Source organism: Bacillus sp. COPE52 (assembly GCF_003355115.1).
GTDB classification, from domain to species: Bacteria; Bacillota; Bacilli; order Bacillales; family Bacillaceae_G; genus Bacillus_A; species Bacillus_A toyonensis.
The window spans coordinates 5,039,052-5,154,394 of sequence record NZ_CP031292.1 but is presented as its reverse complement, the minus strand read 5'-3'; the positions used below and the strand labels follow the sequence as shown (position 1 = coordinate 5,154,394).

The following is a 115,343-nucleotide window of genomic DNA, read 5'->3' as shown; positions in this document are numbered from 1 at the left end:
AAGCCTTTACGGATTTTTTTTTATTGTATTTTATGGATAATTTTACAAAAATGGTATAATTGCATTGATGGTTGTATAAGTAGAGAATGTACAACAATTTATATTTCATAAAGGGGATGAATCAATGATCGGTGAAATGAAACGAGAAGCGTTGCACTCTTTAAAGGGGAATTGGGGACTAGGTGTTGGATCAACGATTTTATATTTTATTTTAAGTTATGTTGTTTCAATGGCTGCAATGCTTATACTTTTAATTCCAGGACTTATTCTATTTTTTTTAATTGTTAGCTTCGCTGGTTCAATTGAAGGGGAAACAATATCAATTGGAGCAGCTATTACCTTTGGGGTATTTTATTGTATCATGATAATTTTGAGTAACGCATCGTATGGTATTACATCATACGGTTATACGAATGTATGTCTACAGATTAGTAAACGAGAAGGTGCTAAAGTAGATTACTTATTCGAAGGATTTCGTGGTTTTAAAAGAATGATGAAAACAATGTGGGCAATGCTTGCGATTTTGTTATATACAGGTACATGGATTCCGATGTTGTTAATAGGCTTATTTGCATTGTTAGGTGAAGAAGGGAATACGTCATTTGCAATTGCTTTCTTCGTACTATTAGCTATTTCAATCGTTGGCATGATTGTGATGTATTTTTCTTATGCAATGACGTACTATGTAATGATTAGAAATCCAGAATATAGTGTGTCACAAGCAATGAAAGAAAGTAAGAGTCTTATGAAGGGACATAAGTTAGATTTGTTTCTTTTATGGCTTAGTTTTATAGGGTGGGTTATTTTAGCGATTTTGACATTTGGAATAGGTTTTCTTTGGCTTAGTCCGTATATGGGTACAACGACATCTCATTTTTATCGCTATATTTCAAAAGATGAATTGCGGTAAGAACATGCTATACTAATAGAATTGTTACGTATAGGAGGCTAATTATGATTAGTGATTTAAAAGGAGAAGCGTTAGACTCTCTAGAAGGAAAATGGGGATTAGCTGTTGGGGCAACATTATTAATTTCAATTCTTATCACGATGTTTAGTTTTAGTGTTAAGTGGGGATTTTCTTCAACTTTCGGTTGGCAAGATACAACTGGTTCATTTTCGATAGATATTCTTACACTTTTTGTTACCGGACCGTTAACTTTAGGGGGGTATTATCTGGCTTTAAATATCATTCGTGAAAAACAAGCTAGTATCGGCAATATATTTGTTTGGTTTACAGAGGGGAAAAGATTTTTAAAATCGTTTTTAGTATATTTACTAGTGAATCTTTATCTTCTTTTATGGACTTTACTTTTCATTATTCCAGGCATTATTAAATCATTTTCTTATGCAATGACATATTTTATTTTAAATGACCATCCCGAGTACTCATTGAATCAAGCGATTACGGAGAGTCGTCGTATGATGGATGGGCATAAAATGGAGTATTTCATTTTATGTTTAAGTTTTATTGGCTGGTTTATATTAAGTTGTATTACATTAGGGATTGGATTCCTCTGGTTAATTCCATATTTCTATACGACAGCTGCAGCTTTTTACGAAGAGGTTGCAGAAGAATATTACGAGAAAAAAACCCCAACAATATAAAGTGAAACTGTTGTCATTGGGGCTTTATTCATCCCAAAATGATAACGAACTTTCACTCTCGCAAATAGCAGGATAAAAACACCCAGTGTGAATTAATTGTTCATACTGGGTGTTTTTTGTAGAAATTTTATAAACTGTTTACTTGTTAAAGGTTTACTGAAATAGTAACCTTGCATATATTTACAGTTGTTTTTTTGTAGAAACTTAAGTTGTTTTTCCGTTTCAATTCCTTCAGCAATGACAGAGAGATTTAAAGTATTTGCAAGAGAAAGGATAGTGGAAAAGATGGCTCTTTCTTCAGGGCGATGATCGGCTAGTTGTGTAAATTCTCTTGGTACCTTTAATGTATCGATAGGGAAAATTGATAAATAAGCGAGAGAAGAATAGCCAGTACCGAAGTCATCAATTGCCGTTCGAATGCCGTATTCTTTTAATTGCTTCAGTCTCGATAGTGTTTCTTTTTCATTAATCATCGCAATTCGTTCTGTTAACTCAAGTGTGACATGTTTTGGATCAACCTGCACGTCGTTTAATATTTGTGAAATGTTTTCGATTAATTGATTTTGTTGGAACTCTTTTGCTGATAAATTAACGCTTATTTTTAAATTTTGATAGCCAAAGGTATGCCATATTTTTAATTGGAGACAGGCTTCTTTTAATACCCAATGTCCAAGTGGAACGACTTGTGGCGTTTCTTCTACAATTGGAATAAACTCACATGGTGAAATGTCACCTAATAGCGGATGTTTCCAACGTATTAATGCTTCAGCACCGATAATTTTATTTGTTGTCGTATCAATTTGTGGTTGATAGACGAGATAAAATTCCTTGTTTACTAAAGCGAGTGGCAAATCCTTTTCGATTCGAGCTTTTCGTTCTATTTTCTTATATAGTTCTTTCGTATAAAGAGAGCTACGATTTTTTCCTTTATTTTTTGCTTCGTACATGGCCATATCGGCATGTTGTAAAATAGAAAGTGGGTCTTCGCCCGCTTCAGGGTATATTGCAATCCCGATACTCGGTGAGATTCGTAAATGCTGATTTTCGATTTCGAATGGTTTGTTCATGGCCGCTACAATCATATCAGCTATTTTTTTTACATCTGTCCTTTTTTTATAATTTTCGATGAGGATTGTGAACTCATCTCCAGCTAGTCGAGCAAGTTTCATATGCTGTGTTGATAATCGTTCAAGCCTTTTGGCTACTGCAATTAATAGGAGGTCTCCCACCCGATGCCCGAGAGTATCATTAATAACCTTAAAGCGGTCTAAATCGAGAAACATAACAGCAAAGGAGCTTTTCGATATTTTTGCTCGTGCAATCGCCTTTTCTAAATATTGATGAAATGCACGGCGATTTGCAAGTTCAGTTAAAGTATCATGATATGCTAGGAAATTAATTTGTTCTTGTTGTTGTTTGCTTTCCGTAATATCTTTAATCATTAAATAGACCCCTGAAATATGATCCTTTAAAAAGATGGGAACAGCTGTAACATGCAAGTAGTAAATATCTCTATTTTTGTGATACGCTCGTATTTCTAAAGAGATAGAATTCCCCTTTTTTACGCGATGAAAGGCGTTAATAATTTCTTCTAAATCTTCTTCGTATATGAGTGAGTAGTAAGGTTGATTTAATAATTCATTCGTTTGATACCCTAGTAAAGTAGTACCAGCGTTATTAACTTTAAGAAAATTGCCGTACAAATCTAATGTGAAGATTGGATCTGGATGGTGCTCGTATAAAGATTTAAACATTTGTTGGTTATGATAGAGCTCATTTTTTTGTTCTACTAAATCTTCTGTACGTAGTTCAATTTGTTTCTCGAGTTCCAAGTTGAATTGCATTTGGGCTAGTAATAATATTTTATTTTGTTTTCGAACTAAACTATGGCGTATGAGAACGAAAGTGAAAGTTATTATAAGCCCGATTACTACAATGGGGGCAAAAACATATTCGGCCAATATAAAAATAATAAGCATTACTACAGAAATATAAGGTAATGATAATCGGATTGATTCACCGAATTTAGGTGTTAATAGTACCTGCTCTTGTTTTTCAGGCTCTTTCGTATGAAGAATACAGGCGATTGCTGCTAGCACTAAAACCACTTGATAGAACGGAGTAACTGTAAACATAGAATAAGCTGGTGTGAAATATTTTATATAAGCATAAATAGCATCTGTAGTAGCATACAAAATTAAAGCACTACCAAGAAGTGCACCAACTTGTTTTGGTAATAAGGATAATGGTCTGAATAAAAGGTTGATTCCAATTAAAAGAAAGAGTAAATCAGCCATTGGATAGGTAAGTTGAACAAATATATCGATATAGGATGTTGTAAAAACGTGAATGGTTTGCTCAATAAGTAAGTAGTAACTTAAAGTAAATTGGGCTGTAACGATAATACAAATATCACATATCATAAAAAGCTTTTCTAATAAGTCCCGGTTATAAATGATCTCGTATAGAAAGGCAAGTGCAAAGCTAATTAAAAAAAGTAGGTAAAAAAAGTCAGACGGATCAACAAACGTATAGTAGTCCTTTAAAATTAAACGTTGATAGGAAACAACTATATCACCAATGAAATAAGAGAGAGCCCCAACAGATAATATGATCCAAAATAAACGGGGTAACCCTTGTTTCGTATTTGTAAAATAAAATATATAACTACAAGCGATAATATCAATTAATAGGGTACTCATTCCGATTAATATTTGAAAGGGAAATGAGTATTCATATAGAAAGAGCATTGCTACGTAATGAATCGCGATAGAAAACAATAAAACGCTTATAAGAATACTTACATGTGTTTGTTTTTTCATTTATATCACCTATGGTATATACATATAAACTTCCCTTTTTATTTTTTACGATTGCCTAAAAAATATATATAAATTCTATACTTATTTTGCACAGGTATAGCGAGTTATAAAAATAGATTTTAATAATTCTTGTTTCTGTCCTCAACATATCGACATAGGAATTTGAAGTTTGCTATAATAAATGAAATAGTTTAATTATTTAGAAAAATTTAAAAATAATATTTGTCGCAACTGGGACATATTGTTTACTAAGTGAACTTGTTCTTAATTCAGGGGGGAGGGTTTCACAATGGCAAGTGTATATGAAAATAGTTATATGATCGTTTTGATTTTCTTGCTAGTAGGCATATTACTGCCGGTAGTGGCTCTTACATTAGGAAGGATGCTGCGCCCAAACAAACCAAGTGCAGCAAAAGCGACGACGTATGAGAGTGGAATTGAGCCTTTTCATGATGCAAATATTCGGTTTCATGCTCGTTACTATATTTTCGCTTTATTGTTTGTCATCTTTGATGTAGAAACTTTATTTCTATATCCATGGGCTGTTGCATATGACAAGCTAGGTTTATTTGCATTAATTGAAATGCTCATCTTTGTTGTAATGTTGCTAGTTGGATTAGCTTATGCTTGGAAAAAGAAGGTGTTACAATGGTTATAAATTTTGAGGCACTACATCCAAATGAGCGAGCGGAATTAGAGAGAAATATCTTTTTTTCTACATTGGAGCAGTTAAAAGGGTGGGCGAGGAGTAATTCTTTATGGCCGATGACATTCGGACTGGCATGCTGTGCGATTGAAATGATGGGAGTAGGTTCATCACATTACGATTTAGATCGATTTGGGTCATTTTTTCGGACTTCACCAAGGCAATCAGATGTCATGATTGTGTCGGGAACGGTAACGAAGAAGATGGCTCCTATTGTTAGGCGTTTATATGATCAAATGCCTGAACCGAAATGGGTTATTGCGATGGGATCTTGTGCGACTGCTGGTGGTCCGTATGTGAATTCGTACGCTGTTGTGAAAGGTGTAGATCAAATTGTACCAGTTGATGTGTATATTCCTGGATGCCCACCAAACCCTGCAGCTTTAATTTATGGAATTAATAAGTTGAAAGAGAAAATTCGTTACGAGGCAAAGACAGGGAAGCAGGTGACGAATAAATGAGTAATCCAAATAAAGATTTAGAGGATCTGAAAAGAGAAGCTGCTAGGCGCGCGAAAGAAGAAGCGAGAAAACGTCTTGTTGCGAAACATGATGCGGAAATAAGTAAGCTTGAGGGAGAAAATCAAGAAAAAGAGAAAGCGCTACCAAAAATTGATGGAATGACTGTAGAAGAAGCAAAACAACGTGCAGCAGCAGCTGCGAAAGCAAAAGCAGCGGCGCTAGCGAAGCAAAAAAGAGAAGGAACAGAAGAAGTAACGGAAGAAGAAAAGGCCAAAGCGAAGGTGAAGGCCGTGGCAGCTGCGAAAGCAAAAGCAGCGGCGCTAGCAAAGCAAAAAAAAGAAGGAACAGAAGAGGTAACGGAAGAAGAAAAGGCCAAAGCGAAGGCGAAGGCAGCCGCAGCTGCGAAAGCAAAAGCGGCAGCGTTAGCGAAGCAAAAAAGAGAAGGAACAGAAGAAGTAACGGAAGAAGAAAAGGCCAAAGCGAAGGCGAAGGCAGCCGCAGCTGCGAAAGCAAAAGCGGCAGCGTTAGCGAAGCAAAAAAGAGAAGGAACAGAAGAAGTAACGGAAGAAGAAAAGGCCAAAGCGAAGGCGAAGGCCGTGGCAGCTGCGAAAGCAAAAGCAGCGGCGCTAGCGAAACAGAAAGCTTCGCAAGGTGATGGGAATTTGGGAGATGAAAAGGCGAAGGCAATTGCAGCAGCGAAGGCGAAAGCGGCTGCGGCGGCAAGGGCGAAGACGAAGGGTGCTGAAAGTGAAAAGGAAGATGTACCGAAGCAAGAAGAGCCGTCCGTTAATCAGCCGTATCTCAATCAGTATGTTGAGGTTATTAGGGGTAAATTAGGAGGTAGCACATTAGTAGATTCCTATATTAATAAACTTTCAAAAGATGTACCAACTCTTGTGGTGGATCCTTCAAAATATTATGAGGTGATGGAGTTACTACGATTCCATGAGGGACTTGCTTTTGATTATATGTCAGAGCTACATGCGACAGATTTTGTGACTCATATGGAAGTGTATGTTCATTTATTTTCATATGGAAAGAAACAGTCTGTAGCGGTGAAGGTAAAGCTGGATAGAGAAGAGCCGCAAGTTGAATCGGTAACAGCGCTGTGGAAAGGGGCTGACTGGCCGGAGCGAGAAGCGTATGATTTGCTCGGCATTGTATTTAAAGGGCATCCGAATTTAACGCGTATTTTAATGCCAGATGATTGGGTAGGATATCCGCTTAGAAAAGACTATGAACCGTATGATGTGGAGGTGTAGCTATGATCCGCACGGAAGAGATGCTTTTGAATGTAGGACCTCAGCATCCGAGTACACACGGTGTGTTCAGGCTCGTAATTAAGATTGACGGGGAAATTATTAAAGAAGCTACACCGGTTATTGGGTATTTGCATCGCGGGACTGAAAAGATCGCTGAGAGCTTACAGTATACACAAATTATCCCTTATACAGATCGAATGGACTATTTATCAGCAATGACGAATAATTACGTCATTTGCCATGCTGTAGAGACGATGATGGGACTTGAAATTCCGGAGCGTGCCGAATACTTGCGAGTACTTGCGATGGAGCTGGGAAGAATTGCGAGCCATCTCGTTTGGTGGGGTACAAATCTTCTTGATATAGGAGCGGTCAGCCCGTTTTTGTACGCGTTTCGTGAACGAGAGATGATTATAAATTTATTAAATGAATTATGCGGGGCACGGCTTACTTTTAACTATATGAGAGTTGGCGGTGTGAAGTGGGATGCGCCGGATGGTTGGATTGAAAAAGTGGAAGAGTTTGTTCCATACATGAGAGAGCAATTGGCAGGTTATCACGACCTTGTTAGTGGTAATGAGATTTTCTTGAATCGCGTGAAGGGCGTTGGCATATATAGCGCGGAAGAAGCAATTTCGTATTCTTTAAGCGGAGCGAATTTGCGGTGCACCGGAGTAAACTGGGATCTTCGCAAAGATGAGCCGTATTCGATTTATGATCGTTTTAATTTTGATATTCCTGTTGGGAGCGTGGGAGATGCTTGGGATCGCTACGTTTGCCGAATGGAGGAAATTGAAGAGTCGTTAAAAATTGTAGAGCAAGCAGTCCAGCAGTTTCCAAAGGACGGAGCCATACTGGCGAAAGTGCCGAAAATTATTAAGGCGCCTAAGGGGGAAGCGTTTGTTCGTATAGAATCACCACGCGGGGAGATTGGTTGCTATATCGCTAGTGACGGAAAGAAAGAGCCATATCGTCTGAAATTCCGTAGACCTTCTTTTTATAACTTGCAAATTTTACCGAAGTTATTAAAGGGTGAAAACATCGCCAATTTAATTACGATTTTAGGTGGAGTCGATATTGTACTTGGGGAGGTCGATGGCTAATGATTGAGACGCTCTTACAATCACCTTCAAGCTGGACGAATTTCTTCATTTTTTTCGGATTAGCAGTGCTTCTACTATTTGCAGTCCTTGGCTTCGTTACATATGGTATTTTGGCAGAACGGAAAGTGATGGGATTTATGCAAGGCCGGATTGGGCCAAACCAGGTTGGAGGGCGGTTCGGTTTACTGCAAACGGTGGCTGATGTTTTGAAACTATTATTGAAAGAAGATAGTATTCCGAAAGCTGCAGATAAACCGTTGTTCATATTAGCTCCTGTCATTGCATTTGCACCAGCATTTATGATACTTGCGGTTATCCCGTTTACCGATAAATTTCAGTTTGCGGATATTGGTGTAGGGTTGCTGTATTACATTGCTGTTTCTGGGATTACGACAATTGGTGTCGTAACTGGGGGATGGGCATCAAATAATAAATATTCCCTTTTAGGAGGGATGCGCGCGGCGGCGCAAATGATTTCTTATGAAATTCCGCTCGTAATGAGCGTAATTGGTATCGTTTTGCTAGCTGGTAGCTTGAATCTAAATGAAATTGTAGCGGCGCAGGAGAAAGTTTGGTACATTTTCGTACAGCCAATTGGATTCGTCGTTTTCTTAATCGCAGCAGTAGCAGAGTTAAATAGGACGCCATTCGATTTACCAGAAGCGGAGTCAGAACTTGTTTCTGGATATCATACGGAATACTCAGGTTTTCGCTGGGCGTTTTTCATGCTTTCAGAGTATGTATATTTCTTCGGAATGGCATCTTTAATTACAGTACTTTTTTTAGGCGGCTGGAACCCAGTTATGTTTCTTGGATTTATTCCAGGTGCTGTATGGTTTGCTTTGAAATTTAGCAGTGTAGTCTTTCTATTAATTTGGTTCCGCGTTACGTTCCCGCGTATAAGGGGTGACCAGTTAATGGAGTTTGGCTGGAAAGTATTATTACCAATCGCACTTGCAAATATTTTCTTAACGGCATTGATTAAGGAGCTATTCTTCTAATCTATGAAGGGGGTGCCAGTAAGTGATGAAAGGGTTATTTAAAGGTTTAAAATATACGTTGAGTAATTTGAGTAAGAAAAAGGTGACGTATGATTATCCAAATCAGCCATTGCCATTGCCAGATCGCTTTAGAGGGATTCAAAAATTTTATCCTGAGAAATGTATTGTTTGTAATCAGTGTTCTAACATTTGTCCGACAGATTGCATTCAATTGACGGGAAAGAAACATCCTGACCCTACGAAAAAAGGGAAAATTATTGATACGTATGATATTAATTTTGAAATTTGTATACTTTGTGATTTATGTACAGAAGTTTGCCCGACAGAGGCAATTGTTATGACAAATAACTTTGAACTCGCAGCATATTCACGTGATGATTTATTTAAAAATTTGCAGTGGCTCGACGAAAACGATGAAAACGTCAGGAAGGAGAATAAAGCATGAATGGCGAGTTTGTAGCATTCTTTATACTATCCTTGTCTGCAATTATCGGTGGTGTTCTCATGTTGAACTTAACGAAAGTAATGCATATGATGCTAGCTCTCGTTCTGACATTTCTCAGCATTGCAGGTTTGTACTTTCTTTTATCGGCCGAGTTTATCGGAGTTGCACAAATTTTACTTTACTCTGGTGCAATCACAATTATTATGATTTTTGGCATTATGTTAACGAAACATAATGCAGAAAATGAATCACGTCTTACTCTTCGAAAATGGATTATCTTCTTTGCAGTTGTAGCATTTGGGGCAGTTATGTATTTCGCTGTTAATAGTATCGATTTTTCAAATGAAAGCACACAAGGAAGTTTACCTCTCCATGAAAAAAACACACTTCAAATCGGTACACTTCTCTATTCGAAATACATTATTCCATTTGAGTTAACCTCGGTTATTTTACTTGTAGCACTTGTTGGCGCGATTATACTTGCGAAGAAGGATGAGAAAGAGGAGGATTCCAATGAGTAGCGTTCCAGCTTCTGCGTATTTAACACTTGCGATTATTTTGTTTTGCATCGGTTTATTTGGAGCTTTAACGAAGCGAAACACAGTAATCGTATTAGTTTGTATCGAATTAATGCTAAATGCTGCCAATTTAAATTTAGTGGCGTTTAGTAAATTAGGTTTGTTCCCGAATTTAACAGGGCAAATCTTTTCGCTGTTTACGATGGCTGTAGCGGCAGCGGAGGCGGCGGTAGGACTCGCCATTTTAATTGCTTTGTATCGTAATCGCACGACAGTTCATGTAGATGAAATGGATACGCTTAAAGGATAGCATTGTGACCGAAAAGGGGGAAGGAAACAATGATCGATTATGCATGGCTCATACCGCTTTTCCCGCTTGTTTCGTTTTTTTTACTTATTATGTTCGGGAAGAAAATTAGAGAAGGAAGCAGCGTACTTAGTATTTTCTTCGTCTCTCTCTCCTTTATACTCGCGGTACTTGTATTATTAGAAAGATTTTCGAAGGTCACAGTGAAGCATAAATGGGTATGGCTTAGAACTGGAGATATTGATATATCATTTGGCTTTGAAGTGACTGCATTAGGGGCTTTAATGTTATTTATCGTTACACTTGTGAGCTTACTTGTACATGTGTATTCAAAAGGTTATATGAAAGGTGACGCAAGATTACCAACTTTTTATGCATATTTAGGACTCTTTACATTTGCGATGCTCGGGCTTGTTATATCGACGAATTTGTTACAGCTTTATATATTTTGGGAGTTAGTAGGCCTTGGTTCATTTTTACTCATCGGTTTTTATTTCTTTAAGGAAGAAGCGAAGGCTGCTGCGAAAAAGGCTTTTATTATGACTCGTATTGGAGATGTTGGTTTATTTATTGGGATGATTTTAATCTTCTGGCATGCAGGTAGTTTTGAGTATGACGCAATTTTTAGAGCGATTCATACAGGCGATCTGTCCCCGACTATGATAACGATAACGTCGATATTAATTTTTATCGGGGCGATGGGGAAATCAGGTCAATTTCCGCTTCATACGTGGTTGCCTGATGCGATGGAGGGGCCAACGCCTGTTTCGGCACTTATTCATGCGGCAACGATGGTCGCAGCCGGTGTATATTTAGTAGCAACGATGTTCCCGCTATTTTCGGCAAGTGCGGTGGCAATGCAGACGGTGGCAATTGTTGGTGCTTTCACCGCAATATTTGCGGCCTCTATCGGTCTTGTACAGACGGATATAAAGAGGGTACTTGCTTATTCTACAGTTAGCCAGCTCGGGTATATGATGCTCGCCTTAGGTTCTGCTGGTTATGTAGCGGGTATATTCCATCTAACGACACATGCCTTTTTTAAAGCGTTACTATTTTTGGCAGCAGGAAGTGTAATTCATGCTGTGCATACGCAAAACATTAATAAAATGGGCGGTTTACAGAAGAAGATGAAAGTAACGGGTACGTTATTTTTAATAGGTACACTTGCAATTAGTGGAGTTCCGCTTCTATCGGGTTTTTTTAGTAAAGATGAAATTTTGGCAGCAACTTGGATGAGTGGCAATTACTTTTTATTTGTTCTAGCAGTCTTTGCGGCATTCCTAACAGCATTCTACATGTTCCGCCTATACTTTCTTGTCTTTACTGGGGAAGCGAAGACGAAGGAAGACGTGCATGACTCACCGCGTATTATGACGTATCCGATGATTGTTCTCGGGGTTCTCGCGGTAGTAGCAGGATATATAAATACACCGTGGTTTGGAACGTTTCTCGGAGATTGGCTGACGAAGGATATACAATTTAAAGTGGAAGAAGCACATGGACCAATTTGGATTATGATTGTTGCGACGCTCGTTTCATTTGGGGGGATTGCCCTTGCGTATTTCATATATGGAAAGAAAACTATCTCAAAAAATTGGGCAGGAGGAGAAAGGTCATTTCTTCATAAGCTCTTGAAAGAAAAATATTATGTGGATGAACTATACAATATGACAGTGATTCCTATTACGAAGGGAATCGCTCATGTGCTTCGCTTATTTGAAGTATATGTTGTGGAAGGGATTGCTGTTTTAATCGCAAGTTTGGTTAAAGGGGTAAGTGGCACCTTGTCGAGGCTTCAAAACGGGAATGTACAAGTGTACGGCACTGTAACAGCAGTTTCGCTCGCGGTCCTCGTCATTATTTTGCTATATACGGGAGGGGATTTACGATGAATGATTTGTTGTTGACGTTCTTCATTTTCTCCCCACTTTTAGGGATTCTATTACTTGTATTAACACCGAAAAAAGAATCGCGTACAGTACGAGTGCTCGGTTTATTTGGGACGGCGCTTCCATTTGGGATCGCCACTGTCCTCGCTTGTACATATGCTTCTGGAAAGAGTCTATCGCTATTTGATGAAAAAGTGAAATGGATTAAATTTGGTGATTTTGCAGCGGTGGATAAAAGATGGTTTTCTATTTATTACGAGCTTGGAATTGATGGTTTGTCACTTGTAATGATGGTGCTGACAGCCCTTCTAGCGATGCTTGCAGCAATTGCAGCGTTTTCCATTAAAAGAAATTTAAAAGCATTTTATATGCTATTGCTCATGCTAGAAATAGGGATGCTCGGTGTCTTCGCTGCTAAAAATTTAATGTTGTTCTTTATTTTCTTTGAAATTACACTGCCACCAATGTTTTTATTAATTGGCAAGTGGGGGAAATTGTCGAGTGAAAAGGCTGCATATAGTTATTTAATATATAACGGCATTGGATCAGCTATTTTGCTCATCGTTTTCTCGATTTTGTTCGCGAAAACAGGTACGACAAATATTGCGGAATTGAAAGAGATATTAACAGGTGTAAGTGCTGGTGGAGGACAGATCGTCCCGAGTAGCTTACAGCTTGGTGTATTTATTGCTATAATGATTGCCTTTGCAATTAAACTACCTATTTTCCCGTTGCATCGCTGGATGGTCAATGTGCATATTGAAGCGCACCCTGCTGTAGTTATGCTTCATGCGGGCGTTTTGCTAAAGATTGGAGCGTACGGGATGATTCGCTTCGGGAAGGGGCTATTCCCAGAATACTTTCGCGAGTTTGCCACGCTAATTGCGATTTTAGGAGTAATCAACTTATTGTACGGCGCCTTTTTAGCACTCATCCAAACGGATTTTAGGAAGGTACTCGCCTACTCTAGTATTTCGCATATGGGAATTGTTTTAATGGGGTTTGCGGCACTTAATGCGCCAGGTACACAAGGGGCGCTATTCCAAGTTGTTTCGCACGGTTTAATTGCAGCCTTGCTCTTCTTTTTGCTTGGTGTTATAGAACAGCGCTTTGGCACGTCGGATATTACAGCGCTTGGTGGACTCGCAAAAAGTGTCCCAATACTTAGCGGCTTCTTCCTAGCAGGAGGAATGGCATCGCTTGGACTGCCGGGGATGTCTGGATTTGTGAGTGAGTTTCTTGCCTTTCTCGGCTTATTCCAAGGAGAGCCAGTCATTGCTGTAGTCGGTGTACTTGGGATTATTTTAACCGCTGTGTACGTATTAAGAGCGACACTTCAAGTAACATTCGGTAAGAAAGAGTGGGAAGCGAAAACTGATATACACGGATGGGAGTACGTCCCGGTCCTATTGCTTATCTTCTGTATTATTGCCATTGGAGTAATGCCAGAAATACTAGGGGATCCACTTCAAAATACATTGAAAACATTGGGGGTGAAGTAGGATGGATATGGATACGTTACTGAGCTTATCATGGCATCTCATGGTGCCAGAATTCATTATTCTCGGGTTTGCCATCCTTCTTTCCATATGTGATTTGTTTTTTAAGCTGAACCATAGGTATGTAGCGCTTAGTGCAATCGCCGCTGTCGTATTAGCAATTGTGTCATTAATTACGCTATACGGCGAACCAGCAGGAGATATTTTAAATGGATCGTTTGTGTTAGATGGATTTTCAAAAGGGTTTAAAACGTTGTTATTAGGCGGAGCGGCCCTCATCTTATGCACCGCAATGAGCGATGACAAGAAGAATCCAATTGAAGATAAGGGAGAATATTATTACTTATTTTTAATGGCCCTTCTTGGGGCGATGTTCATGGCTTCTAGTGTTGATTTTATTACACTTTTCGTCGGTTTAGAGCTACTATCACTTTCTTCCTATGTTTTAGTAGGAATACGAAAAAGGAACCGTGCATCAAATGAAGCGGCAATGAAATATGTCATTAATGGAGGAATTGGAACGGCGATTACGCTCTTTGGAATGAGTTATTTATACGGTATTACAGGCTCAACCAATATTGTGGATATGCAAAAAGTATTCACCGGGGAGCTAACTAGTGGTATTCAGTTATTGTTAGCTCTCGCATTTCTACTATTGCTCGTTGGGCTCTCGTTTAAAATTGCAACAGTACCGTTTCATATGTGGGCACCCGATGTGTATGAAGGGGCGGCTACACCTGTTACTGCTTTCCTTGGAACGATTTCTAAAATTGCTGGGTTCCTACTCATTATTCGTCTGTTCCTTATGATTTTTGCAAGTGTATCGGTGCAAGGAGACATGCAATCTTTATACGGGCGTATGAGTATATATATTGCGGTTCTAGCAAGTGTTACGATGATTATCGGAAATGTAGTCGCACTAAAGCAATATAACGTAAAACGCCTATTTGCTTATTCAGGAATCGCGCATGCGGGGTATTTACTCGTTTCACTTGTGGCATTATCACCATTTACGATGGATAGCATGTGGTTTTACATGCTCGCCTATATGCTTATGAATATAGGCGCATTTGCAATTATCCACGGCTTAATCTTACAAAGCGACAAAGAAAATATTACTATTTTCACCGGATTATATAACAGGTCGCCATTTACAGCGATAGTAATGACGATTTTTATTTTATCGTTGGCCGGGATACCAGGAACAGCTGGTTTCATCGGGAAAATTAACATCTTTTTAGGTGCACTTCATGTAGAGCCAGCTCATTACGTACTAGCTTCTATTATGATGGGTACGACAGTCATTTCATTCGTATATTATTTCCGTATTTTACAGCAAATGTTTTTCCGGACGGGAGAAGTAGAAGAGAAAATTCGGTTGCCATTAAATATAAAGGTTGTTATGAGTCTTTGTGCAATTTCGATTGTAATACTAGGGATTATGCCGATGATTGGATACAATTTCTTTTATGAATATTTTCCATTAATGAAAGATTTCTTCTTCTTGGGGAACGTGGTACAATAGTGAAAATAAAAGGTGTGGAGTCGGTACTCTACGCTTTTTATTTTGTGTTAGCCACAAATGAAAATGCATATAGGTATACGTTTTTTCGAGAGAAGTTTACGATGTAAAATGTAAGATGCTTATTTGCATTTGAAAAAGTGTGGCTCCTACTTATTATGGTATCGTTTTTATTTTCTTTCGTAAGTAGTAGCCAAGTAAAAAGGGGTCGATTTTTTGGCACAACTTTTAGGGCAACAAGCACTGATTGCCATCGTTTCGCATTTATTGTTTATTACCATTACGTGGTGGGCCTTACAAGGTATTCACATCGAGCGTTTAATGAAAGCTGGAAAAGTGTTGCAGACGAGGGTATTACTCATCCTAATTACAATTGCAATTGGGACATCTGTAAGTAACTTTTTCCTTGATTATTTAGGCTATTCGAAGAGTTTAACGTATTTAGTAAAGTAAGTGTATAGAACCTCATATCTCCGTTAACAATGGGGATAGGAGGGGATGAAATTGAAGCTTAAAGCCATTCTTATTGTTGCCTTGAGTGTTGTTTTCTTTTTGGTTGGATATAGAGAGATGAAACCGATAAGCGATGAACAGAAAATGGAGAACATGATTAAGGCTTTAGAGAAAAATGATGCTAAAGTGGAGAAATGGTCATGGTTAGCGCGAGAAACAAAAACAATTTCTAACATACATACGTTTCAAAAATTGTTAAACGATGTGAAGAGGAAGGCAAATATTCAAAAATGGGACTTAGAGCAATCTCCAGATGGATATAAAGCTACATCCTATAAAAAGTTTGCTTCATATGAAGAACGAGTAGTAGTAACTTGGAGTAAGGAAAATACTAAAGAAAACACTTTCATTATTTTTGAAGTAAGTGGGGCGAAATGGGACCCGAAGCATGTTCAGAAAATGAATAAAATTTTTAATGAAAAACCTATAATTTACACTTGTGTTCAAGGTGTACTGAATGATAAGATTGAAGGTGTTTTGCAAAATAAAACCAATCAGGTTTTGAAAGATCTTTCAGCAAGAGCGATCGAACAAGTAGAAGAAAGAGCATTTGTGTCAGTCTCCGCATACAATAAAAAGTGGGATGACGCTCTTTCAACAAATAGAGAGAAAATAAATGTGCAAATAGCAATACGTTCTACAAACAACAAAGATACAATTGTGGTTGGCACACCGATCATAACTTCTGAGTATTGAGTGAATAGATACTGAAAAAAGGACACGGAGGGGAATAATTTGGAAAAGATCATCGTCCGTGGCGGAAAGCGGTTAAACGGCACAGTGCGTGTTGAGGGCGCAAAAAATGCTGTATTACCTATAATCGCTGCAGCCCTATTAGCGAGTGATGGAAAGAATGTACTATCTGAAGTACCAGTTTTGTCTGATGTATACACAATTAATGAGGTATTACGTCATTTAAATGCTGAAGTCGTATTTGAAAATAACCAAGTAACAATCGATGCTTCTAAAGAACTAAACATTGAAGCACCATTTGAATATGTACGTAAAATGCGTGCATCTGTTCAAGTAATGGGACCATTATTAGCACGTAACGGTCGTGCTCGTATTGCACTTCCAGGTGGATGTGCAATTGGTTCACGTCCAATTGACCAACATTTAAAAGGCTTCGAAGCAATGGGAGCAAAAGTACAGGTTGGTAACGGTTTTGTTGAGGCATACGTTGAGGGAGAACTAAAAGGAGCTAAAATTTATTTAGACTTCCCAAGCGTGGGCGCGACAGAAAACATTATGTCTGCAGCTACATTAGCAAAAGGGACAACAATCCTTGAAAACGCAGCGAAAGAACCAGAAATCGTTGACTTAGCTAACTTCTTAAATGCGATGGGAGCGAAAGTACGCGGAGCTGGAACTGGAACGATTCGTATCGAAGGCGTTGATAAATTATATGGTGGAAACCATTCTATTATTCCTGACCGTATTGAAGCGGGAACATTCATGGTTGCAGCAGCAATTACTGGTGGAAACATCTTAATTGAAAATGCTGTTCCTGAACATTTACGCTCAATTACAGCGAAGATGGAAGAAATGGGTGTTAAAATTATTGAGGAAAATGAAGGTGTACGTGTTATCGGCCCAGATAAGTTAAAAGCGGTTGATATTAAAACTATGCCTCACCCAGGTTTCCCAACAGACATGCAATCACAAATGATGGCATTATTACTACAAGCTGATGGAACAAGTATGATTACAGAAACGGTATTCGAAAACCGCTTTATGCACGTTGAAGAATTCCGTCGTATGAATGCTGATATTAAAATCGAAGGTCGTTCTGTTATTATGAACGGTCCAAACAGCTTACAAGGTGCTGAAGTAGGTGCAACTGATTTACGTGCAGCTGCAGCATTAATCTTAGCTGGTTTAGTATCAGAAGGTTACACTCGTGTAACTGAATTAAAGCATCTTGACCGTGGTTATGTAGACTTCCATAAGAAATTAGCTGCATTAGGTGCAACTATTGAACGTGTAAACGAAAAAGTAGAAGAAGTGAAAGAACAAGAAGTTTCTGATCTTCACGCTTAATTGAAGTAGTCTCTATGTCTTTTGATATAGAGGCTATTTTTTTTTGGTTATTACTGTTATAGTCAATAAACTCTATACTTATGCACGTACCAGTAAAAATATTTAGAAAATTTTCGTTTTATCTCGCATTAACGGGCAGTAAGACTCTAGCACATTAAAACTTCAGTCTATACCGATACCCCCAAGTATGTTCTAAAAAATTCCGTAGTTCCATAAGAATGAAAGGAAGCCAACTTTATATTGGGGGAATAGGATGAAATTTTCAAAGCCATTTTTCATTATAATAGTGCTTTTAATAGCGCTCGTTATCATTGTACCCGCTGCTCTTGTAATTCCGTTTGCGAAAGCAAAAATAGGAGAAGAAGCAGCTTCTAAAACTCCTCCAGCGATAGAAAGTATACCAGCTCCAGGGAAAGTGGATACAGCAGTTCAAGTTGCTGTATATCGCGACCAACAGAAGAAGGTAGAAACATTACCTGTGGAGGAATATGTGACCGGTGTAGTAGCTTCTGAGATGAATGCCAGTTTTGAAATAGAGGCGCTAAAGGCACAGGCATTAGCAGCAAGAACATTCGTGGTGCAGCGTATGCTAAGTGGAGAAAAGAAAAACAATGCAGATGTGGTAGATACGGTGAAAGATCAAGTGTACAAAAGCAAAGAGGAATTGAAAAAACAATGGGGTAATAACTACGAAAACAATTTAAAGAAAATCGAGGAAGCCGTTTCTAAAACCGCAGGACAAGTTTTAACGTATGAGGGAAAACCGATTTCAGCGTCTTTCTTCTCAACGAGTAACGGCCGAACAGAGAATGCAGCTGATTATTGGGGAAATGATTATCCGTATTTGAAAAGTGTAGATAGCCCGTGGGATCAAGCCTCTCCAAAGTTTACAAGCGAGCAAACGTTCACAGTAGCTGATTTTCAAAAACGTCTCGGTGTGAAAGTGCTGGCGGATGGAAAGGTTGGAAATATTAAAGATCTTACGGAGGGTAAAAGAGTAAAGGATGTAGCGTTCCAAGGGAAAACATTAACAGGAAAACAAGTTCGTGAAAAGTTAGATTTGCGCTCTTCTGATTTTACATGGAAACAAGAGGGCAATAAAATCATTGTCACGACGAAAGGCTTCGGTCATGGTGTTGGTATGAGTCAATACGGTGCGAATGGTATGGCAGCGGAAGGTAAGAAATATACAGATATCGTCGCTCATTATTATAAAGGCGTTGAAATAAAAACGATGAATGATTATGAGGGAAAACTGATGGTGAAGAAGTAGAACGTGAAAGGAGCTAATTAAGATTAGCTCCTTTTTTCATTATTTGTAGGTAAGTTTTTAAAAAGAGCACTTCGTGATTCACTCAAAACTTATATGGTAGAACAAAAATAGAGAATAAGGCTATCCGTTCATTTGGATAGCCTTCTTTTTATATGTTTCATAAAAATATCAAAATTTTCCATTAATTGTTTGGTATAATAGGATAAAAAGCATTTGGGGGAGACGAAATGGCGCTACTGGAGTTGAAACAATTAGGGAAGACGAACCAGTTACCAGTAATTGAGCTAGAGGTTGAGAAAGGACAATGTGTTGTTTTGCAATGTAATAACCATACAGCTAAAGTGTTGCATCGCATCATTATTGGTGAGGAAGAAGCTTCAACTGGCAATGTGCTATTTGGAGGCGAAGCGATTGGAAAGAAAAATTATTCCAGCATTGGTTTTTGTTTTTTGAAAGATGAAGCATATGATCGTTTGAAGGTGAAGGAATATTTTAAATTTTTGTTAGGGCTTTATGAATCAAAGACAAGTATAGAAGAAGTTGTACAATGTGTTGGTCTCCTAGATAAGTTAAACGTGAAAGTAGAAAAATTGTCATTTTCAGAGAAACGCCGACTTCATATTGGACGAGTTATGATTCATAATCCGGATTTAGTTATTTTGGAAGAACCAGAGCAAAATGTAGATACAGAAAGTACAATTATCATTCGAAAAGCAATTATGAAAATGAAAGAGAAAGGAAAGGCGATCTTTATTACGTCCTCTTTTCTATCAGACGCTCTTTCGTTAACAGAAGATGTATACATATTAAACAATGATGGTGTGAAAAAGGTCGAAATCGAGCAAGAAGAAGTGGAAGAAGTCGATGAAGAAAAAGTCGTTCAAATGATTCCGCAGATGAAATTAGAAAGAATACCAGCGAAAGTGAACGATAAAATCATTTTACTTGATCCGATGGAAATTCATTTCATTGAAACGCAAAACGGAGTGACACATATTCATGTACGCGAAGGTGATTTCGTATGTGCATTAACATTAAGTGAATTAGAAACGAGATTAACAGGATTCGGTTTCTTTAGATGTCATCGTTCGTACCTCGTTAATCTACAACGAGTACGAGAAGTTATTACGTGGACCCGGAATAGTTTTAGTTTAATTTTGGATGATGAAAGAAAAAGTTCAATTCCGCTTTCAAAAGGACGAATGGATGAATTAAAAGGTGTGATTGGGCTATAAAAAGTGCTCCAATAGGATCGAAATATGATTCATTCACCGGTAAAAATACTCCTTTTACCGGTATTTTACTGCGCCTACCCTTTGTTTTTCATATGATTGAGTCAAGAAAAGCGAAACATACAAACGAAAAGCGCTAAAGCGACTTTCATCTATAAAAGAAAAACAAAGGGGATGACGAAATGACATTGGCAATTGAAATGAAAGATGTAATGAAAAGTTTCAATGAAAAAACGGCACTTCGAAATGTAAATATTGAGGTGAAACAAGGAGAAATTTTTGGATTCCTCGGACCGAGTGGATCTGGTAAAACAACAACAGTAAAAATATTAACTTCTCAATTACTTCATAGTGTTGGAACAGTAAGAGTATTAGGGAAAGACATTACAGGACCAAGTAGCATCGATTATAAACGAATTGGTATTTTAACAGACAACAGCGGTTTATATGAAAGACTTAGCATTTATGATAACTTACTATTATTTTGCGACTTATACGATTGCAAAAAAGAAAGAATCGATGAAGTGCTAGCACAAGTGAATCTATTAGATGATAAAAAAACATTAGTAAAGAAACTATCAAAGGGAATGAAGCAGCGCGTCACACTAGCAAGAGCAATCCTTCATAAACCAGATATCCTCTTCTTAGACGAACCAACATCCGCACTCGATCCAGTTAACGTACAAAACATTCATAAAATCTTAAAAGACTTAAACAAAGAAGGAACGACGATTTTCTTAACGACGCACAATATGGAAGAGGCAGAGACGCTTTGTAACCGTATCGCCTTTCTATGCGGCGGAGAAATTGTAGCGCTTGATACACCAGAAAACCTTCGCTTACAATACGCGAAAGATCAAATACAAGTCGTATTAAAAGATAAGCAAAAAGAAGTCGTGCAAAAAGATGAATTAGGTGCAAAACGTATTTCAGAATGGATGAAAAAAGGCGAATTACTATCTATTCATTCACACGAGCCAACATTAGGCGATATCTTTATTGAAGTTACTGGGAGGGGATTATAATGACATTTTCAATGAGACGATTTTCTGCTATTTTTCGGAAAGAGGTACAGGATATTAAAGCAAATGCATCTGTACTCGTAATGGCGGCAATGCCAATTATATTTTCTTTTGTTTATCAACAGATGGATGGGCCGAAAGAGCAAATCGCTAATATGGTAACTTTAATGGCCTTAACGATGGTAGGAAGCTTTGTTCAAGCGGCTTTAATTGCGGAAGAAAAAGAAAAGCACACGCTACGTGTGATGATGTTATCGCCAGCATCATCGTTAGAAGTATTATTAGGAAAAAGCGCATTAACAGCTCTTATTACATTTGTAATTTGTATTAGTAACTTTGCTATTTTAGGTGTGATAAAGGGGAATATGGTTTTAATAGTTCTATTTTTACTTGCTAGCATATTTTTCTTCCTTATGTTAGGTACGGCGATTGGATTAATAGCTAAAACAACGGCATCAACATCAGTAGTAGGTATGCCGATTCTATTTATTTTTCTTTTAGCTCCAATGTTAGGAGGATTTATTAAAAGTGAGTTTGTAAAAAAAGCAATCGATTTTCTTCCAACGAAACATCTTGCGGATGCAATGCCAAAGCTACTAGCTGGAAAAGGGTTTTCAACTGTTAGTGGTGATTTAATAAATATTATAATTTGGTGTGTACTTTCAATTATTCTTTGTATTGTAGTTTACAAAAAGAAACAAATGGACTAAAAACTGAGCTGAAAATGCTCAGTTTTTTCTTTTTTCATCATTTCCTCGGAAATTTTACAATTTCTATACATATTTTTACATAATTTGTCGAAAAGTAATTAGTTATACGTTGTATAGGATACATGAATATTGTTCAAAATGATTGCTGAGGTGATGATGGAATGCGAGGAAGAAATAATAAAAAGTCGCAAAAGGTAGTACATTTATTTCAAAAAAGATGGGTGTTTCCGGCACTGTACATTGCTTGTGCAGCGGTAATCCTAGTGGTTGCGCTATGGTTCCAAGGAGCTAATCCGAAGAAGACTCCGAACCAAGATCAAGCAACACCGTATACACAATCGGAAGATCCAGCAGTACCAGTAACGAAATCTTCAGAAATAGTAAAAATGCCGGCAGCCGCTAATGCGGAAGTAGTCGTACAGAAGAAATTCTATGAAGATGCAGCAACTGAGGCGGAACAAGAAAAAGCACTTGTTTTTTATAACAACACATATTCCCCGAATAAAGGAATTGACATTGCTGCGAAAAATGGAAAAGAGTTCAATGTTGCTGCTGCTTTAAGTGGCACAGTAACAAAAGCTGAAAAAGATTCACTTCTTGGTTATGTTGTAACAGTTGATAGTGGAAATGGTGTAGCAGTTTCTTATCAAAGCTTAGGCAGTGTGAAAGTAGAAAAAGGTGCAAGAGTTGCACAAGGTGAAGTATTAGGAAAATCCGGTCTAAGTGCAATGAATAAAGAAGCAGGTTCTCACGTTCACTTTGAAGTACGTAAAGACAATGTGGCTGTGAACCCTGAGCGCTACTTAAATAAATCAGTAGCAGAAATTAAAGCTGATGCAGGTGCTACAAAAGCAACGAATGCTTCTGGTAAAAAAGCTGATGACAAATCTCAAAAAGAAGAGAAGTCAACGAGCACGAAACCAGAAAGTAAAACAGAAGATAAGTCTCAAAAAGAAGAGAAATCAACAAGCGGTTCGACTAGTGACAAAAAAGAAGAAACGAAGAAAGAAGAAAAATCAACAAATGGTTCTACAGAATCATCTAACGGTTCTTCTTCACAAGAATAAGAAAGTGAAAAAATCAGTTCTCATTAAGAGAACTGATTTTTTTATTTTTATCCTGCTATTTGCGGGTGGTAAGACCCTGATCTCAAAATTCAGCGAAAGCAAAGAAGTGAGGGAGGATTAACTGCCCGTAAAAGCCCGATTATTAGTTGAACTTTATATAAAAATAATCAATTTCGAGAAAAAAGTTGCAATAACAAGGAAAAATGACGAGATTCTCGAATATATATTACAAAAGGGAGGGGATACTGTGTCGTTTTTGTTTGTTCTGTCGATTGCTATTATATTATTGTTTGTTTTATTTACTTTGTATTATTATATTGCCGGTAAGAAGGAAGTTCCCCACCATCAATTGTTAGAAGAAGAATATGATCGAGAAGAATGACACCTTTTAAACAAGGTGTCATTTTTTTGCCAAAATAGTCATTGTTAACGTATTTCTCACAAAAAAACGTAATTTTTCTTAACTTAGTCCGCAAAAATAGTGAACATGTAGCATATATCAGTAGTGCGGGCAATACAATGGTATAAACCAAAGCAAAGAGAGTGTTTGAGGTGAGAAATCGTGAATCATTTCATTATAAATCCAAGAATGTTTAACGCTTACAAACAGCACTCACACTTACTTCTTAGTCGTATGCAGCGAAGCTCATTTCACACTTCTCACATCCAATTTAGGGAGGCGAGTGGTGTGCACGATTACATCAAAGAGAGAACTATCAAGATTGGTAAGTATATCGTGGAGACAAGAAAGACAGTGCGTGTAATTGCAAAGGAATTTGGGGTATCAAAGAGTACAGTCCATAAAGATTTAACAGAACGTCTACCAGAAATTAACCCAGAGCTCGCAAATGAAGTGAAAGAAATTCTTGATTATCATAAGTCTATTCGTCATTTAAGAGGCGGAGAAGCAACAAAACAGAAATATAGAAAAGAAGATGTGGAAAAGCCTGTACGTCAATAAAGTGAAACTTTAATCAGTGGGGCATGCCTCACTGATTATTAGTCTTCAGCAATCGGGCGTTTGCAGGCTTTTTGTCTTTCGCTCAACTCTTCTAAACTCGTCGGATTGATTTTGAGATGAGAGTCTTACCTTCCGTTAATATAAGATAAATATACGTTAGCAAACATTCCGCGTGCATTCGGTAATATTTTTCAGAAGAATTCTTTTTGCGAATATTACGTTTCTGTTAAATTTATGATAAAATCAGAAATTAGGTGTAAAAGAATTCGGGTGTAACCTGATTTTGAATATCGAGGAGGAAAAGACGGGAATGTTTGCGCGAGATATCGGAATTGACCTAGGTACGGCTAATGTATTAATTCATGTTAAAGGTAAGGGTATTGTATTAAATGAGCCATCTGTTGTGGCAATTGATCGTAATACAGGTAAAGTATTAGCAGTAGGTGAAGAAGCAAGAAGTATGGTGGGACGTACGCCTGGTAATATTGTAGCAATTCGTCCACTTAAAGATGGTGTAATCGCAGATTTCGAAATTACAGAAGCGATGTTAAAGTATTTCATTAACAAGTTGGACGTAAAGAGCTTCTTTTCAAAACCTCGCATTTTAATTTGTTGTCCAACAAATATCACATCAGTAGAACAAAAAGCAATTCGTGAAGCTGCTGAACGTTCAGGTGGTAAAACAGTATTTTTAGAAGAAGAACCAAAAGTAGCCGCAGTTGGTGCGGGTATGGAAATCTTCCAACCAAGCGGTAACATGGTTGTTGATATTGGTGGAGGTACAACAGATATCGCTGTACTATCTATGGGTGATATTGTTACCTCTTCTTCTATCAAAATGGCTGGCGATAAGTTTGATATGGAGATCTTAAACTACGTTAAACGTAAGTATAAGCTATTAATTGGAGAACGTACTTCAGAAAATATTAAAATTAAAGTCGGTACAGTATTCCCAGGTGCACGTAGTGAAGAGCTTGAAATTCGCGGACGTGACATGGTAACAGGTTTACCACGTACAATTACAGTATGCTCTGAAGAAATTACAGAAGCACTAAAAGAAGACGCGGCTATCATTGTACAAGCTGCAAAAGGCGTACTAGAGCGCACACCACCAGAACTATCTGCGGACATTATCGACCGTGGTGTTATTTTAACAGGCGGCGGAGCTTTACTACACGGTATCGACATGCTTCTAGCGGAAGAATTAAAGGTACCAGTATTAATCGCTGAAAACCCAATGCAATGTGTTGCGGTTGGTACAGGTATTATGTTAGAGAATATTGACAAATTACCACGTCGTGCTTTGAAATAAAGTGAAACTTTCATCAGTGGGGCACCCAACTGATTATTATTTCAAAAATAGCTGGATAAAGTAGAAGGAACTAAGGTGTAAACCTTAGTTCTTTTTTATTTTTATATTTTTTTATTTCGTTTTTTTGCGAAAATGAGAGAAAAATAAAGAAAAACGGAGGAAACAGGTAAAATATTCATATATATGGTTAAATTTAATATTTCCTTATTTGAAAACGTTTATAATATAATGAGTCGAATACGACATTAAGGCAAATAATGTTTCAATACATATTGCCTTTCCCTAATCTGGGCATACACTCTTTTCTACCTCCGTGTCAGTTGCAGGAATGTGCAACTATTTTAAGGGAATAGAGTGTGTGCATTTTTTTATATGGAGAAGTAAGTATACTAAATATAAAAATTCACTTTGTAATGACAAACGATAAACAAAATGGGATAATAACAATATGTCCAAGTGGTAAGACCAATATTACAAAAGGGGCGATCATTACATGCTAAATATAGAACAAATTAAAGAAATCATTCCTCACCGCTATCCATTTTTACTTGTTGATAAAATATTAGAAGTAGATGAAGGGAAAAGAGCGGTTGGAATTAAAAATGTATCTGCAAACGAAGAATTCTTTAATGGACACTTCCCTGACTATGCAGTTATGCCTGGCGTACTTATTGTAGAAGCGTTAGCACAAGTCGGAGCGGTTGCTGTATTAAAGAAAGAAGAAAACCGCGGAAGACTTGCTTTCTTCGCAGGTATCGACAATTGTCGTTTCAAAAAACAAGTACGCCCTGGTGATCAACTTCGCCTAGAAGTTGAAATGACACGTGTACGTGGCCCGATCGGAAAAGGAAAAGCAATTGCGACAGTAGATGGTGAAGTTGCATGTGAAGCTGAAATCACATTTGCAATTGGTGATAAAAAAGAATAGAGAACAAATAAAAAAATCTCCTTGTGAACGTACAAGGAGATTTTTTGTTTCTGTTATATAGCGATGAAACGATAAAATACAAACTAATCAGAAAATTACTTGTAAATAGATGGTAATTACCATATAATTTACTTTATCATTTATTTAGAAAATAGGATAAGTGATAAAGGTAATGAAGAAGTCAGGGCATTGTCATATTGTTAAGGCACTTATATAAGACAAAGTAGAATGTTATTGATTATGATGAGATATGGGGAAATCAGCAATACAAAATATTAATTAGACGTATGAAATCGAGCATAAGAGAGAGAAAAGGGAAATGTCGCATTTCACAAAAGGAGATTATGAATATGTTCGGGAGAAAGAAAAGAAAATCATTACGACAATTAATTACACATAAAGAGCCTAAATCGCGTATTACAGAACAATATCGTAACATTCGTACAAACATTGAATTTACATCTGTAGATAGTCATGTTCGTTCTGTTATCGTTACCTCGGCAGATCCAGGTGATGGGAAAACAACGACAATCGCAAACTTAGCAGTTGTTTTCGGCCAACAAGGAAAGAAAGTTTTATTAATTGGAGCTGACTTGCGTAAGCCGACGATACAAAACTTATTTGCCATTCATAGTTCAAATGGGTTAACGAACTTATTATCAGGCCAAGCAAAGCTTATGCAATGCATTCAAAAAACAGATATAGAGAACGTATATTTAATGGCAGCAGGTCCAATCCCGCCCAATCCAGCAGAATTACTAGGAAGCCGGGCGATGGACGAAGCGTTGCTAGAAGCATATAACATGTTTGATATTATTTTAATCGACACACCACCTGTCCTTGCGGTTACGGATGCGCAAATACTAGCGAATAAATGCGATGGAATCGTACTCGTTGTACGCAGTGAAAAGACAGAAAAAGATAAAATCGTAAAAGCGAAACAAATATTAGATAAAGCATCAGGAAAACTACTAGGTGTTGTTTTAAACGATAAAAGAGAAGAAAAAGAGCAGTATGGTTATTACTAAAATATAAAAGCCAACAAAAATTTTTGTTGGCTTTTTATTGTTTTCTGAAAATTATTTATCAAGTTATACACTATAAAAAACATGATATGATAAAATTTTTGGGAAATGATTGGAATGTGTTGTCAGATTTAAGATTATTTTGTAAGATTAAACTTGTTTCTTGTGAACAAATATAGAACTGAATGATTAAAAATAAAAAATGTAAGATTTATATGTTATAATTTTTCCTATGTGTAAATTTTAGAAAGTTGGAGGAACTTATGGAAGAAACAATTAATCTAAAAGAGTTATTTCATATCTTAAAAAAACGTTTAGCAATGATCCTCGTAATCGCCTTTGGTGCAGCTATTGTAAGTGCTATCATTAGCTTCTTCTTTATGACACCAATCTATCAATCTTCGACGCAAATTCTTGTTAACCAGAAGAAGCAAGAGGGTGCAATGATTCAAGCGGGTGAAGTTCAAACGAATATTCAATTAACGAATACATATAAGGTTATTATTAAAAGTCCAGTTATTTTGGATCAAGTTAAAGAAAAATTGGGACTAGATGTAACGACCCAAGATTTAAATGGGAAAATTGAAGTAGTAAATGAAAAGGATTCACAAGTAGTAACTGTAACAGCACAAGATAAAAATCCAAAACTAGCTCGTGATATTGCTAACACAACTGCAGAAGTATTTAAGGGAGAAATAGCGAAAATTATGAATGTTGATAGTGTAACTGTACTTTCAAAAGCAGAAATCGCAGAAAATCTATCTCCAATTAAACCACGCCCGATGTTAAATGTAGCAATTGCTTTCGTTGTTGGTTTAATGGCTTCAGTTGGTCTCGCATTCTTACTAGAATATTTAGATAACACAGTGAAAAAAGAAGAAGATGTAGAAAGCTTACTTGGCTTACCAGTGTTAGGTATTGTAGCTCGTATGGATGAAGAAACATTGAACGTGAAATCACACGCTCCATCATCAAGAAAAGTGAGGGGACAAACAATTGGCTCTTAATTTATTTAAAAAGAAAAAAAATCATCGTCAACGTCGTCAATTAATTGCTCATCAACAACCGAAATCACCAATTTCAGAGCAATATCGTAATATTCGAACGAATATCGAATTTGCAGCTATTGATACGAATTTACATTCGTTAATGGTAACATCTGCGAATCCAAGCGAAGGGAAAACGACAACGACAGCGAATATGGCAGTTGTGTTTGCCCAACAGGGAAAGAAAGTATTATTAATTGATGCGGATATGCGTAAACCAGCGATGCATCAAATGTTCCAAGTTGATAATATTTTTGGACTAACGAATGTACTAACACATAGTGAACGTTTAGAGAAATGTGTGCAAACAACATTAGTGGATAATCTACACTTTTTAGCTTGCGGTCCAATCCCACCAAATCCAGCAGAATTGTTAGGTTCGAAATCAATGAAAGAACTTCTTGGACAAGCATACAGCATGTACGACTTAGTTATTTTTGATTTACCACCTATTTTAGCGGTAACAGACGCACAAATTATGGCAAATGTATGTGATGCTTCTATTCTTGTCGTTCGTAGTGAAGCGACGGAAAAAGAAACAGCGATAAAGGCAAAAGGATTGTTAGAATCGGCTAAAGGCAAACTGTTAGGTGTCGTTCTGAACGATCGTGAACGTGAACAAGGCCTATATTATTATTACGGTGCAAACTAGTTAAAAGAGTGAGATATGGTTGAAACATATCTCCTTTTTTCCCTTGAATATGAGATGTCTCATATTCAAGGGAAAAAAGATTACTAGGAAAGAGGGAGGATAAAACTAATGATTGATTTACATTGTCACATTTTACATGGCATCGATGATGGTGCACAAACAGTAACAGATAGTTTAGCGATGGCGCAGCAAGCTGTAGCAGAAGGAATACATACAATTGTCGCAACGCCGCACCATCAAAATGGGAAATATATAAATGAGCGTACCTCAATTATTCATCAAGTAAAACAACTAAATGATGAACTACAACAACATAATATTCCACTTACTATTTTACCAGGGCAAGAGGTCAGATTATATGGTGATTTATTAGAAGACTATGAAGCTGGTAAAATCGTTACCTTGAACGAAACAAATAAATACATATTCATTGAATTCCCATCGAATCACGTACCGCGTTATGCTGAACAATTATTATACGAATTACTTGTTAAGGGAATGATTCCAATTATCGTCCATCCAGAACGTAATGCCGAGTTAATCGAGCGGCCAGATAAGTTATATAACCTTGTAAGTAAAGGGGTATTAACACAAGTGACGGCAGGTAGTTTATTGGGAAAATTCGGTAAAAAAATTAAAAAATTTTCACTACAACTTGTGGAGCACAATTTAACGCATATGATCGCATCAGATGCACATAACACAACGTCAAGAGGATTTCATTTAATGGAAAGCTACGAATTAATTGAGAAAGAATTCGGAATGAGTGTTATGAGTGATTTAAAAGAAAATCCATATTTGTTAATCAGTGGGAAATCGATTTATAAAGAAGATCCGGAACAAATCCGTCGTAAAAAATTGTTCGGTATTTTTTAATAAAGAATTGGTGATGTCTCCTAACCGTTATCAACGGAGGCACTCGGTTGTGCTGTGGGTAGAAGTTTTATTTCGTGCCTACCTTAGACGCTTGTCGTCGGGAGCATGGCGTGAGGTTGGGTTAGATGCCCATAATTTATTTGTAATAGAAACTCTACCTATGGAGTTATAAATATGACTCTATAGGTAGGGTTTTTGTTATTGTTACATATAAATAAAAAGATATGGGGGATTATAGGTGAAAAAAGTAAGAAAAGCGATTATTCCAGCTGCTGGTCTTGGAACAAGATTTTTACCAGCGACGAAAGCGATGCCAAAAGAAATGTTGCCAATCGTTGATAAGCCGACAATTCAATACATAATAGAAGAAGCAATAGAATCAGGAATTGAAGATATTATTATTGTTACTGGAAAAGGAAAGCGCGCGATTGAAGATCATTTTGATCATTCCTTTGAACTAGAACAAAACCTTTTAGAAAAAGGAAAGTATGAAATGCTTGAGAAAGTACAGGCTTCTTCAAAAATTAATATTCATTACATAAGACAAAAGGAACCGAAAGGTTTAGGACATGCAGTATGGTGTGCACGTAAATTTATTGGAAATGAACCATTTGCGGTATTGCTTGGTGATGACATTGTCCAAGCAGATACACCATGTTTACGTCAATTAATGGATCAATATGAAGGTACACAGTCGTCAGTTATTGGTGTACAAACAGTCCCTGAAAATGAAACACACCGCTACGGTATTATTGATCCAGTTGAACAAGATGATCGCCGTTATCAAGTGCGTCAATTTGTCGAAAAGCCAGCTGAAGGAACAGCACCATCTAATTTGGCGATTATGGGTCGTTACATATTGACACCAGAAATCTTTATGTTCCTTGAAAACCAACAGACAGGTGCTGGTGGAGAAATTCAGTTGACAGATGCGATTCAAAGTTTAAATGAAATTCAGCGTGTGTTTGCATATGATTTTGAAGGTACTCGTTATGATGTTGGAGAGAAATTTGGGTTTATTAAGACAACAATTGAGATGGCACTTCAGCATGAAGAATTGAGAGAAGAATTGATGAAATATATGAATGGGCTTGTAAAGAAAGAAAATATACATGCATAAAGGTGAGGTGGGAGAGCATTGAACTTGGTAAAAATATCAAGCGGAGAATTGGAAAAGGAAAATAATATAGAGCTTGATTTGAAAAAAGTAAATGCAAGTAGAGGATATTTAGTGGCTAAGCGTTGTATTGATTTTATTGGAGCGTTATGTGGACTAATTTTATTAGCTCCTGTTTTTTTGATTGTAGCAGTGTTAATTAAATACCAAGATCCGAAAGGACCTGTGTTGTTTAAACAGATTCGTATTGGAAAAGATGGAAAAGAATTTTATATGTATAAGTTTCGCTCAATGGTTGTAGACGCGGAAGAGAAATTAAAGGATTTATTAAAACATAATGAAGTATCTGGTGCGATGTTTAAAATGAAAGAGGACCCTCGAGTTACAAGGATTGGGAAACTTATTCGAAAAACGAGTATTGATGAACTACCACAGCTATTAAATGTATTAAAAGGTGAAATGAGCTTAGTAGGACCTCGTCCACCACTTCCCAGAGAAGTAAAGGAATATACAGCATATGATAAGCAACGTTTACTTGTTACTCCGGGATGTGCGGGGCTTTGGCAAGTAACGGAGAGAAATAGTGTTGGATTCAAAGAAATGGTCGAGCTAGATTTAGAATATATAAACAAACGAAGTGTAATCTATGATTTGAAAATTATTTTTAAAACGATTCAAATTATGATTAAGTCTAATGGTGCATCTTAGTAGTAGTAGCTAACTCGTAGAAAAGAGGTTGGAAAAAATGGATAAAAAGATTTGTGTAATGGGCCTAGGATATATTGGGTTACCAACTGCTAGTTTACTAGCAACTAAAGGATTTCAAGTACATGGTGTCGATGTAAATGAAAACGCAGTTGAAATGATTAATAGTGGTAAAGTACATATTTATGAACCAGATTTAGATATTTTAGTTAAGGCAGCTGTACAAAGTGGGAAATTGAAAGCTTCATTGAAGCCAGAAGAAGCCGATATTTTTATTTTAGCAGTTCCGACACCATTCCAAGATGAGCATAAACCTGATTTAGCATATGTAGAAGCAGCAGCTAAAACGATTGCACCTGTTATAAAAAATGGGGATATCATTATACTTGAGTCTACAAGCCCGATTGGTACAACTGAAAAAGTTGCGGAATGGATTTTGGAAGAACGACCAGATTTAACAACTTCTGAGGAAATGCATAGTGATAAAGGAAGAATCTATGTAGCTCATTGTCCGGAACGTGTATTGCCGGGGCATATATTAAAGGAGCTAGTCGAAAATGATCGTATTATTGGTGGATTAGACAAAGAATCTACAAAACGTACAGTTGAATTTTATAAACAATTTGTAAAAGGAAAAATTCTTGATACAAATGCAAGAACAGCTGAGATGGCAAAATTGACTGAGAACTCTTTCCGTGATGTAAATATCGCCTTTGCAAATGAGCTATCTTTAATATGTGATAAGTTAAATATTAATGTTTGGGAATTAATCCGTTTAGCAAATCGTCACCCTCGTGTGAATATTTTACAGCCTGGCCCAGGTGTAGGGGGGCATTGTATCGCTGTAGATCCCTGGTTTATTGTAGATGCTGCACCTGAAGAAGCAAAACTTATACATACTGCAAGAAATGTGAATGATTATAAACCGATGTATGTAGTTGAAAAAGTCAAAGAAAAAGCAGATCGATTTAAAAATCCAGTAATTGCTTGTTTAGGATTAGCGTTTAAAGCGAATATTGATGATTTACGTGAAAGTCCTGCCCTAGAAATTGTTAAACATTTAGCGGAATCTAGTGTGGGAGAAGTTATTGCAGTAGAGCCACATGTAAATGAATTACCAGTGTCTCTTCAGGAGAAGGGAATTTCTCTTCTTTCAGTTGAAGATGCTGTAGCAAAATCAGACATTATTTTGGTATTAGTTGATCATGATATTTTTGGTTCGATTGACTTTGATCAATTGAAAGAGAAAGTGGTTATTGATACAAAAGGATTTATTAAATAATTTATAAATTGTTTTGGGGGACAAGAATGTCAAGGTTCTTACAGAAAGTGCGTAATTTAAAAGGAAAATCAATTCACCTAATTGCTCGCAAGGTAGCTCGAAAATCATATGATGCAATATATTATAAGGGACGTAAAATAGTTATTTTGAAGAACTTAATTGATTTAGAGGAAGAAGCCTTTAAAGATTTTCAACCACAATATAAATTTATATTTAAATCAAGAGAGAAATTAGATTATGTAGCTAAGTTGCAAAAAATAAGTGTGGAAGAAGATATTATTAGAGATGCGGATAAAATTTGCAAGCATATTTTTAATTTGTTAGGTTCTGGAGATATACAATTAGACAAAAAAATTCCGTGGAATAAGGATTTTAAAACAGGGTTTATTTGGGAAAATCAATTTTATAAAGAAATTAAAGTAATTGACTTGCAAAATAATGCGGATGTCAAGGTGCCGTGGGAATTATCAAGATTTCAACATGTTTTTACATTGGGAAAAGCATATTGGATAACAAAAGATGAAAAATATGCGTTAGAGTTTAAAGAACAAATAATGGATTGGATAGAAAAAAACCCTATTGAAATGTCTGTTAATTGGACGTGTACAATGGATATAGCTATTAGGGCTGTAAACTGGATAGCTGGTTATTACTTTTTTAAAGACTCTAGAGAGATAGATAATAAATTTTGGGGAATTTTTAATAAGAGTTTATATATGCACGGAAGATTTATTTATAAAAATTTAGAGAATAAAGGTGAACATACTGGTAATCATTATGTATCTAATATAGTAGGATTAGTCTGGTTAGGTTTGTATTTTAAGGGGTTTAGCCTTTCTTCGGCCTTTAATATAAATACTCCAGAAAAATGGTTGGCATACGGGGTTACTGAATTAGAAAAAGAGATGTTTGTTCAAGTGAATGAAGATGGAACAAATTATGAGGCCTCTACTTCATATCATAGATTGGTTGCAGAATTATTTTTAATTACAACCATTTTGTGTAATGAAAATAATATTATATTTTCTAATGAATATGTAAAGCGCTTAGAAAATATGTGTGAATTCCTGATGTATTTAAATCAACCAAATGGAAAAAGTCCATTAATTGGAGATGCAGATGATGGAAGATTATTTATTTTTTCTAAGTATTGTTCTTGGAATAAAAATGATTTTCGGCACTTACTAGCAATTGCAGGTGAATTTTTTAACAGGGATGATTTTCGATATTTTGGTGTAAGTTACAGGGAAGATGCTTTATGGTGTACAGGAAAGTGGGAAAAGGTAGAGCATCAGTTATCGTTAGAGTCTAAGGCCTTTAATGATGGCGGATATTACATTTTGCGGAATGAAAATATGTATTGTTGTGTCCGATGTGGAGAATTATCATTTAGGGGACAAGGAGCACATAGTCATAACGATCAGCTAAGCTTCACCTTAAGTATTAATGGAGAAGATATTTTTATTGATGCTGGCACATTTACGTATACAGCGGATTATCAGGCAAGAAATTTATTTAGAAGTACAAGTATGCATAATACACTTGAAATTCCACCATATGAACAAAATGATTTCGAAAAAAATAATTTATTTGAGATGAGAGAACAAAGTTTTTCAAAATGCACTTATGTTGATAATAATAAATTTATAGGTCAACATAAAGGTTATGTAGATAAGTGTGATGTAATCCATGAAAGATCTATATACCTAGGAAAAAGCAATTTAAATATTGAGGATAATATATTAGGTGGGAAAAATTTTGAGTTATGCAAATTTAATTTTATCTTAGATCCGGAAGTGAAAATTAACATTGAAGAAAATGAGGTACATATTTTTAAAAAACATGTAAAAGTAATTTTACAAGTAAATAAAAATATGAAAATAGATCATGAAACTATTTTTGTTTCTGATGGTTATGGGAAAAAAGAAGAAAGTATAAAGTTGGTGGTGAAAACTTCCGCCTCATACCTAGAGACATCTATAGTATTTAAAAATTATAAGGGTGATTAGTTTGAAGAATACTATAAAAAAATTACCGTATCCGTTTAAATTACCGCTATTATATATGGCTGCATTAATTCCTCAAAAGTTGAGAGAAAGTAAAGAGTATAAAGATTACGTAAGATTTTTAGAGTCTTCTTCTTCATGGGATGCTATAAAGATAGCTGAATTTCAAAATACACAATTACAGCTATTAATTAAGCATGCTTATGAAAACGTTCCTTTCTATACTCAAATGTTTAATCAATATGGGATAAGTGTAAAAGATATCAGGGATGTCAGGGATTTGAGGAAAATTCCTATTATAGATAAGTCAGTGGTTAAAGAAAATAGAGAGAAATTTATAGCTGAAAATATTGATATGAGTAAACTTAGGTCTATTAATACAGGTGGCACGACTTCTAGCCCAATGCATTTCTTCAATACAGATACTACAAACAATAGAGAAGCGGCATTTTTTAATCGTATATGGAAGAGTTATGGTTATGAAGGGCAATTATGCTTAGTGTTAAGAGGAGATGCAAATGATAGTGAACAATTGTATAAATATAGCCCTTATAATAAATTAATATCTATAAATACTAGAAATTTAGATGAAGAAAAAATGAAGGGAATATTAAATGTTATTTCAAAATATGAACCTTTTTTTATACAAGCATATCCTTCGTTGATTTATCTGTTATCTAAATATATTAATAAAAATGGATTATCTGGAAAAATAGGGAGATTTAAAGCTATCTTTTGTTCCTCAGAAAAAATGTACGATTTTCAAAGGGAAGAAATAAAAAAAGCCTTTAATACTCAAGTGATTGACTATTATGGGCATAATGAGCGTCTAGCTTTAATGGAATATTGCCCAAAATGTAGCAGGTATCATGTTTTACCTGAATATGGTATTGTTGAATTTTTGGATAACAATGGTTCCCTAGTCAATCAAGAAAATCAAATGGCCGAAATTGTGGGGACAGGTTTTAATAACTATGCTTTTCCACTTATTCGTTATAAAACATCAGATATGGCAACAATATCTGGAGAAGATTTTCAATGTAAATGTGGTAAACCATATATCAGCGTAAAAGAAATTGATGGACGATCAGGGGACTTTTTAGTGACCGAGGATGGGAAGCATTATTCACCAACTATGTTGGAGTTTGCTATTCGTCATATTGAAAATTTTAAAGATTTGCAGTTAGTACAAAAAAGTTATAATCATTTGGAAGTACTTATTGTACCAAATCAATATTATAAAGAAGATGAGGGAAATCGTTTTAGTGATGAACTTCAAAAAAGAATAGATACTCATATTAATATTGAAATAAAAACAGTGAACCATATAGATAGACCGTTAAATCAAAAACATAGATTTATTATCTCTAATATAAAGTGAGGGGCTAAACAGTGAAAAAAACAATTGGATTTCCTATAAGTGACAAGAAAAATGAAAAAAGAAGAGCTTTAGTACCTGAAGATATAGTAAACATTAGTAATAAAGATATGATATATGTTGAAAAGGGATACGGTGAGATTTTAGGAATTACAGATCAACAGTATAGTGATATGGGAGTTAATGTAGTTGAAAGAGATATTGTTATGTCTAGAGATGTTATATGTGACCCTAAAGCTGGTGATGCTGGATATCTAAACGATTTAAAGGAAGGACAACTTATTTTTGGTTGGATACATGCAGTTCAAAATAAGGACATAACAGATCAGTTTATAGATAATAAACTAACTGCAATCGCTTGGGAAGATATGTTTGAAAGTGGGAGACACGTTTTTTGGCGAAATAATGAGATTGCTGGAGAAGCTGCAATTTTACATGCTTATAATTTATATGGGAAATTACCATACGAGACAAAAGTTGCTATTTTAGGGCGTGGAAATATAGGAAGAGGCGCATATAAAACATTAGTTGCTCTTGGGGCCGATGTTGTAATGTATGATAGAAGAACAGAAAAGTTATTTCAAAAAGAACTAAAAAAATATGATGTACTAGTGAATGCGATTCTTTGGGATGTTGATCGCACAGATCATATTATTTATAAAGAAGATTTAAAACATATGAAAAAGGGGGCAATGATTATTGATATTAGTTGCGATGCACATAAAGCTGTAGAGACAAGTGTTCCGACTAGTATAAGTAATCCTGTCTATGAAATTGATGGAGTTTTACATTATGTAGTAGATCATACTCCAGCTATGTTTTATAAAACTGTTTCTAGATCTTTAAGTCTAGAGATTTGTAAATATATAGATTTTATTGTTGAAGATATAGAAAATGAGGTATTATTAGGGGCTTTAATTATAGATAAAGGAATAATTAGAGATAAACGCATAGCAGATTTTCAAAATCGCTGTTTAGAAACAGTGTAGAGAAATAAATAGCTCTTAAAAAGAACTAAAAGGAGAGCTTATATAATGAAAATTAATATAATTGGTACAGTCCCACCCCCTATAGGTGGGATTTCTGTTCATATAAAAAGGACAAAAAAGTTTTTAGATGAACGAAAAATAGAAAGTGTAGTATACAATGAAGCAAATTGGGGAAGAGAAGAAGATGATATTTATCCTATAAAAAATTATAAATTTTTTATGTGTAGACTTCCTTTTTTAAAGGCTGATGTGTTCCACTTTCATTCCATAGATATAAAAATTCGTATTCTTTTAGGAGTATATAATTTTTTTGGGAAAAAAATTATATTAACAGTACATGGAGAAAGTCTAACTGATCAATTGAAAAGTTCTAGTTTTATTACTAGGTATTTATTATTAAAAAGTCTAAATAAACTTGAAAGAATTATTTGTGTAAATAATTCAATTACAAATAACCTAATTCAGTTTGGAGTAGAACATCAAAAAGTGATTACAGTTCCAGGATATATCCATCCGCAAGAGGATAAGAAAGATATCCTTAGTATACCAGAAACAGTTTGGGGTTTCATAAAAAGAACGCCTTTTCTTATTAGTGCAAACGGATGTGTACGTTTTTATAAAAATGAGGATTTGTACGGAATTGATATGCTTATTGAATTAATGAAGAAATTAAAAGATAACAGAATAGAAACGAGCTTACTATTTGCTGTTTTAGATAAAGATAGTCAGACAGAACTTGAAAAAACGTATTATCAAGAGTTAAAAGAAAGAATAATAAGATATAAATTGGAAAATAACATTATGTTTTATGAGGTAGAAAATACAGAGTTTTATCCTATTCTCCAAAAAACAAATCTGTTTATAAGGCCTACTAATACTGATGGTTTGGGAGTATCAATTACAGAAGCAATTTATTATAGAGTACCTTCCATAGCAAGCAAGGTCTGTGAAAGACCAACAGGTACGATATTGTTTGAATCCCGGAACATAGATGATTTATTTGAGAAAGTAATTAAGGTTATTCAAAATTATAATGAGTATGTTGATGAGATAAGTGTGATAAATAATCAAGATTATGCAGAAAACTTGCTCAGTATTTATAGAGAGGTAAGCTCTAAGTAAAAATATTAAATTAGTAAGGTTTGGAGGATAAAATGTATCAGATTAATGTATGTAGCTCATTAGAAGATGTACAAAATAAAAAAAACGAGTGGTTGGACTTTGAAAAAAAAATAAACAATCAAAATATAACCACTTCGTATTATTGGATAGAAAGCTTTCTAAAAGTATTTTTTCCAAGAGAAGATAATCAATTTGGCTATAAAAAAAAGCTCATTGTAATCTTTCTGTATAAAGAAGGAGAGTTAATTGCAATAGCTCCATTAATACAAGTAGTCCATAAAAAATATGGAATTAAATTAAAAATGATAGAATTTATAGGCCAACAATGGGGTGGAACCTTTATTGATATTATTGGTAGAGGTTTAAGCAAAGAGGACGTAGATTATATCATGAGATATGTTTATAGTAATTATAAATTTGACTTATTACAACTTAAATATATCAGAAAATCTACTGAGAATTTTGATTTGAATAGTAAAGATGCAGAAGTTTTATCAGGATGCCCATATCTGGTAATTGAGGATTTCAATGAGTTCGATGAATACAAAAATCAGATATATTCAAAAAAATTAAAGCAAAATATTAGAACAGCATTTAATAAAATGAAGAAAAAAGGATTAATTTATGATTCAGTAATTGAAAGAATAAATAATCAAAACTTTGAAGAAATTGTAAGGATTTCCCGATCAAAACTTGAGGATGGTAAAGGTAGTATTTATTTAGATGAAGATAAGAAGAAATTTGTAAAAACAATTATTGATAGTTTACCAAGCGAGGTTATATTTGGAAGGGTTAATAATGATTGTGTTGCTTACAGACTGAATTTATTTTTTAATGATATAAAATTTTGCTTTGATGCAGCCTATGATAGGGAATTTAGAAATCTAGAATTAGGCACCCTATCAGTAGAAGAAAGTATTAAGGATAGTTTTAAGAAGAATATTAAATTACATTCGGAAGGTACGGGAACAGATTTTTATAAGTTGAAATTTATGAAAGAAGTAGAGCAAATCTATACATACACCAAAAAGGGAAATACTTTACTAAGCTTTATACATTATAAGAGGCATTTAATTAAAGTAAGAAAAAATAATGACTAGATAGAATAATGATATGATTCTAAGAAAATAATGAAAGGTAATAGATGATGAGCTTAGTAAATAAAATTAGAAATCGGAGTATCAAAATTATAATTAAAAAAATTAAAACAAAATTTTTCACGGTTTCCAACGGATATATATTAAACTTGAATAATTATAGTATGGTTTCTTATGAGGAAAAATACAATTGTTATGTATTAATGCCAATGCAAATGTATCATTTGAAAACAATGATTGAGTTATATGATAACCAAATAGGTAGTTACAAGTACGAAATTCTAAAAAAAAGAATTGCGGAACAGAATAAACATATACCGTATGTAGTAGTAGACAAAGAAGGAGATTTATATGGTTATTTCCACCTCTCGATTGGAGATACGCGAGATGGTACTATAAATATCGATGTCCAAGTTAGTAAAAATACAGTGTATTTATTTGATGATTACACATTTTTAGAAAAACGTGGTAAAGGTGTACATAAATTTTCGGTTTACTCACGTTTGGAGTTGGCTAAGAAACTAGGATATTCAAAAGCTATTGTAAACATATTAAAAGGAAATTTGTATTCTGAAAAAAGCTATCAGGGATTAGGTTTTATAAAAAATCTAGTTTATTATTATGTTCACATTTTAAACTTTAAAAAAACTTTTACGCGTGTAGTTAAGAAATAATTTTAAGTTAAGGAATAGTGGTAAGTATGAGTTTAAATAGTAATAAGTTGATATCTAGTGGAACAGTATATTTTATATTTTCAATTCTAACACAACTAATAAATATGTTACTCATCCCTTTATATACTAGTAATCTATCACAAAATGATTATGGGAAATATGAATTATTAAATACCATACAACAATTGTTAGGTCTTGCTATTACGATTGGAGTATATTCGGGATTAAAAAGATTTTTTTATGATGTAGAAAATAAAATAACATTGAAAAATACAGCATTAAACTTCTCAGTATTATGGGGGATTGTTGTTTTTTCATTTGTATATTTTATTAGTCCGTTAATAAGTGATTATGTTTTTAGTGGTGATAATGAGGTCACTCTTTATATTAGAGTTATAGTAATAACTTCTTTATTGACATGTTTGATTGCTATATATACTAGTTATTATGAAATGGAATTTAAAGCTTTTAGGGTAGCCATAGTACAATTAAGTATCTTAGTTTTAACATTTTTATTAGCCACATATTATATTTTGATTTTAGGCAATGGAATTATAGGTATATTAAAGGCTACTTTAATTTCGAATCTATTAGTTTTTATTGTATTATTTATATTAGACTTTAAAAATTATAAAATTGCTATTCATGTACCATATCTCAAAAACATACTGTATTATGGTGGAGGTTTATTGTTAGGACAAATTTCGGCATGGATATTAAATTTGATAGATCGCTTTTTTATTAAAGAATTAATCAATTATTCAGCAGTTGCGGTGTATTCAATATCTTCGAAAATTGGAATGTTAATAAATCCAGTTTTTATCACGCCATTTGCTCAAGTATTTACAGCTTATAAATTTAAGGTTTATAAAGAAGAAGGCGGTCAACAAAAAATCCAAAATATGTTTCGAATCTACAATATTGTAGGTTGTTTTTGTATTTTTGGATTGGCTATATTTGGTAAGGTAATGATTAGTATTTTAGCTACAAATGAATATTTAGAGGCGTATAAGATTATTCCATTAATTGCTATTTCCCATTTTATATGGGGAATTGGACAATTTTATTCTTTAGGTTTACATGTAGCAAATAAAATGATGTTAAATTCCCTAATTGTTGTAATCAGTGCTTTTATAAATATAGTTCTAAATATATTACTGATTCCTCATCTTGGAATAAATGGTGCAGCTTTAGCTACAATTGTATCTTATATAGTGGCTAATATTCTTTATTATTATTTTAGTGAAAAATACTATAGTTTAGGATTAGGCTTACTATATCCATATAAATATTTTACCATTTTTGTTTTATTATATGGGATATATTGGATGTTCATTTCTCCAATTCAAAATTTATACATTGAATTTATTTGTAATGTATTTCTATGTATAGTATATGTTTTATTATTGATTGTTTTCAAGTTTACTAATATTCAAGAAATTAGGGGCGTTCTGTTGTCAATTGTAAAAAAGAAATAGACAACACTCAAAAGTATTTAATTTTTTGAGCTAATGCATAATAAAGATTAAATGAAAAGTAATTTAAAATAGTAAGTATTCTAATAAGGAGAAGGTATGATGAATATTGAAATATGTAAGTGGTTTAATAATTCAGATTCTCCAGTTATGTTTATGATAGACGATTTAGCAAACGTTTGGGTAGATACAACTAAAAGCGGGGAATTAGAATTAGGTGAAGATTGGGGTTATTGGAAAAATGAAGAGAAATCATCTTTTCGATATTTAAACGAAGTTATTCTGAAAAATTTCCCAGAGGTAAAAGTGACATTCTTTGTACCGGTAGGTGTTAGGGTAGGGATGGTGAAAAATCCCGTAGTTCCTTCAATATCTGAAAGAATAGATAACGATAATGAAACAAAAAAATTTTTCCGTGAAATTCATGAAGATAATAAATTTGAAATTGCGTATCATGGAACAACGCATGGAAGGGTAGGAAGTACAAACCTAGACTTTAAACAGGAATGGGAATTGTTTAATGATTTAGAAGAAGCTATAGTAACAATTGAAAAAGGGAAACAGATTTTCAGGAATGCCATTGGAGTAGATCCTGTAGGTGGTAAATACTGTGGGTATACAAGTAATGGGTATTCAGATTCCAGCATAGATAAAACCGGTTTCTTATGGTGGTGCCGATATTGGAATAAAGGAATAGAAGAAGAAACGATCTCCAATATTACAGGTGAGGACAAGAATTCTTTAACTAATTTTGATGTTAAATTTTTTGGAGAGAGAAAGGTTATAGATATTCCCTCTACAGTAAATGGGGCGTTGCTAACTAGTATATTCAATTATAATAAAAGGTCTGTTAAGGGAATAACAAAGCATTTTTTTAAAAAATATTTAATAAAGAAAAAGCTAACACAAATTAATCAATTACTGGATAATAAATTAATTATTAGTATACAAGAGCACATTGCCCCTTCACGAGATGATGGTAGACGTCAAGCGCCTAATATATTTGATGATAAGAAAAGTTTAAGAACTATATTTAGATATTTACAAGATAAAAATGTATGGTATTGTACAGGAAGTGAATTGTCAGATTATGTGAGGTTGAGGGAAAGTATAAAAATTGAACTTGTGGACAAATCAAGTTTTAGAATTAATAGTAATCTATCTCAGAATGTAACCTTTAATACTATTACATTAAAGGTGGATTTAACTAGCCGTTTTAAAATAATGTTACCCAATAAGGAGATAGTTGAATCTAATGTAGGGATTGTTAATATTCCTGTGTTAGCAGGTAATTACACAATTTTAGCTTGATTTTCTTGGTTGAAAAGTTTAAGCGCTAAATACCTATTTAATCTAAGGAGATTAAAATGCAACATTTATATGCGGTCAATAAGCTTCGTTTTAATTATGCAGTACTTTTTTGTATATGTTTATTTATTTTAAATGAAACCACTAGAGCATTTTTTCAAAATAAATTAGCTATCTTAAATATAGCGTTTTTATTTTTAGGAGTATTATTTTTACTTAAATCTATATCTAAGGGTAATTTCAATAGAACACTATTCTTTATAGGTGTATTTTTATCATGTTTATTGGTAGTAGGTGGTTTTTTTATTTTTGAACATTCACCACTTCAAATGAGTTGGACATTTATTAATATAATTCTCCCTATATTGATTTTAAGTGTGTATATGGATTTTAATGAAACTATAAACGGATTAGGAAAATTTCTTCAGTTATTTAATGTATTTGTTATGGTTCTATTTGTAATGGGAGTTGTCGATTTTATAACTAACGGATCTATTCAGTTATATTTGGCCTCTACTATTTATACATCCAATGGTTTAGGTCAATTAATTAGGTATGAGCATTATATGGGGATATATAGGTATTATTCAATTGCAGGACATCCTCTAACTAATGCAAAATTTTTCTTGTTATTTCTAATTTTAAATAATATTTATGGGGGATATATTAAATTTTTAATTAATAGGTACATACTGATAATAATCTCCCTGACGGGGATATTATTGAGTGGGAGTAAAACAGCCTTAATGTTGGCTCTTATAATAATTGTTTTTGGAACAAAGCCTAATAAGTATAAGTTACTTTATTATACCTTAATTATTAGTGTGTTTTTAATATTATTTAATACTTCCTTGTTTCAAAATAATTTAGCAAAACGTTTTATTGAAGGTATTGCCACAGGAGATATTTCAACAGGTAGAAACGAATTATTAGCACGTTTAATGAATAGTGATATGGCACCTTTGCCAAAATTTTTCTTTGGTGAAGGATTAGATTATTCGCGTTATGTAGCAGGCCTTTTACATAATTATATAGGAAACTTTGAATATCCTATAATTATGTTTGCATATGATTATGGGATACTAATTACTATACTCATCTATATTTGTGTGTTCTTATACCCAGCTACTGTATTATTAAAAAATAAAGATTACAAATTGTTTTTTTATTTTTTAGTGATATCTATAATGATGAATTCGAATAATGGAATAGCAAATGTAAATGGTGACACCTTATCTCAATTTTGTATTATTCTCTTATTCTTTATGAATATTAGTACAACGAAGCGACGAAAATATGTAGAAAAATTATAGAGAATACATTATGAGAATTGCATATAAACAAGATATATAGATAACAGTTCTATTTATAGCTAATATTATTAGGAAATAGTTAGAACAAGATAACTAAAAAATAAGTGTATTATACAAAAAAAAGTATATATAGTATAAAGAGGTCAGACTAATGAAAAAAAAAGCACTATTCATAGGGATCCATTATTGGGGATCGCCCTTTAAGGTAGGGACACATCATTTAGCAGAATGTTTAAGTAATAAAGAGGAATGGGAAGTACTTTATTTATCATTGCCCCTTTCTCCTTTACACAAGTTATCTAAGAAGAAAGAAACACAGTTTAATGAACGTTATAAAATATATAAATCTGATGGGATAACAATAAACCCAACATTTAAAGCTTATGTTCCATTTTCTTTATTAGTACCGAACGATAAACCTATATGCAATACGGAATTTATGTTTAATAAGTGGCATGCTTTTTCTTCGCCTAATTTAATAAAGAAATTAGGTGAATTTGGTTATGATGATGTTGATTTAATATATATGGATAATCCAACCTATCATTTTTTATTGGACGAAATAAAGTATAAAAAATCGGTTTTTCGTGTCGCAGATAATCATAAAGGATTTCAGGGGTATACGGAATTATATGGAAAATATGAAGATAAACTAATAGATAAGGTAGATTTAGTTTTGTATACAGCAAAACAATTGGAGGAGGTATTACTCCAACAAGTACAAACGAGTAAAAAAATGTATTTCCCTAATGGAGTTCGTTATGAATTCTTTAAACAAAAAGGATTAGAAAAGCCAAGGGATATTAAGAGTATTGACGCCCCAATTTGTATGTATGTAGGAGCATTAGCAGAATGGATAGACTACGATTTAATTAACTATTGTGCTAAAGAACTCAAACATGTAGCATTTGTTTTTATTGGTCCTAGTGATTTAGCAAGGGAAAGATTGATGGAGTTGGATAATATTTATTTGTTAGGTACAAAACCTTATGAAGATATCCCAAAATACTTAAATCATGCAGATGTGGGGATAATTCCTTTTAATACTAAAGATTATAAGGAATTAATAGATTCTGTTAATCCATTAAAATTATATGAATATATGTCATGCGGGCTTCCAGTTGTGAGTACATCTTGGAAAGAGATAAGAGAGTGTAATAGTCCAGCCTATTTATCTAATGAATTTAATGAATTTGCTGCAAATATTGAGAAATCTATAGAATCTAATGGAAGAAATAAAACAGAATTTGAAAATTATGCAAAAACACATGATTGGAACTTTAAACTGGATAAGTTACTTAATTATTTAGAATTATAAATCATTAATTATTAATTTCACTAAAGTAAAAAGGAGCATAAGTTTTGAAAGAAAAAATTCTTTTTATTACCAATTTACTTCCATATCCATTGGATAATGGTGGGAAAATAAAGACATTTAATACAATAGAGGCACTATCTAAAAAATTTGACATCGATGTAATTTGCTATATTAGTAATGAAAAGGATAGGGAAAATATAGCTGGTTTGCAGGGGATTGTAAATGATGTCCAAGTTGTATGCAAAAATCTAATTAGAAGTGTCTCGTTTAAAGATTTTTTTATTGATTATATGAAAAGTTTAATGACTAAATATCCCTATAATGTAAATAAATTTCGACATTCAGGTTTTGAAGATTTAATTTTAAATAAACTCTCAAATAATGAGTACTATGCAATATATGTTGATCATCTACAAATGATGGTGTATTATGATTTATTTAATTATAAAAATATAATATTAGATCAACATAATGTGGAAAGCTTAATTTTTAAGCGTCTTATACAATCAGAAAATAGTGTTTTCAAGAAAGTGTTAGGAGCGATTGAATATAAAAAGCTAAGAAAATTTGAAATAGGTATGTTGCATAAAGCGGGACAAGTAATTTGTTTGAGTGAAGAGGATCAAAAAGAATTTATACAATTAGGGATAAATAAGGATAAGGTAAACATTTTGCCAATACACTTGAAGTCATCTTATTGTAAAAAAAATGCGAATCTAAGTATTGAAAAGGTCAAGTTACTTTTTCTTGGATCTATGTCATGGTACCCAAATCAAAATGGGATTAAGTGGTTCTTAGAGAATGTTTGGAACAGGTTAGATAAAGAATATTATGAATTATATATAGTTGGTAGCAACCCTCCTGAAACCATTAAACAATATCATAATGGAAAAGACGTCCATGTCACGGGATATGTAGAAGATGTCAATGAATATATAGACAAATGTGATATTAGTATTGTTCCACTTTTTATTGGTAGCGGGCAACGTGTAAAAATAATTGAGTCTTTTGCTAAAGGTATTCCAGTAATCTCCACATCTATAGGAGCTGAAGGTTTAATATATATAGATGGTGAGGATATTATAATTGCTGACACAATTGAAGATTTTATTGCTAGATTAGGAGATGTGAGAAGTAACAAAATCAAATTAGATAGGCTTACTCTTAACGCTCATAAAAATTTTAAATCTAACTATTCAGCGGAATTTTTACCAGCTAAATTGCAAAAAATTATAGAAAAATTGTAGAGGATGAGTTTTTTGACAATAAGAACAGTAAATCTTTTTGGAGTAGATTTCAGTAATCTTACGATGCAGGAAGCAATACAAGATATTGATGAAATTATTAACAAAAATAGAGAAAGTAGCGAACAGGGATATGTCGTTACACCAAATGTTGATCATATTGTAAATGTTCATAAAGATTCTTATTTTAGAGAAATTTATAAAGGTGCTACTTTAACACTAGTTGATGGAGCGCCTATTTTTATGTTATCAAAAAAAATAGGTGTTCCATTAAAGGAGAAAGTTTCAGGTTCAGACTTAACCCCTTATTTATTTGAATTGGCTCAGCGTAATAACTATAAAGTATTTATTTTTGGATCACGAGAAGGGGTACCAGATTTAGCTATACAAAAAATTAAGTCTGAATATGGGTATACATTCCCTATTAAATCTTATTCCCCTCCATTTGGTTTTGAAAAACAACCAGATGTTTTAGAGGGAGGTATTAAAAAAATTCAAGAATTTCAGCCAGACATATTATTAGTATCGTTAGGATCACCTAAAGGAGAGCGTTTTATATATGAGAATTTACAAGAATTAAATGTACCAATATCTCTTCAAATAGGAGCTTCTATTGATTTTATTGCAGGTACCGTAAAACGTGCACCACTATGGATGCAAAAAGTAGGATTAGAGTGGTTTTATCGCTTTCTTCAAGAACCGAAACGGATGTTTAGAAGATATTTTATTAATGATAGTTATTTTTTAGTTTTAGTGTTTAGGGAGTTTATTAAAAGAAGAAGGGAGCAGTAAGGTATGAAGTTAATTCTATTGTCGGGTGGTTCAGGAAAACGCCTATGGCCGTTATCAAATGACTCACGTTCTAAGCAATTTTTAAAAGTACTTAAAAATGAGAATAATGAAATGCAATCTATGGTTCAAAGGGTATGGGAGCAATTAAAAAGTTTAGGGATTGAAAATGATACAGTTATTGCTACAAGTAAATCTCAAGTAGATATGATTAATAGCCAATTAGGAAATGATGTACCTATTATTATTGAGCCAGAGCGTCGTGATACATTCCCGGCAATTGCTCTTGCTGCCTCATATCTATATTCTAAAGAGCATGTTGATTTAAATGAGGTAGTAGGTGTATTACCTGTAGATCCATATGTAGAAAATAGTTTTTTTGAAAGGTTATTGGATTTAGAAAAAGTATTAGATTCTTCAAATGCAGATTTAGGTTTAATGGGTGTTACACCTACATATCCATCTGAAAAATACGGTTATATTGTTCCCAATGTAGAGACAAGCACACAGGAACTTATTCAGGTAAGTCATTTTAAAGAAAAGCCAGCCACTGTTGAGGCTGAGGAGTTATTAAAACAAAATGCACTTTGGAATTCTGGTGTATTTGCATTTAAGTTAGATAAAATTATTTCTCTATTAGATCAAAAGGGACTTCCTGTTCAGTATGATGTATTAGTTCAACAATATACAAGTTTACCAAAGATAAGCTTTGACTATGAAGTAGTAGAGAAAACAGAAAATATTGTTGCACTTCCTTATAACGGTTCATGGAAAGATCTTGGGACTTGGAATACCCTTACAGAAGAGATGGGAACGAACATCCTTGGTAAGGGTAATATGGGAGATGAGTGTGAGCAGAATCATATTATTAATGAATTAGATATCCCGGTTTCTGTATTAGGCCTTTCTAACATAATTGTAGCAGCTAGCCCAGATGGTATTTTAGTTTCGGAAAAAGATGCAAGCCCTCGGGTGAAAGAATTAGTAGGCGATTGGGATCAAAGGCCAATGTATGAAGAGCGCCGTTGGGGCTGGTATCGTGTGTTGGACCATACTAAGTATGACGATGGGAACGAAGTGTTAACAAAGCGTATAGGTATTGCGGCTAGTAAAAATCTCAGCTACCAATATCATAATAATAGAAGTGAGATTTGGACAATCGTAAAAGGTGAAGGTATTTTTGTATTAGATGATGAGATACGAGTTGTTCGTTCTGGTGATGTATTAGAAATTCAGCCGGGGCAGAAACATGCAATTAAGGCTATTACGGATTTAGAATTTATTGAGGTACAATCAGGTATCGAATTAATTGAGGAAGATATTGTTCGGATTTATATGCAATGGAATGAAATTGAGGGAATTTGTTATTTAAAGAAATAAAAATTAGTAGTAAGAGTAGCTAGAGGTGGAGTTATTTTGTATAAAGGACCATTATTTTTTCAACCAGTGTTACAGGAACGTATTTGGGGAGGAGAAGCTTTAAAAGGATTTAATTATGACTTACCTTCACAAACTACTGGCGAGTGCTGGGGAATTTCTGCTCATTTAAATGGACCAAGTATTGTCAAGAGCGGTAAATATATAGGTTTAACATTAAAACAGCTATGGGACGAACATAGAGAATTATTTGGTGAATATCAAACTGACAAGTTCCCTTTATTGACTAAAATTTTAGATGCAAAAAAGGATTTATCTGTGCAGGTACATCCTAATGATGATTTTGCAAATGTACATGAGAACGGTGAACTAGGAAAAACAGAATGTTGGTATATAATTGATTGTAAAGAAGATGCTGAAATGATCTATGGACACTCTGCCCAAACTAAAGAAGAATTTAAAAAGATGATTGATGAGGGGAAATGGAATAGACTGCTTCGACGTATTCCCATTAAACCAGGCGACTTCTTTTATGTACCAAGTGGAACTATTCATGCTCTTTGTGAAGGGACAGTGGTATTAGAAACACAGCAAAGTTCGGATACTACATATAGAGTATATGATTATGATCGAGTAGATGCGAATGGTAAGAAACGAGAATTGCATTTAGATAAAGCAGTTCGGGTTGCAAGTATTCCGCATGAAGATTATCAAGTTCGTCCAGAAACTACTGATAGAAGTGGTGCGTTAATTACCACTTATGTGTGTGAAGAATATTTTTCGGTATATAAATGGGAAATTGAACAGGAAGCATCATTTCAACAAAGAGAAATCTTTCAATTAGTGAGTGTAATTGAAGGAGAAGGTGAATTAGTTACTATTGATGGCGCATTTTCTATTAAAAAGGGTGATCACTTTATTTTGCCAATAACAATTGAAAACTTTATTATAAAAGGAAATATTACTGCTATTGTATCTCATTTGTAGGATGATAATTTCTCTTTTATTTTGGGTCAGTCTTAAGGTAATATAATGAAGTAGTATAATTTTATTGTGTTATTCATAAATATTGATGAAGAAGGTAAAAGATATGAAAAAGAAAATTTTATTTTGGATTTTAGGTATAGTAGGTTTTCTAGTAATTGCAGGAGGAGCTTATGCATATTATGTCTATTCTAATGTATCTAATACACTAGATGCAGTTCATAAGCCTTTGGATCGTGATAAGTCTGATAAACGAGATAAGAAAGTAGATGTTTCAGATAATAAACCTATATCTATTTTACTGATGGGTGTAGATCAGGAAGATAATGGGACAGGTAGATCGGATTCACTTATGTTATTTACCTTAAACCCAAAAACAAAATCTATGAAAATTACGAGTATCCCACGAGATTCTTATACGGAGATTGTAGGGAAAGGTAAAAAAGATAAAATCAACCACGCCTATGCTTTTGGTGGCATTGATATGTCTGTAAAAACAGTAGAGAATTTCCTAAATGTACCAGTTGATCATTATATTGAAGTAAATATGGCTGGATTTAGAGATATTGTAGATGCTGTTGGCGGTGTTGATGTAAATAACGATTTAGAGTTTACATCAAGAGATCAACATTTTGCTAAAGGTAATATTCATTTAAATGGTGAAACTGCATTAAAGTATACTCGTATGCGTTACGAGGATCCACGCGGTGACTTCGGTCGCCAAATGCGTCAGCGTCAAGTTATCCAAGCTGTAATTAAAAAGGGCGCAAGTGTATCTTCTCTAGCAAGTTACGGTGACGTATTAAAAGCAATTGAGAAAAACGTAAAAACAAGTTTAACGCAAGAGCAAATGTTTGAGATTCAAAAGAACTATAAAGATTGTATGCAGAATAGCGAAGAGATTCAAATCCCAGGCGACGGTCATAAAGCCGCTGATGGCATTTGGTATTACTATGTTCCAGATGCAGCGAAACAAGATATAACGAATAAGTTAAGAGCGCATCTTGAAGTGACTAAATAATATGTAATAACCCAACTCCTTTGGAAGGAGTTGGGTTTATTTTTGCATGGATTTATATTAATATTATATGTTGTGAGATTAATAGATGAGGTGAATCGATGAATAAGAAAGCAGTACTTGTTCTTGTTGTTTTTGTATTGTTTGTTGCTTCGATTGTGAGCGGTAAATTGTACTGGAATAAGAAAGTTGCAAATGCAACGGGACAGACGAGTGAAGTAACGAAGACAAAGGCTGAAGTGAAAGATAGCGGAGCGAAGAAAGAAGAGAAAAAAGCAGAGAAAAAGCAAGATGCGAAGTCATCTTTTAATGAAGCATATGCGAAGAATTTGCCAGATGAAGTGAAAGAGAAGTTGAAGAAAGCTGCTAAAGAGAAAAAGGCAGTGAATCTTGTTATTGTTGGTGATGAAGCTTCTTCATCTGAAAAAGATGCTTGGGCAGCTAAGTTAACAGCTAATATAGAAACTGCTTACGGTAAAGATTTATGGAATGTGACAGTAAAGGAATATAAGGGTGAAAGTACAGATGAGTTAATCGCGAATAAGCGTGATAAAGAGATTGCGAAAGAAAAGCCAGATGTGATTTTATTTGAGCCACCATTTATTACTGATAACGGTAAAACTGGTAATGGGAACTCTGTTGCGAGTACACAGAAATTTGTTCAAGCACTTTCTACTAGTGCAAAAGGCGCTACAATTATGATTCAACCATCAAACCCAGTGTATGGTGCGAAGAATTATCCGAAAGCAATTGAGGCATTAAAGCAATTTGCAACGCAAAATGGTTATACATATGTTGATCACTGGGGAGCATGGCCTGATGCAGCAACAAAGGCTATTTTACCATACTTACAAGAAGAGTTTGGTTTCCCAAGTGCTAAAGGACATGAAGTTTGGGCACAATATGTAACGGATTATTTCGTGGCTAAGTAATGAAAGATACACCAAAGGTATGCGAGAAATCGTATACCTTTTATTTATGTAAATACGGAGTTACTGTCTAAGCGTAAGGGTTATTTGTTATAGCATAAGTAATTTGTTTTCATTTATACAACACGATCAATCCAAAAATCTGACTTTCCCTTTGAAAAATTTGGTGTCAAATAGTATGATGGTGTAGGAAACGGAGAAAATAACGGAGATATGTGAGTGATTTTATTCCGTTATATTACTTTAAATAGATGTTATTGCGAGGATTTTTATATGGGATTTAAACAAGAAATTAGAAAGTTTATTGAAGGAAATAAGCTAGTTCGTACATTGTTAAAAAAGCCTTTAGAATATCGTGCGAATAAGCAATTGCAATTAGTACGAAACAATATTAAACAATATGGAGTAGAGTGTTTACTATTAGTGCAAGAAGCTTTTAAAGAGCATGATCAAGAATTTTGGTTAGATTATGGCACGTTACTTGGAGCAGTGCGAGAAAAAGATTTCATAAGCCATGATTTAGATATGGATATTGGTACTTTTAATATAAGTGAAGAGAAGAAAAGAGCACTAGAGAAAACGTTAAATGATAAAGGTGTTAAGACGTTTAGGGAGTTCACAGTTGATGGTCATGTTGTAGAGCAAACTTTCACTTATAAAGGAACTCATATCGATCTTTTCTATTATTTTTCGGAAGATCCTAATAAAGTATGGTGTTACTTCTTTGAAGGAACTGATGAGATGTCGACGCAGGAAAGAGGAACTGAAAAGATCCTTACAGGATGGAAAACGAAAACAGCAAGTTCTACATTGCTAGGAACGAAATTAATGCCATTCAAGGGCGAAGAATTCCCTGTTCCTTCAAATGTTGAAGAGTATCTTATTGAAAACTATGGTCCTAATTATATGATTAAGGATGAGAATTGGGATTTTGCAAATTCTGCTAGTAATATTAAGGTTGTGACAGCCCATAACGTTGAGGCTATTTATAAATAAAAAGAAGTGCCCCTGTGCAAAATAAGCAGGGGCACTTCTTTTTATTTTAGATGATAGGAGAAATGTAAAACTGTATTTACTGAAATTTTACAACAAATTTACATTGCACCTTATTAGTGATAATATTAATGTTGCGTTCAAATTTTGAATGTATTATCGATGTTATGGGGGACCACAGATGCAACATATGATTGATATATTAGAAATTATTAATAAAGAACCACATTTAAGTCAGAAGAAAATTGCAGAACGTAGTGGGATATCTACCGGAAAAGTGAATTATATTATAAATGATTTGACGAAAAAAAATTATGTTGTTAGTGAAAAAAATGGAAAACATATAAGCTATTATGTGAAAGAACAGGGTCTTAAATTTTTGCAGAGCGAGTTAGCTACAATGCAGCAAAAAAAGATTCGTGTTCATCAGCGAGAGTATAAAAAAGTTAAGCAAGCAGTTATTCTTGCGGCAGGAAATCGTAAGGAATTAGGTAAACCATCTGGGTTATTATCCATTGGTGATAAAATACTTTTAAATCGAAATTTAGAGATATTACACAATAACGGAATTGAAAAAGTTGTTATTGTTTCTGGATATAAAAAAGAAAAATTTGCTTCTTGGAATAAAGAGCAAGGAGTATACTTTGTAGAAAATCCGAAATATAAATGGACAGGCTCTATGGCTTCACTTTCAAGTGTTCAAAGTTTAATTACAGATGATTTTCTATTAATTGAAGATGATATTTTAATAGAAGAAGATGCGATTTCTCAATTGCTACAATATCCGGAACGGGACTGTGTATTGATTACGAATGAAAGTGGTTCTGGTGATGAGGCATTTGTAGAGATTCAAAACGGGAATTTGTATAAAATCTCGAAAGATGTTCATCAATTAAATCGTATTGATGGCGAGATGATTGGAATTTCAAAACTTTCTTATGATGTTTTTCTTAATATGTTGGAGTTGTTTAATCATAATCAAAATCCGTATGTGAATTATGAATATTTACTTCTTGATGTTGCAAGAACATATGATATTGGGCATATCAAATTACAAAATATTGTGTGGGCAGAAATTGATACAAAACAGCAATATGAAGTTGTGAGGAATAAAATTTACCCTCGTTTATTGAGAAAAGAAGCAGAGTTTAAAGAAAAACAAATTAAAGGCCACGTTATGGAGGCTTTAAATATTTCAGAAGATGCTATTACAAATATTCAACCATTTGGTGGTATGACAAATACGAATTTCAAGGTAAGTGTCGGGGATTCAGAATATGTACTTCGTATTCCAGGAAGCGGTACGGAAGAAATGATTAGTCGTCATGATGAAATGGTGAATTCTAATTTGGCAAGTGAGCTAGGAATTGACGCTGAGCTTCTATATTTTAATGAAGAAACAGGTGTGAAGTTAGCAGAGCTTATTTCAAATGCAGAAACATTGAATCCGAAAACGGCGCGACGTAGTGATAACATGCAGTTAACGGCAGCTATTCTGAAGGAATTACATGAATCAAGTGCAGCGATGAGTAATACGTTTAATGTATTTGAGAAAATTGAGCATTATGAAGGTTTATTAAGTAAATCAAATGGTTTAAACTTTGCTGATTATAAAAAGGTAAAGAAGCAAGTTATGCGATTAAAAGCAATGTATGAGAAAATGGATGTTCAGTTAACACCTTGCCATAATGATACTGTTGCTGAAAACTTTGTGAAAAACGGAGAAAACAAGATGTATTTAATCGACTGGGAGTATGGCGGCTTGAATGATCCGATGTGGGATATTGCAGCGCATAGTTTAGAGTGTGAATTCTCAGCTGAAGATGAAGAGTTATTTTTAGATTACTATTTTAATGGAAAAGTAGAAGAAATGCATCGACAAAGAATCTTATTAAATAAAATTTTCCAAGACTTTTTATGGAGTATTTGGACAAAGATTAAAGAAGCAGCGGGTAGTGATTTCGGAACATATGGAATGGATCGTTATACGCGGGCAAAAGAAAATTTACAGTTATTTTTAGAGTACTATGGAGGATACCAGTATGAATCGAAAGCAAAGTAGAGGGATTTTTTATGGTGTGTTCTCCGGATTTGCTTGGGCTATAGATACGGTTTTAATTGGAATTATATTATCCTCGACAGTTATGTTGGAAACGGAGCAAGTTATATTCCTTGCGCCGCTTGTTAGCACCTTTTTACATGATTTTATGTCGACATTGTGGATGATGGTCTATATGGGACTTAAAGGTCAATTACGAACAGCACTTTCTAAATTAAAAACAAGAAGTGGTCGTTTCGTAATGTTAGGTGCTTTAATGGGCGGACCTTTAGGGATGACGTTTTATGTATTAGCTGTAAAGTATATAGGGGCTTCGTATACGGCAGCAATTTCAGCCATATATCCAGCCGTTGGAGCATTTTTTGCATTTATGTTTTTAAAAGAACGTTTACGCTCTTGGAATTGGTTAGGACTTTTAATAAGCATTAGTAGTATTATTATTCTTGGCTTTACCGGTGATGGATTTGCAACACAAAACTATATGTTAGGTTTTATTTTTGTTTTGATTTGTATTATAGGTTGGGGATTAGAATGTGTTATTTGTGCCTACGGTATGAAGGATGGAGAAGTTTCACCAGAAGAGGCGTTGCAAATTCGCCAACTTGTTTCGTCTGTAACATATGGACTGATCATTTTACCGACATTAGGCGGGCATTTTTTAACGAAAGAAGTTATGGTAAGTAGTGAATTTATCTTAATTATCTTTGTTGCGTTAATTGGGACGGCTTCGTACATTTTTTACTATAAAGCAATCCATGAACTGGGCCCAACGAAAGCTATGGGGCTGAATATTACATATTCAGCTTGGGCGATTTGGATTTCTATATTAGTAATGGGAACACCATTTTCTTGGAAATTAATTATTTGTTGTTTATTCATTATTGTAGGGGCTGTTTTAACAGTTGCGGATGTAAATGAATTTATTAAGAGAAAGAAATATAGAGGAGAGGTAGCATGAGAGCGATTTTATTAGCAGCTGGTATGGGGACGCGCTTGCGCCCATTAACATTAACGAAACCAAAGTCATTAGTAGAGGTAAATGGGAAACCGATGCTAGAACGACAAATTGAATATTTACAAGAGATTGGTATAGATGAAATTATTGTTGTTACTGGATATTTATCGGAAAAATTTAATTATCTTGTTGATAAATATGAAAATATACGTCTTGTATATAACGATAAATATAATGTGTACAACAATATTTATACGATGTATGTAGTGCGTGAATATTTGGCAGATGCGTATGTGGTAGATGCTGATGTGTATTTACATCGTAATATATTTATTGAAAAACCAGAGTCATCTTTATACTTTAGTGCAAGGAAAGAAGATTTCCACAATGAATGGATTATTAAGCACGATGAGAGCAAGAAAGTGTACGATATTGAAATTGGTGACGGTCATGATGATTACATTTTATGTGGCCTTTCCTATTGGTGTAAGGACGATGCGGATTATATCGTAAAAGAGTTAGAAAAAGCAGTGGAGCAAGAAGACTTTAGTGAGCTGTATTGGGATAATATTGTGAAAGATAATATTGGTCATCTGAATGTTCACTTATATGAAATTGATAGCAATGACAGCTTTGAAATAGATTCTGTCGAGGATTTAGAGAAGGTTGAAGAGAAGCTTGCCACTTTAAGAAGTTAGTTGTCGTTACGGTTCACATTATATTATTTTAAATGAATGTTTATGGTAAAATATAGGTAATCATAAAATGTATGAGAGAAACTATATATTTGTTGTATTGAGTATAGTAGGAGGAATAACATGAGTTCAATTTTGGTTTGTGGCGGAGCTGGCTACATCGGTTCACACGCTGTGAAAAAATTAGTAGATGAAGGTTTATCTGTAGTAGTAGTTGATAATTTACAAACAGGTCATGAAGATGCCATTACAGAAGGCGCAAAGTTTTATAAAGGAGACCTTCGTGATAAAAGTTTCTTAAGAGACGTCTTTACACAAGAAAATATTGACGCGGTTATGCATTTCGCGGCTGATTCTTTAGTTGGTGTTAGTATGGAGAAACCTCTTCAATATTATAACAACAACGTGTATGGCGCACTTTGTTTATTAGAAGTAATGGACGAGTTTAAAGTAGATAAGTTCATTTTCTCTTCTACTGCGGCAACTTACGGCGAAGTAGATGTGGATCTTATTACTGAGGAAACTGTAACAAATCCAACGAATACGTATGGCGAGACAAAATTAGCAATTGAAAAAATGCTTCATTGGTATAGCCAAGCGTCTAACTTAAAATATAAGGTCTTCAGATACTTTAACGTGGCTGGTGCAACTCCAAATGGTATTATTGGGGAAGATCATCGTCCAGAGACACATTTAATTCCTCTTGTATTGCAAGTGGCGTTAGGTCAACGTGAGAAGATTATGATGTTTGGTGAAGATTATAATACACCAGATGGTACTTGTATTCGTGATTATATTCATGTTGAAGATTTAGTAGCAGCTCATTTCTTAGGGCTTAAAGACCTACAAAACGGCGGAGAAAGTGATTTCTATAACTTAGGAAACGGTAATGGTTTCAGTGTAAAAGAAATCGTTGATGCAGTTCGTGAAGTTACAAATCATGAAATTCCTGCTGAGGTAGCACCGCGTCGTGCGGGAGATCCAGCACGTTTAGTTGCTTCTTCTCAAAAGGCGAAAGAGAAGTTAGGATGGGATCCTCAGTATGTAAATGTGAAAACAATCATTGAGCATGCTTGGAATTGGCATCAGAAGAAACCTAATGGGTATGAAAAGTAATGATTTTTAAAAACTCAAAAAGTAGTTTTGACTACTTTTTGAGTTTTTTTGTTTATGTAAAAATGAACAAATTCTAAACAATAAAATCCCCTAATTCAGAAATCTGCTAATATGTTATGATAAATGCACTAAGTTAGTAACATATTGGGTACAAAGGATAGAAGAAACAGGTGAAACAGATGAATAAAAGGCAACAGGAAATTTTACAAGTTTTATTATCTGAGTCTAATGAGTATTTGCTAGTGCAGGAGCTTGCTGATAGGGTAGAGTGTTCAGAGAAGACGATTCGCAATGATTTTAAGGTAATTGAGGAGTATTTAGAAAGATATTCAGATGCTCTTCTTATTCGAAAACCGGGTTTAGGTGTGTGTTTGGAAGTTAAGGATTATGATAAGGCGAGTTTGTTTAATAGGTTGTATGCTGTAAGGCAGGATGTAAGCTATAAATCAGATGAGGAGAGAGTGTTGCAAGTTGCTTATAGCTTGTTGATGAGTGTTAAGCCGGTTACGGTGCAGGAGCTTGCTGAAAAGTATTTTGTTAATAGGGCTACGGTTAAGAAAGATTTAGATAGAATTGAAAATTGGCTTGAGGCATTGGGATTAAAGTTAATTTTAAAGCAGAGGATCGGATTAACGATAGAGGGCGATGAAAGAAGTAAGAGGAAAGCATTAGCAAAACTATCAGATTTAATTCGTAATCGGGAATTAATGAATCAATTTATTAAAAAGCAATTTTTGTATCATGAAATTGAATTTGTAATAAGTGAATTGAAAGCGTTACAAAAGAGATATGATACATTTTTTACAGATGATACATTAGAAAATCTTTTATTACATACGTTGATTATGGTACGGAGGATGAAGTTAAAACAACCAATTTCAATGTCTAAAGAAGATTTAAAAATTGTACAAGAGACGAAAGAGTATGGATGGACATTAGATTTTTTGACAAGGTTAGAATTTGTATTTACAGTCCATTTTACTGAAGAAGAGGTAGCTTATTTAGCCATTCATATTTTAGGTGGGAAATTTCGCTATCAAGGTGAATGGGAAAAAAGTAAGTTAAATATGAGTAGTCCTGTGCTTTCACAAGTTGTATTACATTTAATAGATCGTATGTCTAGGTTGAATGAAATCGATTTCGAGAAGGATACATTTTTATTAGAGGGATTACAGATGCACTTGTATACGACATTAAATCGTTTGCAATATAATCTTTCTGTCTCGAATCCAATGCTTCATGAAATTAAGCGAATGTATCCGTATATGTTTGATATGTTAATCCATGAGCTGGATGATATGAATCAATTATTAAGTTTACAAATTCCTGAGGAGGAAGCTGCTTATCTTACTTTGCATTTTCAGGCAGCAATGGAGCGTTTGAATGACGAAAAGGTATCAAAAAATGTAATTATTGTTTGTCATATGGGGATAGGGATGTCGCAATTATTAAGGACAAAAATTGAAAGGAAATTCCGATATATTCATGTGATGGATTGTATCGCAAAGTCCGATTTAGAAGAGTACTTAATGAAAAATAAAAAGGTAGAGTTTATCATTTCCACGATCAATCTTCCTCAGTTAAAGATTCCTCATTTTGTTGTATCTCCTTTATTAGAGCGGAGTGAAGAGAGTAAATTAGAGGACTTTATGAAGAAATTAGATGAACTATCGTCTAATGTAAAAAAGGATTTTGTGTTATTGAATTACACGACTCCTTTTTTGGTCTTTTTACAACAAGAAGTAGAACATCGTTACGAATTAATTGAAAGATTAGCAAGATCTCTTTATGAAAAGGGATATGTAGAAGAAGCGTATATTGAAAATGCGATTGCTAGAGATAGGATGTCAGCAACGACAATTGGAGCAGGAGTCGCCATTCCACATGGAAGCCCTAAGCTAATTAAACAATCCGTAATCGCAGTTGCTACGCTTAGGGAGCCGTTGGATTGGGGAGTAGAGAAGGTATCGCTCGTATTTATGTTGGCGGTTAAGAGCGATGGTAAGGAATTGACGAAACAATTATTTCACGAGTTATCTTTTATAAGTGAACAACCTGTTTTTGTTCAGAAACTTGTAAAGGAAACAAATATAATGAAGTTTTTATCTTATTTAAGGTATGAATAAGTAAGGCGAGAAGCCTTACTTTTTTGTTTACTCCGGTAAAATAATGTTTTTTCCGGAAGTTACGGTAAAAAAGAAAACTTTTATGGGTCGGATATTGATATATATTATTTGTAGGCGCTTACATAAGGGTGGAGGAGGATTAAAATGAAAGTACTAGCAATTACATCGTGTCCAAATGGGATTGCCCATACATATATGGCTGCAGAAAATTTACAAAAAGTAGCAGATAAATTAGGGATTGAAATGAAAGTTGAAACACAAGGTGGTATAGGTGTTGAAAATGAGCTTACTGATCAGGAGATTCGTGAAGCAGATGGCATCATTATAGCTGCAGATCGGGTTGTAAATAAAGATAGATTCATAGGTAAAAAGTTACTAGTTGTAGGAGTTAAGGATGGTATTCGTAAACCAGAGGAACTAATCCAAAAAGTAGTAGATGGTAATGTTCCTGTTTATCATTCAGATGTGAAAGAAGCAAGGGATGACTCGCAAGGGAAAAAACAAAATCCTATATACCGTCATTTAATGAATGGTGTATCATTCATGGTTCCTTTCATTGTTGTAGGTGGATTATTAATTGCAATTGCATTAACACTTGGCGGTGAGAAAACTCCTGGTGGTTTAGTAATACCAGAAGGTTCTTTTTGGAAAACAATTGAGCAAATAGGCGGAGCGTCATTTTCATTTATGGTTCCAATTCTAGCTGGTTATATTGCTTACAGTATAGCTGATAAACCTGGACTTGTTCCTGGTATGATTGGCGGATATATCGCAGCGACAGGAAGTTTCTATGGTAGTGAGAGTGGGGCTGGTTTCCTAGGTGGAATTATCGCAGGTTTCTTAGCTGGTTATGTAGCTTTAGGAATTAAAAAGTTAAAAGTGCCAAAAGCGATTCAACCAATTATGCCAATTATTATTATTCCAGTATTTACATCACTTATTGTCGGCTTAGCATTTGTATTTATTATCGGTGCTCCTGTAGCACAAGTATTTGAATCGTTAACAGCTTGGTTAGCTGGTATGCAAGGTTCAAGTTCAATTCTTTTAGCATTAATCTTAGGTGCAATGATTTCATTCGATATGGGTGGTCCAGTAAATAAAGTGGCATTCTTATTTGGTTCTGCAATGATTGGAGAAGGAAATTATGAAATTATGGGGCCGATTGCAGCTGCAATTTGTATTCCTCCAATTGGGATGGGACTTGCTACATTTATAGGAAAAAGAAAGTTCCAAGAGTCTGAAAAGGAAATGGGGAAAGCCTCATTTACGATGGGCCTATTCGGTATTACAGAAGGAGCGATTCCTTTTGCAGCGCAGGATCCATTACGTGTTATTCCAAGTATTATGGCTGGTTCAATGACAGGTGCTGTTATTGCAATGATTGGTAATGTAGGAGATAGAGTAGCACATGGTGGACCGATTGTTGCGGTACTAGGGGCGGTAGATAACGTATTTATGTTCTTTGTTGCTATTATTGCAGGTTCTCTTGTCACAGCAGTTATTGTAAATGTGTTAAAGAAAGACATTTCAAAAGTTGAAGAAAAACAAGAATTAGAAGAAATGAAAGAAGTGTCAGCAACAAAGGAAGTAGCGAGGGTTCAAGAGCAAGTAATTGAAAAGAAAGCTGAAAAGGTTGAAATTCAGAAGTTAACAGATATAACGAATCTTGAGCTTATTGATATTAACTTAGTAGGAGAGACACGTGACGATATTATTGATGAAATGATTGGGAAATTAAATGCTGTAGGTGCTTTACATTCTGATTCGGAATTTAAGCAAGCTATTATGAATCGTGAAGCAGAGAGTACTACAGGTATTGGAATGAATATTGCGATTCCTCATGGGAAATCGGATGCAGTAAAAAAACCGAGTGTTGTATTTGGAATTAAACAATCGGGAGTAGATTGGAAAAGCTTAGACGGGACAGATGCAAAATTAATATTTATGATTGCAGTTCCAAAAGAGAGTGAAGGAAATGAGCACTTGAAGATTCTTCAAATGCTTTCAAGAAAACTTATGGATGATAGTTATAGAGAGAGATTAATATCTGTCCAAACGAAGGAAGAAGCACATAAGTTATTAGATGACATCGTATAAAATGGAGGATTTTAATCATGACAGAACCGTTATTTTTTGCACCCATTTTTAAAGAAAGAATTTGGGGTGGTACGAAATTAACTTCTTTCGGATATGAAATACCATCAGAACAAACGGGAGAATGTTGGGCGTTTGCTGCACATCAGAACGGACAAAGTGTAGTTAAGAATGGAAAGTATAAAGGTTTATCTTTAGGGGAATTGTGGAGTAATCATCGAGAATTATTTGGAAATATCGAGGGGGATCGTTTCCCTCTTCTTACAAAAATTTTAGATGCAAGTCGTGACTTATCTGTTCAAGTACATCCAAATGATGAGTATGCACGTATAAATGAAAATGGTGAGTTAGGAAAAACTGAATGCTGGTATGTTATTGATTGTAAAGAAGGTGCTGAGATTATTTATGGGCATCATGCAAAGACAAAGGATGAACTAGTAGATATGGTTGAACAAGAAGGATGGGACAAGCTATTACAACGTGTAAAAGTGAAACGGGGTGATTTCTTCTTTGTTCCAAGCGGAACAGTTCATGCAATTGGTGAGGGTATTTTAATATTAGAAACGCAACAAAACTCTGATACTACTTATCGATTATACGATTATAATAGAAGAGATTCAGAGGGGAAATTACGTGAACTTCATCTTGAGAAAAGCATGGAAGTAATAGAAACACCATTTGTTTCACATCAACAAGCTGTTCAATATGAAGAAATAGAAGATTTACATGTAACAAAGTTTATTGAGTGTCCTTACTTTTTAGTGGAAAAATGGGAGTTAGATGGAGTGGCTAACTTAACGCAAAAAAATTCATTTCTCCTTTTAAGTGTAATAGATGGAGAAGGAGAGTTGGTACATGGAACTGAAAAGTATCGATTTGAGCAAGGGGACCATCTCATATTACCAAGTGATTTTGGGGAATATAGAGTTGTAGGACGTGCTGAATTTATTATTGCAAGCGTGTAAGAGAGAAATATAACGGGAGAGAGTATCGTCGACAAAATATGTTCGACAATATCCTCTCTTTTTTTGTATGATTTTTGCTATACTAAACTGTACTATAATACAGGATGGAAGGAGGATAAGGATGAAAATACTTGTAGTTGATGATGAATCGAGTATTCGTAATTTGATTCGAATGCAGTTAGAGATGGAAGGATATGAAGTATTAGTAGCGGCCGATGGTAGAGAAGCGCTAGAGAAGTGGAAGGAAGGACCGGATGTATTAATTTTGGATGTTATGCTTCCAGATACAGATGGGTATGAGTTACTTCGCTTGTTCCGTGAGAAGGATAGAGATATTCCAGTACTCATGTTAACTGCAAAGAGTCAGATGAATGATAAATTGCTCGGCTTGCAACTCGGTGCGGATGATTATGTAACGAAGCCTTTCAATTATGCGGAGCTCATTCTTCGTGTGAAGAATATGAGTCGGCGTGTGAAGAAGGAAGAGGTTACGGCAAGCCACGAAGTAATTCGAGCTGGAGAGTTAATAATTTGTCCTAAGGAAAGAAAATTACATGTTAGTGGACAAGAGATTCAGTTAACGTACCGAGAATTTAATTTATGTCAGCTGTTTGTTTCAAATCCACAGCGTGTATTTATGAGAGATGAGTTACTCGAGAAAGTGTGGGGCTTTGAGTATATCGGAAATACGAGAGCGGTTGATATTATGGTGCAAAGATTACGTAAGAAGCTTGGTACGAGCGGAGAATATATTAAAACAATTTATGGCGTTGGCTATAAGCTGGATTGTTAAGTGGTGATGATATGTCGTTAAAACGGAATATGGTATTTGGAATAGTTGGATTGTTGATTCCAATTCTTTTTCTTTTGTATACGGTTGTTTATATTTCACTAGAGAAGAATATGTATCATAATGCAGCAGATTCTCTTGAGAAGTTAAGTGTAGAGGCACAAATTTATACGATGAATTATTTAGAGAAAGAAGCAGAAATTGAGACGTTAGGTCCGAATTCGCTTTTAATTGCTTCGTACTTAGCAAAGCGGATGGATGTCCGTGTACAGATGATAGGAAAGAATGGAGATGTTGTTGCAGATACACAAAAAGGAGCGTTACTTCATCGAAATATTGATATTGAGAGTTCTTTGAAGGGTAAGAAAGCTTATGTTTTTGCGGAAGGAGAGCCAGCACCCATTCTTTTGTTTTCAAGCCCGGTTTATTATGGAAACGATGTCATTGGGAGTATTCGTTTTATAGATGAGTTAACGGGTGAGAAGGAAGTTTTAACAAATGTGAGCTGGACTTTTTTAATGACATCTCTTTGTTTAGTGGCTGCAGGTATTTTCTTTGCGGTTCGTTTAGCTAGGTCTCTTCATAGGCCAATTGATCAGTTGAGACAAATGGCAAAGCGGCTTGCGAATGGCGATTATGAAAGTAAGATTGAGCTAAATGAGTATGTGGAAATTGCACAGCTTTCAGCATCCTTTAATGCGATGGCTGATGGAATTGAACTGCATATTAAGCAATTGAAGGAAGAAAAAGAGAAACAGAAAGATTTCTTGGACCGTATTACGCATGAGTTGAAGACACCACTTACGGCAATTATCGGTTATGTTGATTTAATTCCGAAGTTACACTCGAAGGAAGATGTGCAAGAGAGTCTCCGGTATGTAGCTGTAGAAAGTGAGCGTCTATTATCACTTGTAGAGGAATTACTTAAGTCTTCAAAGTACGGGACGAGTACGTTTGAAGTGTCACCTACAGTTGTGAATATAAAAGAATTAGCAGAAGAAGCAGTTTCAATTGTGAAACCTCGTCTGCAGCAATTTGAGATTGAAGTGATAAATGAGTTAACGGATGTACATGTCGTTGCGGATTTTGATAAGACGAAGCAAATCTTTTTAAATGTACTTGATAATGCAATTAAATATAGTGATGCTACGCAAATTCGCATGAATGTAATTGTAAGTGAGCATGAGGCGAAGGTTTTTGTTCATGATGATGGTATCGGTATAGATGAGGATGTACTTGCCGAGTGGAATGGGTCTCCAGGAGGGAAAATGCTTCCTTCTAGTTATGGGAACGGCTATGGTTTGTATATTTGTCAGGAGATTATGAATAAGCAAGGCGGAAGTATGCGAATTGAGAGCAGTGAAGAGATTGGTACTACGATATTTATTACATTTTTGCTTCCAAGACGAATGGAAGACATAAAAAACTTGAAAGCGGTTAAATGATACATTTATGAAACAATTATGCGGTATTTTCGAAACAACGTTTTTTTATCTTGGAGGTAGGCAGAAATGAAAAGGCTATCATTTCAAATTCTTATGTTTGTCTTTTGTATCATTGTTTCTCTTGTTTTGTTTTATGTTGTGGAGAAACAAACATATAATCGAATCACAATTGTGAATGACAAACAAGCCGTTTTACAAAGAGTGAACGAATCTCTTCCAATTGAAGTGAAAGTAAGACATGAAAAGTGGGGAGAAATTGTTGTAACGGATGAAGTTCGTTTACATACAATTGTTTCATTCTTTGACCGAATTCGAATAGAACCGAGAGAGGCAGAGAGCCAAGAACAAGTATTTACTGGAGAAGTAACGTACTTGAATGGACATAAGCGTACTTTTGCAGTAGGTGACTTGTTCCAGTATGAGGCGAACGTATACGGGAAGAAGGGCACTGATCCGATGATCTCGGCATTTCAAACGTATTTGTTAAGCCTGTATTACACGCCAGAGCGTATTAGTGATTTCTTCGCTTCAGCAAAGGATGTCATAGTACGTCAAGGGAATGTAGTACGTACTATCAATCTTACGCACATGCTTGATTCTATTCGGTACGCAAAACAAATTACAGATTACGGAGAAATTCAGAAATTATTACAATCACAGAATGAACCGATTGCTTATATTACAGCTTATAAATCAGGTAAGCATGTAAAGAATGAGCGTGAAGATATTCTTACGATTTCTGTATATCCATCGTACTTTGTTGTGCAATACCTCGGTGATAATAACGGGAATGTCATGTATATGAAAGGCTCTCTAGCAGAGTTATTCGTAAAGGAGAATGCGTCATGAGAAAGATAGCCTTTTTCTTCTTTTTGCTAGTAATTGGAGGAGCGATGTCTAGTTGCTCTCGAGATACAACCTCTATTAAATATAATAAAAGTGGTCTCCCTATTTTGGATGATCGTCATCTTGTTGCATATGTAGCGGCCCGTGAGGAAGTTGGTGAGGCATTGCTTTCATCATTTTGTAAACCGCGTGGATGTACGTATGAATTTATTCGTCTTTCGACAGAAGAACTTCTTCGAAGAGTGGAAGAAGAAGCTGGAAATCCGAAAGCGGATATTATTATTGGCGGTACAGTAGATGCACATCAAATGATGAAGCAAAAAGATCTGTCTATTCCTGTGACGAGCCAGCATGCGAATCGTATTTCAAAAACTGTTAAAGATAAAGATGGTTATTGGTACGGTTACGAAGTAGAGAAATTGGCAATCGCAATTAATAAAGAGCGGTGGAACGAAGAAATAGCACCGCTTGGCCTACCGTATCCATCCAGGTGGCAAGATTTATTAAACTCTGCGTACACAGGAAAGATTGTTATGCCAGATCCAAATGTTTCGGGTACTGCATATACGTTTTTTCAATCACTTATTGATACTTTAGGTGAAGAGGAAGCGAAGGCGTATGTGAAGCATCTTGCAGGACAGGTTGGAGAAGTAACAGTGAATGGTTACATACCAGCAGAACTTGTGGCAAGTGGTGAATATATGATAGGCATCAATTTTATGGGAGATCAGAGAATGCTTCAAAAACGAGGCTTTCCTATTTTAAGTAACGAACCTGAGCAAACAGGTTTGTCTGTCAATGCGATTTCGAAACTAAAACGTGCACCGAGTGGTATTATTGCGGATTTATTTATTGATTATTGTTTATCAGAAGAAGCGGGTCACATTTTAGAAAAAGTTTCGTTTGGCGTACCAACGATGTTTGCGAAGAATGAGAAAGAAATAGAAGGACAGCCGGTTAGAAGGGCGAACCAAAATATATCAAATAGTGGAATAATCGAGATATGGAATAGACAGCGTCTCTCTCAAAAGTGAGAAAAGGAGACGAGTGTATATGTTTAAATGGCTTAAGCCAGCACCTGCAATTGAGAGATTACCAGCGGATATGATCGCGAAAGTATATACGTTACTACGTATTCGTGTGCTAATCGGAATCTCTGTTGGATATGCTGCTTATTATTTAGTACGCAGTAACTTTACGTTATCAAGTACGTATTTAGTACAAGAATATGGTTTTAGTACAGCTGAAATTGGACTACTAGGTTCAGTAATGGCGATTGTTTATGGGTTTAGTAAGTTCTTTATGGGGAATTTATCAGATAAAGCTTTTGCCCAGCGCTTTATCGCAGTCGGATTATTCTTATCAGGGCTTGTAAATATTTGTTTCGGGTTTGCATCTTCATTTGGAATGATTGTTACATTACTTGTCCTCAACGGTATTGTACAAGGTATGGGAGCACCACCTTGTAGTATCGTTATGACGAAATGGTTCTCAAAGAAAGAACGCGGTACGAAAACAGGTATTTGGAATATTTCACATAACGTTGGCGGAATGCTTGTGCCACCACTTGTCGGAATTGGTGTAGGTATTTTCGGTGAAAGTCATTGGCAAGGCGGCGTGTTTATTTTCCCAGCGATTATCGCAATGGTAATTTCAGTTCTTGTTTGGATCAATGCGAAGGATACACCAGAGTCTGAAGGTCTTCCTCCAATTGATGAGTATCGTAATGACTATGAAAATCTTGAAAAAGCAGATAATGCTAACAAGATGTCACCAAAAGAGATTTTAATGAAATATGTAGTAAAAAATAAATTTGTATGGTTCTTATGTATTGCGAATGCATTTGTTTATTTAATTCGTTTCGGTGTTATTAACTGGGTTCCACTTTATTTAACGACAGTTAAAGGTTTTTCAAAAAATGAAGCACATGCAGCATATGCAATCTTTGAAGGTATGGCAATTCCAAGTTCATTAATCGTTGGTCTTTTAAGTGATAAATTATTTAAAGGGAAACGTATGCCATTGTGTATTATTAGTATGGTTGGAGTTGTTATTGGTACGTTTGTATATTGGCAAGCAACTAGCGTACTTGTTGTAAGTATTGCAGTTTCTATTATCGGATGTTTAATTTACGTACCACAGTTCTTAATCGGTTTAAGTGCGATGGAATTAGTACCGAAATTTGCGGTAGGTACGACAGTTGGTATGTGTGGTCTGTTCGGTTATGTGGGCGGAAGTCTTGTAGCAAACGCAGCAATTGGTGTTATTGTTGATCGTTCTGGCTGGGATGGTTGCTTTATCTTACTATTAACAGGTGCGATTTTATCAACAGTCTTCTTGTTCATCGTTCAACGTGGACATGAGAGAAAAGATCCTAAAGCGGCGTAATATTTTGTTTGAAAAGCTATTCAATTTTTATATTGGATAGCTTTTTCTATATAATATAATATTTCCTTAAATCTATCTTAAAAGACAAGATGTCATATTTCTAATCATTGGAATTTTTGTTACAATATAAATGGATGTGTAAAACTCTGTAAAAATAATGTAATAATATGTAATATATTTTCAGAAAGTTTTATACAATTTTTTATATTAAACTATTAAGTTATAAAGGGAGAGAGAATATGTTACCAAATACGGTTCGTACTCCAAATAAGAAGAAAAAATGGATTATTATCGGAGTTATTGCACTAATTGTTATTGTAGCAGTAGTTAATATTTTTATTATGCAAGGTAAGAAGAAGGGCGCATCAACAACGGCTGATGCTGTAAGTTTTGAGAAAGTGACAGAGCGTAAGCTGAATAATACGAAGTTAGTTTCTGGTCAGGTGAAGCCTGGGAATATTGAAAGTTTCTATGCGGATCCGGCCAAAGGAAAAGTGAAAGATATTGAGGTAAAAGAGGGACAAGAGGTAGAGAAAGGTACGAAGTTATTCTCTTATGATAATGAAGAGATTAATCTTCAAATGAAGCAAGCTGAGCTTGATCAGAAGATGGCAGATATGCGTTATGATCAAGGGAAAAAGAAGATTGATTCGCTTAAGAAAGAAATTAAGAAGGTGAAAGATAGCGGAGCTGGGAAAGAAGTAACAGATCCGATGGAAGAGCAAGTAAGTGAGTTAGAAATAGCGCAAAAAACAACTGATCTTGAGAAAGAGAAAGGGAAGTTACAGAAAGAAGAGTTAAATAAAAAGCAGAAAGAGCTTACGATTTATAGTAATTTTGCTGGTGTTGTTCAAAAGTTAGATAAAGATGCGGCGCAAAGTTCATCTCAAGCGTTAGGTGGACAAGGGAAGGCATTTTTACAAGTTGCTTCTAAAGACCCGTTCCAAGTTCAAGGGACTTTAACAGAGCTTCAGAAGTCACAAATCCAAAAGGATCAAACATTCACTGTAACTGCGAAAGCAAATAATAAGAAGAAGTGGACAGGTAAGATTACAGAGGTAAGTGAATTCCCAACGAGTGCAGAGATGGGTCAAGCTGGTGGTGTAGGTGAAGCAACTCAAAATATGTCCCAATATACATATAAAGCAAGTCTTGATAGCCAAGACGGTTTATCTCCAGGTTACCATGTTTCATTACAAGTAAACTTAGAGAATAAGACGATGATTGCTGTTCCAAGTAAGAGCATTGTAGAAAAAGACGATGATGCATTTGTTTATATCGAAGAAAAAGGAAAGCTTCGTAAACAAAATGTGAAAAAAGGTGCTACTGATGGAGATTGGACAGAGATTACTGAAGGCGTAACAGTGGGGCAAAAGGTGGTTAAAAATCCTTCCGACAACGTGTATGACGGAATGGAAGTGAAAGAGAAATGATTACGCTAAATAATATTGCTAAGACGTATTATCAAGGGAAGCTTGCGGTACCGATTTTGCATGGTATTAGTTTAACGATTCAGAGTGGTGAGTTTGTTTCGATTATGGGGCCTTCTGGTTCCGGTAAGTCAACGCTTATGAACATTATTGGTTGTTTAGATCGTCCAACAGAAGGCGAATATATGCTGAATGATGTGAATATCTTAACAGCAGACGAGTCAAAGCTCGCTTTAATTCGTAATGAATATATCGGCTTTGTATTCCAACATTTTAATTTACTGCCGCGTCTCTCTGCGGTGGAAAATGTTGAACTTCCGCTCGTATACGGTGGCGTGAAGAAAGCAGAACGTCGTAAGCGTGCCTTAGAGGCGTTAGGTAAAGTTGGATTAGCGGACCGCGTACATCATTTACCGAATGAATTATCAGGTGGACAGAAGCAACGTGTAGCGATTGCAAGGGCAATTGCGAATAACCCAACGTTCATTATGGCCGATGAGCCGACTGGTGCGCTAGATACGAAGTCTGGTGAGCAAGTTATGGATATTTTTACGAAGCTTAATGCAGAAGGTACGACAATTGTTATGGTTACGCATGAAGAGGAAGTAGCGGCTTATTCGTCTCGCCGCATTGTACTGCGAGACGGGAAAGTTACAGAAGATAGAAGGTGTGCAGTATGAGTTTACTAGATAGTATGAAAATTGCCTTATCGTCTATTTTAGCTCATAAACTACGCTCGGCTTTGACGATGCTTGGGATTATTATCGGTGTAGGCTCTATTATTACCGTCGTTGCGATTGGGCAAGGCGGGGAAGCGGCATTGAAATCTCAATTTGTTGGATCAGGTAATCAAACGGTTCCGATTCATTATAGTGCTGATATGAATGATCCTTTTGGTATGGGGATGGTAGAAGCACCGAAAATAACTGAAGAAGATATTTTTGAAATTAAAAAAATTCCAGAAATCTCACATGTTGTAACAACAAATTCAAGTATGGAACCACTTGATATTGAAGATAAAGTAGAAATGGTGAGTATTACTGGATTAGACAGTGAGTATTTTTCAGTAAATAAAGTAAAGTTGTTAAAGGGACGTTCTTTACAAGAATCAGATGTGGATCAAGGTAATAACGTTGTCATGATTAGTAAACAAATGGAGGAAAAGGTATTTAAGGATGCCAATCCAGTCGGTAAAATTATTGAAATGAAGGGTCAACCAATGCAAATTATCGGTGTCTACAAATCAGATAACGAGTTTATGGGAATGGGACCATCAGAAGCATTAATTCCAATTTCATTATGGCCGACACTGTATGGAAAAGATGAAATTCAAAATATTTCTGTTCAAGCAAAAAATGTAGATAACTTAGAAAAAGCAGGTAAAAAAGCTGCAGATGTCTTAAACAGTCGTAAACCGAGTGATGCAACTGGTAAATACGAAGTTATGAATTTAAAAGAACTTCAAGAAGGTATTTCAAAGATGACCGGTATTATGACAATGATCATCGGCGGTATCGCTGGTATTTCACTAGTCGTTGGTGGTATTGGTGTTATGAACATTATGCTCGTATCTGTAACAGAACGTACGCGCGAAATTGGAGTACGTAAAGCACTTGGAGCGACGCGTAGTAAAATTTTATTACAGTTTTTAATTGAAGCAGTTATGTTGACGCTTCTAGGTGGTTTAATCGGAATTGGTCTTGGCTATGGCGGGGCATATATCGTTTCCACATTTGCGAAGTGGCCACCGCTCGTTTCATGGGAAGTTGTCGTTGGAGGAGTACTATTCTCTATGACACTTGGTATTGTTTTTGGATTAATTCCAGCAAACAAAGCTGCGAAATTAGATCCAATTGAAGCATTACGTTATGAGTAATTAATAGTGTAGTAGAACTACACATTACCGTTCTAGTGGGCGGTTCGTAGCCTCTTACAATGAGGAAGTGAACCGCCCGTTAGAACGGGTTATATAAATAGAAGGAGGCGTTATAATGGAAGCGAATTTGAATACGCAAAAGGTTGGCGGAGAGAAGCCATCATTATTTGGAATGATTACTTCTCCTGGTTTACAGTTTGAGAGAATGAAGGCGAGCGAGAAAGTTTGGGGTATGTTCTTTTTAGTTGCGTTGTTACAAGGGCTTGTAGGTGGTTTGACAACATATGTTGTGAACACGTCACCTGAAATGGTTAAAATGCAGAAAGAATTAGGTGAACTTGCTGGTAAGGGTTCAATAACATCAGAAGTTATTTATGGAATTGGATCTGGTTTTGTTGGAGCGATGATTGGAGCGCTATTTGTCGCAGCTATTTATAAAGTATTTATGATGTTCTTTGGAAATGATACGTCTTATAAGAAGTTATTAACGATTGTTGTATATACTAATATTATTCTTATTATTGGTGGACTTATTAATGGTATTATAGCCCTAATTTTAGATGGTGGAGCAACCCAGTATACAAGTTTAGGACCATTATTTGATCAAGGTTCACTTGCATATGGAATAGGTAATACAATTGAATTGTTCTATTTATGGAATTTAGTTTTAATTTGGTTAGGATTACAAGTTACAGCTGGATTAAGTAAAGTGAAAGCAGCTATTCCAATTATTGTTTTATTCATTATTAAAGCGGCATTCTTAGCTGCATTTGTTGTGTTAATGGCAAAAATATTACCAAATATTCCTGTATAATATGATCTGACAAAAAAGGTGGCTCTCTAGAGTCACCTTTTTTATTTTTGCCCTTACTTCAAATACCACCAACAAAATTTCAAATACTGCCTAGTGTAATTTCAAATTCCTTCGGTAGTATTTGAAATTACTCACAGTGAAGTCTCTTCTTTATTTTTATATTGTAAAGGTACCGCGGAATAACAAAGAGGTATACCTTTTAGAAATAGGTACTATGTGAAGCCAGCGACTTTTACAGAGACGGTTGTTTTGTATGAAGGAATGATTGTAAATCAAATAAAGAAGTTAAGTATTTATCAAGATCATGAAGAGTATTATCAATGTGGTTTAATCGGTCTTTGGTATGCGTATGAAAGATATGAGGAGGGGAAAGGAAGTTTTCCTGCTTATGCGGTGATAACGGTACGTGGTTATATATTGGAAAGACTAAAGAAAGAATGCGTAATGCAGGAGAGGTATGTGTGCGTCGGAGAGTACGATGAACAATTTGAGTCTGAAGAAACGGGAATGAGAGCACAGGATTTTATGAGTGTGTTAAATAAGAGGGAGAGACACATTATTTCGGAACGATTTTTTGTAGGGAAAAAGATGGGAGAAATAGCCTGTGAAATGGGAATGACATATTATCAGGTGAGGTGGATATACCGGCAGGCACTTGAGAAAATGCGAGATAGTGTAAAGGGATAAAGAGAATAAGTAGAATGGAAGATAAGAGAAAGATCACCTTCCATTCTATTTGTTTTAAGATAGTAAATGTGGCATGAGGTTTTATGAGTGTAGTGAATCTTGCATGTTCATTTGGGATAAAACATATCCAGCTTTCCATAATTGCTGACTTAACTTATGGGAACTAATTTGTATCGTTACGGTAAATCCGTTTGAGAAAAAAATTTTAGCTTTTTTAGTTTTTTTGAAAAACTCTATTGTATGGATATGCTTGTAGAACAACCAAATACAGTTTGGAGAAGCAGGAGATTCTGTTGGAAAAGCGCAAATATATTCCTTATGATTAATTGGAATCGGAACGTTTTGTTTGAATTTAAAGTTTGCTTGGACTGCATTACGTCTGCCCTGATAAGTAGAATAAACATCTGTTAGACAAGATTTCTGTATGAGCTGGAGAGCGGTTTGGCGGGAGTAAAGGTGCTTCCCGCTACTGTCGATAATTTTTGTACGGTAAGAGGGGTGCTTACATGGCTCTAACATCATTGTAGAACTAGAAATAAAAATATCATTTTCATTGTTCATTAGTATAATGCCTCCCTTGTAATTTTTATTCTGAATATAATTATATATAAATTTGTAAAGTCACTATTAATATTCTGTTTTATATTGTAAATTTTAGTTATTCGTTTACAATCAACAGATGATAGTCTTTCTAATTTGCATCGCTTGTACATATATATGAAAATAGAAAAGAATAGGCGGTGATATAGCATGAAGAAAAAGTATATTATTATAGTTCTAGCTGTTGTTCTCCTAGTTTATTTAGCGAATAGTAATCCGAGTAAAGGAGAATATACGGATTGGGCAGCGAAGCAGTTTATGAAACGTAATGATGTAAGTAAGAAGCTAGATGAGGTTCAAAAAGAAAATGAAGAGGGTCTTCTTGGCGATTTAGCATCGGCAGGTAAGAAGTTGGCGAAAAAGTATGTTGAGCCACAAGTTGGATTATTAATCGACCATTATACAAAGCGAAATGATTATATTTTCTTCTCAACATATACGACTGATTTCGATTTAGGTGGAGAAAATTATAAATATGTATGCGTCGGTTTTTCAAAGATTTTTATTCCGATTGAAATGCCGAAGAAAAAAGACGAATCTGCAAAATAATGCAGATTCGTCTTTTTCGTTTATTCCGCTGTTTGTGGGCAGTCAGACTCCTAGCTCAAAATTCGGCTGGAGAGAAGAAGTTAGTTGGGAGCCTTACTGCCTGTAAATGCCCGATTGGTGAAGGTTAATAATCAGTAGGGATGAACAAAATCCCCACTGATTAAAGTTTTACTTTATAGAGTAATTGGAACTTCGGATACATTTTTTTCTACGAGACGGGCTCCTTTTTTTCGGGTATTTTCATCAATTGATGAAAATATAGATGACGCAAGAATGGTATCCATTACTTGATTTACGACTTGTGCATCGACGGGTGTGATGGGCTTATCGATAGAAAAAACAACTGTTTTTCCATCTTCTTTCGTGAAAATCAATTCGAGTACTTGCATGCTTTATTCCCTCCTTATTATTTATACGTTAGCAAGATCTGAAGTACTTACAAGTTGTACAGCGTGAAGTGATGATTCTTGTAAGGAAGCAAGGGCACGGGCTGCGTTGTGTACTTGCTCTAAGTTTGCATTTGTTTTAACGCGTTTAAATTGTTTGTTCTTCAAAGTTGTTTTTCCATTCTTATCTAATCCATTGTTTAATACAAGACGTAGAGTTAAATCCATTACAATTGTTTCAACTGCCATGTGTATCACCCCCTTTCACTTTATAAATAGGGGGCAAATGTCATGTTTTGGCGTGAAATTTTTTCTTTTTTTTGGTACTCTTAAAAGACTAAGAGAGGGGTTTCGGAAGAATGAATCGTAAATGGTTATTTTGGATTCCTGTATTACTATGGATGGGGCTTATCTTCTATTCCTCAGCACAACCATATAAAAAACAGGATATGCGCTCGGATATTGAACAATATGTAAATGTTGAATTTGTGAAAGAGCATTTTTCGTGGGTATCTATCGATTATGGTGGAGGTACACCTGTTAGTATTGCAAATAAAGGTGTGGGCGGATTTGTTGAATTTTTCCTTCGTAAAGGTGCTCATTTTATGGTGTTCTTCATGCTCGGTTCTTTGACGTATTATGCTTTTCATCGATCGGGTTGTTCGAGAAAAAGATGCTTTATATATGCCCTTCTTTTCGTTGCAGGGTATGCAACATTGGATGAAATCCATCAATGGTTTACGGGAGACCGTACACCGATGTGGCAAGATACATTACTTGATACGTGCGGCGGATTGACAGGAATTATAATAAGTAATTGGTTTTGGAATAGAAAAAGGAGCTAATCTCATTTCGAGATTTGCTCCTTTTGTTTATACACCAAGTAATTCTTTTAATTCGTCTGTTGATAGTTCAGTCATCCAACTATCACTTGTAATGACAGCATTGTTTAGTGATTGTTTTCGTTCTAACATTTCATCAATCTTCTCTTCTAATGTTCCTGTTGTAATAAGTTTGTGAACATGAACGAATCGTTTTTGACCAATACGATATGCACGGTCCGTTGCTTGATTTTCTACAGCTGGATTCCACCAACGATCGTAGTGAATGACATGATTAGCGGCAGTTAAGTTTAAGCCTGTTCCGCCAGCTTTTAAGGATAAGATGAAAATGTCATACGTTCCGTTTTGGAACTGTTCGATCATCTTATCACGCTCTTTCTTCGGCACACTGCCGTTTAAGAAGAGGACGCGCTGACAAAATGTTTCCTCTAATATGCTCTTTAGCATGTTTCCCATGCTGATGTATTGAGTAAAGATTAAACAGCTCTCATTCTGATCTTTAATATTTTCGATTAGTTCCATTACCGTTTTTGTTTTCATAGAACGTTCAACGATATCTTTCGGTTCTGTTTCTTTTAAATAAAGAGCAGGGTGATTGCAAATTTGTTTTAGTTTATTCAACATTAGTAATATGAACCCGCGACGTTCAATCCCGCTTAGCCCTTCAACATTTTGTAATGTATCTTGAACAAGTTGCTCGTATAAGGAAGCCTGTTCACCAGTTAGTGGGCAGTAAGCTTTCTGTTCCTGTTTATCTGGTAAGTTTAATGCGACTGTTTGATCTTTCTTCGTTCGACGCAGTAAAAATGGTGAGATAAAGCGTTGGACTTGTTGGATTTTTCTTTCATCACGGTCTTTTTCAATCGGTGTGACGAAGCGGCGCTGGAATTGTCCTAAACTGCCAAGATATCCATGATTAATAAAGTCGAAAATGGACCAAAGCTCGGCAAGTCGGTTTTCCATTGGTGTACCAGTTAAAGCAATTTTATGATTTGCCTGCAAGTTGCGTACTGCTTTCGACTGTTTCGTATGTGGGTTCTTAATATTTTGTGCTTCATCCAAAATAACAGCGTCCCAGCATAACGAAGTAAGTTCTTCCTCGTCAAGTTGAGCTAACGCATAAGACGTTAATACAACATCTGCTGATTGAAGAAAATCTTTAAATGAATCTCCCTTATCGCGGTTACTTCCATAATGTAATTGAACGCGTAAATTTGGTGCGAAACGCTCAAATTCTTTTTGCCAATTTCCAAGAACGGATGTCGGCGCCACGATTAATGCAGGACCTGTTTTGAGCTTGTTTTCTTTTACATATAGTAAGTAAGAGATCGTTTGAATACTTTTCCCAAGTCCCATATCGTCCGCTAATAATGCCCCAAATCCAAGTTGTCGTAAATATAATAACCATTCAATGCCGTGTTGCTGATACGGACGAAGTGTTGCGTTTAGTGAAGTAGGGACATCTACTTTTGGAATATCTCCAATATGGAGTAGCTTTTGGAATAGCTCTTCATAATATCCGTCTAGTTCGATTTCAATATCAGTAAACGGACTATCTTCTTCTACAATTTCTGTTTCAGCAGTGTTTGATAAATGTTGCTGGAGGACATCTTTCATTTCTAGTCCGTATTTATCGGCACGGTTCATTAGTTTTCTTACTTCTTCAATAAAGGCTGGATCCAGTCGCATCCATTGACCATTTATATTGAATAATCGTTTGTTTTGTTCAATGAGTTCGAAAAATTCGCTTTCCGATAAATCAATTCCGTTCGTTGAAATGCGCCAATCAAAGTTAACGAGCGTATTCATGCCGAAGAAAGATTGTGTTTGTGCTGTGCTTTGCTTCAGCTGTACACGCAGCTTCGGTTTTGCTGCTTTTAAATTTTGCCACCATGATGGTAATAAAATTGTAATACCAGCTGCAAGTAACTCGTCACTTGCTTCTGTTAAGAAATTCCATGCTTCTGTTTCAAACAGTTCTTTTCTGAACGTATCCTCTTCTTTTAGCCACGGTACGAGCTTACTAAAGCCTTCTTGCGTTTCCGTAATACGCTCTTCGTAATCGTGCCATCTTTTCGGTAAGGAATCGATGTTTTCATATACATATATGCGATGTGCCCCGCGCTTTGGTGCCACAATCGTTTCAAGCTTCCACATTTCAAATTCCTCTTGTGGTTCTTGCAGTCTTAGTCCAATTGTAAAGGGAAGGTCATCTTCAATGTAACCGATTTTTCGAAGCCAATCTTCTTCATGTAGCGCTGTTTCCAGCTGTCTTTTCGTAAAGTCGTAATGTTCGTATAGTCTCTTTGCATCTTCCCATCCGTCATTTGATCGGTTATCTTGCAATATACTTTCATTTACCGAGGTTGAGAAAAGCGTTGCTAATGTATCATCTTCGATTGGTGTATTTTGAACTTTCCAAGATGGTTGTTTGGACCAACGTTCCATATCGGGTACGAAGCTACCGCTTACGAAGGCATCCCATAATTCATTTGCATCTTTCGTAAGTGCTGTAATAGGATCGTTCATTTGAATATGTGCAAAGGAGTTCATCGGTTTGTTTGCGATGTATTCAAATGCTTGTGCGTTTGTTAGCATAACACCTTGTTTCCCTTCAAAGGTTGCTTCTTTTAGAAACGTGCCATAGAAGGAAGTGGCGTGCCATGTAAATGCATTTCGTTTCCAACTTGTTACGGATAATGGAGTACCGCTGTCATCTTCGCCCCAAAGGAACCAACCTTGACTAACATGCTGGAGCCTAATTGTTACTTCAGTTTGATTGATCATCGATTAATTTTCCTTTCCGTAATTCCTCTTGTAGTGCACGAAGGCGTGAATGTAGATTGGCGATATGAATAATGAAAGCATCCCATTCATCGGTGCGTTTTAAACGTTTATATAATGTACGTAATTTCTTTAAGTAGCGAACTGCACGTCTATATGATTTACGGTTTCGTTCTTCAATGGCCTCTACAGCAGCAAGATGATAAAGAGGAAGTGCCGCTTCTGGCGCTTCTTTTTCAATATCTTTCAATGGCTCTTTCAATAGTTCAATTGCTTCAAATCCATATAAGAGATGAAGTTCGGACCATGTACGATACTGCTTCTTCGCGAGTACGTATTGTTCGTAGTTTGTGAAACTATACGGTAATAGTTCTTGTAAAATCATTTCGAATCCAGCTTGTTCATTTGTATGCGTTGCATATGTTTCGTACATGATTACAAATAACCGAACGATATCTTTTATGAAGATTGTATCCTCGTGCTCATGTATGGTTTTCTTTACTTGTTTATACGTAAACGAAAGCCAGTTTTTTCCGCGATCCCACTGCATGGCGCTTAATAGCTCTTCTAACCAATAGAAATAAAGACTTACAACAGAAGCAGGCTGTTTTTTTAGTAAGTCCATTGCTAGTAGGTCTTCGTCATTTAAAAAGAATAGATGAGAAGAGGCTAATGCTTTGGAAAGTGGATTTATTTTCGTGACAATTCGTTTTTCTTCTTCTTGCAGTTGATCTTTATTGTTTAACAGTTCACTCCATATGTGACGATAAATAAAAAATCTCTCCTGTGTATAGGCATCAGTGGAGAAGAATACTTCGTGAACGAGACGAGCAGTTTCTTGTAAAATTGATTCAGACTCTGAAGGAATCGCTTCTGATTGTAGGTCCCGAACGATGGATTCCACTTTATCCACAAATAGGCGAACGACGTTAACAGGTTGGTGATAAGAATACGTTTTATTTACTTCGAATGCCTGAATTTCTTCTAATAATTTTTGAAAGCAATAAAGTGCCGCGTGTAGTCTGAACAATTCATGTATCGCAATGATACGCGGAGCTTTCCGCTCGAGTTTCGTATAGAAGTCTGTAAAAATACTCATAAGAAAATACATTTGTTTATAAGTAAGCCGAGCTTGTTCTTTTTTAAATGATTCATATTCGTTGTCAAAATATGATTGCCAACTTTTATAATCCGTTTCTTCAAAAGCTGATGATTGCAATACTTGTCTTGCAGTTCGAATAGGAGGAAGAGAAGGTTTCGTATTATTTTTAAATAAAGTTAATACATCTCCTACTTGCCCGAAACTAGACGCTGCAGATAGTAACACAGCGAGCATATGCTCACATTGCGTTGGTGCGAAGCAATCGCAATAGCTTTCAGCGACGTTACGAATCGGGATATGAACGCTATATACGCTGCCTTCAGCATCTACAGTTCCTGATAGCGTGTAACCATCAAAGTCAACGTTGTAGACAACACCACTACGATATAGGTGCCGAGCTGTAGCGACATGTTCCTGATCAGCTGTTTGCTGTGGATCTAGTCCTTGAACGAACTCATTCGCAATCATCATAATTTCATCTTTCGTAATTGAGTGTTGCAGCATAATATTCCTCCGTACACATATTTCTTTCCTTTACCATTATAAACAAAAAATGCTCAAAACAGAAAAAATGAAATTTAGATTATCATATCGTAACTGTGAATGGGAAGATGCTGTATCATTCTCTTGGTACAAATAATACGTTGAAACCAGGGGAAGTATCTGGTCCGACTCGTTAACGTAAGAAAGACTATCTCTTGTAATTGAGATAGTCTTTTTGCGGTCAGAAGCGTGTCTGCTTTAATGTCGCTTGTACATACGGATCATTTACTATTTGTTCGACTAGCGGTAGCATTGCTTGTTCGAATGGAATATCGATAGGAAATGGCTTTTGTGAGCCTGGTTTTATCCCGTATTGTACAATTTTGTAATGTATATTTCCTTCATGGCCGAGCACAATTAATTTATAGCGATTGTCATCGCCGGCGAGTGAAAAATCAATGGAAGTAGCATCATATGTTACTTCGTCTTTATATATATAAGGTTTTGGTGTACCAATCCAGTCTACTTTTGCTTGTACATTCATGATAATAGCCTCCTCATAGCTATTATAAATAAATAAAAGCCAGCTCTCAACAAAGAGAACCGGCTGTAATTTAGCAGTCATTGGTTATTTTAAAATTTTCACTTTAACAGTTTTGCGTCCCCATTTTTGGGCAGCGCTATCTGATCCAAGTAGAATGTCGATACGGTTACCTTTAATTGCACCACCAGTATCTCCAGCGATAGCTTCTCCATAACCTTCAACCCATACTTTAGATCCTAATGGGATTACTTTCGGGTCAACAGCGATCATTTTCATGTTTGGATTCGCAGTTAAATCATGACCCATTGCAGTTAATACACGGCCGCCATATGTGCCACCGTTTTCGCTCGGGTGAGCTGTATATGCTGTAGCTACAACTGTTAACTCACGACCACCAGAAGGTTCGCTAGTTTCAGCAGCTTTCACAGCAGGCTTAGCAGCTGGTTTTGCTTGTGCTACAGGTGCTTGAGCTTTAGCTGGTGCTGCAGCTTTAGCAGGAGCTGGTGTTTCTTGTTTCTCAATAACAGGTGCTGTACCTGTTAAGAAAGGAACATGAACATAAGCTGTTTTCCCGTTATATTCAAATTGTAACCACTCATTTTGTACTTGGTTCGTTGTTTCGATCATATCGTCCTTCTTCAACGTTCCAAGAATTTCTGAGTTTGTGTTCGCTTCAGCACGTACGTTTAATACGTTAGCTGTTACGTAGTAGATGCTTTTTGTGAACTCTGCACTTACGAATGCGTCTTTACCATCTAAAGTGATTTTTGACCATCCGTTCTCTGTATTTAGAACATCTATTTTATTACCGTTTAGTAATTTACCGACAACTTTTGATTCAGTAGTAGGGTTTTCGCGTACGTTTAGTACGTCTGTTGTTACAACAGTTTCTGCATTGGCAGATGATGTGAAAATCCCAAGACCAAAAACTGCTGCTGTTGCTATACCAATTAATTTTTTCATGATAGCCTCCATTGCGTTTGTTTTCGTGTCCTCATTATAGCAACAGATTTTTTCGGATTTGGGGAAAACACACAATTACAAACCATTCGTAATCAGTCGTTAACATCCTGTAATATAACAAAAAATATAGGAAAGCGTTTTTCATTCTATATGATTAGTAGGTTTCTAGTTATATTCAAAATATTTAATACAACATATTTTTTTCGGCGTAAATAAAAATGTTACGAGAGTATTACAAAACGTTTACTATACAGTTACATTCCTTGAGTATTTTACCGTTTTATGGGTAATATAGTTATATAAACATAAACATTTCGTTTGTGAAGCTATAAACATGTGCTATATACTAGTAAAAAAACCGCATAATTGTTACAAGAAGAAAAGGTTGCAAGGAAGGAATTTGCCCTTTTTTACATATGTAACACATCCTTTTTTGGGAAAATACATTCCCATCCGCATTTTTCTCGCACAATTTGGCAGCAGTATTTCTACCTTGTAGCTCTTGCAGAGTGAAAAGGTTATACGGAAGGTAAGGCTGTCTATAAGAATTCTAATTGGTGAAGGTGAAAGTAAGAGATTTGAAAGAAAATCACCGCAAAAATTATAGTTTTCTATCCGATTTAACATATCGGAATTTATGTTATTTACAAAAGTGAAACCTACGAAGGGGGATTTGATGAGGAAACTGACAAAGACATTCATCGTTTCATTAACATTATGTATTGCATTTACAATTTGGGGGATTATTCCCGAATCTATTATTGGACAAGGTAGCCTAGGAAATGTAACAACTGCAATTCAAACTGCACTAGTTAGTAAGTTTGGATGGTTTTATATTATTTCTGTTTCTATCGTTTTAGGTGTGTCCATCTTTTTAATTGTCTCGAAATACGGTTCTATTCGTTTAGGTAAAGATGATGACGAACCTGATTATAGTTATATGACATGGTTTGCTATGTTATTTAGTGCTGGTATGGGTATCGGTTTAGTTTTCTGGGGTGTTGCGGAACCATTAAACCATTTATACGCACCTCCGTTTGGAGATGGTGCAACTGAGGAAAGTGCGCGTCTTGCACTGCGTTTTTCATTTTTCCATTGGGGATTACATCCTTGGGGACTATATGCGTTTGTAGCGTTATGTATTGCGTACTTCACTTTTAGAAAAGGAAAAGCAAGTACAATTAGTGCGACAGTAGGTCCGTTATTTAAGGGCGGGGAACATGGGCGTATTGCTCATTCATTTGATGTGTTAGCTGTGTTCGCGACTGTGTTTGGTGTTGCGACATCATTAGGTCTTGGGGCAAAACAAATTGCAGGTGGTGTTAGCTATTTAACATCTATCCCTAATTCATTAACGACACAGTTAGTTATTATCGCAATCGTAACAGTTCTTTTCATGTTATCTGCGCAAACCGGTCTTGATAAAGGAATTAAATATTTAAGTAATACGAACATTATTTTGGCATTTGCACTTATGATAATTGTATTATTTGCAGGTCCAACAAACTTTATTATGAATTACTTCACTTCAACGATTGGTTCTTACATTCAGGAATTGCCAGGCATGAGTTTCCGTTTAAGTCCATTGGATGAAGGCGGAAATCAATGGATCCAGTCTTGGACAATTTTCTATTGGGCATGGTGGATTGCATGGTCACCATTCGTAGGTACATTTATTGCTCGTGTGTCACGAGGGCGTACGATTCGTGAGTTTGTTATTGGTGTGTTACTTGTTCCGACCGTAATTGGTGCACTTTGGTTCTCTGTTTTCGGCGGGACTGGTATTCATATGGAGCTGTTTGGTGATGCGCATATCTTCGACAAAGTGAAAGAGATGGGAACAGAAGTAGGATTATTCGCTATGTTCGATCAGATGGGTAGCTTTGGATCAGCTTTATCAGTTTTAGGTATTCTACTTATTGCAACATTCTTTATTACATCAGCAGATTCTGCGACGTTTGTTTTAGGAATGTTAACGACGCATGGTAGTTTAAATCCACCGAACCGCATTAAAATGGTTTGGGGTATCGTTCTAGCCGCGATAGCTTCTACCTTATTATATGTTGGCGGATTAGAAGCATTGCAAACGGCAGCTATTATTGCGGCATTCCCATTCGTCTTTGTTATTTTCTTTATGATGGCAGCATTATTTAAAGAATTGCAAAAAGAAGGACGTATGAAGCAACATAAATAATAGAAGGAAAAGGGCTGATTTCATATCAGCCCTTTTTTATCCCTCTATTTGTGGCAATAAGACACCCACCTCAAAATTCAGCTAAAGCAAAGAAGTTAAGTGGGGGATGAAAAAAGCCCCACTGATTAAAGTTTCATTTTATATAGAAGAGATTTTAAATACAAATCAGGGAAATAAAATACTGTACTATATAAGTAGTATGCCTTTTATACGAAGAAAAAATGATAACTTTCGACAACATTCGATATTTTATGAATTCTATTCATATTTTTGTCAAAAATATGTCGGAAATGTGTTGTCACTTTTATGTATATGTGCTATATTATTTCCTGTAAGCGATTTCAAATAGTTTTAAAGCGCATTCAAGGGGGACATCTAGAATAATGAAACGTTACGAAAGAAAGTGGAAGCATATTTGTTTGAAACGTGTGGCACATCGAAATGTGCAAGAAAGCACGGAACCTAAGACTGAAACGCGCAAAGATCAGCAAGAGAAGCAATTGGTTCTACAAAAATAGCAATCACTTTTTCGTATATAAATGAAGGTCGATCGTTCGTTGGGGGATGGACGTGAAATTACTTTCAGCTAAGGGGTATTGTCTGATATATAATTTATACGGCAATAAATAAGCACAGAGCATACGGCGCTCTGTGCTTATTTTTATTATTTATCTTTTTTGAATCGAACGGTTTTATCCCAGCCGATGACTTGTTTCTTGCTCTTTGCACGTAAGTATAAGATTAGACTGCGAATAAATAAATACGTGAAGAGCTGTGCGTACGTAAAGTACATGATGACGCTAATAAAAATATTCGTCGGTGTAAAGGTTCGTTCGACGCTCTGGGCACTAAATAATTGCGAAACATATGTAATATATGCAACATACCACATAAATAGTAACGGAATACTATATTGAATCTGGAATATCCCGAGTAGTCCAATGACAAACCAAACGTTTGAAATGATTAAAAATAGCCAAAATACGACATACACTAACACTTGCTGTAAGGAATGGACAAGAAGTTTCCCTTTAAAGAAACTTAATGAAGAAAACATCTTTTCTAAAATATAGAGGTTTCCTTGGAGCCAACGTGTACGTTGTTTAATAAGAATTTTTAAATGCTCAGGTTCTTGTTCCCATGTAATCGATTCTGGAACGATTGGTAAGAGATAGCCTTTTTGTGTAATTCGTAATGTTAATTCAGCGTCTTCTGCAATTGCATAAGGATCATAGCCACCAAGCTCTTCTAAGGCAGAGCGACGAAGAAGCATGTTCGTTCCTGTTAGTGAACCTGTTTGGAATAGTAACCAGCGTCCAGATTGCATAAGGAGCTGGAAGATTTGAAACTCTAGTGAAATCATTCGTGTCAGCCAGTTTCTGTTTTCATTGACTGTACGAACGTGTCCAACAGCCCCAACGGCATCTTTGGTTGTTTCAGCATGTTCGACAAGCATTCGCAGAGCATGTGGTTCAGGTTGATTGTCTGCATCGTAAACGCAGAAATATTCACCATCCGAAATACTAAGCCCATAGTTTAATACACGTGATTTTCCTTTTGGTTCACCAGGCGGGACACGAATGTGACGGATATGAGCATAAGCTTTGTCAAAGTCATCACCAATTTCAGGTGTTTCATCCTGAGAATTATCGTTTAATAAATAAACAGTTAGTTTGCCTGGATATTCAATCTTTGCCATCGCCTCTAACGTATCTTTAATAACGACCCCTTCATTATGGGCGGGTATTAAAATATCAACGCTCGGATAATGTTCTAGCGTACGATCTTTTCGTTTACTATTTCGGTGAATTAAGCCTGCGAGTGTTAAGAAAGAATAATAAACGAGTAAGCCAGAGAATAGAAAGGCTGTAAAAATAAGTACGTATTTAATTGAAAATGCGATGCTAATCCAAAAAACGAGTACACAGAATAAAAGAAATAAAAGGAGTATAACAAGCGTCATCATAATAATGTCGGTCCTTTACTTCCGATTTGCTCTCGCGAAATTTTTATATCTTGAATTGCTTCAGCAGCAAGCCATTGCCCCATTTTTGGCTGTAGGCGGTTCATTACAATGTTAGCACCAGCTTCATTTGTGTTTTGTAGTAAAATAACCAGTGTATTGCTATCGTATTCAGCAGCAAGGTCAAAGTCATTTCTTACCGTTTCAACTAATAATGAAGCTACACGGTCCATGACGCTTTCTTTCGTGTATTTACTAAAGGAAGCAAAATCGAAGTAAATGATAATACCTGATTCATTGCGACGATTCATTGCAGTTATTAATAATGCTTGTCTTCTTTCGAATTCTTGTCTCGTTAATAATTTTGATTCTCCAATGTATTGTTCTAGCGTTCTCACACGTTCAGTTAATTCTTTATTTTCATGAATAACTTTCTTTAATAGATGTGTTGAGATATAAACAATGAAGAAGTTTGCTACCATCAGGAAGTGAGTAATAATGTACTCCCATTGATCTGATGTACTCCATAAGTAAAGCCACGCTTGATAGAATAAATAGAATACCGAAATAATGGTTCCCAATATGAAGAAAACAAATGCGGTTTTATCAGGCAAAAATAGAAATAGTACATTAACGATTACATATATAATTGTAAAAATGAGAGCATGCTCATAATGCGTCACATGTACAGTTGTAAAATAAAATAAAATTTGTAAAATCCACATAGAGAAGACTTTATAGAAATTATTTTTCACAAACGTTCCTCCTTAAAGGTAATTCAGGCAAGGATACTTGTAGTATGCGCAATTAATAAGGATTAGACCATGTAACTGCAATTCTTTTTTAATAGAACAAAATGAAGTAGTATCTCCCTTGCACAAGAAAAAATAAACAGACTTACTAATTATTGTATCATAATGTTTTTATATTTCATCATAAAGTATTTTGTATATATAAAAATATATTTATACATACAAAAAAACCTCCTCTATGGAAAGAGGAGATTTGATATAAATTTATAGGAACATCATACCTGCAACTGCTGCGTTTAAGAAGTTCGCTAGTGTACCAGCGATAACTGCTTTAATCCCTAATTGTGCAATTTGTTTACGGCGAGTAGGAGCTAACGTTCCAGTTACACCTAATTGAATTGCAATAGAAGAGAAGTTTGCGAATCCACAGATTGCGAATGTTAAAATCAGATTTGTTTTTGCAGAGAAATCTGCCATATGTGGTCCTAAGTTTGCGTATGCAACGAATTCGTTGATTGCAAGTTTTTGACCGATAAAGCTTGCTGCTTGTATAGCTTCACCTGGAGAAACCCCGATTAAGATTGCAAATGGTGATAATAAGTAACCGAAGATTAAATCTAGGCTAAGTTTAATATCGAACCAAGAACCAACCCATCCTAATAATCCATTTAATAAAGCGATTAATGCGATGAAAGCCATTAACATTGCTGCTACGTTAATAACAAGTTGCATACCTTCAGATGCACCACGTGCAGCGGCGTCGATAACGTTTGCGTCTTCACGTTCTGTAGAAAGCTCAACGTTATTATCTACTTCTTCTGTTTCCGGCATAATTAGTTTTGCAATTAATAAACTTGATGGAGCTGCCATAATTGCTGCTGCTAATAAGTGTTCTAACGGAATTCCCATCGCTGCATAGCCGACAAGAACTGATCCGGCAACAGCCGTCATACCACTTACCATAATAGTGAAGAACTCACTATTTGTTAAGCGTGCTAAGTAAGGTTTGATTAAGATTGGTGCCTCAGTTTGTCCTAAAAATACAGTTGTTACTGAGTTTAAACTTTCTGCTTTAGAAGTTCCAAGAAGTTTACTTAATGCACCACCAACGACACTAACAAATTTCTGCATAATACCGAAATGATATAAGATTGCTACTAATGAACTAATAAATACAATTGGAAGTAGTGCTTGAATAAAGAAGACAAATCCCCAAGGGCCTTTTGCGTTGACTAAATCCCCAGCAACGAACCTAATTCCCTCGTAAGAAAAATTAATTAATCCTTGAACACCATCAGCAGCGTGTTTTAAACCTGCTTTACCAGCATCCCAGCGTAATACGATAAATGAAAATGACATTTGTAATGCTAGCGCGATTAAAATTGTGCGCCAATTAATAGCTTTGCGGTTGGAAGATAGTAAAAAAGCAATTGCTAATACTCCAATCACGCCGCCAATTCCCCATAAAAGATTCATGCAGTGTATGCTCCTTCCTCATAGTAAAAAAGTGTATAAACCAGTTGTCTATACTTTTGCGAATATAACATCTTAAGTAACTTATCATAATGGACATCGGAGGTCAAACGTCTAACGAAAAGTTTAAATAAAAAGAAAATTCTTCAAAAAAACACATATGAAATGAATAGACATGAAATAGGTTATGTTTTTTGTGGGAATATATTCATTGTGATAACGTTTTGAGTGATTTTTATAGAATATAGTGTACGAAATAGGAAAATGAACGCATAATTTTTGTGTGGAGAAAGAACGAAAGGGGATTACTATATAGAGTTTTTTTTAAAAAGAGCCTTCTAGTAATCTAGAAGGCTCTGAAACTATAACTTAAGGTGCTTTCGTATAACCTAAGAAGTGGCTCTTCCAATAAGAGTTACTTAGTGAAGCAATTGCTACACCTTTATCTCCAGATTGGATAAATGATCCGCCCCCAAGGTAAATTCCCATATGAGAAGGACCTGCTTTATAAGTGTTTTGGAAATAAATTAAGTCGCCTGGTTGTGGACTTGAAGTTTTCGGTAAGCTGCTCCAATATCCTGCAACACTTTGACGGCTAATGTTATGACCAAATTTCTTAAATACGTGGTAGATGTAACCACTGCAGTCAACACCGTTAGCAGAAGTACCGCCCCAAACGTATGGTACACCTTGCATAGATTTCGCGTATGCAAGTAGAGAAGAAGTGTCACCGCTGTTGTTGCCTGTATTGTTGTTGTTGTTTTGATTGTTGTTATTTTGATTATTATTGTTGTTAGGCTTATCTACTGCACCACCAACTGGTGTTTTAGATAGGAAACGTGTTCCGATATAACCATTTTGGCCATTATAGTTAATTTTACTCCATCCAGAGTTTTCAGAGATTACTTGCACCTTCTGTCCTTGTGAAAGTGCCCCTATGATTCTATAATTTGTACCTTCGCCACTACGTACATTTAGTGCAGAAGCATTAATGTAGTAGTCACCAATTGCACCTTGGTTAGGTTTTTCAGGTTGTTTTGGTTGTTCAGGAGTAGCAGTGCCACCTTTAACGAATTTTACAAACTCGCTACTCACAAAACCAGTTTTTCCTTGGTAATTAACTTTAAACCAGCTACCATCAGATCCAACTACGTTTAATGTTGTACCATTTAACACGCCGCCAATTACACTATGGTAAGCAGCAGGGCCTGTACGAACACGTAGAGACGTTGCGTTAACAACGTAAGTACCACCAGTTTGAACAGTTACGTTATTGTTTTGATTGTTGCCTTGTGAACCGTTTTCGTTAGAACCGCCCTTTGTTACGTAGTCTTTACTTATGTAGGCAGCTTGTCCTGCATAATTGATTTTGAACCAATCTTGAACTTCGCCAACAACTTGTACTACTTGTCCTTTTGTAATAGAAGCTATAGTTGTGTGAGAAGTGCTAGGACCTGTACGAACACGAAGGGAAGATACATTTACTGTATAGTTTCCGCTTGCTGGTTGTACAGTTTGTTGATTCGTATCGTTTGTAGCTCCTGTATTTGCAGAAACACCTGATACGAATTGGCCACTAACGTAACCAGTTTGTCCATTGTGGTTGATTTTCACCCAACCATTTTCTTGACCAATTACGTTTAATGTTTGTCCTTCATACACGCGTCCTGAAACAGAACTAGAAGTGTTAGGAGCCGTACGTACACGTAATACATCGGCAGTAACTTTATTCTTTCCACCTGTTGTACTTACATTGGAATTAGTTGCTCCCTTTTTTGATACAAATTCGCCACTGACAAAGCCAGTTTTTCCATTATGGTTAATTTTGAACCAACCATTTTCTTCGCCAATCACGTCTAATGATTGACCGTTATAAACACGAGAGATGATATCTTGAGAAGTGCTTGATCCTGCACGAACATGTAATACATCAGCATTTACCGTGTAAGATGAAGTGTTAGGTGCAGAAGCTTGTACAGTTTGTGTAGCAGCTTTTTGTGTATTTTGTTCCGGGGCAGCTTGCACACTATCAAGTGTAGGTGCTGCTCCTCCTGCTACAGAAACTGCGGCAAGACCGGCAAGGTATTTTTTCATAGTTTGTCGATTCCTTTCTGTCTGTAATGTAGTGAAGAAAAATTTACCAACTATTAAAAATTCTAAAAGGCATGTCGATTACTGTCAAGACTTATGCGGGAAACTGAATGTGACAAAAAGATTACAAGAAAAAATCAAGGTATGAATTTCTACCTTGATTTTGATTTAAATACATATATTAACATTAGAGGGGATGGTAATTATTCGTATTTAAGAAGATGGTGTGTTCGATTTTAAAAGGCTTTGAGAAAATGATTTTTGTATTGTTTTTGTAATGGGGCCAACTTGACCATCTTGAATCGCAGCTCCATCAAGGTGAGTCATCGGTAAGATTTCAATCGTCGTGCCTGTAAAGAAACATTCATCGGCTTGGTAAACGTCACGAATGCTAAAAAGTTCTTCTTGTACAGGAATGTGAAGAGTATTAGCTAAAGAAAGGACATACTGACGAATAATTCCGTTTAAAATAAGATGATTGGCTGGATGTGTGTAGAGTGTTCCATTTTTAATTAAAAAGAAGTTGGAACGGCTACCTTCAGTTACAATACCATTTCGTACGAGAAGGGCTTCTTTACAACCTTTGCGTTCAGCTTTCGTAGCAGCTAATACATTTGGTAGTAAATTTAATGATTTAATATCACAGCGAAGCCAGCGAGTATCTGGTTCTGATATAGCACGTACACCATATTCAATCCATAAAGCCAGTCTTTCCTTTTTTGTGATATAGGCATAGATTGTCGGGGGAATGTCATATGAGAATGCATGAGTACGAGCTTGTACACCGCGAGATACTTGCAAATAAATGGTTCCATCTTCGTAGAAATTATTACTTTCAATGAGTTTGTAAAGTAAGGTGATGAGCTCTGCTTTTGAGAAAGGGAGCGATAATTCTATTTCTTCTAGGGAGCGATATAGTCTTGTTATGTGCGGATCTAATAAGTGAAAGTTTCCGTTGTAGAGCCGCATTACCTCGTAGACACCATCTCCAAATTGCAAGCCTCTTTCTTCTAGTTCTATGTATGTTTTTTGTTTTGTTGTATCAATAACTGCATCATTCCAAAGTACAAATCTTTCATATGCCAATTTCCATCCCATCCTTTCGTAAGTACTGAAGTAAGGTGAAACTTTGATTAATCGAGCTATACGGTTAGACCATCCATATGATTTTTGAATCCGGCCAAATTTTGAAGTGGGATTCCTATTGCTAGTTAACGCGGCATAAAATCGCTATAGTAATTTTTATGTTAGCAATACTCTACATATGACGTATATGTATTTGTAAATAATAGGGAAGTAATAGAGATTTATAGCATTTTGTATATACAAATTCGAAAATAAGAAATAATAATCCTGCCTATAAATAAAAAAAAGCAACATTCATATGGAATGCTGCAAAAGGAGGGTAGCTATCTTTCATAGGGATATCATCTTATTGAAGGTTTTGTACATGAGAACAAAACACTTTAAAAGACAATTAAAAGAAAGTAGAAAACAAACGGTTCGCATATTTCTTTAAGGGATCTTATTGAAGATGAGAGATAAGAAATATGTAGAACCTCGTTTGCATATTTTATTATAGAGATGTTTCGTTAATGTGGTGTGAATATTTGGTAAAGGTTATGTAATTTTAAAGTTAATGAATAGGAGAAGAAGGATAGCGGAAAATAAAAAAGAGGCTGAGATTACTCAGCGCTCTTCTTTTCTTCTTTAATAGCTGTTTTTACTTCACCAGTTTTAATCTTGTTACTTTCAGAGAAGCGAAGTAAGTCACCTTCAATGAGTTTGTCTGACATGTTCAATTCATTTTGAGCACGATCAATGAGTGGTTGAGATTCTTCTTTCGGTAATTGTACAACTTCGCCAGTAGCACGGTCGTAGAATGTACTGTTCGTATACATGTACTTATCTGTAATGAAGCTACCGTCACGAAGAACAACGAATCCTTTATTATCAGGTGAGAATACGTCATGGCCAAATTGAATTTGATTCGTAGAATCTACACCAAGTAAGTTTAGAATAGTTGGTTTAATATCAATTTCACCAGTTGGTTTTGAAATTGTTTTACCTTCTTTTTGACCTGGAACGTGAATAAACATCGGTGTTTTTTGTAAGTTCATATGGTCAAATGCAGTAATTTCTTCTTTTCCTAAGAACTGTGCCATTGCACGGTTATGGTTTTCAGAAATACCATAGTGATCACCGTAGAATACGATCACAGAGTTGTCGTAAATGCCTTCTGCTTTTAGACGCTCAATAAAATGTTTCATTGCTTCGTCTAAATAGCGAGCAGTTACCATGTAACGGTCAAACACGCCATCACCAGAATTATATTCATCGATTAATTTCGTGTTGTCATCATAAGTGAATGGGTAATGGTTTGTTAAAGTAAGGAAGCGAGTGTAGAACGGTTGCTTCACTTCTTTTAACATATCGATAGATTGATCGAAGTATTCGATATCTTTTAATCCCCAATTTAATTTTGTTTCTGGCGTAATCTTGTAGTCAAGCTCGTTGTAGTAACGATCATAACCAAGTGCCGGATACATAATGTTACGGTTCCAGAATGTTGCGTTGTTTGCGTGGAATACCGATGTGTGGTACCCTTGCTGACGTAAAATTTCTGGAGTTGCTGTGTATTCGTTGTTACCGTGTGTGAAGAATACAGCACCACGGTCTAGTGGATATAAAGAAGTATCTACTAAGAATTCAGCATCAGATGTTTTACCTTGCCCAGTTTGATGGAAGAAGTTATCAAAGTAATAACTTTCTTTCGTAAATTGGTTTAAGAATGGTGTAACTTCTTGTCCGTTAACTGTTGCGCCAATTAAGAATGTTTGTAATGACTCAAGAGAGACAACAATTACGTTTTTTCCTTTTGCAGTACCGAACATATTTGGATCTGGTTTACTTTGTGTTGTTTTCACATAGTTTTCTGTTTCTTGTAATTTACTACCGTCGGCAAATGCCTTTTGTGAACTTGACTTCGCTTGTAAGCCAAGATCGTATGCTTGGTGTACATATAATCCTAAGTTTTTAACAAGCATAACGCGGTCGAATGAACGTGTTAATAGTTCTGGACGTTCAGCTTCTGCAAACCCTAGGTTTACGAAGAAAATAGCAACTGTTGACACGAAGTATAGAGAACGCATCGGACGTGCTACACGCTCTGTCGGTGCAAAGTTTTTCTTCTTCTTTAATAAGATGAAGAATACGATAATATCCGCAAATGCAAGGATAATTTTGTAGTTAAATAATTCTTTTACACTAGAACCTAAGCTTCCAAAGTTAGAAGTTTGCCCTAGTACTGGTAAAGTAACGAAGTCGTTGTAGAATCCGTAGAACATTACGTTACCAACAAGAATGAACGTTAAAACAAAATTAATTCCAAGTGCTATATAGTTACGTTTTTTTCCTTTTGCAAATAATGCAAGTCCCACAAACAGTAATGATGCTGCTAATGGACTAATGAATAAAATGAATTCTTGCATGAAAGATTCAAGTTTTAAATCAAAGCTTGTGCGTGTAATAATGTAGGTTTTCAGCCATACGGCTAAAGCTACGAATAAAGTGAAACGCACATTTTGAAATTGTGATTTCAAGGTTTCTTTCATTCATTTCCACCCTTTCTCTATCAGGCTTGGTCGATTTTGGAGCGAAAAATGTTAAAATAAAAAATACATAGTTTCTTTTGCCATAATTAGAGCTTCTATATTCACCCATATACGACTTTAACTATGCATACCCTTTTTTGGTTTCTTTTGCTGCTCATAAGTATAACGTCATTTCTGTATTATACAACAAAATTCATTTCTGAGAAACACTATAACATTTTACATTTTTTGTATGTGTTTTGTCACTACCAGAGAAAACTTTATCATTCGTTTATATGTCCGTCAACTAGAAAATATAACAAAGATAGAGAATAATGTTAAGTGAAAGTGAAAATTTTCATGGTTGAGAAATAAGAAGTGGAAATATGTAATGGTTTGTCTAGAAAACTATTATATGAAGGAAAGGATATGAAAATTAACGAACACTTGTTCTTTTTAAGTTTGTTTGTTAAAATAAAAATTCATTGATAGATTATGTGTAATTTTGATGAACTTTTACTGGTAATATATTGTAGCTTATTTCTTTTAAAAAATAGGGGGGCTTTTACATGAAACAAAAATTTTCAGTTGAAGCGTTTTGGAAAAAAGTAAAGCATGTTGCAAAGCAAGCCGGACAGTCGGTCATTTATGCCAGTTTATTACTGTTTTACGTTTTGCAAAGACCTGATGTTCCAAAGCGGGTGAAAATTATTGTAATTGGAGCACTTGCTTATTTTATTGCGCCGATTGATGCCATCCCAGATTTCATTGCTGGAGTTGGTTATACGGACGATTTAGGGGCATTAACGGCCGCACTAATACAGGCGTCATTATATGTCAATGAAGATGTGAAAGATAAGGCACGAGTGAAGTTGGCAGAATGGTTTGGTTCGGATATAGACACATCATTTATCGATCAGAAATTAGATCAATAGGTGAGAACTGTCATAGAGTGACAGGGCGAACGTAAGCGAGGAAGTGCATTATGCCATCAGGAAAAACGCATACGAAAATAAACTTAATATCCCTTCCGGTTGTTTTGTTTCTGCTCTTTTCGTATGGATTAACAAATTTTGATTTTTTATTAACTTTTGCAATTGGCTTTTTAGTAGGTACTTCATTTTTAACACCTGATTTAGATACGTACAGTAATGCGTATAATAAATGGGGATTCCTGCGTATATTTTGGTATCCGTATAAGAAAGTAATGCCACATCGTTCCTTTCTTACACATACGATTATACTTGGTGATGTAATTCGTATTGCATACATGTTAATCGTATTTTCTCCGTTTTTATTTCTATTAAATGTAATAGCACTGGACGGGAACTTAATAGAAATTGCGAAAAAACATGAGGTGGAAATTAAAACGTTCCTAATGGGAATTGTTGTGGCGAGCACGCTTCACATTATAGCGGATAAAACGAATACGCGCCGAAAGAAAATGATGAGAAAAAAGAAGAAACGAAGAAGATAAAGTGAAACTTTAATCGGTAGGGGCATCCCCCGCTAATTATTAGCTCACACTAATCGGAAAAAGGACACTTGCAATTTGCAAGTGTCCTTTTTTAAACAAACGTTTGTTTAAAGTTAAGCTTTCAGCACTTTAATTCCTTTTACAATGTTCCAGATGAAGTAGTATAAGCTGATGATTCCGCAAATAGCTAAGACAATCATTGCTCCAATTCCAAGTGTTACATCTGGTTGGTCCGATCCGATGCCCATAATTCCTAAAATGGCTACGCCGATAAATGTAGCGATACTTGGAATGATATGTGTCCATAGAGCACGTTTTGCATGTGGCTTTGTTTCAGCATCCCCCACAATCCAAACGATGATTGGGAATAAGATAGGGGCAAATAGTACACTAAAGTATGATAAAGCAGCTAGTATTTTGTTTCCATTCATATATATCACCTCATAAATAATTTCCGTTGTTATACTATTATTATGCAGTAATTTTTACAAGCTTACTATCGATGAACATTACAAGAACGTGACGATTTTGTAAGATTTTTTCTTTAAATAATAAAATTTTCAAAAAAATCTTTTTTTATGGAAAATGCTGTGATAAAGTATAAATGGGATTAGATGAAAACGTTTTCTTGAACGTTTTTTATTTTTAGACTTAAAGGTATGATGACCTGATAGTCTATTGATGAGGTTATTCTATTTAAAAGGGGATTCTTTAGGGGGAGAGAACAATGAACACATGGACACAAGTTTATGATCCGTTCGGTAACATTTGGATTTCGGCAGCAGTCGCACTTATTCCAATCATCTTTTTTTTCTTAGCTTTAGCAGTTTTCCGCATGAAGGGGTATGTGGCAGGGTTTATTACAGTTGTACTTACAATTTTAGTAGCGTTATTCGCTTATAAAATGCCGTTTACGATGGCGACGGCAGCAACTGGATACGGTTTTTTATACGGACTATGGCCAATTGCTTGGATTATCATTATGTCGGTATTTTTGTATAAAATTTCCGTAAAAACAGGTCAATTCGATGTCATTCGTGCATCTGTATTATCTATTACAAATGATCACCGTTTACTCGTTATTTTAATTGGTTTTTCATTCGGAGCATTTTTAGAAGGGGCTGCGGGATTCGGTGCACCAGTAGCAATCACGGCAGCGCTTCTAGCAGGTCTCGGATTAAATCCTTTATATGCGGCTGGTCTTTGTTTAATCGCAAATACTGCACCGGTAGCATTCGGAGCGATGGGAATTCCGATTACAGTTGCTGGACAAGTAACGGGTATTGATCCACATAAAATCGGACAAATGGCTGGACATCAGTTACCGTTTCTATCATTATTTGTTCCGTTCTTCATCGTATTTTTAATGGATGGGTTTAAAGGGGTAAAACAAACGTGGCCTGCGTTACTTGTAGCAGGTAGTTCATTTGCAATTACACAGTTTATTACAGCAACGTTTCTAGGGCCGGAGCTTCCGGATATTACGTCAGCACTTGTAAGTTTAGTGAGTTTAGCGCTGTTCTTAAAAGTTTGGCAGCCGAAAGAAATCTATCAATCTAAACAAGCAAATAGTGAAGTAGCGGCAACAACGACGACATCTATGCCAAAACTCACAATAGGAAAAGTAGTGAAAGCATGGTCTCCGTTCATTATTTTAACGGTTATGGTAGTTGTTTGGAGCCAAAGCTTCTTTAAATCTTTATTTGCTCCAGGAGGCGCTTTAGAAAGTCTTGTATTTAAGTTTGAAGTTCCAGGCTTACACAATTTAGTAATGAAAGCAGAGCCGATAGTAAATAAACCAACGCCTTATGAAGCAATTTTGAAATTAGATGTTTTATCAGCGACTGGAACGGCAATTTTAATTGCTTGTATTATTTCTATCTTTATTTTGAAAATGAGTGCAAAAGATGCAGTAGCGACATTTAAAGAAACGTTAAACGAACTTAAGATGCCAATTCTATCTATCGGATTCGTATTAGGATTCGCATTTATCGCAAACTATTCTGGTCTATCTTCTACATTAGCGCTAGCGCTAGCAGGAACTGGCGGACTATTTCCGTTCTTCTCACCATTCCTAGGTTGGATTGGTGTATTCTTAACAGGATCCGATACGTCAGCGAACGCACTGTTCTCGAATTTACAAGCAATTACGGCGCAGCAAGTTGGCGTATCTGAAGTACTTCTCGTTGCGGCAAATACAACAGGTGGTGTAACAGGTAAGATGATTTCTCCGCAATCGATTGCAATTGCTTGTGCGGCAGTTGGACTTGCCGGAAAAGAGTCGGATTTGTTCCGTTTTACAGTTAAGCATAGTTTGTTCTTCGTTATTATTGTTGGTATTATGACGTATGTACAGGCATATTATTTAACGTGGATGATTCCATAAACAATAAAAGAAATAAACTTTTCATTTTTCAGATTATCGTGTATGATGAGAAAGTATTGAAAATTAAATCAGTGATAAACTAGGGGTGCCTAACGTATGCGTAGGCTGAGAGAGAAGCGTGTGAACTTCTTAACCCTTTGGACCTGATCTGGCTCGTACCAGCGTAGGGAAGTTAACGGCTTTACATAATGATGTCTTTTATGAGCCAGGTCCTTATTTTTTTATGGACCTGGCTCTTTTTGTTTTGGCATACGCTGGCCATATCTCGTCCTTGTCACGTACAGGGGGGCAACAAAGGTTATGAAACAATCTGTTTCAGCTGAGCAAATTGAATTGAAATCGAGTTTACCAGGAAGTAAGAAAGTGTATGTAGATGGATCACGGGAAGGTATGAAAGTACCGATGCGTGAGATTGCACAAAGCGATACGAATGGTGTCCAAAATCCGCCCATCCGTGTGTATGATACGAGTGGACCTTATACAGATCCTGAGTATAAAGTGGAGCTGGAAAAGGGGTTGCAGGCGCCGCGTCATTCTTGGATCATGGAGCGCGGGGATGTAGAGGCATACGAAGGGCGTGAAGTAAAACCAGAGGATGACGGTGTGAAAGTGGCTTCGAAACATACACCTGTTTTCCCGCAAATGGATCGTAAGCCGCTTAGAGCGAAGGAAGGTGCAAATGTTACGCAAATGCACTATGCGCGTAATGGCATTATTACGTCTGAGATGGAGTATGTTGCGATTCGTGAAGGAGTGGAGCCTGAGTTTGTTCGTAAGGAAATTGCAGAAGGTCGTGCGATTTTACCAGCGAATATTAACCATCCGGAAGCAGAACCGATGATTATCGGACGTAACTTTCATGTGAAGGTAAATGCAAATATCGGAAACTCTGCTGTATCTTCTTCTATTGCAGAAGAAGTAGAGAAGATGACATGGGCAACGCGCTGGGGTGCAGATACGATTATGGATTTATCTACAGGTAAAAATATTCATACGACGCGCGAATGGATTATTCGTAATGCTCCTGTACCTGTCGGAACTGTGCCCATTTATCAAGCACTTGAGAAAGTAAACGGAATTGCAGAAGATTTAACGTGGGAAGTGTACCGTGATACGTTAATTGAGCAAGCGGAGCAAGGCGTTGATTACTTTACGATTCACGCTGGTGTATTACTTCGTTATATTCCAATTACTGCAAAACGTACGACAGGTATCGTTTCACGCGGTGGTTCGATTATGGCACAGTGGTGTTTATTCCATCATAAAGAAAACTTCCTATATACTCATTTTGAAGAGATTTGTGAAATTATGAAGCAGTACGATGTTTCATTCTCGCTTGGAGATGGATTACGTCCAGGTTCGATTGCAGATGCAAATGACGAAGCGCAGTTCTCGGAGCTTGAAACACTTGGTGAATTGACGAAAATCGCTTGGAAACATGATGTGCAAGTTATGATTGAAGGACCTGGACATGTACCGATGCACTTAATTAAAGAAAATATGGAGAAAGAACTTGATATTTGTCAGGGCGCGCCATTTTATACACTTGGGCCGCTAACGACAGATATTGCACCAGGATATGACCATATTACATCCGCAATTGGAGCAGCAATGATCGGCTGGTTTGGAACGGCGATGCTTTGTTATGTAACGCCGAAAGAACATTTAGGTTTACCAAATAAAGATGATGTTCGAGAAGGGGTTATAACGTATAAAATTGCAGCACATGCGGCTGATCTTGCGAAAGGGCATAAAACGGCTCATCAGCGTGATGACGCACTTTCAAAAGCACGTTTCGAATTTCGTTGGCGCGATCAATTTAATTTGTCTTTAGATCCTGAACGTGCGATGGAGTATCACGATGAAACGTTACCAGCAGAAGGAGCGAAAACAGCTCATTTTTGTTCAATGTGTGGACCGAAGTTTTGTAGTATGAGAATTTCACATGATATTCGTGAATATGCGAAAGAAAATGACTTAGAAACGACAGAAGCAATTGAAAAAGGAATGAAAGAGAAGGCGAAAGAATTTAAAGATACTGGTAGTCATTTATACCAATAACACGTTACACCTCTTTACTTGATTGATCACACTGTAGTACCTAACTTAATTATAGAAAAAGCCCCCTTTGCTAAGACGGTAGCAAAGGGGGCTTCTGTTTTCTTTATAAGGCAAAGAAGAGGTGTACCCAGTAGTATAAGAGGAATAATGTGACGACTGTTGTGAGAGGAATAACGATGAGAGATACGCTTAAATAATCTTTCCATTTTACTTTAATTTTGTTTTGTTTCAGAATATACATCCAGATGAGGGAAGCTAGTGTACCGATTGGTAATAATAGTGAACCGATGTCACTACCAATAATGTTTGCGAGGTAGATTGTTTTTAATGTGACTGGATCTAGCCCCATTTCTGTTAATGTGATTGTACCAATCATAAGTGCAGGGTGGTTATTGAAGACGTTAGAGAGGATGGATACAAGTCCGCCCATGGCAAAGCTAGCATAGAGTAAATGCTGACTTACAAGTGGCTCGAGCCATTGCACAAGTGCGGCTGTTAATCCTGCGTTGTGAAGCCCGTAAATAATGACGTACATAGAGAAGGCGAAGATTAAAATGTGCCACGGTGTCTTTTTCAAAATATCGACAGGGTTTGTTCGTAAGTAGTACCATCTCCAGATAAGAAGAACGAGGGAACCTAGCACCGCAACGATTTCGATTGGGATAGATAAGAAGGATGCAACGAACAGAAGACAGCGCATAAGGAAGACAAAACCTAATACTTTTAACATGAATTTTGTACGTTTTTGTTTCGTATCAACAGAATTGTTTCCTTTTAATGGATGGAAATTTTTCGTGAAGAAAATTTCTTCAATATCATATGAAGAAACCGGTAATTTCTCTGGTAATTTTTTCTTTAAAACAGTATACATGAGCCATGACATAAACAATAATCCTAAGGTTGCAGGTACAAACATCATCGCTGTGTGCATATAGAGAGTCATATTAACGATGTTTAATGCGATTAAGTTTACGATATTACTTACACCGATTGGTGCACTAGATGCAGTGGCGATTAAAGCACCGCTTAATAAATAAGGAATTTGTTGATGAGGCTTTAATTGAAGATTTTTCAGAAGAAGGATTAAAATTGGGGTTGTAATCAAAATACTACCGTCATTATTAAATAAAAGAGTCATAAGAAAGCATAGTAATTGAATGTACCAGTATAGGCGGCGTCCAGAACCTTTCGCTAAATTTGCGAGTTTTGCTGCAGCCCAATGGAAGAAGCCGAAGCTTTCTAATATAACTGCCATAACGATGGTCGCCAATATCGTTATGGAAGCGCCTCCGATTTTACTTATAATGTCCATGACATCTGGCTTTGATACAAGTCCAGTAATGAGGATAATACCAGCGCCAATTGCTGCTGGCCATGCCTCATTTAAGCCACGAGGTCGCCAAAAAATAACAACCATCGTTAAGAAGAATACAATAATAGTAATCCATATCTCAATGCTCATAGTTAGCCTACCTTTCTATTTTCCCTTGAACGGATGTAGCTTGTCTCAAGTTTATATAGCAGTATATTCACAAAAAAATGATAGGAACTAGGCATTTAATTGAATCTAGTGAATATGTGTATTTGATGATAGGAGGCAAATGTAGATAGTAGTGAAATAACTATCGAGAGAGGGGCCTAATACTTAGGGACATTATATATGATAATGCCCCATTTCCAGCTTATATGTTTATTTTTCCTTTAAAAAAGTTCGATCCTTCAAGAATAAATTCCAGAAGAAAATGAATCCGGGTAGTAAAATTGCAATCCCGATTGCGTAGAGGATAAGTAGCGCATAGAATGTTTCGACCGTCGTAAAGCTTGTAAATACAGTTACGTCCGGGTAAATGATATACGGTAAATGAGCGACGCCGTAAGCGTAGCTTGCAAATGCATATTGAGCGACGACAGCTAAAACTGCAATGCGAGGAAATCCTAGTGTGCTATATTTCTTATTTGTCCACCAAAGGGAGGAATAGCCGATAACAAATAAAATGATAGAGACTGTAAACCATGGGAATTGCTTTATTAATCCTTGCATTAGCCAGTGTGTTTGTGGGTCCATTACAACGAGAGCTATAATTGCCGTAACGAGCGTTGCAGGACCAAGTATGATGGCATTTCTTCTATAAATTCTATATGCATCTTCTGAACCTTGCTCTCTCGCAAAATCAGCGAGAAAGAGAGAAGATAGAAACAGTTCCGAAGTTAGTCCGAATAGCATATAACAATAAATAACAGGACTAGAAAGAAGTTTTCCGTAAAGGAGTACTTCTTTTCCTTCAGCCATTGTAATGTAGGCACCCTCTGTAACAGGTAAAACGGTAATTAATAGGGCTGGAATTAAGAGCCCTGTAATACCTGAAATAATCCGAAGAAGATGTTGGTACTTCGGCAGAGAGTAAGCAAATACCATAAATGTACTACGAATTGCAACGAGTACTAGAATTAGCATGACTGGTACGAACATAACGGTTGCAAGGGTAAAGGCTGCTTTCGGAAAGAAACCAAGGAAAGCGACAACGACAAAGACAAGAAACGTATTTGTTACTTCCCAAGTTGGTGATAAGTATCGATTAGCAAGCTTGGCAGCAAGTGTTGGATGTTTCGCATATACCATGCCCCAAAAACCCGCTCCAAAATCAATGGACCCTAATATACTGTATACGAAAATAAGAGCCCATAAGATGATGATTGCAATGCTTTCCTCATGCACGAGAACCGCCTCCTTGGTGATGTAAATCATTCTTTAGCGGATGTCTCTTAAAGAATGTCCGTAGTACAAAGACTGTTAAAATACCGAGTCCGATATATAAAATAATGAATAGAATAAATAAAGGACCGACGAAATCAGCGCGTGTAGAAGCATCGACTGTACGCTGCATACCATAAATTGTCCACGGCTGACGACCGCTACAGCTGAAAATCCATCCGAATTCAATACCGAGCATCATAACTGGTCCACATGCGGCAGCTCCCCAAAGAAGCCACTTTGGTAACTCGGCTCCTTTTTTTCGGTAAACGAAGTACCAATATAAGAGAGCGATTGCTGCAACTGCAAAGGTAAAGGCAGCGGTGCCGACCATTAAGTTGAACAGCGTATGTGTGTAAAATGGTGGCCATGTTTCTTGTGGGAATTCCTTTAAACCTTTTACGACGGTGCTAGGGTCTAGTCCCACTAATATGCTAAGCATGTTCGGAATTTCCAGCGCATAGTTTAGTTCAAGTGTGTTAGGATCCACAACCCCGCCAATTGATAAGGGAGCATGTGATGTCGTTTCAAATAAAGCTTCAGCAGATGCAAGTTTTTCAGGTGAATGCTTATGTAAGGCGATTGCTGATTCGTGCCCCGAAAGCCACATCGTAGCACCTGTAATAAATGTCACGACGAGTCCTAACAGTAGTCCCTTTTTATGATAAGCCACTTCACGCTCACTTACATTCTTCTTTAATAATTTAAATCCAGCGATAGAGGCAATGACGGCTGCTCCAGTCGCATAGGCTGTAATAACGACGTGGAATGCGCTTGTGCCAAAGCTCGGATTAAAGAAAGCTTTCCACGGATCAACGTTAAAAACCGATCCATCTGGCTCCATGGAAAAGCCTGCGGGTGTATTCATCCATGTATTTGCTGATGTAATAAGCACGGCGGATGCCGTGGCACCAATCATGACGAAAAAGAGTGAGATTAATCTCATGAATGGAGGTAATTTATCAGCTGCATATACATAAATAGACATGAATAAAGCTTCTAAAAAGAAGGCGAAAATCTCAATTTGAAAGGGAACAGAAATAACTTGCCCAACAATTTTGGCGAAACCAGGCCAAAGAAGTGAGATTTGTACACCAACAATTGTTCCAGTTGGAATTGCTACACCGAGAAGAATAGCAAAAGCCTTTGTCCATCTTTTTGCCATAATGGCATAGTCGGAATCTTTCTTCCAGTGATAGAGTATCTCACTTATAAAAATCATCAAAGATAGCCCGACTCCAAGTGTTGCAAAGATAATGTGGAATGCTAATGAAGAACCAAAAAACGCTCTTGCTAATGTTACGGTATCCATATATATACTCCTCTTCTTTTTTGCCATTATTTTCTGATTGAATTGGAAGATTTATTCAATAAACTGCCAAATATATATATGTATTTAAAAAGTGAATATGGTAATATTGTGTTTGAATATTATAAATAGAAAGAAATTAACGTTTAATAATATTTTGTTTGTTTTTTATCTAGGAATATTTTATAATCTTTTATGCGAACATAAGTTCTGTTTCGATTGGAGAAGTTTATGTGAAATGGAGAGGGTGTTTTATGTATCCTGAAGTCATTAAAAAGATGGCGTTTTCAAAAGAGCATAGAGATTTATTATTGAAGTTGTATAATAAAGAAATTACACGTCGTGAATATGACCGACTTGTGGAATCACTATATAGACCTTCTAAAGAGGTTTGTGAGGGGTAGAAATGCGGGAGACAATCTAATAGATTGTCTTTTTTAATTTACGTATGTTCTGGTAAAATTAAGGTTAGCCTTATTAGGGAGGTGAAAAGATTGCGGAAACGTTTATATATAGGGATTGGAGTTATTCTCTTAATCGCCTTAGGTGGAATTGTATTTTGGTCAGCCTTACAAGGAAACCGTACGGAACATTTTATTTTAAGACATATGGTGAATGAAAATGGGACACTTGCCACCTATCGTTTAGAAGATACAAAGTCAGGTACTGGGGAAGCGAAAGGCCGTGAAGCTTTATCAGAATCGGCAGGGCTATGGCTACAATATACATTGGATAAAGATGATCAAGCGTTATTTGATGAACAAGTAAAGGTCGTTCAAAATAACTTTGTACATAAGGATCGTATCGTTTTATGGAAAGTCTCTGAAAAGGGAGAAATGCAATCAGCTACAAATGCACTTATAGATGATCTTCGTATTATAGAACAATTATATCGTGCTTATGAAATGTATAAGGAAGATCGTTATAAAAATCTTGCAGATCAATTGAGTGATGCTGTACTTCGTTACAATAAGAAAGATAATTATTACGTTGATTATTATGACGCGGATGCAGGGAAGCAAAGTGGTTTTGCAACAACATCATACATAAATCCGCATGCATTCTCGTACATGAAAAAGTATGGAAAAGTTTCTGCTGAGCAGTATCAAGAAGTGGTTCAATTTCTAGCGGATTATCCAAGGCATGGCTGGGCATTCCCGAAAGAGTATAAGGAAGATGGTACATTTACGTACGATAAAGAAGTGAATCTTATTGACCAATCATACGTTGCTTACCATCGTAGTTTAGGTGGTCTTTCATCAGATGCTTATTTGGAATTTATAAAGAAGAAGTTCCAGAAGGACGGAAAGTTATACGGTCGTTATAATTTAGAAACGGGAAAACAAACTGTGGATTATGAATCACCAGCTGCTTACGGATTAACGATTTTGTACGTACTACAAACAGGTGATACAAAGTTTGCGACGGAATTGTATGAACATATGGCCACATTCCGAAATGATAATGTATTTAGTAGATATTACGGTGGGTACGTAACAGGCGAAAATAATAATACGCATATTTTTGATAATGTACTACCACTTTTAGCTGAAATGGAATTAGAGAAGAGTAAGAAATAGAAGGTGCCATCCTATGGGGTGGCACCTTCTATTTGTGTCGTTATTTGTTGATAAATCAATATTTCTTGGCGAAACGTCGATATATTTGAAGTTATGATCGATATAATTTTATGACCTAATATTGGAGAAGTAGTCAATCACGAATTCACGGAATTTCTGAGCAGTTTTCGATAAGTAGCGTTTCTTCGACCAACTTAAGCCAATGGTTCGTTCGCAATTAGGTTCAATAATACGTAATTTATTTAATGCTAAAGTAGAGTTTTTTAATAAAGTTAAGCTTGGGACAAAAGCGATGCCGAGACCTTGCTTAATAAGGTCGCTAATCACGGTTGGTTCATCTACTTCAAAAGCGATATGTGGAGTGAAGCCAGCTTCTTTACAAAATTCATCTGTTAAGTGTCGAAATCCATAACCAGTGTTCATACTAATAAACGGTTCGTCCTTTACTTCATGAAGATAGATACTCTCACGTCCTGATAAACGGTGGCCTGAAGGGACGACTAAGAAAATTTCTTCTGTAATAAGTGGTTCCCAAATAATCTCCTCGCCTTCAATTGGCACAGAAGAAATGCAAAAGTCAATTTCTATATTATCTAGTTGTCGTTTCATAGAAGGAGTAGATGCGAGAAACTGTTGGAATCTAACATTAGGATGTTCTAGTAAAAAAGAACCGAGTAGTTCTGGTAATATTCTTGGAATAGAAACGGCCAGCGTAATAGAGCTTTGTTGTAAGTTAGCTAAATCTTTAATTTCTCGTTCGCCTTCACTTAATTCATGAAAAATGCGCTCTACTCGTTTTAAGAATACTTTCCCGAAAGAGTTTAATGTAATTTGTCGACCTTGGCGATCAAATAACGGGACGCCTAAGTCTTTTTCTAGTCTAGCAATTGTTTTGCTAAGCGAAGGCTGTGCGATATGCAATTCTTCAGCGGCTTTTGTCATATGTTCTAATCGTGCGACTGTCTGAAAGTATTTTAGTTGAAGAAGTTCCATTTTGACTCTCCTTCCTATAGACCAAAAGGAATGAATTGATAATTAAAGATGTATTATACAGTATGGAAATGGGCGTGTATAGTAAATCTGTTAAACCATTCTAATGGTGTTAAATTAGGAGAAGGAGTATGTTTCATGAAGGGTATTAAACTTATATTTAAAGATTGGAAAGCGATGTGGCACCATAAACATGGACGTATCGCTTTAATTTTTTTATTAATCGTTCCTTTAATTTATTCGGGATTCTTTTTAGCTGGATATTGGGATCCATACGGACGATTAGATAAATTACCTGTTGCAGTTGTGAATTTAGATAAAGGTGCTGCAATGGATGAAAAAACAATTCATGCAGGAGACGACTTTGTTAAAAATTTAAAAGAGAATAAGGAACTGGCTTTTCATTTCGTATCAGAAAAAAATGCTGATGAAGGGTTAAAAGAAGATAAGTATTATATGGTTGTTACGATTCCGGAAGATTTCTCTAAAAAAGTAAGTACACTTATGGATGAGAAACCAGAACCGGCACAATTGCAGTACAAAGTAAATCCAGGTAAAAACTTTGTAGCAGCTCAAATTGGAACGACAGCTGTTGAAAATATGAAAACAAAAATCTCAAACAGTATTACGAAATCTTATACAGAAGGTGTCTTTTCAAAGTTTCAAGATTTGGCACATGGATTGAGTGATGCAAGTAATGGGGCTGAGAAGTTACATGAAGGAACGACCGATGCAAAAAATGGAGCAAATCGGCTTGCGGATGGTATTGATCGTTTAAGTGACGGGACATCGAAATTGAAAGAAGGAAGTGACAAGCTTGCATCCAGTCAATCTGCTTTAACCGGGGGAGCAAATGAGCTAAGTCAAGGAGCGACATCACTTCATAGTGGTTTGGAATTACTAGCGCAAGGTGAAGGAACTTTACAATCAGGAGTTAGTGAATTAAGTGCTGGTACAAATGAATGGGTGAACGGAAGCGAGAAACTTGCTGAGGGACAAGTGAAAGCGGATGATGCGGCAAGTAGTGTGAAGAAGCAATTAGAGGAGTACATGAAAAGTCATCCAGAAGCACAGCAAGATCCTGCTTTTCAAAAAATCGTTGCTACTTCTAATGGGTTAGCTAAAGTAACAAATACTTTAAATAATGGCCAACAACAATTGACACAAGGCGCGAAGAAGCTTGCTGACGGTCAGCTTAAAGTTGAAGAAGGCATGAATACATTCGGAGTTAAGTTAAATGAAGCTACTGCTGGAACGAAAAAGATAGCAGATGGTGCGGCAAATCTAGCTGATGGATTTACGAAGTGGGGCAATGGATTTACATCATTACAAGAAGGTGTAAATCAGCTTGCGAGTGGTGGAACAGAGCTGAATAATGGCGCTGGCAAGTTAGTGAATGGCCTTGTTAAACTTGACGACGGTGCGAAAGAACTTGCTACGAAATTAGGAGAGGGCGCAGAGAAGATAGCGGATGTTCGCAATGATGATGCACGCAATACGATGTTCTCGGAGCCAGTTCAATTAGTGAAGTCAACAGTTTCTGACGTACCTAACTACGGTTCAGGTATTGCACCATATTTCTTATCACTTGCATTTTATGTCGGCGGAATAATGGCGTCAAATATTTTACCGCTTGGCCGTAGACAAAATATGAAGGTAAGTGGAACGGTACATTTTGTTAATAAACTAGGATTAGTATATTTAATTGGACTCATTCAAGCGCTACTTGTAGATGTGGTTGTGCTAGGAGTTATGAAATTAGAAGTTGCAAGTGTACCACTCTTTGTTTTATCAAGTATTGTTATTTCCTTTACGTTTATGACGTTTATTCTTATGTTAGTAACGGTATTTGGTCTTGTTGGGAAATTCGCGGCAGTAACACTTCTCGTCTTGCAATTAGCGACGAGTGGGGGGACTTTCCCAGGAGAATTAAACGTAGCTGTTCTTAGCAAAATCGGACAGTTTCTTCCAATGTCACATTCTCTTAGAGGATTACAAGATGTTATTTCTTTAGGAGATTGGTCGCAATTACGAATGCAAATTTTAATATTGTTATGTTACCTCGTTGTTGCTGGTGGAATTGCTTGGATTACGAGTCATATACAGCATAGAGAAACGAATACAGAACAAGTTTCTTAAAATGAAAGAAGCTATCCGATTTTTTCGGATAGCTTCTTTTTTATTTGCGTTCCATTACTGCAAAGTAATTATTTTCATTATCAGCAAAATTAAATGCTTTACCAGTAGGTAAATCTACAACTTGTCCAACTGTGACATTTTTCTCAGAAAGGTCTTTATATAGACGGTCTAAGTTATTTGAGAAGAACATAAGTGAAGGTGTATTAAGATTTAGTTCAGGTTGCATCTTCGCGATTAACGCTTTATCGTGAAGGACGATGCTTGTTCCTGCTTCTTTCGCCGGTGCAATTTCAATCCAGCGGAATCCTTTTCCGTTATTTTCTTCCGCAATAATTTGGAATCCTACTGTCTCAGTCCAAAATTGTACGGCTTCATCTTGATTATTTACATATAACATAATTTGTCCAATTTGATTAATCATAGGTGTATCCTACTTTCTTTTCTTGTATGGAATTCTATTATATCAAAGATATGGTTTGCATACTTTTTCGTGATTTTTCCGAAGTATGATCTTCGCCCACTTTATATTTGTTGTAGGAGAAGGTCCTGTAATCCACGTATGAAGTGGTAGTGTACTGCAAATGGCCATTGCTGAAATCGAGATTGTAGCCGTTATTGTAAATAATAATAGGCTATATAATATTGTGTTTTCTTGCAGTGTGAATAAAGAAAGGAATTTTGTACATAGTTGCAAGAAGAAAAAGTGAGCTAAATAAGCACCATACGTGTAATTTCCGATAAATCGTAAAGCTTTATATAAGAAACCGCGTCGCTGTACGATTGTAATAGATAGCACGTACAGTATCATAATTTCACAAACGATATATAAAAACATAGACGGTTTTAAATAAGTAGAAACGGTTAAATGAATAGAGTTTGCTCCGTGAAAACTAAATAACTCATAATTGATGAATAAAAATAAGATGAAAAATAATATTGTGATAAGCGGGATATGTTTCATGACAAATATACGCCAAGTTTTTAATGATACAGCAGCGATTCCGCCCATAACGAAATAGAACGAGTAGAAGAAGAAGGAACGATCTGTATAATGTAAAATGGTTGAACTAGTCAATTTCTCTCCATTAAAAATGTAGTGAGAGGAGTACCACATTAAAAGGAAATATAGACAAGCAAAGATGGTCATATATTTATATATGTCTTTTTTATTTTCTGTTCGTTTTTGAAACCAATAAAATAGTGTGCATAGTAAAGGGAATAATAAATGAATTTGGAACATCATAATAACGTACCAAAGATGCGGTGCGGCTGTTCCGAGTAGTAAACTTTTTATCCCGCCTTGTAATGTCATAATATCGTTTGTTGTTAATAAGTAAAGAATAGACCAAAAGAAATAAGGAATGAGTAAGTGTGTAGCTTTTTCAGAAATATATTCTTTGTATACTAATTGCTTTGTATAGTGACGAATTAGGTGAAACCCAACGATAAATATGAATGCAGGTGCTGAAAACTTTGCGAGATTAAATAGCATACCCATAATGAGGGATTGTTCAAGTAAGACATTTCCTTGATTCATTGTATATAATAAGGAACTTTGCAAAACGACAGCAAGAAATGCAATGCTTTGCAAAACTTTAAATTCCGGTGCGCTTTGTGTCATTGTTTCCATCTCCTTTTCCATACATGATTATAGTACGGAGTAAGGATGAGAGGTGTGGAATATTTGTGAAGATTTTAACAAATTTGTGGCAAGAGGAGATATCAACGATTTTTCGAATATATCTATTATAACCTCAAATATATCAACGATTTTTCGAATATATCTATCATAACTTCAAATATATCAACGATTTTTTCAATATATCGACGTTTCGACAAGGGATATCGACTTATCAACAAATAACGACAAAAAGAGGATGCTCCAAATGAGCATCCTCTTTCTATTTATTAAGCAAATTTATTTTTGATCCAGTTTTTACCTTCTACAAGGCGAGCTGTCATTACGGCACAAGCATTATCTGCGGTTACGTTTAACATCGTTGCAGGAGGATCAATAATTGTACTAATTGCTGCGATAATTGGCAGTGCTTCTGGCGGGAATCCATATAGAGAAACGATTAACATTTCCCCAATCATACCTCCGCCTGGAATAGCACCCATTACTGTTCCTACTAATAGAGAAACGACAAGTGCGATTGCTAATGTTTTTGGTCCTTCAAATTCCATGTTGAATATACCGAATAAGAAAGCAATCTTTAATACCCCGCCTAAAACAGAGCCGTCTTTATGAAGTGTAGATCCAAGAAGGACAACTGTTTCACGAACGTCTGAAGAAATACCCATTTTCTTCGTTGCTTCTAAGTTCGCTGGAATACTTGCGGCACTACTACAAGTTGCAAGAGATGTAACTGTAGGAGAGACCATGTTCTTCCAAAATATTTGAACACCTTGTTTGCGACCTGCAAGGTATGCATAGAAAGTGAAGAATACAAAGAAATAAATTAGAGATGCTGGATAGTATACCATTGCTGCTCGGAAGTAAGTTCCAAGAAGTTGTGGTCCGAATTCGCCAACTAATGCTGCGAAGTAAGCAGCAAGTCCGATTGGAGCGTAGTACATAATGAAAGATACGACTTTCATTGAAATCTCTGCACCAGCTTGTAGGAATGTAGCGAATGGTTTACCTTTTTCACCAACTGCTGAAGTTGCAACCCCCATTAAGATAGAGAAGAAAATAAGAGCTAACATATTTTCACGAGATAGTAACTTCGAGAAGTCAGATACTGTTAAGATACCGACGATTTGATCCGCAACACTCACTGCTTTTTCAGCTTTGTCAGGTTGTGTTAGTTCTAATACAACGCCTTGTGCTGGCGGGAATACTTTCACGACAATAATCATAAAAATAGCAGCTAAAATACTTGTAAATAAGAAAGTTCCAGCCATACTAGACATAATTTTACCGAAACGTTTTAATCCATCCATATTAGCAATAGATGACGCGATGCTAAAGAATACTAAAGGTACAACAATCGTAAACATTAAGTTTAAGAAAATGTCACCAAGTGGCTTTAAAGCAACTGCATCGGCACCCATGAAATAACCAATGAAACCACCAATTAGGATAGAAGATAATAAAATAAGTGGAAAGCGATATGCCTTCATAAATATACCCTCCTATCTATTATAAAAAAATCATACTGAACTATTATAGCGAGTTAGAGTCCTCTTTACTAGAAGAATACCGATAGATGGAATAGCGTGAAAACCGAGAAATTTTTGTTTTTAAGCTCGGCATACAGTTAGAAATCTAGACATATATATTTGTAACCTAGTGGTAGCAAGGGATGTACCATAACTTAGGTTTAGAAAAAAGGGGAGGGATGCGGGATGAATATTTTGCTTTGCTGTGCGGCGGGAATGTCTTCCAGTTTGATTGTTACAAAAATGGAGAAAGCAGCACAGGCAAAAGGGATAGAGGTAAAGATTTGGGCTGTATCAGGTTCTGAAGTGAATAGTCACATCGATGAAGCAGATGTACTTTTACTTGGACCGCAAGTACGTTATTTATTACCGAAAATGAAAGAACTATGTAAGGGGAAAGGGATACCTGTTGATGTCATTCAATCCGTCCATTACGGACTTTGTAATGGGGAGGCTATCTTGCAAGCAGCTTTGTCAATGAAACCATGAGGAGAGTGGGATAGATGATACGGTTTTTAGAAAAATATGTAATGCCAATAGCAGGAAAGGTAGCAGAGCAGAGGCATTTGCAAGCTATACGTGATGGAATTATTTTAACGATGCCTTTCTTAATTATTGGATCATTTTTTCTTATTATTAGTGCATTACCAATACCAGGTTATAATGATTTTATGGCAGGGTTGTTTGGTGAAAGTTGGCAGAAAGCTTTGGGGTATCCAGTTAGTGCAACTTTTAATATAATGGCTTTAATAGCTGTTTTTGGAATCGCTTACAGACTTGGAGAGTATTATAAAGTGGATGCTTTAGCATCCGGGGCATTGTCGCTTGTGACATTTTTACTTGCGACTCCATTTCAAGTTGCATATATTATACCAAGCACGAAGGAAAGTGTGATTGTAGATGGAGCAATCCCAGCGGCGTTAATGGGAAGCCAAGGTTTATTTGTAGCGATGATTATTGCAATTATATCTACTGAAATATACCGATTTATTGTACAGAAAAAAATGATTATAAAGATGCCTGAGACAGTTCCACCTGCAGTAACACGTTCATTTGCTGCTCTTATTCCAGGATTTATTGTTGTGACAGTTGTTTGGATCATTAGATTGATTTTTGAACATACAACTTTCGGAAGTATTCATAATGTTGTAGGGAAGCTGCTGCAAGAGCCACTTAGTGTACTTGGTGCTAGTCTTTGGGGCGCAGTAATTGCAGTTATTATTGTCCATGTTCTTTGGGCGTGCGGAATTCATGGTGCTGCAATTGTTGGTGGTGTAATGAGCCCGATTTGGTTATCGTTAATGGATCAAAATCGCGTAGCGTTTCAGGCTAGTCAAGATGTACCGAATACAATTACGGCACAGTTCTTTGACTTGTGGATTTACATGGGTGGTTCTGGTGCAACACTTGCTTTAGTTGTAGGAATGTTATTGTTTGCACGAAGTCAGCAATTAAAAAGTATTGGTCGATTGTCCATTGCACCTGGTATTTTTAATATTAATGAAATGGTGACGTTCGGCATGCCGATTGTAATGAATCCACTTTTACTTATTCCATTTATATTAGTTCCAGTTGTATTAACGCTTGTTTCTTACTTTGCGATGGAATGGGGATTAGTTGCTCGTCCGAGCGGAGCGGCTGTACCTTGGACGACACCTATTCTTTTTAGTGGATATTTAGGATCGGGTGGGAAAATTTCAGGTGTTATTTTGCAACTTGTTAACTTTGCACTAGCATTCTTTATTTATTTACCGTTCTTAAAAATATGGGATAAACAAAAATTAGCTGAAGAAAAGGGGGAGTAAAGAACTAAAATGGATACGATAGAGACGAAAGCTTTTCATCTAATCTTGCATGGGGGAAATGCAAGAAGTTGTTCAATGGAAGCAATTGATTGCGCGAAGCGTGGGGCGTTTACAGAAGCTGAAGCTAAATTAAAAGAGGCACTAGAAGAATTAAAAGAGGCACATCGTGTACAAACGGAGCTTATACAAAAAGAGGCTGGTGGGGAAAAGACAGAGGTTACCTTACTGATGGTGCACGCACAAGATCATTTAATGAATGCGATTACAGTAAAGGAATTAGCGAGTGAATTTGTAGAGTTATATAGGAAGATGTCAGTGAATGAATGAACCTTGCGTATGCAAGGTTTTTTTATGTATTTGCCCGCACCATCAGTGGGGTGTTCATCCCACTGATGGTAGTTGCAATCCTCCTTTTTACGGATGAGTAAGAGAAATAGTTAATCGATAGTAACAATTTCTCCTATACCACGAATCAATTTTTTTATTTGTATCTGCTCCGGTTTTAATATATTTACGATATAATCAATCGCCATTTGTGGTTCAACAGTTGTACCGCATGTATAGCAATCAATTGCTGCAAAGTTTTTTTCTGGATAAGTGTGAATAGAAAGATGGCTTTCTGATAGTAACACTAATACTGTAACGCCATAAGGATGGAATTCTTTTGTACTTACATTTAAAACATGTGCGCCAGAATGGTCGGCAGCGACAACTAAATGGCGTTCTAAAAAGTGAATATCATCTAAGAGGGAAAAATCCACTCCCCACAAATCTACTATTATATGCTTACCGAAAGTAGAATATTCCATAGGTTAGCACTCCTTACTATAATATCGTCAAAACTCCATTTCCTTTTTGTAACATTGATGTAGGATAAGATTGGATTCTGAGTTTAGAAGAGCGAGATTACGGTGATCTAAATGTTCTTCTTTAAATTGAAATAAAGGAAAAAGAAGAGAAGGTAATGTTCGAGGAGTTGGTACTACGTATAATTGCTCAATTTGATCGAGTACATAGGCAGAATTAGCTGCAATATGAAATCCCCAGTCAGTTCCGAAAGAAGGAACAATTATATGATAGCTTTTTACAATTAAGCCGGCATTTTCAATTGTATTACCGATACTCCAATATACAAGAGGTGCATCAGCAGGTGAATTAGATTGGCAGACGAAAGCACCATCTTCTGTTAAGAATGTAGCTATACGAGCAAAAAGTTCGCTTGTATATAAAGTACTTAATAACTCTGTCGCTGGATCAGGGAAATCAATGATGATTACATCGTATAAAGAGGAAGGAGAATTCAAAAACTCTTTTGCATCGCATACGTGTGCATTCACACGATTATCAAAAAATGCGCTTTTGTTCAAAGCAACTAATTCAGGAACGTTACGCGCCATATTAATCATTGCCTCGTCTAGGTCAACAAGGTCTACATGTAATACTGTTTCATATTTCAATACCTCTCGTAAGGCAAGACCATCGCCACCACCTAATATGAGAACACGTTTTGGATCAATTACCTTTGACATAATCGGATGCACAAGTGCTTCATGATAAATTTGCTCATCAACGGAACTAAATTGTAGTTGTTTGTCCAAATAGAGGCGAACATCGCTGACTTGTACTAAATTAATATTTTGATAATCACTTTTTTCTTCAAATAAATTTGTGTGTTCCCCAGCTTGTATTTCTTTTAGAGAAATTTCATCCCATATATCTAAGCTGTGCGAGTTTGTTTCTATTATAGGTTCTAATTGTGTTTGTTTATTGTGTTCGTCCTGTTTATCTTGTTCGTCCTGTTTATCTTGTTCGTCCTGTTTATCTTGTTCGTCCTGTTTATCTTGTTTGTCCTGTTTGTCCTGTTCGTCCTGTTTGTCCTGTTTGTCCTGTTTGTCCTGTTTGTCCTGTTTGTCCTGTTTGTCCTGTTTGTCGTGCTTATCTGGTTTACCTGGTTTATCTGGTTTACCTGGTTTACCTGGTTTACCTTGTTTGTCCTGTTTGTCCTGTTTGTCCTGTTTGTCCTGTTTGTCCTGTTTGTCCTGTTTGTCCTGTTTGTCCTGTTTGTCCTGTTTGTCCTGTTTGTCCTGTTTGTCCTGTTTGTCCTGTTTGTCCTGTTTGTCCTGTTTGTCCTGTTTGTCCTGTTTGTCTTGTTT

The 115,343-nt window shown here is 35.8% G+C and carries 104 protein-coding genes and 1 riboswitch; of the genes, 80 read left to right on the top strand and 24 right to left on the bottom strand.

All coding sequences use genetic code 11. The features are described 5' to 3' along the window. Positions 1 to 124: 124 nt before the first annotated feature. Positions 125 to 910: a DUF975 family protein gene (locus tag DPQ31_RS26200; RefSeq protein ID WP_208731230.1), complete on the top strand. Its 786-nt coding sequence runs from the start codon at positions 125 to 127 to the stop codon at positions 908 to 910. Positions 911 to 954: 44 nt separating this feature from the next. Continuing rightward, positions 955 to 1,608, top strand: coding sequence for a DUF975 family protein (locus DPQ31_RS26195; RefSeq protein ID WP_087971154.1), 654 nt, complete (start codon positions 955 to 957; stop codon positions 1,606 to 1,608). Between the two features lie 92 nt (positions 1,609 to 1,700). Here the strand turns inward: DPQ31_RS26195 and DPQ31_RS26190 are convergent, their stop codons facing one another. Beyond that, positions 1,701 to 4,430, bottom strand: a complete 2,730-nt coding sequence (locus tag DPQ31_RS26190) for an EAL domain-containing protein (RefSeq protein WP_208731229.1) — start codon at positions 4,428 to 4,430, stop codon at positions 1,701 to 1,703. Between the two features lie 289 nt (positions 4,431 to 4,719). Between DPQ31_RS26190 and nuoA the strand changes: the two genes are divergently transcribed. The 64 genes from nuoA to DPQ31_RS25870 all read left to right on the top strand — a co-directional run bounded on the left by nuoA (position 4,720) and on the right by DPQ31_RS25870 (position 73,207). Then, the gene (gene nuoA / locus DPQ31_RS26185; RefSeq protein WP_000179277.1) at positions 4,720 to 5,088 is read left to right on the top strand and encodes an NADH-quinone oxidoreductase subunit NuoA; all 369 of its coding nucleotides are present in this window, start codon (positions 4,720 to 4,722) and stop codon (positions 5,086 to 5,088) included. Beyond that, a complete protein-coding gene (nuoB, locus tag DPQ31_RS26180; protein WP_000236327.1) occupies positions 5,079 to 5,597 on the top strand; it encodes an NADH-quinone oxidoreductase subunit NuoB in 519 nt (172 codons plus the stop codon). The genes nuoA and nuoB overlap by 10 nt, the downstream gene beginning before the upstream one ends. Next, a complete protein-coding gene (locus tag DPQ31_RS26175; protein ID WP_208731228.1) occupies positions 5,594 to 6,859 on the top strand; it encodes an NADH-quinone oxidoreductase subunit C in 1,266 nt (421 codons plus the stop codon). Before nuoB ends, DPQ31_RS26175 begins: the two co-directional genes overlap by 4 nt. Positions 6,860 to 6,861: 2 nt before the next feature. Then, positions 6,862 to 7,962: an NADH-quinone oxidoreductase subunit NuoD gene (nuoD, locus tag DPQ31_RS26170; RefSeq protein ID WP_087950838.1), complete on the top strand. Its 1,101-nt coding sequence runs from the start codon at positions 6,862 to 6,864 to the stop codon at positions 7,960 to 7,962. Continuing rightward, on the top strand, positions 7,962 to 8,963 hold the full coding sequence (gene nuoH, locus DPQ31_RS26165; protein ID WP_000573421.1) for an NADH-quinone oxidoreductase subunit NuoH: 1,002 nt from the start codon (positions 7,962 to 7,964) through the stop codon (positions 8,961 to 8,963). The genes nuoD and nuoH overlap by 1 nt, the downstream gene beginning before the upstream one ends. A gap of 25 nt (positions 8,964 to 8,988) precedes the next feature. Continuing rightward, positions 8,989 to 9,408 (top strand): NADH-quinone oxidoreductase subunit NuoI, encoded by a 420-nt coding sequence (gene nuoI, locus DPQ31_RS26160; RefSeq protein ID WP_000677189.1) that lies wholly within the window; start codon positions 8,989 to 8,991, stop codon positions 9,406 to 9,408. Next, positions 9,405 to 9,929 (top strand): NADH-quinone oxidoreductase subunit J, encoded by a 525-nt coding sequence (locus DPQ31_RS26155; RefSeq protein ID WP_001012818.1) that lies wholly within the window; start codon positions 9,405 to 9,407, stop codon positions 9,927 to 9,929. The genes nuoI and DPQ31_RS26155 overlap by 4 nt, the downstream gene beginning before the upstream one ends. Next, positions 9,922 to 10,236, top strand: coding sequence for an NADH-quinone oxidoreductase subunit NuoK (nuoK, locus tag DPQ31_RS26150; protein ID WP_000100078.1), 315 nt, complete (start codon positions 9,922 to 9,924; stop codon positions 10,234 to 10,236). Before DPQ31_RS26155 ends, nuoK begins: the two co-directional genes overlap by 8 nt. Before the next feature lie 29 nt (positions 10,237 to 10,265). Continuing rightward, complete coding sequence (gene nuoL, locus DPQ31_RS26145; protein WP_208731227.1) at positions 10,266 to 12,128, top strand: NADH-quinone oxidoreductase subunit L; 1,863 nt, start codon at positions 10,266 to 10,268, stop codon at positions 12,126 to 12,128. After that, positions 12,125 to 13,627, top strand: coding sequence for an NADH-quinone oxidoreductase subunit M (locus tag DPQ31_RS26140; RefSeq protein ID WP_208731226.1), 1,503 nt, complete (start codon positions 12,125 to 12,127; stop codon positions 13,625 to 13,627). The genes nuoL and DPQ31_RS26140 overlap by 4 nt, the downstream gene beginning before the upstream one ends. Before the next feature lie 7 nt (positions 13,628 to 13,634). Continuing rightward, positions 13,635 to 15,149, top strand: a complete 1,515-nt coding sequence (gene nuoN, locus DPQ31_RS26135) for an NADH-quinone oxidoreductase subunit NuoN (protein WP_395935078.1) — start codon at positions 13,635 to 13,637, stop codon at positions 15,147 to 15,149. A 213-nt stretch (positions 15,150 to 15,362) separates the two neighbouring features. Next, positions 15,363 to 15,599 (top strand): DUF1146 family protein, encoded by a 237-nt coding sequence (locus DPQ31_RS26130; protein WP_000057885.1) that lies wholly within the window; start codon positions 15,363 to 15,365, stop codon positions 15,597 to 15,599. 51 nt (positions 15,600 to 15,650) lie between these two features. Beyond that, positions 15,651 to 16,355 (top strand): YwmB family TATA-box binding protein, encoded by a 705-nt coding sequence (locus tag DPQ31_RS26125; RefSeq protein WP_395932904.1) that lies wholly within the window; start codon positions 15,651 to 15,653, stop codon positions 16,353 to 16,355. A 39-nt stretch (positions 16,356 to 16,394) separates the two neighbouring features. After that, positions 16,395 to 17,699 (top strand): UDP-N-acetylglucosamine 1-carboxyvinyltransferase, encoded by a 1,305-nt coding sequence (gene murA, locus DPQ31_RS26120; RefSeq protein WP_097999798.1) that lies wholly within the window; start codon positions 16,395 to 16,397, stop codon positions 17,697 to 17,699. A gap of 253 nt (positions 17,700 to 17,952) precedes the next feature. Next, positions 17,953 to 18,972, top strand: coding sequence for a stage II sporulation protein D (gene spoIID / locus DPQ31_RS26115; RefSeq protein ID WP_208731223.1), 1,020 nt, complete (start codon positions 17,953 to 17,955; stop codon positions 18,970 to 18,972). A gap of 227 nt (positions 18,973 to 19,199) precedes the next feature. Continuing rightward, a complete protein-coding gene (locus tag DPQ31_RS26110) occupies positions 19,200 to 20,207 on the top strand; it encodes a LytTR family transcriptional regulator DNA-binding domain-containing protein (RefSeq protein WP_208731222.1) in 1,008 nt (335 codons plus the stop codon). A 179-nt stretch (positions 20,208 to 20,386) separates the two neighbouring features. Further along, a complete protein-coding gene (locus DPQ31_RS26105) occupies positions 20,387 to 21,229 on the top strand; it encodes an ABC transporter ATP-binding protein (protein ID WP_000170852.1) in 843 nt (280 codons plus the stop codon). Next, on the top strand, positions 21,229 to 21,936 hold the full coding sequence (locus DPQ31_RS26100; protein ID WP_199632509.1) for an ABC transporter permease: 708 nt from the start codon (positions 21,229 to 21,231) through the stop codon (positions 21,934 to 21,936). The genes DPQ31_RS26105 and DPQ31_RS26100 overlap by 1 nt, the downstream gene beginning before the upstream one ends. A gap of 161 nt (positions 21,937 to 22,097) precedes the next feature. Beyond that, positions 22,098 to 23,003: a stage II sporulation protein SpoIIQ gene (locus DPQ31_RS26095; protein WP_087950844.1), complete on the top strand. Its 906-nt coding sequence runs from the start codon at positions 22,098 to 22,100 to the stop codon at positions 23,001 to 23,003. Between the two features lie 247 nt (positions 23,004 to 23,250). Next, a complete protein-coding gene (locus DPQ31_RS26090) occupies positions 23,251 to 23,385 on the top strand; it encodes a hypothetical protein (RefSeq protein ID WP_000008898.1) in 135 nt (44 codons plus the stop codon). A gap of 306 nt (positions 23,386 to 23,691) precedes the next feature. Beyond that, entirely contained in the window at positions 23,692 to 23,964 is a 273-nt protein-coding gene (gene spoIIID, locus DPQ31_RS26085) for a sporulation transcriptional regulator SpoIIID (protein ID WP_000544012.1), read from the top strand. 310 nt (positions 23,965 to 24,274) lie between these two features. Then, positions 24,275 to 25,276, top strand: coding sequence for a rod shape-determining protein (locus DPQ31_RS26080; RefSeq protein ID WP_000457991.1), 1,002 nt, complete (start codon positions 24,275 to 24,277; stop codon positions 25,274 to 25,276). Between the two features lie 493 nt (positions 25,277 to 25,769). Then, complete coding sequence (gene fabZ / locus DPQ31_RS26075; protein WP_000931959.1) at positions 25,770 to 26,204, top strand: 3-hydroxyacyl-ACP dehydratase FabZ; 435 nt, start codon at positions 25,770 to 25,772, stop codon at positions 26,202 to 26,204. Positions 26,205 to 26,554: 350 nt separating this feature from the next. Beyond that, positions 26,555 to 27,232: a CpsD/CapB family tyrosine-protein kinase gene (locus DPQ31_RS26070; RefSeq protein ID WP_208731221.1), complete on the top strand. Its 678-nt coding sequence runs from the start codon at positions 26,555 to 26,557 to the stop codon at positions 27,230 to 27,232. Positions 27,233 to 27,492: 260 nt separating this feature from the next. Further along, positions 27,493 to 28,236, top strand: coding sequence for a YveK family protein (locus DPQ31_RS26065; protein ID WP_208731220.1), 744 nt, complete (start codon positions 27,493 to 27,495; stop codon positions 28,234 to 28,236). After that, positions 28,226 to 28,927 carry a CpsD/CapB family tyrosine-protein kinase gene (locus DPQ31_RS26060; RefSeq protein WP_098652527.1) on the top strand — a complete coding sequence of 234 codons (702 nt, stop codon included), beginning with the start codon at positions 28,226 to 28,228 and terminating at the stop codon, positions 28,925 to 28,927. Before DPQ31_RS26065 ends, DPQ31_RS26060 begins: the two co-directional genes overlap by 11 nt. 108 nt (positions 28,928 to 29,035) lie before the next feature. Then, complete coding sequence (locus DPQ31_RS26055) at positions 29,036 to 29,803, top strand: tyrosine-protein phosphatase (protein ID WP_208731219.1); 768 nt, start codon at positions 29,036 to 29,038, stop codon at positions 29,801 to 29,803. 238 nt (positions 29,804 to 30,041) lie between these two features. Further along, the gene (bpsC, locus tag DPQ31_RS26050; RefSeq protein ID WP_208731218.1) at positions 30,042 to 30,923 is read left to right on the top strand and encodes a UTP--glucose-1-phosphate uridylyltransferase BpsC; all 882 of its coding nucleotides are present in this window, start codon (positions 30,042 to 30,044) and stop codon (positions 30,921 to 30,923) included. Between the two features lie 18 nt (positions 30,924 to 30,941). Further along, the gene (locus DPQ31_RS26045; protein ID WP_098652524.1) at positions 30,942 to 31,628 is read left to right on the top strand and encodes a sugar transferase; all 687 of its coding nucleotides are present in this window, start codon (positions 30,942 to 30,944) and stop codon (positions 31,626 to 31,628) included. A 37-nt stretch (positions 31,629 to 31,665) separates the two neighbouring features. Next, positions 31,666 to 32,907, top strand: coding sequence for a UDP-N-acetyl-D-mannosamine dehydrogenase (gene wecC / locus DPQ31_RS26040; protein WP_098652523.1), 1,242 nt, complete (start codon positions 31,666 to 31,668; stop codon positions 32,905 to 32,907). A 26-nt stretch (positions 32,908 to 32,933) separates the two neighbouring features. Next, positions 32,934 to 34,916 (top strand): alginate lyase family protein, encoded by a 1,983-nt coding sequence (locus DPQ31_RS26035; protein ID WP_208731217.1) that lies wholly within the window; start codon positions 32,934 to 32,936, stop codon positions 34,914 to 34,916. Between the two features lies 1 nt (position 34,917). Beyond that, entirely contained in the window at positions 34,918 to 36,294 is a 1,377-nt protein-coding gene (locus tag DPQ31_RS26030) for an acyl-CoA synthetase family protein (protein WP_208731216.1), read from the top strand. 11 nt (positions 36,295 to 36,305) lie between these two features. Further along, complete coding sequence (locus tag DPQ31_RS26025; protein WP_208731215.1) at positions 36,306 to 37,280, top strand: N(5)-(carboxyethyl)ornithine synthase; 975 nt, start codon at positions 36,306 to 36,308, stop codon at positions 37,278 to 37,280. A gap of 45 nt (positions 37,281 to 37,325) precedes the next feature. Then, a complete protein-coding gene (locus DPQ31_RS26020) occupies positions 37,326 to 38,402 on the top strand; it encodes a glycosyltransferase family 4 protein (RefSeq protein WP_208731214.1) in 1,077 nt (358 codons plus the stop codon). 32 nt (positions 38,403 to 38,434) lie between these two features. Then, positions 38,435 to 39,502 carry a GNAT family N-acetyltransferase gene (locus DPQ31_RS26015; RefSeq protein ID WP_208731213.1) on the top strand — a complete coding sequence of 356 codons (1,068 nt, stop codon included), beginning with the start codon at positions 38,435 to 38,437 and terminating at the stop codon, positions 39,500 to 39,502. Positions 39,503 to 39,546: 44 nt separating this feature from the next. After that, the gene (locus DPQ31_RS26010) at positions 39,547 to 40,173 is read left to right on the top strand and encodes a GNAT family N-acetyltransferase (protein ID WP_098652517.1); all 627 of its coding nucleotides are present in this window, start codon (positions 39,547 to 39,549) and stop codon (positions 40,171 to 40,173) included. A gap of 26 nt (positions 40,174 to 40,199) precedes the next feature. Continuing rightward, positions 40,200 to 41,651: a lipopolysaccharide biosynthesis protein gene (locus DPQ31_RS26005; protein ID WP_208731212.1), complete on the top strand. Its 1,452-nt coding sequence runs from the start codon at positions 40,200 to 40,202 to the stop codon at positions 41,649 to 41,651. Positions 41,652 to 41,750: 99 nt separating this feature from the next. Then, complete coding sequence (locus tag DPQ31_RS26000) at positions 41,751 to 42,959, top strand: polysaccharide deacetylase family protein (RefSeq protein WP_261797474.1); 1,209 nt, start codon at positions 41,751 to 41,753, stop codon at positions 42,957 to 42,959. Between the two features lie 56 nt (positions 42,960 to 43,015). Then, entirely contained in the window at positions 43,016 to 44,269 is a 1,254-nt protein-coding gene (locus DPQ31_RS25995; protein ID WP_208731210.1) for a hypothetical protein, read from the top strand. A 151-nt stretch (positions 44,270 to 44,420) separates the two neighbouring features. Continuing rightward, positions 44,421 to 45,587 (top strand): glycosyltransferase, encoded by a 1,167-nt coding sequence (locus tag DPQ31_RS25990; RefSeq protein ID WP_208731209.1) that lies wholly within the window; start codon positions 44,421 to 44,423, stop codon positions 45,585 to 45,587. 44 nt (positions 45,588 to 45,631) lie between these two features. Further along, complete coding sequence (locus DPQ31_RS25985) at positions 45,632 to 46,834, top strand: glycosyltransferase (RefSeq protein WP_098652512.1); 1,203 nt, start codon at positions 45,632 to 45,634, stop codon at positions 46,832 to 46,834. A gap of 12 nt (positions 46,835 to 46,846) precedes the next feature. Then, entirely contained in the window at positions 46,847 to 47,623 is a 777-nt protein-coding gene (locus tag DPQ31_RS25980) for a WecB/TagA/CpsF family glycosyltransferase (RefSeq protein WP_261797473.1), read from the top strand. 3 nt (positions 47,624 to 47,626) lie between these two features. Further along, positions 47,627 to 49,000, top strand: a complete 1,374-nt coding sequence (locus tag DPQ31_RS25975; RefSeq protein WP_208731208.1) for a sugar phosphate nucleotidyltransferase — start codon at positions 47,627 to 47,629, stop codon at positions 48,998 to 49,000. Between the two features lie 36 nt (positions 49,001 to 49,036). Next, a complete protein-coding gene (gene manA, locus DPQ31_RS25970) occupies positions 49,037 to 49,984 on the top strand; it encodes a mannose-6-phosphate isomerase, class I (RefSeq protein WP_208731207.1) in 948 nt (315 codons plus the stop codon). A gap of 85 nt (positions 49,985 to 50,069) precedes the next feature. Beyond that, complete coding sequence (locus DPQ31_RS25965; RefSeq protein WP_261797525.1) at positions 50,070 to 51,002, top strand: polyisoprenyl-teichoic acid--peptidoglycan teichoic acid transferase TagU; 933 nt, start codon at positions 50,070 to 50,072, stop codon at positions 51,000 to 51,002. A gap of 98 nt (positions 51,003 to 51,100) precedes the next feature. Beyond that, entirely contained in the window at positions 51,101 to 51,931 is an 831-nt protein-coding gene (locus tag DPQ31_RS25960; RefSeq protein WP_198130095.1) for an SGNH/GDSL hydrolase family protein, read from the top strand. Between the two features lie 270 nt (positions 51,932 to 52,201). Next, a complete protein-coding gene (locus tag DPQ31_RS25955; RefSeq protein ID WP_208731205.1) occupies positions 52,202 to 52,924 on the top strand; it encodes a LicD family protein in 723 nt (240 codons plus the stop codon). A 178-nt stretch (positions 52,925 to 53,102) separates the two neighbouring features. Further along, positions 53,103 to 54,983 carry a phosphocholine cytidylyltransferase/choline kinase family protein gene (locus DPQ31_RS25950; protein ID WP_208731204.1) on the top strand — a complete coding sequence of 627 codons (1,881 nt, stop codon included), beginning with the start codon at positions 53,103 to 53,105 and terminating at the stop codon, positions 54,981 to 54,983. Continuing rightward, complete coding sequence (locus DPQ31_RS25945; protein WP_208731203.1) at positions 54,964 to 55,938, top strand: DMT family transporter; 975 nt, start codon at positions 54,964 to 54,966, stop codon at positions 55,936 to 55,938. The genes DPQ31_RS25950 and DPQ31_RS25945 overlap by 20 nt, the downstream gene beginning before the upstream one ends. Then, the gene (locus DPQ31_RS25940; protein WP_208731202.1) at positions 55,935 to 56,633 is read left to right on the top strand and encodes a sugar phosphate nucleotidyltransferase; all 699 of its coding nucleotides are present in this window, start codon (positions 55,935 to 55,937) and stop codon (positions 56,631 to 56,633) included. Before DPQ31_RS25945 ends, DPQ31_RS25940 begins: the two co-directional genes overlap by 4 nt. Before the next feature lie 120 nt (positions 56,634 to 56,753). Continuing rightward, positions 56,754 to 57,746: a UDP-glucose 4-epimerase GalE gene (gene galE / locus DPQ31_RS25935; protein WP_087950868.1), complete on the top strand. Its 993-nt coding sequence runs from the start codon at positions 56,754 to 56,756 to the stop codon at positions 57,744 to 57,746. Between the two features lie 179 nt (positions 57,747 to 57,925). Continuing rightward, positions 57,926 to 59,872, top strand: coding sequence for a BglG family transcription antiterminator (locus DPQ31_RS25930; protein ID WP_208731201.1), 1,947 nt, complete (start codon positions 57,926 to 57,928; stop codon positions 59,870 to 59,872). A 144-nt stretch (positions 59,873 to 60,016) separates the two neighbouring features. Then, positions 60,017 to 61,969 carry a PTS fructose transporter subunit IIABC gene (locus DPQ31_RS25925; protein WP_208731200.1) on the top strand — a complete coding sequence of 651 codons (1,953 nt, stop codon included), beginning with the start codon at positions 60,017 to 60,019 and terminating at the stop codon, positions 61,967 to 61,969. A 17-nt stretch (positions 61,970 to 61,986) separates the two neighbouring features. Continuing rightward, on the top strand, positions 61,987 to 62,931 hold the full coding sequence (gene manA / locus DPQ31_RS25920; protein ID WP_208731199.1) for a mannose-6-phosphate isomerase, class I: 945 nt from the start codon (positions 61,987 to 61,989) through the stop codon (positions 62,929 to 62,931). Between the two features lie 121 nt (positions 62,932 to 63,052). Then, entirely contained in the window at positions 63,053 to 63,724 is a 672-nt protein-coding gene (locus DPQ31_RS25915; RefSeq protein WP_000699588.1) for a response regulator transcription factor, read from the top strand. An 11-nt stretch (positions 63,725 to 63,735) separates the two neighbouring features. Beyond that, positions 63,736 to 65,166 carry a sensor histidine kinase gene (locus DPQ31_RS25910; protein ID WP_000054070.1) on the top strand — a complete coding sequence of 477 codons (1,431 nt, stop codon included), beginning with the start codon at positions 63,736 to 63,738 and terminating at the stop codon, positions 65,164 to 65,166. A gap of 66 nt (positions 65,167 to 65,232) precedes the next feature. Beyond that, positions 65,233 to 66,015: a DUF3919 family protein gene (locus tag DPQ31_RS25905; RefSeq protein ID WP_000826601.1), complete on the top strand. Its 783-nt coding sequence runs from the start codon at positions 65,233 to 65,235 to the stop codon at positions 66,013 to 66,015. Then, a complete protein-coding gene (locus DPQ31_RS25900; protein WP_098912472.1) occupies positions 66,012 to 67,046 on the top strand; it encodes an ABC transporter substrate-binding protein in 1,035 nt (344 codons plus the stop codon). The genes DPQ31_RS25905 and DPQ31_RS25900 overlap by 4 nt, the downstream gene beginning before the upstream one ends. 19 nt (positions 67,047 to 67,065) lie before the next feature. Further along, complete coding sequence (locus tag DPQ31_RS25895) at positions 67,066 to 68,400, top strand: MFS transporter (RefSeq protein ID WP_000477572.1); 1,335 nt, start codon at positions 67,066 to 67,068, stop codon at positions 68,398 to 68,400. A gap of 239 nt (positions 68,401 to 68,639) precedes the next feature. Further along, positions 68,640 to 69,833 (top strand): efflux RND transporter periplasmic adaptor subunit, encoded by a 1,194-nt coding sequence (locus DPQ31_RS25890; RefSeq protein ID WP_208731198.1) that lies wholly within the window; start codon positions 68,640 to 68,642, stop codon positions 69,831 to 69,833. Then, complete coding sequence (locus DPQ31_RS25885; protein WP_000631624.1) at positions 69,830 to 70,510, top strand: ABC transporter ATP-binding protein; 681 nt, start codon at positions 69,830 to 69,832, stop codon at positions 70,508 to 70,510. The genes DPQ31_RS25890 and DPQ31_RS25885 overlap by 4 nt, the downstream gene beginning before the upstream one ends. Beyond that, positions 70,507 to 71,706 carry an ABC transporter permease gene (locus tag DPQ31_RS25880; protein WP_000054399.1) on the top strand — a complete coding sequence of 400 codons (1,200 nt, stop codon included), beginning with the start codon at positions 70,507 to 70,509 and terminating at the stop codon, positions 71,704 to 71,706. Before DPQ31_RS25885 ends, DPQ31_RS25880 begins: the two co-directional genes overlap by 4 nt. A gap of 115 nt (positions 71,707 to 71,821) precedes the next feature. Next, positions 71,822 to 72,520: a YknW family membrane protein gene (locus tag DPQ31_RS25875; RefSeq protein ID WP_098912197.1), complete on the top strand. Its 699-nt coding sequence runs from the start codon at positions 71,822 to 71,824 to the stop codon at positions 72,518 to 72,520. A gap of 216 nt (positions 72,521 to 72,736) precedes the next feature. Beyond that, positions 72,737 to 73,207: a sigma-70 family RNA polymerase sigma factor gene (locus tag DPQ31_RS25870; protein ID WP_000801309.1), complete on the top strand. Its 471-nt coding sequence runs from the start codon at positions 72,737 to 72,739 to the stop codon at positions 73,205 to 73,207. A gap of 81 nt (positions 73,208 to 73,288) precedes the next feature. Here DPQ31_RS25870 and DPQ31_RS25865 read toward each other — a convergent pair whose 3' ends face one another. After that, the gene (locus tag DPQ31_RS25865; RefSeq protein ID WP_001058457.1) at positions 73,289 to 73,768 is read right to left on the bottom strand and encodes a competence protein ComK; all 480 of its coding nucleotides are present in this window, start codon (positions 73,766 to 73,768) and stop codon (positions 73,289 to 73,291) included. 189 nt (positions 73,769 to 73,957) lie between these two features. Here DPQ31_RS25865 and DPQ31_RS25860 point away from each other — a divergent pair, with 189 nt between their 5' ends. After that, positions 73,958 to 74,356, top strand: coding sequence for a DUF4359 domain-containing protein (locus tag DPQ31_RS25860; protein ID WP_000731398.1), 399 nt, complete (start codon positions 73,958 to 73,960; stop codon positions 74,354 to 74,356). A gap of 173 nt (positions 74,357 to 74,529) precedes the next feature. Here the strand turns inward: DPQ31_RS25860 and DPQ31_RS25855 are convergent, their stop codons facing one another. Together DPQ31_RS25855 and DPQ31_RS25850 are read right to left on the bottom strand one after the other, a co-directional pair. Further along, a complete protein-coding gene (locus tag DPQ31_RS25855) occupies positions 74,530 to 74,745 on the bottom strand; it encodes a DUF2922 domain-containing protein (RefSeq protein ID WP_001197606.1) in 216 nt (71 codons plus the stop codon). A 21-nt stretch (positions 74,746 to 74,766) separates the two neighbouring features. Beyond that, positions 74,767 to 74,991: a DUF1659 domain-containing protein gene (locus DPQ31_RS25850; RefSeq protein ID WP_208731197.1), complete on the bottom strand. Its 225-nt coding sequence runs from the start codon at positions 74,989 to 74,991 to the stop codon at positions 74,767 to 74,769. 110 nt (positions 74,992 to 75,101) lie between these two features. Here DPQ31_RS25850 and DPQ31_RS25845 point away from each other — a divergent pair, with 110 nt between their 5' ends. Further along, entirely contained in the window at positions 75,102 to 75,587 is a 486-nt protein-coding gene (locus tag DPQ31_RS25845; protein WP_001080720.1) for a VanZ family protein, read from the top strand. Between the two features lie 27 nt (positions 75,588 to 75,614). On the opposite strand, the gene DPQ31_RS25840 is transcribed toward DPQ31_RS25845, so the two are convergent. The 4 genes from DPQ31_RS25840 to DPQ31_RS25825 form a co-directional block, all read right to left on the bottom strand. Further along, positions 75,615 to 78,371, bottom strand: a complete 2,757-nt coding sequence (locus DPQ31_RS25840; protein WP_208731196.1) for a DEAD/DEAH box helicase — start codon at positions 78,369 to 78,371, stop codon at positions 75,615 to 75,617. Further along, a complete protein-coding gene (locus DPQ31_RS25835; RefSeq protein ID WP_098657168.1) occupies positions 78,355 to 79,974 on the bottom strand; it encodes an SWIM zinc finger family protein in 1,620 nt (539 codons plus the stop codon). Before DPQ31_RS25835 ends, DPQ31_RS25840 begins: the two co-directional genes overlap by 17 nt. Before the next feature lie 220 nt (positions 79,975 to 80,194). Continuing rightward, positions 80,195 to 80,497, bottom strand: coding sequence for a DUF3910 family protein (locus tag DPQ31_RS25830; protein ID WP_001102519.1), 303 nt, complete (start codon positions 80,495 to 80,497; stop codon positions 80,195 to 80,197). Between the two features lie 84 nt (positions 80,498 to 80,581). Then, on the bottom strand, positions 80,582 to 81,460 hold the full coding sequence (locus tag DPQ31_RS25825; protein WP_000733305.1) for a cell wall-binding protein EntA: 879 nt from the start codon (positions 81,458 to 81,460) through the stop codon (positions 80,582 to 80,584). A gap of 676 nt (positions 81,461 to 82,136) precedes the next feature. Between DPQ31_RS25825 and opuD the strand changes: the two genes are divergently transcribed. Then, positions 82,137 to 83,654, top strand: a complete 1,518-nt coding sequence (opuD, locus tag DPQ31_RS25820) for a glycine betaine transporter OpuD (RefSeq protein ID WP_001230123.1) — start codon at positions 82,137 to 82,139, stop codon at positions 83,652 to 83,654. Positions 83,655 to 84,037: 383 nt separating this feature from the next. Continuing rightward, positions 84,038 to 84,172 carry a hypothetical protein gene (locus tag DPQ31_RS29455; RefSeq protein ID WP_000833064.1) on the top strand — a complete coding sequence of 45 codons (135 nt, stop codon included), beginning with the start codon at positions 84,038 to 84,040 and terminating at the stop codon, positions 84,170 to 84,172. 146 nt (positions 84,173 to 84,318) lie between these two features. On the opposite strand, the gene DPQ31_RS25815 is transcribed toward DPQ31_RS29455, so the two are convergent. The 6 genes from DPQ31_RS25815 to DPQ31_RS25790 all read right to left on the bottom strand — a co-directional run bounded on the left by DPQ31_RS25815 (position 84,319) and on the right by DPQ31_RS25790 (position 93,547). Then, a complete protein-coding gene (locus tag DPQ31_RS25815) occupies positions 84,319 to 85,620 on the bottom strand; it encodes a glycosyltransferase family 2 protein (RefSeq protein WP_000988737.1) in 1,302 nt (433 codons plus the stop codon). Then, positions 85,617 to 86,372, bottom strand: coding sequence for a diguanylate cyclase domain-containing protein (locus DPQ31_RS25810; RefSeq protein WP_000794326.1), 756 nt, complete (start codon positions 86,370 to 86,372; stop codon positions 85,617 to 85,619). The genes DPQ31_RS25815 and DPQ31_RS25810 overlap by 4 nt, the downstream gene beginning before the upstream one ends. 261 nt (positions 86,373 to 86,633) lie before the next feature. Beyond that, positions 86,634 to 87,845 carry a NupC/NupG family nucleoside CNT transporter gene (locus DPQ31_RS25805; RefSeq protein ID WP_001051031.1) on the bottom strand — a complete coding sequence of 404 codons (1,212 nt, stop codon included), beginning with the start codon at positions 87,843 to 87,845 and terminating at the stop codon, positions 86,634 to 86,636. Between the two features lie 366 nt (positions 87,846 to 88,211). Next, positions 88,212 to 89,936 carry an SH3 domain-containing protein gene (locus DPQ31_RS25800; protein ID WP_208731195.1) on the bottom strand — a complete coding sequence of 575 codons (1,725 nt, stop codon included), beginning with the start codon at positions 89,934 to 89,936 and terminating at the stop codon, positions 88,212 to 88,214. A 210-nt stretch (positions 89,937 to 90,146) separates the two neighbouring features. Then, positions 90,147 to 91,031, bottom strand: coding sequence for a D-amino-acid transaminase (locus DPQ31_RS25795; RefSeq protein WP_208731194.1), 885 nt, complete (start codon positions 91,029 to 91,031; stop codon positions 90,147 to 90,149). Positions 91,032 to 91,618: 587 nt separating this feature from the next. Then, the gene (locus DPQ31_RS25790) at positions 91,619 to 93,547 is read right to left on the bottom strand and encodes an LTA synthase family protein (protein ID WP_000665340.1); all 1,929 of its coding nucleotides are present in this window, start codon (positions 93,545 to 93,547) and stop codon (positions 91,619 to 91,621) included. Positions 93,548 to 94,095: 548 nt separating this feature from the next. Between DPQ31_RS25790 and DPQ31_RS25785 the strand changes: the two genes are divergently transcribed. After that, positions 94,096 to 94,461: a YkvA family protein gene (locus DPQ31_RS25785; protein ID WP_000810376.1), complete on the top strand. Its 366-nt coding sequence runs from the start codon at positions 94,096 to 94,098 to the stop codon at positions 94,459 to 94,461. Between the two features lie 50 nt (positions 94,462 to 94,511). Next, complete coding sequence (locus DPQ31_RS25780) at positions 94,512 to 95,003, top strand: metal-binding protein (protein WP_001139015.1); 492 nt, start codon at positions 94,512 to 94,514, stop codon at positions 95,001 to 95,003. 113 nt (positions 95,004 to 95,116) lie between these two features. On the opposite strand, the gene DPQ31_RS25775 is transcribed toward DPQ31_RS25780, so the two are convergent. Further along, positions 95,117 to 95,434, bottom strand: a complete 318-nt coding sequence (locus tag DPQ31_RS25775) for a magnetosome magnetite crystal formation protein family (RefSeq protein ID WP_001014094.1) — start codon at positions 95,432 to 95,434, stop codon at positions 95,117 to 95,119. A gap of 296 nt (positions 95,435 to 95,730) precedes the next feature. On the opposite strand from DPQ31_RS25775, the gene lldP reads away from it, so the two are divergent. Continuing rightward, positions 95,731 to 97,389, top strand: a complete 1,659-nt coding sequence (lldP, locus tag DPQ31_RS25770) for an L-lactate permease (RefSeq protein WP_208731193.1) — start codon at positions 95,731 to 95,733, stop codon at positions 97,387 to 97,389. A gap of 71 nt (positions 97,390 to 97,460) precedes the next feature. Further along, a riboswitch (TPP riboswitch) is annotated at positions 97,461 to 97,576 on the top strand. Between the two features lie 113 nt (positions 97,577 to 97,689). After that, positions 97,690 to 99,450, top strand: coding sequence for a phosphomethylpyrimidine synthase ThiC (thiC, locus tag DPQ31_RS25765; protein ID WP_208731192.1), 1,761 nt, complete (start codon positions 97,690 to 97,692; stop codon positions 99,448 to 99,450). A gap of 103 nt (positions 99,451 to 99,553) precedes the next feature. On the opposite strand, the gene DPQ31_RS25760 is transcribed toward thiC, so the two are convergent. The 3 genes from DPQ31_RS25760 to cydA all read right to left on the bottom strand — a co-directional run bounded on the left by DPQ31_RS25760 (position 99,554) and on the right by cydA (position 103,514). Continuing rightward, positions 99,554 to 100,912: an arsenic transporter gene (locus DPQ31_RS25760; RefSeq protein WP_087970389.1), complete on the bottom strand. Its 1,359-nt coding sequence runs from the start codon at positions 100,910 to 100,912 to the stop codon at positions 99,554 to 99,556. Positions 100,913 to 101,140: 228 nt separating this feature from the next. Then, positions 101,141 to 102,166, bottom strand: a complete 1,026-nt coding sequence (locus DPQ31_RS25755; RefSeq protein ID WP_000544171.1) for a cytochrome d ubiquinol oxidase subunit II — start codon at positions 102,164 to 102,166, stop codon at positions 101,141 to 101,143. Beyond that, positions 102,159 to 103,514 carry a cytochrome ubiquinol oxidase subunit I gene (cydA, locus tag DPQ31_RS25750; RefSeq protein ID WP_208731191.1) on the bottom strand — a complete coding sequence of 452 codons (1,356 nt, stop codon included), beginning with the start codon at positions 103,512 to 103,514 and terminating at the stop codon, positions 102,159 to 102,161. The genes DPQ31_RS25755 and cydA overlap by 8 nt, the downstream gene beginning before the upstream one ends. 251 nt (positions 103,515 to 103,765) lie before the next feature. Here cydA and DPQ31_RS25745 point away from each other — a divergent pair, with 251 nt between their 5' ends. Both DPQ31_RS25745 and DPQ31_RS25740 read left to right on the top strand, forming a co-directional pair. Then, positions 103,766 to 103,915, top strand: a complete 150-nt coding sequence (locus DPQ31_RS25745; protein ID WP_000283176.1) for a hypothetical protein — start codon at positions 103,766 to 103,768, stop codon at positions 103,913 to 103,915. Positions 103,916 to 104,005: 90 nt separating this feature from the next. After that, a complete protein-coding gene (locus DPQ31_RS25740) occupies positions 104,006 to 105,091 on the top strand; it encodes a transcriptional regulator (RefSeq protein WP_208731190.1) in 1,086 nt (361 codons plus the stop codon). Positions 105,092 to 105,199: 108 nt separating this feature from the next. Here DPQ31_RS25740 and DPQ31_RS25735 read toward each other — a convergent pair whose 3' ends face one another. Beyond that, positions 105,200 to 106,084: a LysR family transcriptional regulator gene (locus tag DPQ31_RS25735; RefSeq protein WP_000421932.1), complete on the bottom strand. Its 885-nt coding sequence runs from the start codon at positions 106,082 to 106,084 to the stop codon at positions 105,200 to 105,202. Between the two features lie 135 nt (positions 106,085 to 106,219). Here DPQ31_RS25735 and DPQ31_RS25730 point away from each other — a divergent pair, with 135 nt between their 5' ends. After that, positions 106,220 to 108,220 carry a YhgE/Pip domain-containing protein gene (locus DPQ31_RS25730; RefSeq protein ID WP_208731189.1) on the top strand — a complete coding sequence of 667 codons (2,001 nt, stop codon included), beginning with the start codon at positions 106,220 to 106,222 and terminating at the stop codon, positions 108,218 to 108,220. A 40-nt stretch (positions 108,221 to 108,260) separates the two neighbouring features. Here DPQ31_RS25730 and DPQ31_RS25725 read toward each other — a convergent pair whose 3' ends face one another. The 3 genes from DPQ31_RS25725 to DPQ31_RS25715 all read right to left on the bottom strand — a co-directional run bounded on the left by DPQ31_RS25725 (position 108,261) and on the right by DPQ31_RS25715 (position 111,346). Continuing rightward, positions 108,261 to 108,641, bottom strand: coding sequence for a VOC family protein (locus tag DPQ31_RS25725; protein ID WP_000609841.1), 381 nt, complete (start codon positions 108,639 to 108,641; stop codon positions 108,261 to 108,263). Between the two features lie 42 nt (positions 108,642 to 108,683). Then, the gene (locus DPQ31_RS25720; protein ID WP_208731188.1) at positions 108,684 to 109,841 is read right to left on the bottom strand and encodes an acyltransferase; all 1,158 of its coding nucleotides are present in this window, start codon (positions 109,839 to 109,841) and stop codon (positions 108,684 to 108,686) included. 287 nt (positions 109,842 to 110,128) lie between these two features. Beyond that, positions 110,129 to 111,346, bottom strand: coding sequence for a dicarboxylate/amino acid:cation symporter (locus tag DPQ31_RS25715; protein WP_000649372.1), 1,218 nt, complete (start codon positions 111,344 to 111,346; stop codon positions 110,129 to 110,131). A 225-nt stretch (positions 111,347 to 111,571) separates the two neighbouring features. On the opposite strand from DPQ31_RS25715, the gene DPQ31_RS25710 reads away from it, so the two are divergent. Genes DPQ31_RS25710 through DPQ31_RS25700 form a run of 3 tightly spaced genes read left to right on the top strand, consistent with a single transcriptional unit; the run spans position 111,572 to position 113,517 of the window. Further along, positions 111,572 to 111,874, top strand: a complete 303-nt coding sequence (locus DPQ31_RS25710; protein ID WP_001023559.1) for a PTS sugar transporter subunit IIB — start codon at positions 111,572 to 111,574, stop codon at positions 111,872 to 111,874. Positions 111,875 to 111,888: 14 nt separating this feature from the next. Beyond that, positions 111,889 to 113,190 carry a PTS cellobiose transporter subunit IIC gene (gene celB, locus DPQ31_RS25705; RefSeq protein ID WP_000617766.1) on the top strand — a complete coding sequence of 434 codons (1,302 nt, stop codon included), beginning with the start codon at positions 111,889 to 111,891 and terminating at the stop codon, positions 113,188 to 113,190. Between the two features lie 9 nt (positions 113,191 to 113,199). After that, on the top strand, positions 113,200 to 113,517 hold the full coding sequence (locus tag DPQ31_RS25700) for a PTS sugar transporter subunit IIA (RefSeq protein WP_087970396.1): 318 nt from the start codon (positions 113,200 to 113,202) through the stop codon (positions 113,515 to 113,517). A gap of 110 nt (positions 113,518 to 113,627) precedes the next feature. Here DPQ31_RS25700 and speD read toward each other — a convergent pair whose 3' ends face one another. Next, complete coding sequence (speD, locus tag DPQ31_RS25695) at positions 113,628 to 113,999, bottom strand: adenosylmethionine decarboxylase (protein WP_000456812.1); 372 nt, start codon at positions 113,997 to 113,999, stop codon at positions 113,628 to 113,630. A gap of 27 nt (positions 114,000 to 114,026) precedes the next feature. Next, on the bottom strand, positions 114,027 to 115,343 hold a 1,317-nt coding region (locus tag DPQ31_RS25690; protein ID WP_261797470.1), incomplete at its 5' end, for a polyamine aminopropyltransferase.

Coding starts and splice junctions, on each gene's coding strand:
- fabZ (WP_000931959.1), top strand. CDS start 25,770: ATGCTAAATATAGAACAAATTAAAGAAATCATTCCTCACCGCTATCCA.
- manA (WP_208731199.1), top strand. CDS start 61,987: ATGACAGAACCGTTATTTTTTGCACCCATTTTTAAAGAAAGAATTTGG.
- nuoD (WP_087950838.1), top strand. CDS start 6,862: ATGATCCGCACGGAAGAGATGCTTTTGAATGTAGGACCTCAGCATCCG.
- DPQ31_RS25700 (WP_087970396.1), top strand. CDS start 113,200: ATGGATACGATAGAGACGAAAGCTTTTCATCTAATCTTGCATGGGGGA.
- DPQ31_RS25960 (WP_198130095.1), top strand. CDS start 51,101: ATGAATAAGAAAGCAGTACTTGTTCTTGTTGTTTTTGTATTGTTTGTT.
- wecC (WP_098652523.1), top strand. CDS start 31,666: ATGGATAAAAAGATTTGTGTAATGGGCCTAGGATATATTGGGTTACCA.
- DPQ31_RS25775 (WP_001014094.1), bottom strand. CDS start 95,434: ATGAATGGAAACAAAATACTAGCTGCTTTATCATACTTTAGTGTACTA.
- DPQ31_RS26010 (WP_098652517.1), top strand. CDS start 39,547: ATGATGAGCTTAGTAAATAAAATTAGAAATCGGAGTATCAAAATTATA.
- DPQ31_RS25990 (WP_208731209.1), top strand. CDS start 44,421: ATGAAAAAAAAAGCACTATTCATAGGGATCCATTATTGGGGATCGCCC.
- DPQ31_RS25795 (WP_208731194.1), bottom strand. CDS start 91,031: ATGGGATGGAAATTGGCATATGAAAGATTTGTACTTTGGAATGATGCA.
- DPQ31_RS26175 (WP_208731228.1), top strand. CDS start 5,594: ATGAGTAATCCAAATAAAGATTTAGAGGATCTGAAAAGAGAAGCTGCT.
- DPQ31_RS26015 (WP_208731213.1), top strand. CDS start 38,435: ATGTATCAGATTAATGTATGTAGCTCATTAGAAGATGTACAAAATAAA.
- DPQ31_RS26095 (WP_087950844.1), top strand. CDS start 22,098: ATGCGAGGAAGAAATAATAAAAAGTCGCAAAAGGTAGTACATTTATTT.
- DPQ31_RS25940 (WP_208731202.1), top strand. CDS start 55,935: ATGAGAGCGATTTTATTAGCAGCTGGTATGGGGACGCGCTTGCGCCCA.
- DPQ31_RS25975 (WP_208731208.1), top strand. CDS start 47,627: ATGAAGTTAATTCTATTGTCGGGTGGTTCAGGAAAACGCCTATGGCCG.
- DPQ31_RS25910 (WP_000054070.1), top strand. CDS start 63,736: ATGTCGTTAAAACGGAATATGGTATTTGGAATAGTTGGATTGTTGATT.
- speD (WP_000456812.1), bottom strand. CDS start 113,999: ATGGAATATTCTACTTTCGGTAAGCATATAATAGTAGATTTGTGGGGA.
- DPQ31_RS25855 (WP_001197606.1), bottom strand. CDS start 74,745: ATGCAAGTACTCGAATTGATTTTCACGAAAGAAGATGGAAAAACAGTT.
- DPQ31_RS25925 (WP_208731200.1), top strand. CDS start 60,017: ATGAAAGTACTAGCAATTACATCGTGTCCAAATGGGATTGCCCATACA.
- celB (WP_000617766.1), top strand. CDS start 111,889: ATGATACGGTTTTTAGAAAAATATGTAATGCCAATAGCAGGAAAGGTA.
- DPQ31_RS25720 (WP_208731188.1), bottom strand. CDS start 109,841: ATGACACAAAGCGCACCGGAATTTAAAGTTTTGCAAAGCATTGCATTT.
- DPQ31_RS25805 (WP_001051031.1), bottom strand. CDS start 87,845: ATGAATCTTTTATGGGGAATTGGCGGCGTGATTGGAGTATTAGCAATT.
- DPQ31_RS25840 (WP_208731196.1), bottom strand. CDS start 78,371: ATGATCAATCAAACTGAAGTAACAATTAGGCTCCAGCATGTTAGTCAA.
- DPQ31_RS26140 (WP_208731226.1), top strand. CDS start 12,125: ATGAATGATTTGTTGTTGACGTTCTTCATTTTCTCCCCACTTTTAGGG.
- DPQ31_RS25950 (WP_208731204.1), top strand. CDS start 53,103: ATGCAACATATGATTGATATATTAGAAATTATTAATAAAGAACCACAT.
- nuoK (WP_000100078.1), top strand. CDS start 9,922: ATGAGTAGCGTTCCAGCTTCTGCGTATTTAACACTTGCGATTATTTTG.
- DPQ31_RS26195 (WP_087971154.1), top strand. CDS start 955: ATGATTAGTGATTTAAAAGGAGAAGCGTTAGACTCTCTAGAAGGAAAA.
- DPQ31_RS25895 (WP_000477572.1), top strand. CDS start 67,066: ATGTTTAAATGGCTTAAGCCAGCACCTGCAATTGAGAGATTACCAGCG.
- DPQ31_RS25930 (WP_208731201.1), top strand. CDS start 57,926: ATGAATAAAAGGCAACAGGAAATTTTACAAGTTTTATTATCTGAGTCT.
- DPQ31_RS26190 (WP_208731229.1), bottom strand. CDS start 4,430: ATGAAAAAACAAACACATGTAAGTATTCTTATAAGCGTTTTATTGTTT.
- DPQ31_RS25785 (WP_000810376.1), top strand. CDS start 94,096: ATGAAACAAAAATTTTCAGTTGAAGCGTTTTGGAAAAAAGTAAAGCAT.
- DPQ31_RS25965 (WP_261797525.1), top strand. CDS start 50,070: ATGAAGAAGGTAAAAGATATGAAAAAGAAAATTTTATTTTGGATTTTA.
- DPQ31_RS25875 (WP_098912197.1), top strand. CDS start 71,822: ATGGAAGCGAATTTGAATACGCAAAAGGTTGGCGGAGAGAAGCCATCA.
- DPQ31_RS26105 (WP_000170852.1), top strand. CDS start 20,387: ATGACATTGGCAATTGAAATGAAAGATGTAATGAAAAGTTTCAATGAA.
- DPQ31_RS25850 (WP_208731197.1), bottom strand. CDS start 74,991: ATGGCAGTTGAAACAATTGTAATGGATTTAACTCTACGTCTTGTATTA.
- DPQ31_RS25825 (WP_000733305.1), bottom strand. CDS start 81,460: ATGAAAAAATTAATTGGTATAGCAACAGCAGCAGTTTTTGGTCTTGGG.
- DPQ31_RS25725 (WP_000609841.1), bottom strand. CDS start 108,641: ATGATTAATCAAATTGGACAAATTATGTTATATGTAAATAATCAAGAT.
- nuoL (WP_208731227.1), top strand. CDS start 10,266: ATGATCGATTATGCATGGCTCATACCGCTTTTCCCGCTTGTTTCGTTT.
- cydA (WP_208731191.1), bottom strand. CDS start 103,514: ATGGATACCGTAACATTAGCAAGAGCGTTTTTTGGTTCTTCATTAGCA.
- DPQ31_RS25915 (WP_000699588.1), top strand. CDS start 63,053: ATGAAAATACTTGTAGTTGATGATGAATCGAGTATTCGTAATTTGATT.
- DPQ31_RS25710 (WP_001023559.1), top strand. CDS start 111,572: ATGAATATTTTGCTTTGCTGTGCGGCGGGAATGTCTTCCAGTTTGATT.
- DPQ31_RS26110 (WP_208731222.1), top strand. CDS start 19,200: ATGGCGCTACTGGAGTTGAAACAATTAGGGAAGACGAACCAGTTACCA.
- DPQ31_RS25995 (WP_208731210.1), top strand. CDS start 43,016: ATGCAACATTTATATGCGGTCAATAAGCTTCGTTTTAATTATGCAGTA.
- DPQ31_RS25835 (WP_098657168.1), bottom strand. CDS start 79,974: ATGCTGCAACACTCAATTACGAAAGATGAAATTATGATGATTGCGAAT.
- DPQ31_RS29455 (WP_000833064.1), top strand. CDS start 84,038: ATGAAACGTTACGAAAGAAAGTGGAAGCATATTTGTTTGAAACGTGTG.
- nuoH (WP_000573421.1), top strand. CDS start 7,962: ATGATTGAGACGCTCTTACAATCACCTTCAAGCTGGACGAATTTCTTC.
- nuoA (WP_000179277.1), top strand. CDS start 4,720: ATGGCAAGTGTATATGAAAATAGTTATATGATCGTTTTGATTTTCTTG.
- DPQ31_RS25735 (WP_000421932.1), bottom strand. CDS start 106,084: ATGGAACTTCTTCAACTAAAATACTTTCAGACAGTCGCACGATTAGAA.
- DPQ31_RS26005 (WP_208731212.1), top strand. CDS start 40,200: ATGAGTTTAAATAGTAATAAGTTGATATCTAGTGGAACAGTATATTTT.
- thiC (WP_208731192.1), top strand. CDS start 97,690: ATGAAACAATCTGTTTCAGCTGAGCAAATTGAATTGAAATCGAGTTTA.
- DPQ31_RS25800 (WP_208731195.1), bottom strand. CDS start 89,936: ATGAAAAAATACCTTGCCGGTCTTGCCGCAGTTTCTGTAGCAGGAGGA.
- DPQ31_RS26200 (WP_208731230.1), top strand. CDS start 125: ATGATCGGTGAAATGAAACGAGAAGCGTTGCACTCTTTAAAGGGGAAT.
- DPQ31_RS26100 (WP_199632509.1), top strand. CDS start 21,229: ATGACATTTTCAATGAGACGATTTTCTGCTATTTTTCGGAAAGAGGTA.
- spoIID (WP_208731223.1), top strand. CDS start 17,953: ATGAAATTTTCAAAGCCATTTTTCATTATAATAGTGCTTTTAATAGCG.
- DPQ31_RS26080 (WP_000457991.1), top strand. CDS start 24,275: ATGTTTGCGCGAGATATCGGAATTGACCTAGGTACGGCTAATGTATTA.
- opuD (WP_001230123.1), top strand. CDS start 82,137: ATGAGGAAACTGACAAAGACATTCATCGTTTCATTAACATTATGTATT.
- DPQ31_RS25790 (WP_000665340.1), bottom strand. CDS start 93,547: ATGAAAGAAACCTTGAAATCACAATTTCAAAATGTGCGTTTCACTTTA.
- DPQ31_RS25890 (WP_208731198.1), top strand. CDS start 68,640: ATGTTACCAAATACGGTTCGTACTCCAAATAAGAAGAAAAAATGGATT.
- nuoI (WP_000677189.1), top strand. CDS start 8,989: ATGAAAGGGTTATTTAAAGGTTTAAAATATACGTTGAGTAATTTGAGT.
- nuoB (WP_000236327.1), top strand. CDS start 5,079: ATGGTTATAAATTTTGAGGCACTACATCCAAATGAGCGAGCGGAATTA.
- DPQ31_RS25830 (WP_001102519.1), bottom strand. CDS start 80,497: ATGAATGTACAAGCAAAAGTAGACTGGATTGGTACACCAAAACCTTAT.
- DPQ31_RS25955 (WP_208731205.1), top strand. CDS start 52,202: ATGGGATTTAAACAAGAAATTAGAAAGTTTATTGAAGGAAATAAGCTA.
- DPQ31_RS25745 (WP_000283176.1), top strand. CDS start 103,766: ATGTATCCTGAAGTCATTAAAAAGATGGCGTTTTCAAAAGAGCATAGA.
- DPQ31_RS25780 (WP_001139015.1), top strand. CDS start 94,512: ATGCCATCAGGAAAAACGCATACGAAAATAAACTTAATATCCCTTCCG.
- DPQ31_RS26055 (WP_208731219.1), top strand. CDS start 29,036: ATGATTGATTTACATTGTCACATTTTACATGGCATCGATGATGGTGCA.
- DPQ31_RS25815 (WP_000988737.1), bottom strand. CDS start 85,620: ATGATGACGCTTGTTATACTCCTTTTATTTCTTTTATTCTGTGTACTC.
- DPQ31_RS25760 (WP_087970389.1), bottom strand. CDS start 100,912: ATGAGCATTGAGATATGGATTACTATTATTGTATTCTTCTTAACGATG.
- DPQ31_RS25730 (WP_208731189.1), top strand. CDS start 106,220: ATGAAGGGTATTAAACTTATATTTAAAGATTGGAAAGCGATGTGGCAC.
- DPQ31_RS25865 (WP_001058457.1), bottom strand. CDS start 73,768: ATGAACAATGAAAATGATATTTTTATTTCTAGTTCTACAATGATGTTA.
- DPQ31_RS25880 (WP_000054399.1), top strand. CDS start 70,507: ATGAGTTTACTAGATAGTATGAAAATTGCCTTATCGTCTATTTTAGCT.
- galE (WP_087950868.1), top strand. CDS start 56,754: ATGAGTTCAATTTTGGTTTGTGGCGGAGCTGGCTACATCGGTTCACAC.
- DPQ31_RS25900 (WP_098912472.1), top strand. CDS start 66,012: ATGAGAAAGATAGCCTTTTTCTTCTTTTTGCTAGTAATTGGAGGAGCG.
- DPQ31_RS25905 (WP_000826601.1), top strand. CDS start 65,233: ATGAAAAGGCTATCATTTCAAATTCTTATGTTTGTCTTTTGTATCATT.
- DPQ31_RS26020 (WP_208731214.1), top strand. CDS start 37,326: ATGAAAATTAATATAATTGGTACAGTCCCACCCCCTATAGGTGGGATT.
- nuoN (WP_395935078.1), top strand. CDS start 13,635: ATGGATACGTTACTGAGCTTATCATGGCATCTCATGGTGCCAGAATTC.
- DPQ31_RS26065 (WP_208731220.1), top strand. CDS start 27,493: ATGGAAGAAACAATTAATCTAAAAGAGTTATTTCATATCTTAAAAAAA.
- DPQ31_RS26155 (WP_001012818.1), top strand. CDS start 9,405: ATGAATGGCGAGTTTGTAGCATTCTTTATACTATCCTTGTCTGCAATT.
- DPQ31_RS25845 (WP_001080720.1), top strand. CDS start 75,102: ATGAATCGTAAATGGTTATTTTGGATTCCTGTATTACTATGGATGGGG.
- DPQ31_RS25715 (WP_000649372.1), bottom strand. CDS start 111,346: ATGAAGGCATATCGCTTTCCACTTATTTTATTATCTTCTATCCTAATT.
- lldP (WP_208731193.1), top strand. CDS start 95,731: ATGAACACATGGACACAAGTTTATGATCCGTTCGGTAACATTTGGATT.
- DPQ31_RS26070 (WP_208731221.1), top strand. CDS start 26,555: ATGTTCGGGAGAAAGAAAAGAAAATCATTACGACAATTAATTACACAT.
- DPQ31_RS26000 (WP_261797474.1), top strand. CDS start 41,751: ATGAATATTGAAATATGTAAGTGGTTTAATAATTCAGATTCTCCAGTT.
- DPQ31_RS26035 (WP_208731217.1), top strand. CDS start 32,934: ATGTCAAGGTTCTTACAGAAAGTGCGTAATTTAAAAGGAAAATCAATT.
- DPQ31_RS25945 (WP_208731203.1), top strand. CDS start 54,964: ATGAATCGAAAGCAAAGTAGAGGGATTTTTTATGGTGTGTTCTCCGGA.
- DPQ31_RS25860 (WP_000731398.1), top strand. CDS start 73,958: ATGAAGAAAAAGTATATTATTATAGTTCTAGCTGTTGTTCTCCTAGTT.
- DPQ31_RS25885 (WP_000631624.1), top strand. CDS start 69,830: ATGATTACGCTAAATAATATTGCTAAGACGTATTATCAAGGGAAGCTT.